At 51.6% G+C, this 114991-nt stretch carries 109 protein-coding genes and 1 tRNA gene (2 of these 110 cut by a window edge); 55 read left to right on the forward strand and 55 right to left on the reverse strand.

What is annotated here, in order from left to right; translation table 11 throughout:
* Positions 1-631: the 3' portion of a LysR family transcriptional regulator gene (locus tag OGY83_RS13335; RefSeq protein ID WP_286636039.1), read on the forward strand. 272 nt of this gene lie to the left of the window's left edge; only the last 631 of its 903 coding nucleotides appear in the window; its start codon lies beyond the left edge, outside the window; it ends in the stop codon at positions 629-631.
* 36 nt (positions 632-667) lie between these two features.
* Here the strand turns inward: OGY83_RS13335 and OGY83_RS13340 are convergent, their stop codons facing one another.
* The 3 genes from OGY83_RS13340 to OGY83_RS13350 all read right to left on the reverse strand — a co-directional run bounded on the left by OGY83_RS13340 (position 668) and on the right by OGY83_RS13350 (position 3741).
* Positions 668-2164 (reverse strand): C69 family dipeptidase, encoded by a 1497-nt coding sequence (locus OGY83_RS13340; RefSeq protein WP_123269042.1) that lies wholly within the window; start codon positions 2162-2164, stop codon positions 668-670.
* Positions 2165-2506: 342 nt separating this feature from the next.
* Positions 2507-2971: a YqeJ family protein gene (locus tag OGY83_RS13345; protein WP_286636041.1), complete on the reverse strand. Its 465-nt coding sequence runs from the start codon at positions 2969-2971 to the stop codon at positions 2507-2509.
* Complete coding sequence (locus OGY83_RS13350; RefSeq protein WP_079938880.1) at positions 2968-3741, reverse strand: winged helix-turn-helix domain-containing protein; 774 nt, start codon at positions 3739-3741, stop codon at positions 2968-2970. Before OGY83_RS13350 ends, OGY83_RS13345 begins: the two co-directional genes overlap by 4 nt.
* A gap of 577 nt (positions 3742-4318) precedes the next feature.
* On the opposite strand from OGY83_RS13350, the gene OGY83_RS13355 reads away from it, so the two are divergent.
* Together OGY83_RS13355 and misL are read left to right on the forward strand one after the other, a co-directional pair.
* Positions 4319-4936, forward strand: a complete 618-nt coding sequence (locus OGY83_RS13355; RefSeq protein ID WP_032945410.1) for a helix-turn-helix transcriptional regulator — start codon at positions 4319-4321, stop codon at positions 4934-4936.
* Positions 4937-5011: 75 nt separating this feature from the next.
* Positions 5012-7816: an intestinal colonization autotransporter adhesin MisL gene (gene misL / locus OGY83_RS13360; RefSeq protein ID WP_286636042.1), complete on the forward strand. Its 2805-nt coding sequence runs from the start codon at positions 5012-5014 to the stop codon at positions 7814-7816.
* A gap of 94 nt (positions 7817-7910) precedes the next feature.
* On the opposite strand, the gene OGY83_RS13365 is transcribed toward misL, so the two are convergent.
* The 6 genes from OGY83_RS13365 to OGY83_RS13390 all read right to left on the reverse strand — a co-directional run bounded on the left by OGY83_RS13365 (position 7911) and on the right by OGY83_RS13390 (position 10423).
* Complete coding sequence (locus tag OGY83_RS13365) at positions 7911-8243, reverse strand: DUF1493 family protein (RefSeq protein ID WP_003827189.1); 333 nt, start codon at positions 8241-8243, stop codon at positions 7911-7913.
* Entirely contained in the window at positions 8237-8680 is a 444-nt protein-coding gene (locus OGY83_RS13370) for an STM2901 family protein (protein ID WP_079934362.1), read from the reverse strand. Before OGY83_RS13370 ends, OGY83_RS13365 begins: the two co-directional genes overlap by 7 nt.
* A gap of 10 nt (positions 8681-8690) precedes the next feature.
* Positions 8691-9176, reverse strand: a complete 486-nt coding sequence (locus tag OGY83_RS13375) for an Hcp family type VI secretion system effector (protein ID WP_286636044.1) — start codon at positions 9174-9176, stop codon at positions 8691-8693.
* A gap of 216 nt (positions 9177-9392) precedes the next feature.
* Entirely contained in the window at positions 9393-9695 is a 303-nt protein-coding gene (locus OGY83_RS13380) for a type II toxin-antitoxin system RelE/ParE family toxin (RefSeq protein ID WP_286636046.1), read from the reverse strand.
* A gap of 3 nt (positions 9696-9698) precedes the next feature.
* Positions 9699-9959: a type II toxin-antitoxin system Phd/YefM family antitoxin gene (locus tag OGY83_RS13385; protein ID WP_286636207.1), complete on the reverse strand. Its 261-nt coding sequence runs from the start codon at positions 9957-9959 to the stop codon at positions 9699-9701.
* 173 nt (positions 9960-10132) lie between these two features.
* Positions 10133-10423, reverse strand: a complete 291-nt coding sequence (locus OGY83_RS13390) for a SymE family type I addiction module toxin (RefSeq protein ID WP_286636048.1) — start codon at positions 10421-10423, stop codon at positions 10133-10135.
* A gap of 135 nt (positions 10424-10558) precedes the next feature.
* Here OGY83_RS13390 and OGY83_RS13395 point away from each other — a divergent pair, with 135 nt between their 5' ends.
* Positions 10559-10753, forward strand: coding sequence for a toxin-antitoxin system HicB family antitoxin (locus OGY83_RS13395; protein ID WP_191234462.1), 195 nt, complete (start codon positions 10559-10561; stop codon positions 10751-10753).
* An 8-nt stretch (positions 10754-10761) separates the two neighbouring features.
* Here the strand turns inward: OGY83_RS13395 and OGY83_RS13400 are convergent, their stop codons facing one another.
* Entirely contained in the window at positions 10762-11328 is a 567-nt protein-coding gene (locus tag OGY83_RS13400) for a DUF6680 family protein (protein ID WP_286636050.1), read from the reverse strand.
* Between the two features lie 108 nt (positions 11329-11436).
* Positions 11437-11531 (reverse strand) — tRNA-Sec (locus tag OGY83_RS13405).
* A gap of 290 nt (positions 11532-11821) precedes the next feature.
* On the opposite strand from OGY83_RS13405, the gene OGY83_RS13410 reads away from it, so the two are divergent.
* The 9 genes from OGY83_RS13410 to OGY83_RS13450 all read left to right on the forward strand — a co-directional run bounded on the left by OGY83_RS13410 (position 11822) and on the right by OGY83_RS13450 (position 22029).
* Positions 11822-13204 carry a glycoside-pentoside-hexuronide family transporter gene (locus OGY83_RS13410; protein ID WP_286636052.1) on the forward strand — a complete coding sequence of 461 codons (1383 nt, stop codon included), beginning with the start codon at positions 11822-11824 and terminating at the stop codon, positions 13202-13204.
* A 10-nt stretch (positions 13205-13214) separates the two neighbouring features.
* Entirely contained in the window at positions 13215-15533 is a 2319-nt protein-coding gene (gene yicI, locus OGY83_RS13415) for an alpha-xylosidase (protein ID WP_286636054.1), read from the forward strand.
* Between the two features lie 456 nt (positions 15534-15989).
* Positions 15990-17543, forward strand: a complete 1554-nt coding sequence (locus OGY83_RS13420; RefSeq protein WP_286636055.1) for a BglG family transcription antiterminator — start codon at positions 15990-15992, stop codon at positions 17541-17543.
* Positions 17544-17569: 26 nt separating this feature from the next.
* Positions 17570-18040, forward strand: coding sequence for a PTS sugar transporter subunit IIA (locus OGY83_RS13425; RefSeq protein ID WP_008786490.1), 471 nt, complete (start codon positions 17570-17572; stop codon positions 18038-18040).
* Between the two features lie 19 nt (positions 18041-18059).
* Entirely contained in the window at positions 18060-18380 is a 321-nt protein-coding gene (locus OGY83_RS13430) for a PTS fructose transporter subunit IIB (RefSeq protein ID WP_079938889.1), read from the forward strand.
* A 26-nt stretch (positions 18381-18406) separates the two neighbouring features.
* Complete coding sequence (locus OGY83_RS13435; RefSeq protein WP_003837581.1) at positions 18407-19498, forward strand: PTS fructose transporter subunit IIC; 1092 nt, start codon at positions 18407-18409, stop codon at positions 19496-19498.
* Between the two features lie 11 nt (positions 19499-19509).
* The gene (locus tag OGY83_RS13440; protein WP_286636057.1) at positions 19510-20361 is read left to right on the forward strand and encodes a class II fructose-bisphosphate aldolase; all 852 of its coding nucleotides are present in this window, start codon (positions 19510-19512) and stop codon (positions 20359-20361) included.
* Positions 20362-20441: 80 nt separating this feature from the next.
* A complete protein-coding gene (locus OGY83_RS13445) occupies positions 20442-21302 on the forward strand; it encodes a ketose-bisphosphate aldolase (protein ID WP_003024018.1) in 861 nt (286 codons plus the stop codon).
* Positions 21303-21351: 49 nt separating this feature from the next.
* Positions 21352-22029, forward strand: a complete 678-nt coding sequence (locus tag OGY83_RS13450; protein ID WP_286636058.1) for a D-lyxose/D-mannose family sugar isomerase — start codon at positions 21352-21354, stop codon at positions 22027-22029.
* 42 nt (positions 22030-22071) lie between these two features.
* On the opposite strand, the gene OGY83_RS13455 is transcribed toward OGY83_RS13450, so the two are convergent.
* Positions 22072-23781 (reverse strand): AsmA family protein, encoded by a 1710-nt coding sequence (locus tag OGY83_RS13455; protein WP_286636060.1) that lies wholly within the window; start codon positions 23779-23781, stop codon positions 22072-22074.
* Between the two features lie 121 nt (positions 23782-23902).
* Positions 23903-25294 carry a xanthine/proton symporter XanP gene (xanP, locus tag OGY83_RS13460; RefSeq protein ID WP_003024026.1) on the reverse strand — a complete coding sequence of 464 codons (1392 nt, stop codon included), beginning with the start codon at positions 25292-25294 and terminating at the stop codon, positions 23903-23905.
* Positions 25295-25519: 225 nt separating this feature from the next.
* Between xanP and gltS the strand changes: the two genes are divergently transcribed.
* Entirely contained in the window at positions 25520-26725 is a 1206-nt protein-coding gene (gltS, locus tag OGY83_RS13465; RefSeq protein ID WP_003024029.1) for a sodium/glutamate symporter, read from the forward strand.
* A gap of 42 nt (positions 26726-26767) precedes the next feature.
* On the opposite strand, the gene recG is transcribed toward gltS, so the two are convergent.
* From recG to gmk, 5 genes are read right to left on the reverse strand one after another with little or no spacing between them, the layout of a single operon-like run.
* Entirely contained in the window at positions 26768-28849 is a 2082-nt protein-coding gene (recG, locus tag OGY83_RS13470; RefSeq protein ID WP_286636061.1) for an ATP-dependent DNA helicase RecG, read from the reverse strand.
* Positions 28850-28854: 5 nt separating this feature from the next.
* On the reverse strand, positions 28855-29544 hold the full coding sequence (gene trmH, locus OGY83_RS13475; protein ID WP_126317221.1) for a tRNA (guanosine(18)-2'-O)-methyltransferase TrmH: 690 nt from the start codon (positions 29542-29544) through the stop codon (positions 28855-28857).
* Between the two features lie 4 nt (positions 29545-29548).
* Positions 29549-31663, reverse strand: a complete 2115-nt coding sequence (gene spoT / locus OGY83_RS13480) for a bifunctional GTP diphosphokinase/guanosine-3',5'-bis pyrophosphate 3'-pyrophosphohydrolase (RefSeq protein ID WP_003024038.1) — start codon at positions 31661-31663, stop codon at positions 29549-29551.
* A gap of 18 nt (positions 31664-31681) precedes the next feature.
* Entirely contained in the window at positions 31682-31957 is a 276-nt protein-coding gene (rpoZ, locus tag OGY83_RS13485) for a DNA-directed RNA polymerase subunit omega (protein ID WP_000135058.1), read from the reverse strand.
* Between the two features lie 54 nt (positions 31958-32011).
* On the reverse strand, positions 32012-32635 hold the full coding sequence (gene gmk / locus OGY83_RS13490) for a guanylate kinase (protein WP_003024042.1): 624 nt from the start codon (positions 32633-32635) through the stop codon (positions 32012-32014).
* Positions 32636-32896: 261 nt separating this feature from the next.
* Between gmk and ligB the strand changes: the two genes are divergently transcribed.
* Positions 32897-34576, forward strand: a complete 1680-nt coding sequence (gene ligB / locus OGY83_RS13495) for an NAD-dependent DNA ligase LigB (RefSeq protein ID WP_286636062.1) — start codon at positions 32897-32899, stop codon at positions 34574-34576.
* Here the strand turns inward: ligB and OGY83_RS13500 are convergent.
* The gene (locus tag OGY83_RS13500) at positions 34573-35190 is read right to left on the reverse strand and encodes a trimeric intracellular cation channel family protein (protein ID WP_003024049.1); all 618 of its coding nucleotides are present in this window, start codon (positions 35188-35190) and stop codon (positions 34573-34575) included. The two genes, ligB and OGY83_RS13500, sit on opposite strands and share 4 nt — an antisense overlap.
* A gap of 549 nt (positions 35191-35739) precedes the next feature.
* Between OGY83_RS13500 and OGY83_RS13505 the strand changes: the two genes are divergently transcribed.
* Entirely contained in the window at positions 35740-36411 is a 672-nt protein-coding gene (locus OGY83_RS13505) for a hypothetical protein (protein WP_286636064.1), read from the forward strand.
* A 13-nt stretch (positions 36412-36424) separates the two neighbouring features.
* On the forward strand, positions 36425-36865 hold the full coding sequence (locus tag OGY83_RS13510; RefSeq protein ID WP_079938898.1) for a hypothetical protein: 441 nt from the start codon (positions 36425-36427) through the stop codon (positions 36863-36865).
* 102 nt (positions 36866-36967) lie between these two features.
* Here the strand turns inward: OGY83_RS13510 and OGY83_RS13515 are convergent, their stop codons facing one another.
* Positions 36968-37831, reverse strand: a complete 864-nt coding sequence (locus OGY83_RS13515) for a YicC/YloC family endoribonuclease (protein ID WP_114681570.1) — start codon at positions 37829-37831, stop codon at positions 36968-36970.
* A gap of 125 nt (positions 37832-37956) precedes the next feature.
* Here OGY83_RS13515 and rph point away from each other — a divergent pair, with 125 nt between their 5' ends.
* Both rph and pyrE read left to right on the forward strand, forming a co-directional pair.
* Positions 37957-38673 (forward strand): ribonuclease PH, encoded by a 717-nt coding sequence (rph, locus tag OGY83_RS13520; RefSeq protein WP_079939700.1) that lies wholly within the window; start codon positions 37957-37959, stop codon positions 38671-38673.
* A 65-nt stretch (positions 38674-38738) separates the two neighbouring features.
* Positions 38739-39380 (forward strand): orotate phosphoribosyltransferase, encoded by a 642-nt coding sequence (gene pyrE, locus OGY83_RS13525; protein ID WP_194212524.1) that lies wholly within the window; start codon positions 38739-38741, stop codon positions 39378-39380.
* A gap of 82 nt (positions 39381-39462) precedes the next feature.
* Here the strand turns inward: pyrE and slmA are convergent, their stop codons facing one another.
* From slmA to coaBC, 3 genes are all read right to left on the reverse strand, one after another.
* Positions 39463-40059, reverse strand: coding sequence for a nucleoid occlusion factor SlmA (slmA, locus tag OGY83_RS13530; RefSeq protein ID WP_003024060.1), 597 nt, complete (start codon positions 40057-40059; stop codon positions 39463-39465).
* A gap of 116 nt (positions 40060-40175) precedes the next feature.
* Entirely contained in the window at positions 40176-40634 is a 459-nt protein-coding gene (dut, locus tag OGY83_RS13535) for a dUTP diphosphatase (RefSeq protein ID WP_003827259.1), read from the reverse strand.
* Positions 40612-41832: a bifunctional phosphopantothenoylcysteine decarboxylase/phosphopantothenate--cysteine ligase CoaBC gene (gene coaBC, locus OGY83_RS13540; RefSeq protein WP_095533115.1), complete on the reverse strand. Its 1221-nt coding sequence runs from the start codon at positions 41830-41832 to the stop codon at positions 40612-40614. Before coaBC ends, dut begins: the two co-directional genes overlap by 23 nt.
* 171 nt (positions 41833-42003) lie before the next feature.
* Here coaBC and radC point away from each other — a divergent pair, with 171 nt between their 5' ends.
* The 4 genes from radC to mutM all read left to right on the forward strand — a co-directional run bounded on the left by radC (position 42004) and on the right by mutM (position 44278).
* The gene (radC, locus tag OGY83_RS13545) at positions 42004-42669 is read left to right on the forward strand and encodes a RadC family protein (protein WP_286636069.1); all 666 of its coding nucleotides are present in this window, start codon (positions 42004-42006) and stop codon (positions 42667-42669) included.
* A 276-nt stretch (positions 42670-42945) separates the two neighbouring features.
* The gene (gene rpmB / locus OGY83_RS13550; RefSeq protein WP_003024071.1) at positions 42946-43182 is read left to right on the forward strand and encodes a 50S ribosomal protein L28; all 237 of its coding nucleotides are present in this window, start codon (positions 42946-42948) and stop codon (positions 43180-43182) included.
* 20 nt (positions 43183-43202) lie between these two features.
* Positions 43203-43370: a 50S ribosomal protein L33 gene (gene rpmG / locus OGY83_RS13555; protein WP_003024094.1), complete on the forward strand. Its 168-nt coding sequence runs from the start codon at positions 43203-43205 to the stop codon at positions 43368-43370.
* A 98-nt stretch (positions 43371-43468) separates the two neighbouring features.
* Positions 43469-44278 carry a bifunctional DNA-formamidopyrimidine glycosylase/DNA-(apurinic or apyrimidinic site) lyase gene (gene mutM, locus OGY83_RS13560; RefSeq protein ID WP_286636071.1) on the forward strand — a complete coding sequence of 270 codons (810 nt, stop codon included), beginning with the start codon at positions 43469-43471 and terminating at the stop codon, positions 44276-44278.
* Positions 44279-44316: 38 nt separating this feature from the next.
* On the opposite strand, the gene coaD is transcribed toward mutM, so the two are convergent.
* Both coaD and waaA read right to left on the reverse strand, forming a co-directional pair.
* Positions 44317-44796: a pantetheine-phosphate adenylyltransferase gene (coaD, locus tag OGY83_RS13565; protein ID WP_003024099.1), complete on the reverse strand. Its 480-nt coding sequence runs from the start codon at positions 44794-44796 to the stop codon at positions 44317-44319.
* A gap of 8 nt (positions 44797-44804) precedes the next feature.
* On the reverse strand, positions 44805-46082 hold the full coding sequence (gene waaA / locus OGY83_RS13570) for a lipid IV(A) 3-deoxy-D-manno-octulosonic acid transferase (protein ID WP_003827291.1): 1278 nt from the start codon (positions 46080-46082) through the stop codon (positions 44805-44807).
* A 408-nt stretch (positions 46083-46490) separates the two neighbouring features.
* Between waaA and rfaQ the strand changes: the two genes are divergently transcribed.
* The 6 genes from rfaQ (at position 46491) to OGY83_RS13600 (ending at position 53192) form a co-directional block, all read left to right on the forward strand.
* On the forward strand, positions 46491-47558 hold the full coding sequence (rfaQ, locus tag OGY83_RS13575) for a lipopolysaccharide core heptosyltransferase RfaQ (RefSeq protein ID WP_286636072.1): 1068 nt from the start codon (positions 46491-46493) through the stop codon (positions 47556-47558).
* Positions 47555-48679, forward strand: a complete 1125-nt coding sequence (locus OGY83_RS13580) for a glycosyltransferase family 4 protein (RefSeq protein ID WP_079939692.1) — start codon at positions 47555-47557, stop codon at positions 48677-48679. Before rfaQ ends, OGY83_RS13580 begins: the two co-directional genes overlap by 4 nt.
* The gene (gene rfaP, locus OGY83_RS13585; protein WP_079939691.1) at positions 48672-49472 is read left to right on the forward strand and encodes a lipopolysaccharide core heptose(I) kinase RfaP; all 801 of its coding nucleotides are present in this window, start codon (positions 48672-48674) and stop codon (positions 49470-49472) included. The genes OGY83_RS13580 and rfaP overlap by 8 nt, the downstream gene beginning before the upstream one ends.
* 122 nt (positions 49473-49594) lie before the next feature.
* A complete protein-coding gene (locus OGY83_RS13590) occupies positions 49595-50980 on the forward strand; it encodes an O-antigen ligase family protein (RefSeq protein ID WP_079939690.1) in 1386 nt (461 codons plus the stop codon).
* Positions 50977-52014, forward strand: a complete 1038-nt coding sequence (locus OGY83_RS13595) for a glycosyltransferase family 9 protein (RefSeq protein WP_286636073.1) — start codon at positions 50977-50979, stop codon at positions 52012-52014. The genes OGY83_RS13590 and OGY83_RS13595 overlap by 4 nt, the downstream gene beginning before the upstream one ends.
* A 71-nt stretch (positions 52015-52085) precedes the next feature.
* On the forward strand, positions 52086-53192 hold the full coding sequence (locus OGY83_RS13600) for a glycosyltransferase family 9 protein (RefSeq protein WP_079939688.1): 1107 nt from the start codon (positions 52086-52088) through the stop codon (positions 53190-53192).
* Positions 53193-53252: 60 nt separating this feature from the next.
* Here the strand turns inward: OGY83_RS13600 and rfaC are convergent, their stop codons facing one another.
* Genes rfaC through rfaD form a run of 3 tightly spaced genes read right to left on the reverse strand, consistent with a single transcriptional unit; the run spans position 53253 to position 56200 of the window.
* Positions 53253-54215, reverse strand: a complete 963-nt coding sequence (rfaC, locus tag OGY83_RS13605; RefSeq protein WP_079939687.1) for a lipopolysaccharide heptosyltransferase RfaC — start codon at positions 54213-54215, stop codon at positions 53253-53255.
* A 3-nt stretch (positions 54216-54218) separates the two neighbouring features.
* Positions 54219-55265: an ADP-heptose--LPS heptosyltransferase RfaF gene (rfaF, locus tag OGY83_RS13610; protein WP_071446339.1), complete on the reverse strand. Its 1047-nt coding sequence runs from the start codon at positions 55263-55265 to the stop codon at positions 54219-54221.
* Positions 55266-55267: 2 nt separating this feature from the next.
* Positions 55268-56200 carry an ADP-glyceromanno-heptose 6-epimerase gene (gene rfaD, locus OGY83_RS13615; RefSeq protein WP_003827312.1) on the reverse strand — a complete coding sequence of 311 codons (933 nt, stop codon included), beginning with the start codon at positions 56198-56200 and terminating at the stop codon, positions 55268-55270.
* 214 nt (positions 56201-56414) lie between these two features.
* Here rfaD and kbl point away from each other — a divergent pair, with 214 nt between their 5' ends.
* Both kbl and tdh read left to right on the forward strand, forming a co-directional pair.
* Positions 56415-57611, forward strand: a complete 1197-nt coding sequence (gene kbl, locus OGY83_RS13620; RefSeq protein ID WP_003827313.1) for a glycine C-acetyltransferase — start codon at positions 56415-56417, stop codon at positions 57609-57611.
* 9 nt (positions 57612-57620) lie between these two features.
* A complete protein-coding gene (gene tdh, locus OGY83_RS13625; protein ID WP_003024132.1) occupies positions 57621-58646 on the forward strand; it encodes an L-threonine 3-dehydrogenase in 1026 nt (341 codons plus the stop codon).
* Between the two features lie 52 nt (positions 58647-58698).
* Here the strand turns inward: tdh and OGY83_RS13630 are convergent, their stop codons facing one another.
* A complete protein-coding gene (locus OGY83_RS13630; protein WP_286636075.1) occupies positions 58699-59385 on the reverse strand; it encodes a lipopolysaccharide core heptose(II) kinase RfaY in 687 nt (228 codons plus the stop codon).
* A gap of 484 nt (positions 59386-59869) precedes the next feature.
* On the opposite strand from OGY83_RS13630, the gene OGY83_RS13635 reads away from it, so the two are divergent.
* The gene (locus tag OGY83_RS13635) at positions 59870-60904 is read left to right on the forward strand and encodes a glycosyltransferase (protein ID WP_123269018.1); all 1035 of its coding nucleotides are present in this window, start codon (positions 59870-59872) and stop codon (positions 60902-60904) included.
* On the opposite strand, the gene OGY83_RS13640 is transcribed toward OGY83_RS13635, so the two are convergent.
* Genes OGY83_RS13640 through gpmM form a run of 3 tightly spaced genes read right to left on the reverse strand, consistent with a single transcriptional unit; the run spans position 60905 to position 64681 of the window.
* Positions 60905-61840, reverse strand: coding sequence for a divergent polysaccharide deacetylase family protein (locus tag OGY83_RS13640; RefSeq protein ID WP_286636076.1), 936 nt, complete (start codon positions 61838-61840; stop codon positions 60905-60907).
* Between the two features lie 3 nt (positions 61841-61843).
* Entirely contained in the window at positions 61844-63103 is a 1260-nt protein-coding gene (envC, locus tag OGY83_RS13645) for a murein hydrolase activator EnvC (protein ID WP_231504629.1), read from the reverse strand.
* A 33-nt stretch (positions 63104-63136) separates the two neighbouring features.
* A complete protein-coding gene (gene gpmM / locus OGY83_RS13650) occupies positions 63137-64681 on the reverse strand; it encodes a 2,3-bisphosphoglycerate-independent phosphoglycerate mutase (RefSeq protein ID WP_286636077.1) in 1545 nt (514 codons plus the stop codon).
* Positions 64682-64930: 249 nt separating this feature from the next.
* Here gpmM and OGY83_RS13655 point away from each other — a divergent pair, with 249 nt between their 5' ends.
* From OGY83_RS13655 to cysE, 5 genes are all read left to right on the forward strand, one after another.
* A complete protein-coding gene (locus tag OGY83_RS13655) occupies positions 64931-65362 on the forward strand; it encodes a rhodanese-like domain-containing protein (protein ID WP_003024148.1) in 432 nt (143 codons plus the stop codon).
* A gap of 52 nt (positions 65363-65414) precedes the next feature.
* Complete coding sequence (gene grxC / locus OGY83_RS13660; RefSeq protein ID WP_003024152.1) at positions 65415-65666, forward strand: glutaredoxin 3; 252 nt, start codon at positions 65415-65417, stop codon at positions 65664-65666.
* 46 nt (positions 65667-65712) lie between these two features.
* On the forward strand, positions 65713-66180 hold the full coding sequence (gene secB / locus OGY83_RS13665; RefSeq protein WP_003024155.1) for a protein-export chaperone SecB: 468 nt from the start codon (positions 65713-65715) through the stop codon (positions 66178-66180).
* The gene (gene gpsA / locus OGY83_RS13670) at positions 66180-67199 is read left to right on the forward strand and encodes an NAD(P)H-dependent glycerol-3-phosphate dehydrogenase (RefSeq protein ID WP_008786462.1); all 1020 of its coding nucleotides are present in this window, start codon (positions 66180-66182) and stop codon (positions 67197-67199) included. Before secB ends, gpsA begins: the two co-directional genes overlap by 1 nt.
* A 77-nt stretch (positions 67200-67276) precedes the next feature.
* The gene (gene cysE / locus OGY83_RS13675) at positions 67277-68098 is read left to right on the forward strand and encodes a serine O-acetyltransferase (RefSeq protein ID WP_016154965.1); all 822 of its coding nucleotides are present in this window, start codon (positions 67277-67279) and stop codon (positions 68096-68098) included.
* Positions 68099-68184: 86 nt separating this feature from the next.
* Here cysE and trmL read toward each other — a convergent pair whose 3' ends face one another.
* The 6 genes from trmL to OGY83_RS13705 all read right to left on the reverse strand — a co-directional run bounded on the left by trmL (position 68185) and on the right by OGY83_RS13705 (position 74605).
* Complete coding sequence (gene trmL / locus OGY83_RS13680) at positions 68185-68658, reverse strand: tRNA (uridine(34)/cytosine(34)/5-carboxymethylaminomethyluridine(34)-2'-O)-methyltransferase TrmL (protein ID WP_003827329.1); 474 nt, start codon at positions 68656-68658, stop codon at positions 68185-68187.
* A gap of 46 nt (positions 68659-68704) precedes the next feature.
* Positions 68705-70045 carry an MFS transporter gene (locus tag OGY83_RS13685; protein ID WP_003844545.1) on the reverse strand — a complete coding sequence of 447 codons (1341 nt, stop codon included), beginning with the start codon at positions 70043-70045 and terminating at the stop codon, positions 68705-68707.
* 319 nt (positions 70046-70364) lie between these two features.
* On the reverse strand, positions 70365-71555 hold the full coding sequence (gene lldD, locus OGY83_RS13690; protein ID WP_087052832.1) for an FMN-dependent L-lactate dehydrogenase LldD: 1191 nt from the start codon (positions 71553-71555) through the stop codon (positions 70365-70367).
* A complete protein-coding gene (lldR, locus tag OGY83_RS13695; protein ID WP_123269012.1) occupies positions 71552-72328 on the reverse strand; it encodes a transcriptional regulator LldR in 777 nt (258 codons plus the stop codon). Before lldR ends, lldD begins: the two co-directional genes overlap by 4 nt.
* Positions 72325-73980 carry an L-lactate permease gene (gene lldP / locus OGY83_RS13700; protein ID WP_003827332.1) on the reverse strand — a complete coding sequence of 552 codons (1656 nt, stop codon included), beginning with the start codon at positions 73978-73980 and terminating at the stop codon, positions 72325-72327. Before lldP ends, lldR begins: the two co-directional genes overlap by 4 nt.
* A gap of 262 nt (positions 73981-74242) precedes the next feature.
* Entirely contained in the window at positions 74243-74605 is a 363-nt protein-coding gene (locus OGY83_RS13705) for a YibL family ribosome-associated protein (RefSeq protein WP_043018722.1), read from the reverse strand.
* A gap of 292 nt (positions 74606-74897) precedes the next feature.
* On the opposite strand from OGY83_RS13705, the gene OGY83_RS13710 reads away from it, so the two are divergent.
* Positions 74898-75104, forward strand: a complete 207-nt coding sequence (locus tag OGY83_RS13710; RefSeq protein ID WP_003827334.1) for a hypothetical protein — start codon at positions 74898-74900, stop codon at positions 75102-75104.
* 12 nt (positions 75105-75116) lie between these two features.
* Here the strand turns inward: OGY83_RS13710 and mtlR are convergent, their stop codons facing one another.
* The 3 genes from mtlR to mtlA form a co-directional block, all read right to left on the reverse strand.
* Complete coding sequence (gene mtlR, locus OGY83_RS13715; protein ID WP_079939678.1) at positions 75117-75707, reverse strand: mannitol operon repressor MtlR; 591 nt, start codon at positions 75705-75707, stop codon at positions 75117-75119.
* Positions 75704-76852: a mannitol-1-phosphate 5-dehydrogenase gene (gene mtlD, locus OGY83_RS13720; RefSeq protein WP_123268900.1), complete on the reverse strand. Its 1149-nt coding sequence runs from the start codon at positions 76850-76852 to the stop codon at positions 75704-75706. Before mtlD ends, mtlR begins: the two co-directional genes overlap by 4 nt.
* Before the next feature lie 213 nt (positions 76853-77065).
* Positions 77066-78988 carry a PTS mannitol transporter subunit IICBA gene (mtlA, locus tag OGY83_RS13725; RefSeq protein WP_286636078.1) on the reverse strand — a complete coding sequence of 641 codons (1923 nt, stop codon included), beginning with the start codon at positions 78986-78988 and terminating at the stop codon, positions 77066-77068.
* Positions 78989-79518: 530 nt separating this feature from the next.
* On the opposite strand from mtlA, the gene OGY83_RS13730 reads away from it, so the two are divergent.
* The 9 genes from OGY83_RS13730 to OGY83_RS13770 all read left to right on the forward strand — a co-directional run bounded on the left by OGY83_RS13730 (position 79519) and on the right by OGY83_RS13770 (position 89745).
* Positions 79519-79881 (forward strand): DUF3302 domain-containing protein, encoded by a 363-nt coding sequence (locus tag OGY83_RS13730; RefSeq protein WP_003827338.1) that lies wholly within the window; start codon positions 79519-79521, stop codon positions 79879-79881.
* Between the two features lie 2 nt (positions 79882-79883).
* Complete coding sequence (locus tag OGY83_RS13735) at positions 79884-81020, forward strand: HlyD family secretion protein (RefSeq protein WP_191213719.1); 1137 nt, start codon at positions 79884-79886, stop codon at positions 81018-81020.
* A gap of 97 nt (positions 81021-81117) precedes the next feature.
* On the forward strand, positions 81118-81726 hold the full coding sequence (locus tag OGY83_RS13740; RefSeq protein ID WP_123268896.1) for a glutathione S-transferase: 609 nt from the start codon (positions 81118-81120) through the stop codon (positions 81724-81726).
* Positions 81727-81824: 98 nt separating this feature from the next.
* A complete protein-coding gene (gene selA, locus OGY83_RS13745) occupies positions 81825-83216 on the forward strand; it encodes an L-seryl-tRNA(Sec) selenium transferase (RefSeq protein ID WP_191213720.1) in 1392 nt (463 codons plus the stop codon).
* On the forward strand, positions 83213-85057 hold the full coding sequence (gene selB, locus OGY83_RS13750) for a selenocysteine-specific translation elongation factor (protein WP_191234491.1): 1845 nt from the start codon (positions 83213-83215) through the stop codon (positions 85055-85057). The genes selA and selB overlap by 4 nt, the downstream gene beginning before the upstream one ends.
* Positions 85058-85245: 188 nt before the next feature.
* A complete protein-coding gene (yiaY, locus tag OGY83_RS13755) occupies positions 85246-86397 on the forward strand; it encodes an L-threonine dehydrogenase (RefSeq protein WP_286636079.1) in 1152 nt (383 codons plus the stop codon).
* Positions 86398-86490: 93 nt separating this feature from the next.
* Positions 86491-88029 (forward strand): aldehyde dehydrogenase AldB, encoded by a 1539-nt coding sequence (gene aldB / locus OGY83_RS13760; protein ID WP_123268892.1) that lies wholly within the window; start codon positions 86491-86493, stop codon positions 88027-88029.
* Positions 88030-88279: 250 nt separating this feature from the next.
* Complete coding sequence (locus OGY83_RS13765; RefSeq protein ID WP_003024200.1) at positions 88280-88603, forward strand: DUF3302 domain-containing protein; 324 nt, start codon at positions 88280-88282, stop codon at positions 88601-88603.
* A gap of 5 nt (positions 88604-88608) precedes the next feature.
* Entirely contained in the window at positions 88609-89745 is a 1137-nt protein-coding gene (locus OGY83_RS13770; protein WP_286636080.1) for an HlyD family secretion protein, read from the forward strand.
* A gap of 136 nt (positions 89746-89881) precedes the next feature.
* Here OGY83_RS13770 and OGY83_RS13775 read toward each other — a convergent pair whose 3' ends face one another.
* Positions 89882-90844, reverse strand: coding sequence for a LysR family transcriptional regulator (locus OGY83_RS13775; RefSeq protein WP_191213724.1), 963 nt, complete (start codon positions 90842-90844; stop codon positions 89882-89884).
* Between the two features lie 121 nt (positions 90845-90965).
* On the opposite strand from OGY83_RS13775, the gene OGY83_RS13780 reads away from it, so the two are divergent.
* Positions 90966-91706, forward strand: a complete 741-nt coding sequence (locus OGY83_RS13780) for a MipA/OmpV family protein (RefSeq protein ID WP_123268889.1) — start codon at positions 90966-90968, stop codon at positions 91704-91706.
* Positions 91707-91793: 87 nt separating this feature from the next.
* On the opposite strand, the gene OGY83_RS13785 is transcribed toward OGY83_RS13780, so the two are convergent.
* Both OGY83_RS13785 and OGY83_RS13790 read right to left on the reverse strand, forming a co-directional pair.
* Positions 91794-93749, reverse strand: a complete 1956-nt coding sequence (locus OGY83_RS13785; RefSeq protein ID WP_286636081.1) for a glycoside hydrolase family 127 protein — start codon at positions 93747-93749, stop codon at positions 91794-91796.
* Positions 93750-93759: 10 nt separating this feature from the next.
* Positions 93760-95160 carry an MFS transporter gene (locus OGY83_RS13790; RefSeq protein WP_286636082.1) on the reverse strand — a complete coding sequence of 467 codons (1401 nt, stop codon included), beginning with the start codon at positions 95158-95160 and terminating at the stop codon, positions 93760-93762.
* Between the two features lie 251 nt (positions 95161-95411).
* Here OGY83_RS13790 and OGY83_RS13795 point away from each other — a divergent pair, with 251 nt between their 5' ends.
* Positions 95412-96227, forward strand: a complete 816-nt coding sequence (locus tag OGY83_RS13795) for a helix-turn-helix domain-containing protein (RefSeq protein ID WP_286636083.1) — start codon at positions 95412-95414, stop codon at positions 96225-96227.
* Positions 96228-96293: 66 nt separating this feature from the next.
* On the opposite strand, the gene araD is transcribed toward OGY83_RS13795, so the two are convergent.
* The 8 genes from araD to yiaK form a co-directional block, all read right to left on the reverse strand.
* The gene (gene araD / locus OGY83_RS13800) at positions 96294-96992 is read right to left on the reverse strand and encodes an L-ribulose-5-phosphate 4-epimerase (protein ID WP_286636084.1); all 699 of its coding nucleotides are present in this window, start codon (positions 96990-96992) and stop codon (positions 96294-96296) included.
* The gene (locus tag OGY83_RS13805; RefSeq protein WP_123268884.1) at positions 96986-97846 is read right to left on the reverse strand and encodes an L-ribulose-5-phosphate 3-epimerase; all 861 of its coding nucleotides are present in this window, start codon (positions 97844-97846) and stop codon (positions 96986-96988) included. Before OGY83_RS13805 ends, araD begins: the two co-directional genes overlap by 7 nt.
* Positions 97839-98501 carry a 3-keto-L-gulonate-6-phosphate decarboxylase UlaD gene (gene ulaD / locus OGY83_RS13810; protein ID WP_191228758.1) on the reverse strand — a complete coding sequence of 221 codons (663 nt, stop codon included), beginning with the start codon at positions 98499-98501 and terminating at the stop codon, positions 97839-97841. Before ulaD ends, OGY83_RS13805 begins: the two co-directional genes overlap by 8 nt.
* On the reverse strand, positions 98501-100003 hold the full coding sequence (locus OGY83_RS13815) for an FGGY-family carbohydrate kinase (RefSeq protein WP_286636085.1): 1503 nt from the start codon (positions 100001-100003) through the stop codon (positions 98501-98503). The genes ulaD and OGY83_RS13815 overlap by 1 nt, the downstream gene beginning before the upstream one ends.
* Positions 100004-100101: 98 nt before the next feature.
* The gene (locus tag OGY83_RS13820) at positions 100102-101421 is read right to left on the reverse strand and encodes an MFS transporter (RefSeq protein WP_049042780.1); all 1320 of its coding nucleotides are present in this window, start codon (positions 101419-101421) and stop codon (positions 100102-100104) included.
* Between the two features lie 31 nt (positions 101422-101452).
* Positions 101453-102385: a DUF4862 family protein gene (locus OGY83_RS13825; RefSeq protein ID WP_123268881.1), complete on the reverse strand. Its 933-nt coding sequence runs from the start codon at positions 102383-102385 to the stop codon at positions 101453-101455.
* A 13-nt stretch (positions 102386-102398) separates the two neighbouring features.
* Positions 102399-102863 (reverse strand): YhcH/YjgK/YiaL family protein, encoded by a 465-nt coding sequence (locus OGY83_RS13830; protein ID WP_123268880.1) that lies wholly within the window; start codon positions 102861-102863, stop codon positions 102399-102401.
* A gap of 11 nt (positions 102864-102874) precedes the next feature.
* Complete coding sequence (gene yiaK / locus OGY83_RS13835; protein WP_149280779.1) at positions 102875-103873, reverse strand: 3-dehydro-L-gulonate 2-dehydrogenase; 999 nt, start codon at positions 103871-103873, stop codon at positions 102875-102877.
* 217 nt (positions 103874-104090) lie between these two features.
* On the opposite strand from yiaK, the gene yiaJ reads away from it, so the two are divergent.
* Positions 104091-104906, forward strand: coding sequence for an IclR family transcriptional regulator YiaJ (gene yiaJ, locus OGY83_RS13840; RefSeq protein ID WP_003024237.1), 816 nt, complete (start codon positions 104091-104093; stop codon positions 104904-104906).
* A gap of 105 nt (positions 104907-105011) precedes the next feature.
* Positions 105012-105485: a 4Fe-4S dicluster domain-containing protein gene (locus tag OGY83_RS13845; RefSeq protein ID WP_286636087.1), complete on the forward strand. Its 474-nt coding sequence runs from the start codon at positions 105012-105014 to the stop codon at positions 105483-105485.
* 34 nt (positions 105486-105519) lie between these two features.
* Here OGY83_RS13845 and avtA read toward each other — a convergent pair whose 3' ends face one another.
* Positions 105520-106770, reverse strand: coding sequence for a valine--pyruvate transaminase (avtA, locus tag OGY83_RS13850; RefSeq protein WP_079939664.1), 1251 nt, complete (start codon positions 106768-106770; stop codon positions 105520-105522).
* A gap of 176 nt (positions 106771-106946) precedes the next feature.
* A complete protein-coding gene (gene malS, locus OGY83_RS13855; RefSeq protein WP_286636089.1) occupies positions 106947-108977 on the reverse strand; it encodes an alpha-amylase in 2031 nt (676 codons plus the stop codon).
* 316 nt (positions 108978-109293) lie between these two features.
* Here malS and OGY83_RS13860 point away from each other — a divergent pair, with 316 nt between their 5' ends.
* Positions 109294-110118 carry a protein bax gene (locus OGY83_RS13860; protein ID WP_016154930.1) on the forward strand — a complete coding sequence of 275 codons (825 nt, stop codon included), beginning with the start codon at positions 109294-109296 and terminating at the stop codon, positions 110116-110118.
* A gap of 44 nt (positions 110119-110162) precedes the next feature.
* Here the strand turns inward: OGY83_RS13860 and xylR are convergent, their stop codons facing one another.
* Positions 110163-111341, reverse strand: coding sequence for a D-xylose utilization transcriptional activator XylR (gene xylR / locus OGY83_RS13865; RefSeq protein ID WP_079939662.1), 1179 nt, complete (start codon positions 111339-111341; stop codon positions 110163-110165).
* 361 nt (positions 111342-111702) lie between these two features.
* Here xylR and xylA point away from each other — a divergent pair, with 361 nt between their 5' ends.
* The 3 genes from xylA to yiaB form a co-directional block, all read left to right on the forward strand.
* Positions 111703-113025 (forward strand): xylose isomerase, encoded by a 1323-nt coding sequence (gene xylA, locus OGY83_RS13870; protein ID WP_286636091.1) that lies wholly within the window; start codon positions 111703-111705, stop codon positions 113023-113025.
* Between the two features lie 71 nt (positions 113026-113096).
* Positions 113097-114551 (forward strand): xylulokinase, encoded by a 1455-nt coding sequence (xylB, locus tag OGY83_RS13875; RefSeq protein ID WP_286636092.1) that lies wholly within the window; start codon positions 113097-113099, stop codon positions 114549-114551.
* A 167-nt stretch (positions 114552-114718) separates the two neighbouring features.
* Positions 114719-114991: the 5' portion of an inner membrane protein YiaB gene (gene yiaB / locus OGY83_RS13880; RefSeq protein ID WP_079939659.1), read on the forward strand. 93 nt of this gene lie beyond the right edge of the window; only the first 273 of its 366 coding nucleotides appear in the window; the start codon lies at positions 114719-114721; the stop codon falls past the right edge of the window.

The raw sequence follows: 114991 nt of genomic DNA on the forward strand, positions 1-114991 counted from the left end.
AGGCACGCTGCAAATCGCCGTGCCTTCCGATCTTGGTCGTAACCTGCTGCTGCCGGTCTTTCAGTCGTTTCGACGCCGCTATCCCGCGCTGCGCCTGCGGATTTTTTTCTCCGACCAGGTAACGGATGTCTTTAAAGACCCCGTCGATGTTGCGTTTCGCTATGGCAACACCGAAGACGCGTCTTACATTGCGCTGCCCGTTGCACCGGGTAACCGACGTGTGCTGGTGGCATCACCGGAATGGGTTGAGCAAAACGACGCGCCGCAAAAACCGGATGATTTAACACAGCTCAACGCCATGACTTTCGTATTACGCGGCCGCCTGCACGATAGCTGGACGTTTACGCGCAACGGCGAGGTCAGTAGTGTGCAGGTTAACGGCACCATTATGAGCGACGATGCGGAAGTGATCCGACGCCTGGCGATTGCCGGAGAAGGTGTGGCGTACAAGTCGTGGCTGGATGTCAGCGAGGATGTGCGTGACGGTCGATTACAACTGCTGATGCCGGATTATCAGGGAGAGAAAGTTCCGCTGAATATGATTTGCCCGCATCGGAAGCAGCTTTCAACGGCGGTTCGTCTGCTGCACGACGCGGTGAAGGCGCGGTGTGAAATGCTGGCGCAAAGCTAATAAGCGCTTTACGCCAGAATACTATCGTGTCGTTACTCAGTCTTTCTTCGCGGCGTTAGCGAAGAAGATATCAGACTGAATGTCTTTGGTGCGGATGGTAAACAGCTGATTTGTCAGGTCCTCTGTCAGCTTCTCAGCATCGGCCATGATGCGCAGGTTGAAGTCATTCAGCATCTTATCGGCGGCAGGTTTATCGGTTTTCGCCATCTTCAGATACTCTGCTTCGACCTCTTTTTGCTCCTTCGCGACTTTATCTTCCCACGCTTTGTAGGCTTTTTTGACGATCGGCGCGAGCTTCGGATAATCGGTCATCGTCAGCGTCTGTAACTTACGGTATTTCCAGTAAATGGATTGATCGTCCGCTTTGTCGCTACCCATCGTGTAGTTTGCCGGATACGCTTTCAGGCCGCTGTAGTACGGAACAAAGGCGGTAAGGTCAGCCATGCCCAGACCAATGTAGGTCGTTTCACCAATCTCTTTTGGCAACCACGGACGGACCTGCATAACGTGCGCTTCATAGGTACGGAAAACGCTAACTGGACGCCATGGCTCTTTGCCGTTCAAACCATTGGTGTATGGGTCATGGCTGGTGCCTTCATAGTGGCTACGCAGTACGGCCTTCACATCGTCCAGCGTCATTTTCTTCTCTGGGGTCATGAAGACCGGGAATTCGCGCCCTTTGGCCATATCCTGATTTACGGAAGGATTGAACTCTTTCTGGATGGTCCATACGCGAGGGTCGTTATACGTGCGGTCACGCTCGTCATCACGGGTATAGGCTTTGGAGAAGTTGAATTTGCCATCTTTCGCCGGATCGTACAGACCTTTTTCGGTCGCAAATTGAATCAGGTTTTTTGACGCCATCATGTCCGGGTTTTTAGGATCGTAATCCTGTAAGCGGCCCTGATTACCTGTGGCAAAATACTGGTTATTCGGCAGACGCTGCGCCATCCACTGGTGGCCGCTACCGGTCTCCAGGTACCAGATCTCGTTATCGTCGACGACGGCAACGCCAAAACCTTCGCCTGCGCCGACGGTCTCAACGATATGGCCCAACAGCGCCACGGCTTCACGCGCGGTTTTGCTCTGCGACAGCAGAATATCCGGGATATCGTCTTCGGTGATCCCTTTATCCTCAACGTACGGGTCGGCAGCCAGCGCTTTTGGTGAGGCAAAAATGGATTCTGTACCGCTCACGCCAACGCCCAGCTCGTTAAATCCGGTCGCGCCGTGCAGTTGGGTTTTCCAGTTTGGGACAGTGGTATAACGCAGAGAGTTTTTCGGCAGTGGCCAGGTAAAATCATTCGCACCATTATGTGCTTTGGTGCTGTATACCCCGGTCTGATTTTGCTTTGCCGGATGAATGACAAAATGCTGTGCTTTCAGGGCATCGCTGTCTGCGCTACGGGCGACCAGCATGGAGCCGTCCGCTGATGCTTCGTTGCCGACCAGCAGGGTCGTACACGCAAAACCTGATGAAACAACGGCCAAATTTATAGAAAGTGCAATCAGGCACTTTTTAAAAGTAAACATTACGTATCCCTCATATGTACGCCAAAAATACACCGGAAACACATCGTTTCCTGAAATGCGATAACGCCTGAATGCTCAGACATTACTCGCGAGAGAGATAAACGCCCCTGCCCACGTCTTCTCCAAATATCCATCCGTAGGTTGAAGTCTTCTGAGCAAAATAAAACGCCCATTTCGCTTAATTATTACGCAACGGATATTGTGATATTCAGGATGTTTCCTGATTCGCGATGAAGAATAGCAATGGGTTATGTGTGGATTCAGTGACCCATGTCGCGTAAGTCAATGATGACAAATGTGAATTTCATTGAGGGGCTGTACTTTTTGTTTCCGGATATGACGCTACCTTTTGCGGCAATACAGCGAGGGCACATTGGAGCTGGCAAAAATCCATGCACCTTTATACTCCTCCATGACCAGGCTCAGGCTTCGTCCGCTTTGACGATAAAATCCAGGTAATGTGTTGTTAATATCCGCTTCATCAGCGGTGTCGGCGAAGGTTTTGACGACCTGCATCGCCTGTAGCACTCGCGCATCGCGTTTTTGGGTGTAGTTAAAATAGATGTTCCTGCTGATATCTGAGGTATTACGCCCGTACAGTTTGCCGGTAATGGTGGCCAGGCCTTCACTGTTGTACATCCGAAACGATAACGTACCGGTAAAGCGATTGCTGCCAATGTTCCATTCCATGTTACCGATGCAATTCAGCGGCTTGTCGGCATAGCGTGAATACCATAGCCACCCACCTGAACCGAGCAATATCGCAAGACCGATTATGAGCAAAATAAGGTGGTGTGTTTTTTTCATTGCCCGCGCATCCAGTAATAATGAGTAGTGCAAAACGCGTTAGCATCCACCCGTGCATCTTTATCACAGACAAATGCTACGATTCTCTCTGCTTTGCTGTAGCCGGAAAGAAAAACATGTTTGTTGTTTTCACAGAGATAGGGATGTAACTGCATCAGATTGAAATAGCCTTGCTGGTCGTGTTCATTTGGTGAGTAATAGATTTTGCAATTTTGCCGCGAAGGGGTCTGCATAGAGACCGGGACAAATTTACTAAACGGCATAACAGGGCGCGTTTGATACCACACCAGCCAGATGATCAGCGTGGCAATCACGACACTGGCGCTAAATAAAACCTCAAACCAGGGTATCTGCATCGTTTGTTGTGGTGTTGAAGGAATTATCTTTGCGGGTGTGATTTCTTCAATAACCGGTGGCGGGGAAACTTCACTCTGTTGAAGCGTTATTGTCTCTACTTGCGTATTTTCATTTAATCTGAGCCCGCGTCGGGAAATAGTTTTCACCGTATCACGAGGCAACCCCACGTCCGCCAGCGCGTTACGTAGTGTCAGAATAGCCTGGTAAAATGTGTTGGTGGTGGTCACATTATTTCTTTCACCCCAACCAATAGTCATCAACGTGTTCTGGGAAACAATGTCACTTGCGTGAGTAATTAAATAGAGAAAACAGAGCGAGGCAGGGAGCTGGAGCTGAATTGCTCGCCCGGTCTGACGATTGACCAGACTTTTGCTATCAGGATTAAATTCGACCAACTGATTGATAAGGTACAATTGCCCAGCCCTCAGTAACCAAAACGAATCACAGCGTGTGTTAACGCATCTTTTAAATTTTACATCCAAATCGATAATGCGCCTCACTCTTTGTTCATGATCAAAGATAAGAATTTCATCAATTCATTAAAAATCCTTTAAATACAATGCGTTAACACTATTGTTTCTTAGGTTAAAATTAACTAAGGTTAAATAATGAGAATTCATTACAGTTTTATCTGAATTATCTTTATATTTGTCCACAACATGACAAGGGTGATTCAGTTATCAGAATTACGTAATTAATAAGCAACCTTTACGCAGGTTATTTTTTAGCAAATAGTGCTTTTTTACTGTTTATCCTGGAATCTGAATTTATGCATAAAATTCCTAAGGCATCGGTTGTTATTCTGAGATAAAGCGTAAATAAGCTTAGCGCAATCGTATTACTCACAGCCTATACATATTAGTGCATCAGGAGTTTATTACATTTTATTAGTACCACTGTTATTAACTGACAAGGAACGTACTACGTGTTGGATTGACACATTTATTTACCAATGAAATATTTATGGAAAAATAACAGGAGTCATTTTTGATGAAGAGATCACCGTCACAGACTGTTCGTTGCATAAGCTGTGAATTATCCTGTCAATTATTTCCGGATACTGCGGTTCGTGCCAGTTACTGTCACCGTGCCGCTTTTGCGATCTGGCCTGAGGGGAATGGCTTTCTGCAAAAAGGAATTATTGAAAAGCTTCTGCTTAATAATCAAAACCATTTGTCACGTGGGTTTATTTTTGTGGACTTTTCTTTCCCGAATCTGCGGCTGTTTGCCGACCCGCAATGGGTTGACCGGCTGGCCTACAGCGGTATGCATATTGTGTTGATAGCAGACAGGAACCTGGCACCATTAGCCAACTACTGGCTATCCAAAAGCAATAAAATACAAGGGATTATATATTCTGATGATGATGACGAAGTACAACATCAGAAAATTAGGCGACTCTTTACTGGTCATCTCGCTAACAGCAAACGCGGACGCTCACTTAACTATACTGAAATGATATTACTGAAGCGTTTTGTGTCAGGGAAAAGTATTCAGCAAATTACCAAAATAGATAATATCGATATTAAGAAAATATATGTCTACAAGCTCAGGCTTGAAGATAAGTTAGGCCATAGTATTCATCAAATATTGTCGAATATTTTATAACGTATTTTTGAGTTTTATTATTTTCACATCCTTGCGATGTGGTGGACGCTCTACGCCTGAAAGCAGGAGGCTAATATGCCAAATCCCAAATCTTATTCTCGTATTGCCATAGCGGTTTCAGCCGCATTAACCTCTATGGTATTTTCCACTCATGCGGCATGGGTTGACGTTGATAGTCTACCCTCCAGCGGACTGGTTAGCAGTCTGCCCCCGGAATTGCAGGCAATAATTCCAGCGCAGGCAAATGCCAATTTCGCTAAAACCAGCGCCATGCCGAATTATGTTTATCAATGGAGTGCGGGCACGATTCCCGTTTATGGCAATGGATTAACGATTAATGGACCCGGCGCTGAAGCTTTTGAGCACTCTGTTACCGTTATTCAGAACAGTACAACGGGTAGTCCGGGCGTTATTTTTGGGGACGACCTGACGATCCGCACTCAGTCGAAGAATGCCGCCAATAATGGTAAAGATGTTGACGGTATCCGCACGCACGGGGCCAATACGCCGGATAACCCGGTCTTTATCATCACCGGGGATCGCACCAGCATTTATGTGGACGGTCAGGATGGTGACGGTATTAACGCCGGTTACAACTCCTATAGCCAGGGTTGGAAGGGCTCGGCCAGCATTTACGTCGGCGACGATCTGTATATTCAAACCACCGGTTCCCAGGGACGTGGTATCACAGCCAACGCTATGAAAGGCGTAGCGGAGGCCAAAAATACGATTGTGGTCGGCGACCGGGCACACATTGTGACGATCGGTGACAGTTCAGAAGGTCTTCGCACCGGGCAGAGCGGTTCCTCAATCCTGCTTGGCAATGACGCCACCATTGAGACTTCGGGTGCTTCTTCCACGGGGATTTATGCCGCCTCTTCGTCCAAAACGGAACTGGGCAACAACGCGACGATTACGGTCAACGGCGTCAGCGCACATGCGGTTTACTCCACCAACGCGACCGTGAATCTCGGTGAAAACGCAACGATCAACGTGAACAGTTCGGCGAAAGCTGCGTCATACAGCAAAGCGCCACGCGGCCTGTATGCGACTTCACGCGGGGCGATAAACCTGGCAGGCGGTGCCGCCATTGCCATGGCGGGCGATCACAGCAACGAAAGTTATGCCATCAGCACCGAAACGGGCGGCATCGTAGACGGCTCCGCCGGCGGGCGCTTCCTCATTGACGGCGATCTTCATGCCGCTGGCGCGACTGCCGCAACCAGCAGCCTGCCGCAGCAAAACAGTACCATTAAGCTCAACATGACCGACAACTCGTTGTGGAGCGGGGCGTCATATATCACCAGCGCCACTGCCGGGACGGGCGTTATCTCGCTGCAAATGAGCGACGCGACCTGGAACATGACCAACAGCTCAACGCTCACCGACCTGACGCTGAACGGCGGGTCAGTGGTGAACTTTGGGCATGCTGATGGCGAACCGTGGCAGACGCTTACCATCAATGAAGATTTCACCGGGAACGGCGGCAAACTGGTTTTCAATACCGTCCTGAATGACGATACCTCTGAAACCGACAAGCTGAAAGTGCTTGGCAACACCGCGGGTAATGCGTTCGTGGCGGTGAATAACATTGGCGGAACCGGGGCGCAGACCATTGAAGGTATTGAGATCATCGAAGTAGCCGGTAATTCTGACGGTACTTTTGAGAAAGCGGGCCGTATTGTTGCCGGGGCGTACGACTATAACGTGGTGCAGAAGGGCAGCAACTGGTATCTGACCAGCTTTATTCCGGCTCCGCCGGATCCGGAAGAGCCGGACCCCGTCGATCCGCATGACCCTGACCCTGTTGATCCGGACCCGGTTGACCCTATTGATCCAGACCCAGTGGATCCTGTAGACCCGATTCTCCCTGAGCCGGAAGAACCCGTTGCGCCTCCTGTCACTGAGCAGCAATACCGTCCGGAAGCAGGCAGTTATCTGGCGAACAACTACGCGGCTAACACGCTGTTTATGACCCGACTGCACGATCGTCTGGGTGAAACGCAGTACGTCGATATGCTGACAGGCGAGAAGAAAGTTACCAGCCTGTGGATGCGTAACGTTGGGGCGCATACCCGCTTCAAAGACGGTAGCGGGCAGTTGAAAACCCAAAGCAACAGCTATGTGATGCAGCTAGGCGGCGACCTGGCGCAGTGGAGTAGCGACGGTCTCGACCGCTGGCACCTCGGCGCGATGGCCGGTTATGCCAACAGTCAGAACCGCACACAGTCCAGCCTGACCGGCTACCATTCACGTGGTCAGGTCACCGGTTACAGCGTGGGGCTGTATGGCACATGGTATGCCAATGACGCCGACAAGACCGGCACCTACGTAGATACCTGGGCGCTGTACAACTGGTTTGATAACAAAGTGATGGGCCAGGAGCAGGCAGCAGAGAAATACAAATCCAGCGGGATAACTGCTTCTGTTGAAGCCGGATACAGCTTCAAACTGGGTGAAAACGAACGCAATAGCTACTGGCTGCAACCGAAAGCGCAGGTGGTATGGATGGACGTGCAGGCCGACAGCCACCGCGAAGCGAACGGTACCCGCGTGAAGGACAACACCGACGGCAACCTGATGACTCGTTTGGGCGTGAAAGCCTTTATTAATGGTCACAACGCCATCGACGACGGTAAATCACGCGAGTTCCAGCCGTTTGTTGAAGCCAACTGGATCCACAATACGCAGACAACCAGCGTGAAAATGGACGATGTGAGCAACGACATGCGCGGCACCAAAAACATCGGCGAGCTGAAAGTCGGCGTTGAAGGTCAAATCACTCCGCGCCTCAATGTGTGGAGCAACGTGGCCCAACAGGTTGGTGACAAAGGCTACAGCGATACCCGCGGTATGTTGGGTGTGAAATATAACTTCTAATGTAATGCAGTAATTTAAAAGCCGCTGATTAACCGATCGGCGGCTTTATTTTTTGGAAGCGGTAGGTCGGATAAATGGCATCCGTCAATAAGGCTCAGTCATAAAGCCATTTACCTGCTTTTGCAGACTCTGCCAGCATGCGGAGTGTTAATGGCTGCGGCTCATCGTCATCTCTGCTACAGGTAAAAATTGCATAAAGTATGAATGTCTCAATAGGCCAATATTTATAGAAATCGAAATTGGCGCAATCAACATTGAAAGTTGCAAAGTAAGCATCCATGATGTCTGCGCCCGTTTCACTGGCCCACACATAATCTCCCGTTGAAAGACTGGTATCGAGGGTGACTGGCCAACGCTTTTTAAAGAATAAGCTGGGTTTATTAAATGTTTCATCGTACCAGGCGATGACATCATTATCACTTACCATAGCTTATCTTTACCTCTGGCTATAGTGTTGTATTTAATTGTGGCTTTGTATGAAATCGCAGTCACGTCATAAGCCATTATGACAATTCCCAATATTGGAATCCATCTTCCAACAAAAGCGCCCAGATTTGTTACATATGCAAATTTTAATCGTCTTATACTTCCTGTAGTTAGGGTGGGTAAACGTCTGGTTTCTATATTTAACCAGTGTCGTAGCTGAGAGCTCAGTGGTGATGTGCCTGCTGTTGCCCCTATCGGCTTACCTCTGGTTGCGATCGTAGGTTGACCAAGTAAAATTAGACCCAAGGTCATGTAATCATTTACGCCAAATTGTTCACTTGTTTCATCCAAGAAAATCCAGAAAAGAAGTTCTCCTGCTGAAAGATTAGCAAACCCTCTGTAGAAATATGTACCGTTAAGTTCTTCGATAGTGTCCATATGATTTCACTTATTCGGTTATGCGTTCATTCCAGGCATCCGAATATTGGATGTTACCATCGAGATAATGCCAAGTGATTTTATCGTAACGTAGCTGTACTTGTTCTCTATGACCAACATTGATGACAGTTTTAGTGTCATGCATCATCGGTGTTACGGATACAACTTTAACCCCTTCGAGGAGCATGTTGTAGTACTCTGCTTCCTGACCTGCATTATTGATCTCGTACCACCTAAATTCTGCCGATTGCAAGTTTTGCCCTGTGGCAACGGCTTTAAAAAGATAAGGTGAAGCGCTATCGAATTCCTTCTCAAAAATCAGTGCGCCGTGCACACGTGTGCCAGTAAGCTTTCCTGTATTGCCATCCGTTGGGATGTAAAGGTTATGGCTAAACGATGTCACCTCGATTGAGTGTTCGCGATTGGTTACATCAACAGATCCCTTTATAAGTAAGCCACCATCGTCTTTGAGCCAGAGATAAGCAGGAATTGCCATTTTAATAATCCATTTTGTTGAGAAAATAATATATGAGGGTTTTTACGATAGGTTTGCAATAGTGAAGGTATTAATAATAGAGAAAAATAAATAAATTATTCTACGGCTGAATTTAAAATATCTATATATAAGTAGAATGATTGGTTATGGAGGATTAATTCATTTTGAAAGTAGGCCGGATAAGCGTTAGCGCCATCCGGCAAATAAGGTGGTGAGCTACAAACGTTGTCCCAGATGTTTTGTTGGTACTCGGCTTTGGTGTAAGACTGCCAATACAACAATATTTGTGTTTTGTGTACTGTAGTAAATCATATGGCTAACATAAGGAAAGCTGTAAACATCTGCACCAAAATCATCAATGCGATGCTGCCCCATGCCTGGCATTTCAGCTAACTGAGAGAGAACTACCTGTAATTTCTTAAGATAATCCCTGGACTGTTTAGCGCCCCAATTTCTTGATGTGTAATCACGGATTTCAATAATATCGTGCTGCGCTTCCCCAGTAAGTTTGTAACTCACTTTTTATCCTTTGTGTTGACCCATCAACTCATCAAAAAAAGCATCACCATCGACAGTATTGCCCAAATGAATATCGTTTTGAGCACGCTGAATTTTGGCTTTCAGTAACTGGAGCTTCATGGCTTCCATTTGTGCATAGTCCTCAATGGAAACGACAACTGCAACAGGCTTACCGTTACGATTAATTTGCACAGGTTCTCGCTGCGCTTTAAGTAGCATATCGCCAAACTGGGTTTTGGCTTCATTTGCCGTAAGAGTATGCATATTGTCACCATTTCGCATGAATCGTTCGATTCGTTCATTATAGTCGATATCTTTCTGGTGGTCACTATGAGGAGGGGTGCAGACAAAGGGGATTGTGAAAGTAGGCCGGATAAGCACAAGCTTCATCCGGGACCTGGTAATATGTAAGTAACGCTTACAGGTTCAGCCGTACTTCACTGGAGAGTCGCCAGCGTGCTCTCAATTCTTTTCAACTTCTGATTTGCCTCTTGCAGCTCATCCTGCAGCCGTTGTTCCTGCTCGCCATAGACCATCAGGACGATACAGCCATTCATCACTTTTACGGTAATCTGTTGCCCGGTATCAAACCCCGCTTCGCGCAGCCACTTGCCGGAAAGAATAATTTTGGGTGTGGATTTGTCGAAAACATTCGTGCGATATCCCACAATTACCGAACGCTCGGTTCCGGATTGGTCGGTGTCTGGGGTAGAATGCGAATCAACCATAATCAACTCCTTGATAGTTGGTGAGGTTAGCTTTCGCCGGGTACTGCGAATACCAGGCGAGGGCGTTTATAAGTCAGGTCGTCAGATACAAGGTACGTACCTGGTTGGTGGTGTATTGCTCTTATAGGTACATACATGCCAACGACTAAACGCGACCCAAATCAGTCTAAATCCGGAAAAGCACCGACTTTCCAGATTCGTATCACACCTGAGTTAAAGGCTCAGTTCGAGGCTGCGGCAAAGGCTGAGGGGATGAGTTTGGGGAATTGGCTCAAAACTTTAGGGAGAAAGGAGTTGGAACGGTTAGGTATTGAGCCACTGGATCAGTAGTGAATAGATTAATTGCCCTGTCTTGCTGGAATATTTATAATTTCCATTTTTAGGGCATCTTCTCCTGAGAATATCGCAGCTAACCCCTGTCTAATTTTTAATTTATCGTTTTCTATTTCCCCGTGGGCCACAGGTGAATATATGGCTGTTTGTAATTGAACTCGCTCAAAATCATAGCCAATATCTTTCGCTATCTCTGATAGCAAGTCTAGAAAAAGAGTGTTGCTTGTTTGGTTCCATATGGTGCCTGATGCATTATCATTATCTGGGTAAGATGTATTTAAGTGTGCAAAGTAAAGTTTCCACGAAGATAATACCTTGCCTTCAGAATCGCTTCTCTTAGTCCTTCCTCTTTTTATTTTTCCGTAAAATGCTAAGTCGATCATATTTAATGCGCGAACATGTTCATTAGACAGTCGAGAGTTCTGAGATCGGGTAGCCATAAGTTGCTTGAATATATCAATTTTTAATGATTTTTTCTGAGAATATCTTTCTATAAATTTCTGTGTCTGAATGGCTAATAATGGGCTAATTACAGTAGCAGCAATGGCCATGATCGTAAGGGCAGTGCTCATATGGGGTTCTCGTTAATAATAAATGAAATTAGATATTGTGGGCGAGAATTATAAAAGCATGTTTATGCTGAGAATATATGGCAAATGGCTGGGATGAGAAAAGCAAATTGGCGGAAGATCACAGGAGTCGAACCTGCCCGGGACCGCTGGCGGCCCCAACTGGATTTGAAGTCCAGCCACCTCACCGGAGATGACGATCTTCCGCGCCTCGATTGCTACATGGAGGCGGGGCGCATTATAGCTACTTCCAAACGTTTCCACACCCCCTCACTCACTTTTTTAACTTCCGTTTCTCCATACCATGACCAGTTTCAAATAAATCCCTACGAAATCCATAAGTTACAGTGATGTATGTTTTTTGACGCTACCCCGATCACAGAAAACAAGAATCGTAATTTGATAACGAGATATCGCAATACCCGCGCTCACAGGGATGGTTTACAAGAACTGTAACCGGTATCAGTGCGTGTGAAAGTGCTAACAAGGATGCGTAATGAAAAGTGAGATTTTGTCCGTTAAAGAGAAGATTGGCTACGGCATGGGTGATGCCGCCAGCCACATTATCTTTGATAACGTTATGTTATATATGATGTTCTTCTATACCGATATTTTTGGTATCCCGGCCGGTTTTGTCGGCACGATGTTCTTACTGGCTCGCGCGCTGGATGCTATCTCAGACCCTTGCATGGGACTGCTTGCCGACCGCACTCGTTCACGCTGGGGGAAATTCCGCCCGTGGGTGCTGTTTGGCGCTCTGCCGTTTGGCCTGGTCTGTGTGCTCGCCTACAGCACGCCGGACCTCAGCCTGCACGGCAAAATGATTTATGCCGCAATCACCTACACGCTGCTGACCCTGCTTTATACCGTGGTGAATATTCCCTACTGCGCGCTGGGCGGTGTGATAACTAATGACCCAACGCAGCGTATCTCCCTGCAGTCATGGCGCTTTGTGCTGGCGACGGCGGGCGGCATGCTCTCCACCGTGCTGATGATGCCGCTGGTGAATCTGATTGGCGGCGAAGATAAAGCGTTGGGCTTCCAGGGCGGGATTGCCGTGCTCTCGGTTGTGGCGTTCCTGATGCTGGCGTTTTGCTTCTTCACCACCAAAGAGCGCGTAGAAGCGCCGCCGAGCAGCAACTCAATGCGTGAAGACCTGCGCGACATCTGGCGGAACGACCAATGGCGCATCGTCGGTCTGCTGACCATCCTCAACATCCTTGCCGTCTGCGTACGCGGCGGGGCGATGATGTATTACGTCACCTGGATTCTGGGTACCCCGGAAGTGTTTGTCGCCTTCCTCACCACCTATTGCGTCGGCAATCTTATCGGCTCTGCGCTGGCAAAACCGCTGACCGACTGGAAATGCAAAGTCAGCGTCTTCTGGTGGACGAACGCCCTGCTGGCGGTCGTCAGTCTGGCGATGTTCTTCGTACCGATGCACGCCAACACCACCATGTTCGCCTTCATCTTCGTGATTGGCGTACTGCATCAGCTCGTGACGCCAATCCAGTGGGTGATGATGTCCGACACCGTTGATTACGGCGAGTGGTGCAACGGAAAACGTCTGACGGGGATCAGCTTCGCAGGCACGCTGTTCGTGCTCAAGTTGGGCCTGGCGCTCGGCGGGGCGATGATCGGCTGGATGCTGGCGGGCGGCGGTTATGATGCCGCAGCGAAAACCCAGAACAGCGCCACCATTAGCATCATTATCGCATTGTTCACGATTGTCCCGGCTATTTGTTACCTGTTGAGTGCCGTGATTGCCAAACGCTTCTATACCCTGAAAACGCCGTATCTGACGGAAATCATGCGTCAGCTGGCTCAGGGTGCGCACCGCAATCAGCAGGATTTTTCGACGAAAGAATTACAGAACTAAGGAACCAACGATGAAAATTAGCGACGGAAACTGGCTGACGCAGCCAGGCCTGAATTTAACTCACCCGATTCAGGTGTTCGAGGTCGAACAACAGGGTAACGAGATGATTGTGTACGTTGCGCCGCGCGATGTGCGTGAACGTACCTGGCAACTGGATACTCCACTCTTCACCCTGCGCTTTTTCTCGCCGCAGGAAGGCGTGGTTGGGGTGCGTATGGAACACTTCCAGGGTGCGCTGGATAACGGTCCGCACTACCCGCTGAACGTGCTGCAGGACGTCAACGTAGAGATACAAAACTCCGCTGAATTTGCCGAACTGAAAAGCGGTAATTTGAGCGTGCGGGTCACCAAAGGTGAGTTCTGGTCGCTGGATTTCCTGCGTAACGGCGAACGTATTACCGGCAGCCAGCTGAAAAATAACGGCTACGTGCAGGATACCAACAGCGGGAAAAACTATATGTTTGAACGCCTGGATCTGGGCGTCGGTGAAACGGTGTACGGGCTGGGCGAGCGCTTTACTGCGCTGGTACGTAACGGCCAGACGGTGGAAACCTGGAACCGCGATGGCGGCACCAGTACCGAGCAGTCTTACAAGAACATCCCGTTTTATCTCACCAACCGTGGTTACGGCGTGCTGGTAAACCATTCACAGTGCGTGTCGTTTGAAATTGGCTCTGAGAAAGTGTCAAAAGTGCAGTTCAGCGTTGAAAGCGAGTATCTGGAATATTTCGTCATCGACGGCCCAACGCCGAAAGCGGTGCTGGATCGCTATACCCGCTTTACCGGTCGTCCGGCACTGCCGCCAGCCTGGTCCTTCGGTTTGTGGCTGACTACATCGTTCACCACTAATTACGATGAAGCGACGGTGAACAGTTTTATCGACGGGATGGCCGAGCGCAATCTGCCGCTGCACGTCTTCCATTTCGACTGCTTCTGGATGAAAGCCTTCCAGTGGTGCGACTTTGAGTGGGATCCGGTGACCTTCCCGGACCCGGAAGGCATGATCCGCCGGCTGAAAGAAAAAGGGCTGAAGGTCTGTGTATGGATAAACCCCTATATCGGCCAGAAATCCCCGCTGTTCAATGAACTGAAAGTGAAAGGTTATCTGCTCAAGCGCCCGGACGGCTCCCTGTGGCAATGGGATAAATGGCAGCCGGGCCTGGCGATTTATGATTTCACCAATCCTGAAGCCTGCGAATGGTACGCCAATAAGCTGAAAGGTCTGGTGGATATCGGCGTGGACTGCTTCAAAACTGACTTTGGTGAACGCATCCCTACTGACGTGCAGTGGTTTGACGGTGCCGATCCGCAGAAAATGCATAACCATTATGCGTACATCTACAACAAACTGGTGTGGAACGTGCTGAAAGAGACCGTCGGTGAAGAAGAGGCGGTGCTGTTCGCCCGTTCGGCCTCGGTGGGCGCGCAGCAGTTTCCGGTTCACTGGGGCGGTGATTGCTACGCCAACTATGAATCGATGGCCGAAAGTCTGCGCGGTGGGTTGTCCATCGGCTTGTCCGGCTTTGGCTTCTGGAGTCACGATATTGGCGGCTTTGAGAATACCGCCCCGGCGCATGTCTACAAGCGCTGGTGTGCGTTCGGGCTGCTCTCCAGCCACAGCCGCCTGCACGGTAGTAAATCCTACCGTGTGCCATGGGCGTACGATGATGAATCCTGCGATGTGGTGCGCTACTTTACTGAGCAGAAATGCCGCATGATGCCGTACCTGTATCGCGAAGCGGCGCGCGCCAATGAGCTCGGAACGCCGATGATGCGCGCAATGATGCTGGAGTTCCCGGACGATCCTGCGTGTGATTATCTCGACCGCCAGTACATGCTGGGCGATAGCGTGATGGTTGCGCCGGTGTTTAGCGAGGCGGGTGATGTGCAGTTCTATCTGCCGGAAGGTCGCTGGACGCATCTCTGGCATAACGATGAGGTGTCTGGTAGCCGCTGGCATAAGCAGCAGCATGACTTCCTGAGTCTGCCGGTCTATGTACGTGACAACACCCTGCTGGCGCTGGGCTGCAATAACCAGAAGCCGGACTACGCCTGGCATGAAGGGACGGCGTTCCAGCTGTTCCATCTGCAGGAAGGCCGGGAGGCGATTTGTGAAGTTCCGGCGGCTGACGGCTCGGTTATCTTCACGCTGAAGGCGACGCGTACGGGTAATACCATCACCGTGCAAGGGAGTGGCGAAGCGCGTAACTGGACGCTGTGTCTGCGTAATATTACGCAGGTTAGCGGCGTGAAGGGCGGCTCATCTGTGGGCAGTGAGTGGGGAACGGTTGTCACGCCGGATGCAGATGTGCTGACGATTACCCTGTAAGTAAATCCCAACGTGGGCCGGATGGCGACGCATTGCGTTTTATCCGGCCCACGCTGCGAGCAGCATTCCAGATCTGAAAATCCAAAACATCCTGAATTAAATTTTTATCTCCCCATATTTGCGAGCGGTATCACTCTGATTCCCACGAAAAATGTGATCTGCGCCGTAAATATCTCACTATTTCCTCTTTTTGTCTTATTTCTGTCCGGAATACAGGACACGATTTAGTATTGTTGGCGCATCGTAGTCCTCTTATATTTATCATCACGAATTACACGTGGAGCATAAACGCTTCTTTATAACCTAAATAATTCGAGTTGCAGGAAGGCGGCGACGCAGCGAATCCCCTGAATGTACATAAGTACGTGACTGGGGTGAGCAAAGAAAGTCAACGCACATGCAGCTTGAAGTATGACGGGTATAGATATTTAATCTGGTATGTAATAAGGGTAAATAATGCAAATGATTACCTCGCGACAAAACAGATTATTAAAATTTCTTCTGTCTAAGAAGGAATATGTCACGCTGCTGAAAATTGCCGAGTATTTATCTGTTTCAGAGAAAACTGTGCAGCGCGATCTGCGCTTACTGGAACCATGGTTATCAGAATGGAAAATAGCCATCGATAAACGTGCTGGCGCTGGGGTAATATTAAGTGCCGATAATATTACCGACCTTTTATATATGGACCAGTTATTAGGTTCGGAGGGTGATGATGCTGACGGCATGATGAATAATTCACGGCGAGTCAAGATAGCCTCACAGTTATTAAGCGAAACGCCGCATGAAACGTCGATCAGTAAATTATCCGAACGTTATTTCATTAGTAGCGCATCGATTGTTAACGATCTAAAAGTGATTGAATCCTGGATTACCCCACTGGGCCTGTCGTTGATTCGCAGTCAGAGCGGCACGCACATCGAAGGCAGCGAGAGTAGTGTGCGCCAGGCGATGGCGTCGCTGATTAACGGTGTGATTAACCATAATGAACCCGGCAGCGTGATTTATTCACGCCTGGATCCGGGCAGTTATAAAGCGTTAGTGCATTACTTTGGCGAAGAAGACGTTTTGTTTGTTCAGACGCTGTTGCAGGAAATGGAGAACGACCTGTGCTGGTCTCTGGGCGAGCCTTATTACGTCAATATCTTTACCCATATTTTGATCATGATGTACCGCATCACGCGGGGCAATGCGCTTCCGAGAAAAGAAGAGAGCATCACTACCTGTGATGAGAACATATTTTCCATTGCCAGTCGCATGATTCAGCATATCGAAAAACGCATTGCCCACCCGCTGCCGGAAGACGAAGTCTGGTTTATTTATCAATACATTATCTCCTCGGGTGTGGTGATTGAAGAGCATAATGACGTGAGCGTGATTGGCCATATGCACTCCAGCGACGAAGCGCGTTTGATTACCCATCGGTTGATTGCCACCTTCGCCGAGATGGTCGACAGCGATCTTAGCCAGGACACGGCGCTGTATGACGGATTGCTGATCCACATTAAGCCGCTGATTAACCGCCTGAACTATCAGATACGCATTCGTAATCCGCTGCTGGAAGATATCAAAGGCGAGTTACAGGACGTTTGGCGTCTGACCCAGTGTGCGGTGAATCGGGTGTTTAGCGGTTGGGGCGAGCGGGCCGTGTCAGAAGATGAGGTGGGATATTTAACCGTGCATTTTCAGGCCGCAATGGAGCGTCAGATAGCGCGTAAACGTGTGCTGCTGGTCTGTTCAACGGGAATCGGCACTTCTCATTTACTCAAAAGCCGTATTCTACGCGCCTTTCCGGACTGGACTATCGTCGGCGTGGTGTCGGCAGGCAGCCTGCCCTCTGTACTGACGGACGATATTGAACTGGTGGTATCGACGATTAATTTACCCGCAGTTGCCATGCCGGTCGTGTATGTCACTGCCTTCTTCAATGATGCGGATATTAAGCGGGTAACAGAAACGGTTATTACGGAAAAATTACATCGGGCGACGTCGCTGGTCGTTGAAAATTAATGTCTGAACTCCATGAGGTATGATTGATGGACATCACGAAAATACTCAATACAAATCGCGTTATTTTGGACATGAAGGCCACAAGCAAAACGGAGGCTATTGAGGAACTGACAGATATTCTGCAAAAAGATGGAGCAATTAGCTGTCGCGAAACGTTTATTCAGGATGTCTGGCAACGTGAGTCAGAAGGCTCAACCGGCTTCGAAAATCATATTGCGATCCCACACGGGAAATCCTCGGCGGTGGTCAATACCACGCTGGCGATTGGGCGTACTCGTCAGGACATTCCCTGGGAAACCCTGGACGGCAGCAACGTGCGCTGCATTATTCTGTTTGCCGTACGTCTTGAAGATCAAAACACCACCCATATTCGTCTGCTTTCGCAGGTTGCTGGCGCGTTGGCAGATGACGACATTATTGAACAACTATTAGTTGAAAGCAGTCCACAGAAAATTATTGAGCTTTTTAGCCAATATGCTGAATCCAATGTCTGCTAAATAAAAAGTGGAGCATGTTATGAATATTGTTTGTGTTGCCGCCTGTACGGCGGGTATTGCGCACACCTATATCGCCCGTGAAAAGTTAATTAAAGGTGCTAAAGCGCTTGGCCATAATATAAAAGTTGAAACCCAGGGCACCATTGGCACAGAAAACGAACTGCTGACAGAAGATATTTCTGCGGCTGATGTCGTGATTCTTGCTGTCGATGTAAAAATAAAAGGGGAGGAGCGATTTTTAAACAAACGCATTGTGCGAGTAAAAACTGAAATCGTCATAAAATCGCCCATTCAGTTTCTTGAAAAGGTCGAAAAATCATTAGTTAATAATAACCAGTAGCGATCCTCATTCTGGAGGGGTTTCACATGAGTGAAAATAAAATTCCGCTATCTCAGGAAATAAAAAGACATTTATTAACGGGGATTTCGTGGATGATCCCGTTAATTGTCGCCGCCGGGATCTGTATTGCTCTCGGGCAAATACTTGGCGGGACTAACGTCGGTGAAAAAACAGGAACCATACCCTGGATGCTCAACCAGATTGGCGGCTGGGGGATGGGGTTAATCGTACCGCTGATTAGCGCGGCGATTGCGTACTCCATTGCTGACCGTCCGGGATTCGCGCCGGGTCTGATTGTCGGCTTCGTCTGCGGAGAAATTCATACCGGTTTTATCGGCGGGATGCTGGGCGGATTTCTGGTCGGTTATACCGTCCTGCTGCTCAAGCGCTATATCCGTTTGCCGCAGTCGATGCAGGGGTTGATGCCCATCATGGTGCTGCCGGTACTGAGTACCGTCATTGGCGGTCTGTTGATGATGACGCTAATCGGCAAGCCGATTGCCTGGCTGCAGGACGCGTTGATTCATCTGCTGGAGTCCATGCAGGGCGGATCCCGCTTTCTGATGGGCGCTATCCTCGGTGCGATGGCGACATTCGACTTCGGTGGGCCGGTGAATAAAACCATGTCGCTGTTTGCTGACGGCATGCTGGTCAGCGGCGTGTACGGTCCGGAAGCGGTGAAGTTTGTCGGTTCGATGATCCCTCCATTTGGCATTACGCTCTCTTTCCTGTTGACGCGTCACAAGTACACCCGTGCGGAGCGCGAGGCGCTGAAAGCGGCATTCCCGATGGGGATCTGCATGATTACCGAAGGGGTCATTCCGATTGCGGCACGCGACCTGCTACGCGTGGTGGGCTCCTGCGTGGTGGCCTCGGCGATTGCGGGCGGCCTGATTATGGTGTGGGGTGTCGAAAGTCCGGTACCGCACGGCGGCATGTTTGTGGTTCCGCTCTTTACGCATCCACTGCTGTTTTGCCTGGCGTTGGGCATCGGTACGGTGATTTGCGGCGTCATGCTGTCGCTGTGGAAGAAACCGGTAACCGAGCGTGATGAAGAGTTTGACGAACTCAGCGATCAAAAGCTGAAAGACGAAGAAATCACCTTCACCCTGGAATAACCGGAGGCCGTATGTTTGCCGATATGAAAAGCATGGTGACCAAAGCCTGGCGCGAGCAGTACGCGCTGCTGGCCATCAACTGTATGAACCTCGAAAGCGCCCGCGCAGCGGTGCGAGTGGCTGAGAAACACCGTGCGCCCATCATTCTGAATTTGTATCAGGGGCACCTGGAGCATTTTCCGGCCCCGATAGCGGCGGCGGTGGTCAAAACGCTGGCAGAGGAAGCCTCGGTACCGATCGCGCTGGCGCTGGATCATGGAAAGGATCCTGTACGCATTCGCCAGGCTTTTCGCGCCGGATTCAGCGGCTTAATGATCGACGCCTCCGCCTTTGCGCTGGAGGAGAACATCCGCCAGACCCGGGCAGTGGTTGAGCTTGCAGCCAGCGTTTCTCTGTGCGTGGAAGGCGAGCTGGGGCATCTGGCCGATGCTCCGTGCTATGACCACGCCGCTAACGCTGATTTGATGACCCAGGTCGCCGACGTGGAACCCTTTATCCAACAGACCGGGATCGATTTGCTGGCGGTGTCGGTGGGTACGGCACACGGCATGTATGCGCCGGGCATCACACCTGCTATTGATTTCCAGCGGCTGGAGGAAATAGCCCGGTTATCAACGGTGCCGCTGGCGCTGCATGGTGGCAGCGGGACGCCGTTTGACCAGCTACAGCGCTGCCCGACGTTTGGCGTTGCCAAGATAAACGTTGGTGCGGCGGTTTTCGAAGCCGGAAAGGCTGCGTTACTGCATACCCTGTGTCGCGACACATCCGGTGAACTCGTTGATGCCCTGGCCCTGATGGAACAGGCCTGCGAGGAAGCCATTATTCCGTACTTGCAGGCCAGCGGCACTATCGGCAAAGCCTGATTCATTTTCTGTAACGCCTTCTATGCCTCTGCGACGACGCACTGGCAGGGCTTTCTACACCCTGAAACTGGAGAATTAACATGTTAGTTTCGATGAAAGAATTACTGCAACCTACCCGTCAGCACGGTTTTGCCATCGGCGCATTCAACGTGGCGGACAGCTGCTTTGTACGCGCAGTAGTGGAAGAAGCGGAAGCGACCAACACCCCGGCAATTATCTCCATTCACCCCAGCGAACATGATTTTGTCGGCGATGCGTTTTTTAGCTACGTCCGCGATATCACCCTGCGTAGCCCGGTTCCCTTTACTCTGCATCTGGACCACGGCGCTTCGGTTGAGCATGTCCTACGGGCGATTCAGTGTGGGTTTACCTCGGTGATGATTGATGGCTCGCTGCTGCCGTATGAAGAGAACGTGGCGCTGACCCGTGAAGTGGTCAAACTGGCGCATGCGGTAGGCGTTTCGGTGGAAGGGGAACTGGGTACGATTGGTCAGACCGGGACGTCAGTGGAAGGCGGGGTGTCGAAGGTTACTTATACCGATCCTGCTCAGGCAGAGGATTTTATCGCCCGCACTGGTGCAGACACGCTGGCTGTGGCGATAGGAACCGCGCACGGAATTTACCCGAAAGGGATGCAGCCAGAGCTGCAAATGAACATCCTGCGCGACATCGCCGGGCGTGTGGATATTCCGCTGGTGCTTCACGGTGGTTCCGCTAACCCGGATGCGGAAATTGCCGAATCCGTGACGCTGGGCGTGGGTAAAATCAACATTTCCAGCGATATGAAATACGCCTACTTCCAGAAAGTCCGCGAAATCCTGGCGAAAGAAACCTGGTGGGACCCGAACGTAATCTACCCGGAAGCCATTAGCGCTGCGCGGGACGTGATCCGCCATAAAATGAAACTGTTCGGCTCAACTGGCAAAGCATCACTTTACTAACGGCATGCAGGCGGGGCGACCCGCCTCTTTCGCAACAAGGAAAAGTGGAATGAAGCGTTCACACATTAATTATGCCGTCGATAAAGCGCATGCCATCGCCGAAACTTTTCGGGTCTGTTTGCCTGATTTTGCGTATTTTACGGTCGATGCCTGGCGGCAACAGGATCAAACTCTGTGGCGTGAAGTGCGCGATCTCCAGTTGGGCTGGGACGTTACTGACTTCGGACGCGGAGATTTTGCGCAAACGGGGCTGACGTTACTGACGTTGCGCAATGGTTTGATGGGGTCAGCGGACTACCCCAAACTGTACGCCGAAAAGATGCTGCAAATTCAGCAGGATCAGCAAACACCGTGGCATTTTCATCGCCATAAAATGGAAGATATCGTTAACCGCGGCGGCGGTGATTTGTGCATGCAGCTGGCGTGGACAACGCCTGATGACGAGTATGACGCCCGACGCGTTGTTGAGGTTAGCGTGGATGGCCAGCGGCGTACCGTTGACGCTGGCGAGACGCTGGTATTGAAGCCGGGACAAGGAGTGTGCCTGCCGCCGCGCTTGTATCATCGCTTTTGGGCGGAGAAGGCGTTCGTGCTGGGCTGGGAAATCTCGATGGTCAATGACGACCAGCATGACAACCACTTTCTGGAACCTGGCGGTCGCTTCCCGGCGATTGAAGAAGACGAGCCGGTGAAGTGGCTGTTGTGTAGTGAATATAGTCGGTTATGAATGTGAGTAAGCCCGGTAAGCGAAGCGCCACCGGGCAATAAATCATTGTGCAGGTGGGGGGGCAGTAACCTCATTCCCCGAAACCACGCCCGCCTGCATGGTTTGCGTTACCTGCTGTTTCTCCACGTTCACCGCATGCAACTGACCGTTGACCGTTGGCTTGAGCGGCGCATCGGCCTGAATATTGCCGCTGGCGGTAAGCTGGATGTTGCCATCGCCGGAAAGCGGCAGTGCGGGCCAGCCCCACTGCTGCAGGATCGTCATTGGCACGCCGCGCCCGTTCAGGCTGACCTGCGTCTGACGCTGAGGCAGTTGCGAAATGCTGGCGGTGGCCTCCAGCAGTCCTTTTTCCGTATAGGCGCTCAGTTCGCTGATATTGATGGTGCTGCTGTTTGCCGTCAGCGCCAGCGAAGGACGACGCACATCAGTGCGGTTAAAGGTGGCTGCGGCAGCGTTGAGGGTGGCACTCCCGCTCCAGATCCCCCACTGATTGTTCTGTACCAACCCGAGGTTAGCACCGTAGCCGTCCAGCGCGGTGAGCTGCCACGGGAAACTCGGGTCAATATCAATCACCAGATTGCGGCTGGCGCTGAATTTTTTGAGCGTCAGGCTGTTTAGCCACGCTGGCAGGGGTTTCATCCACAGCTGCTTCCAGTTTTCCGGCAGCGTGTATTCCAGACCGGCAATGGCAGCATCATCGAGGACCAGCGCTTTGTTGCTGCGCTGCCAGTTTCCGGATGTTCTGACCATACCGCCTTCCCAGCGGGTGGTGAACTGGCGCAGCGCAATGCCCTGCGGTGAGAACTCGGCGTTCATAATCGGATCGAAGAAGTGCAGAGAGCCGTAGATAAACTCGCTGGCGTTCATCGACAATTTTCCTTCCTGAGTTTGCCAGTCGTCCTTGCTGAAGGTCATGTTGCGCAAGCTCAGATCGAGATCCGTCACCGCCCAGTCGGGGCCTTGCAGACGGGCATCTGTCACTTCCAGACGACCAATTTGCAGGGAAGGAATGGTGCTTAACGGGGCAAAAAAGTCGGCCAGTGATTTGTCGCTTTGCAGCCGGATATCGTTCAGGCGCAGATTCTCCACGACCCAACTACCGTCGGCATTGCGTTGCGCTACGCCGGTTAATGCCCCACGCGCCACATCAGCTCCAATATTGCTTAGCGTCACACGGTCATGGTCGATGCTGCCTTCAATCAAGACGTTGGTAGTTGGAACATCGTTGAGCGTCAACGAACTGGCGCTGAGCTGAATTTGTGCTTTGCTCCCGAGAATTTTACCTGCCTCAGGACTCCAGGGAATGACGCCGCCGTTAACGCGCTGGGCACTGAGGTTCCACTCGCTGCCGGGGCTGTTAAGCGCCATATCCTGCAATTGCAGGCGATCGGCCTGGAACGGCAGCGGCGCGGTTTGCTGAGAAAGATTCAGTGTGCCGTTTTGCAACAAAATGGTGTCTACGTGCAGCGGATCGGTGATTTGGCGGCTACTCAGCCCAATATCAACCGTTTTAGCGACCAGCGTTGCGGGCTGCCCATCTCGGCCAAAGGTGACGTTTTCCAGCAGAATATGGGAAGGGGAAGAAAACCGGTGATCGATGGTATCAAACGCCAGATGGTAGCTGCTGTTCTCCGAGACCCAGGTGCTGACATGCTCTGCGCCCCAGCGGGTTTGCAGTAGAAAATAAAGGCCGAGGATCACCACTGCAAGGGCGATCAGCATGTAAAGAAGCAGCTTTCCAATAAATTTCATGGTCTTCCATCCCGCGAAGTGCACATAGTCAAGTTATGCACGATTTAGGCGCAATGCTCAAGGCGGGAATGGTGAAAGAGCGTTACAGCGGCGTTGATTCAGAACCAACGCCGCATTTTGCTTATTGCTTTTCTGGCGGGAATACCAGATTCAGAACGATTGCGGTAATACCGCCAGCGGCGATACCGGAAGAGAGCAGGTTTTTCACCCAGTCCGGGGCGAACTGGAGAATCAGCGGCTGCTGGGAAACACCCAGACCAACGGCCAGCGACAGCGCGATAATCAGAATCGCGCGGCGGTTCAGCGGCTCGCGGGACACGATACGCACGCCGGATGCAGCGATAGTACCGAACATCACCAGCGTTGCGCCACCCAGTACCGGCTCAGGAATATGCTGTACAAAACCGCTGACTGCCGGGAACAGGCCCAGCGCGATCAACATCAGCGCCACTACAAAACCAACGTAGCGACTGGCAACGCCCGTTAACTGAATAACCCCGTTGTTCTGGCCAAAACAGGAGTTCGGGAAGGTGTTGAACACGGCGGAAACAAACGAGTTCAGACCGTTCGCCAGCACGCCGCCTTTCAGGCGTTTCATATACAGCGGACCAGAAACCGGCTGCTCGGAGACATCAGAGGTGGCCGTAATATCGCCGATGGTTTCCAGTGAAGTGATCATAAAGACCAGCATCAGCGGCAGCAGTAAACTCCAGTCGATACCCAGGCCATAATACAGTGGCGTTGGCACCATCAGCAGGTCCTGGCTTACCGGTGCGGTATTTTGCGGCAGCATGTCCATAAACCAGGCCAGCAGATAGCCTGCCGCCATCGCAATCACCAATGACGCAACGCGCAGGTACGGGTTGCGTTGGCGGTTAAGCAGGATGATTAGCGCCAGCACCACGCCTGCCAACAGTAAATTCTTCGGCGCACCAAAGGTGTTGTCGCTCATAGCGGCATAGCCACCGCCAATCGATGTCAGACCTACCTGAATCAGCGACAGGCCGATGATCATCACTACTACCCCTGAGACCAGCGGAGTAATAATACGACGCGCCAGGTGCAGGACACGCGAGATAACCATCTCGGTGCAGCTTGCCAGCATTAGCGTACCGAACAGCGCCGCCATCATGGTTGGGACATCTGCGCCACCGGTTTTTAGCGCCGTACCGCCCATAATCAGTGGCGCAACAAAGTTAAAGCTGGTCCCCTGAATGGATAGCAGCCCTGAGCCTACCGGCCCCCAGGCTTTGATCTGAATGATAGAAGCTACGCCGGAGGCGAACAGCGACATACTGATAATGTGTTGAGTATCCTGAGCCGGTAAACCAAGCGCCTGACAAATTAACAGAGCAGGGGTGATCACCGCGACGAACATGGCCAGCAGATGCTGACAGGCGGCAAACAGGGTCTGGGCTAACGGGGGGCGATCTTCAAGACGGTAAATCAGTTCACTGTTGTGAGTCTGCGCAACCGGTTGCGCATTTGTTGACTCTACGGCGTTAACGGACATCAGAGGCAATCCCATGGTGGAAAAGCGGTGATTTTATCTGACCAGGGCAGAAAAGCAAACGTTTGCTAGCAGGTATTCTTAATATTTAAAACGGATAAACAAACATTTTTATATAACTTTTCATCATTTTCTGCTTAAAATCCACTCCGAAAACTCAATAAGAGCTAAAAATCGGTCTGGATTGCATCGTGCGTGATTGTGCTAAACGCACTAATGGAGCTGTAAATGTTTTATCTCGATACGTTATCAACGCTGGTTGCGGCAACCCTTGTGTTGCTGCTGGGACGTAAGCTCGTCCAGTCTGTTTCCTTCCTGAAAAAATACACCATTCCCGAACCCGTTGCAGGCGGATTGCTGGTGGCGATTGCGCTGCTGGTGCTGAAAAAAAGCATGGGTTGGGAAGTGAATTTCGATATGACCCTGCGCGATCCGTTGATGCTGGCCTTCTTCGCCACTATCGGTCTGAACGCCAATATCGCCAGTTTGCGTGCCGGTGGCCGCGTGGTGGGTATCTTTCTGATTGTGGTTGTTGGCCTGTTGCTGATGCAAAACGCCATCGGTATTGGTATGGCGACCCTGCTGGGTCTGGACCCGCTGATGGGTCTGATCGCTGGCTCGATCACCCTCTCTGGTGGACACGGAACCGGGGCCGCGTGGAGCAAGCTGTTTATTGAACGTTATGGCTTCACCAATGCAACTGAAGTGGCAATGGCTTGCGCAACGTTTGGTCTGGTGTTGGGCGGGCTGATTGGCGGCCCGGTGGCACGCTATCTGGTCAAACACTCCACCACGCCAGACGGTATGCCGGACGATCAGGCTGTGCCGACCGCATTTGAAAAGCCGGACGTTGGGCGCATGATCACCTCGCTGGTGTTGATTGAAACCATTGCTCTGATCGCTATCTGTCTGACGGTGGGTAAAATCGTTGCGCAAATGCTGGTTGGAACGGTGCTGGAATTGCCGACCTTCGTCTGCGTGCTGTTTGTTGGGGTGATCCTCAGCAATGGTCTGGCGCTACTGGGCTTTTATCGGGTGTTCGAACGTGCGGTTTCGGTGCTGGGTAACGTAAGTTTGTCGCTGTTCCTGGCGATGGCGCTGATGAGCCTGAAGCTGTGGGAACTGGCTTCTCTGGCCTTGCCGATGCTGGCAATCCTGGTTGTGCAGACCATTTTCATGGCGCTGTACGCGATATTCGTTACCTGGCGCATGATGGGTAAGAACTACGATGCCGCCGTGCTGGCAGCCGGACACTGCGGTTTTGGCCTCGGCGCGACGCCGACGGCGATTGCCAACATGCAGGCGATTACCGAACGTTTTGGGCCGTCCCATATGGCGTTTCTGGTGGTGCCGATGGTGGGGGCGTTCTTTATCGATATCGTCAACGCGCTGGTGATTAAGCTGTATCTGCTGCTGCCGATTTTCGCGCAATAAAGGCTGTGCGGCGGGGTAACATCCGCCGCCGCTATGAATCAACTATGCGTTGGAGTAGCGTTCGGTTTCCGGCATCCAGCGTTCAATCAGCGCCACGGCCTGTTGCGGGTAACGTTCATGAATATGGCGGGCAATACGCTGAACTTCCGGGATAATCGCCTGATCGCGCAGTAAATCTGCAACTTTGAATTCTGCCGTTCCGGTCTGGCGAGTACCTAACAGCTCGCCGGGGCCGCGAATCTCTAAATCTTTTTGCGCAATCACAAATCCGTCGTTACTGTCTCGCAGAACCTGCAGGCGTTTCTGCGCGGTTTTAGACAGCGGTGATTTGTAGAGCAGGACGCAGTGGGATGCCACCGCGCCACGGCCTACGCGGCCACGCAACTGGTGCAACTGGGCAAGGCCTAAGCGTTCCGGGTTTTCAATAATCATCAGGCTGGCGTTGGGTACGTCAACGCCCACTTCAATCACCGTCGTGGCAACCAGCAGATGCAGTTCACCCTGCTTAAAGGCCGCCATTACCGACTGCTTCTCGGCGGGCTTCATGCGCCCGTGTACCAGCCCAATATTGAGTTCTGGCAACGCTAGCTTAAGCTCTTCCCACGTCGCTTCTGCCGCCTGAGCTTCCAACAAATCAGACTCTTCAATCAGCGTACAGACCCAGTACGCCTGACGCCCTTCGTGGGTGCAGGCGTTGCGCACGCGATCAATAATATCGCTGCGGCGGGTGTCTGGAATGGCGACCGTAGTGACCGGCGTACGTCCCGGAGGGAGTTCGTCAATGACCGACGTGTCGAGGTCGGCATAGGCGGTCATCGCCAGGGTGCGCGGAATCGGCGTGGCGGTCATGATCAGCTGGTGTGGGTGGAAACCCTGCTGCTGACCTTTCTCCCACAGCGCCAGACGCTGATGCACACCGAAGCGGTGCTGTTCGTCGATGATAACCAATGCCAGACCGTTGAACTGAACCTGTTCCTGGAAAATTGCATGAGTACCGACAATCATCTGTACCTGACCGCTGGCGATAGCTTCCTGTTGCGCCAGACGCGCTTTACCTTTCTGCTTGCCCGCCAGCCAGCCCACTTCAACGCCCAGTGGTGCGAACCAGTTGCGGAAGTTATTTGCATGCTGCTCAGCCAACAGTTCAGTAGGAGCCATTAGCGCGACCTGCTTACCATGTGCGATAGCTCGCAGCGCGGCAAGTGCCGCTACCAGCGTTTTACCGGAGCCGACATCACCCTGCACCAGGCGCATCATCGGCACATCCAGCGCCATATCGCGTTCAATCTCAGCGGTAACGCGGGCCTGTGCGCCAGTAGGTTTGAACGGCAATGCTGCCAGCAGCTTATCTTTTAGCGCGTTGTTAGCACTTAACGGCAGGGCGTGAAAACGCTGTGCCCCGGCGCGTAGTGCCAGCATGCTGAGATTATGCGCCAGCAGTTCTTCGAGAATCAGACGTCGCTGCGCCGGATGTTGTCCGGTTTCCAGATCGCTGAGTTGCAGCGACGGTGGGGGGCGGTGCAATGTGCGCAGTGCTTCGGGTAGGCTCATCATGCCCTGTAACAACTCTGACGGCAGCAGCTCGGCAATAGCGCAGGTATCGAGTAGATCCAGTGCCTGATCGGTCAGCTTGCGCAGCGTGGCCTGCTTCACACCTTCGGTGGTTGGATACACTGGTGTGAGCGTTTCCTGCAATTCTGGTGTGCTGAGATCGCCTTGTACGCGGTATTCCGGGTGAATCATCTCTGCGCCATATTTCCCGCGTTTGGCTTCGCCGTAGGCCAGTACCCTACGCCCGGTAGCGAGGCTGTTTTTCATCGCTGCGCTGAAGTTGAAAAAGCGCATGGTGAGAATGCCCGAGCCATCGCTGATTTGACAGGTCATCATCCGGCGGCCGCCGAAGGTGATATTGCAGTTCAGCACTTCGCCTTCAACGGTGGCATAGACACCCGGCAGCAGTTCGCCAATTGGGTACAGATGGGTACGGTCTTCGTAACGCAGAGGGAGGTGGAGCAGGAGGTCCTGCACGGTGTACAGGCCAATTTTCGCCAGTTTACTGCTTTGCGCTGCGCCAACGCCGGTCAGAGAGTTGAGTGGGATGGCATCCAGTAAACGGCCTTTCATCGCGTTTATCTCGCAGATTGCATAGTGGCCCACCACGTTGCATCGGCTTCAATTTCGCCCTGCGTGTTTACGTGAGGGTAGGGAAGACCTTTGCGCTTAGCGACATTCGCCAGCACCGGATAACCGCCTTCAAACAGTAAGCGCTGCTGCTCATCCTGTGGCAGCATGCTGTTTTCTCGTCGGTACATCCCCGCGTTTTGCCGCTGGCGCTGTGCTTCGTACAGAATCAGCGCGGAGGCGACAGAAACGTTCAGCGACTGCACCATGCCAGTCATGGGAATGATGATGTCCTGATCAGCCAGATCCAACGCTTCCTGAGTGATGCCGGTTTTTTCCTGGCCCATCAGGATGCAGGTGGGACGCGTGTAATCAATCTCGCGAAAATCCACGGCTTTATCTGACAGATGGGTTGCCAGAACCTGCATACCCTGGCTTTTTAAATGTGTGACCGCATCGCCAATAGTCGGGTGGGTCTTGACTTGCACCCAACTGTTACTGCCTGCGGCAGAAGAAAGCATAGTGCGCATGCGGCTACCCGGCCAGACGGCGTGGACTTCATGCACGCCGACCGCATCTGCAGTACGAATAATCGCAGAAACGTTATGAGGTTTGTGAACCTGCTCCATGCAGACGGTCAGATCGGGCTGACGACGTGCGAGCATCTCGCGGATACGTGCATAGCGCTGTTCATTCATAAGACTAGTTTCGGTTACGGGTGACTTTTATCACGTCCGGCATGACGCGGATTTTGCGCATGATATTCGCCAGGTGCACACGATCTCGTGCTGTCAGGCGAATAAAGGCGCTATAAACGCGGCCATCTTTTTCTTCCGTATTCAGACTCTGAATATTGGAGGTGGTCGTGTTGATTGCCGCCGTCAGGTTCGCCAGAGCACCCTGGTGGTTAAACATATCCACCTTAATCTCGGTGATGAATTCCTGCTCTGTTTCTTTATCCCATTCCACTGCCATAAACTTCTCTGGCTCTTTCTGGTAGCCACGAATATTACGGCAGGACTCATGGTGGATCACCAGACCTTTACCCGGACTGACGTGGGCAATGATTGGATCGCCTGGAATTGGACGACAGCATTTCGCGAAGGTAATGAGCACGCCGTCTGCACCTTTGATCGGCAGATGACCGTGACCAGATTGCGCTGGTACGTTCGCTGTTGCTTCGCCCTGCTGGAGGTTTTTCGCTACCACCACGCTCATGGCGTTACCCAGACCGATTTCTGCGAGCAGATCGTCAAGCGTGGCGAGCTTCATACGCTCAAGCTCACGCTGGATGCTCTCTGGCGGGATCTCAGCCAGTTTACGGCTACCACCCAGGGCATGGTTGAGGAGTCGACGCCCCAGACTGACGGAATCATCGCGCTTGAGGTTTTTCAACAGTTGGCGAATCTTGGCGCGCGCTTTCGAACTGACGACGAAGTTGAGCCACGCTGCGTTCGGACGTGCGCCCGGCGCGGTGATAATCTCAACGGTCTGGCCGCTAAAGAGCGGTTGTGAAAGCGGGTAAGGCTGTCTGTCGACGCGTGCGCCGACGCAGGCGTGACCGATATCGGTATGCACGGCGTAGGCGAAGTCGACAGGCGTTGCACCGGCGGGCAGTTCGACAATGCGCCCTTCCGGTGTGAAAACATAAATCTCATCCGGGAAGAGATCAGATTTGACGCTTTCAATAAATTCAAACGAGCTACCGGCGCTCTGCTGCAGTTCCAGCAAGCTTTGCATCCAGCGCTGAGCGCGGATTTGCGCAGTGGTGCTGCTTTCGCCGCCGTGCTCTTTGTAAGCCCAGTGCGCTGCCACACCCATTTCCGCCATCTGGTCCATGTCTTCAGTACGAATCTGTACTTCAACCGGGACGCCATGAGGGCCGATCATTGAGGTGTGCAAAGACTGATATCCGTTCGCTTTCGGAATGGCGATATAGTCTTTCACGCGACCAGGACGTGGTTTGTACAGGCTGTGCATCTGGCCGAGTACGCGATAGCAGGTATCGGAATCATGAACGATGACGCGAAATGCGTAGATATCCATGATGGAGTGAAAACGCTGCTCTTTGAGCACCATTTTGCAGTAGATAGAGTACAGGTGCTTCTCGCGCCCGCTTACGCGACACGGAATGCCTGCCTCTTGCAAACGCCCTTCGATTTCCGAGAGGATTTTTTGGATCATCTCTTTGCGGTTGCCGCGAGCGGCTTTAACCACTTCTTTAATCACGCGATAGCGGTTTGGGTACAGCGCTTCAAAACCCAGCTCTTCCAGCTCGGTTTTAATGTGGTGGATACCTAAACGGTGTGCCAGCGGACTATAGATTTCGAGGGTTTCACGGGCGATGCGGCGACGCTTGTCCGGGCGTAAGGAGCCCAGCGTGCGCATATTGTGGGTACGGTCAGCAAGTTTGATGAGAATGACGCGGATATCCTGCACCATCGCCATAATCATCTTGCGAAAGTTTTCAGCTTGCGCCTCTTTCTTATCGCGAAACTTAAGCTTATCAAGCTTCGATACCCCTTCTACCAACTCTGCAACGCTTTTACCAAAAAGCTGTTCCATGTCCTGATAGGTGGCTGGGGTATCTTCAATCACGTCATGCAGAAGCGCAGCCATCAGCGTTTCGTAGTCGAGTTTCATCTCGGCCAGAATGCAGGCTACCGCTACCGGGTGCGTGATATAGGGTTCACCGCTTGAACGTGTCTGGCCCTCGTGAGCGTCACGTGCAACGAGATACGCCTGCCGAAGACGCTTAATCTGGTCTTCCGGCAGGTAGTTTTGAATCAGTTGATTCAGGCTTTCAAACAGATACAAGGGCGACCCGCTTTGTGATTAACGACGACCTTCAGCAATAGCGGTAACGGCTTGTAATTCAGCGGCTTCCTGCTCTTGCTGTTCCTGGCGCTCACGCACGTCGAGGATCTGGTTGTTGATCAGACCTTCTTCGATTTCGCGCAGCGCGATAACGGTAGTTTTATCGTTTTCTTCCGGTACGAGCGGATCCTTTCCGCCTACCTGCATCTGACGAGCGCGACGCGCGGCGACCAGTACCAGGTCAAAACGGTTACCAATTTTCTCTACAGCGTCCTGAACAGTTACGCGTGCCATACTTAAAATGCTCCACAGGTGAAGAAATGACTGGGCATGATACTGAATGTGGGTTCAGTCTGCCAACAGTTTGCTGATTAAAGCGTCATGACGCTGCTTTTGGCGGCTCATGCGCAGACGTTCGGCGCGAATGATGGTTTTCAAATCGCCCAGGGCGGTGTCGAAATCATCATTCACAATAAGATAATCATATTCGGCGTAATGGCTCATTTCTGCAACAGCTTGCGCCATACGTTTCGCGATCACGTCTTCGCTATCCTGACCGCGGCCACGCAGGCGGCGGTCCAGCTCAATCTTAGACGGTGGCAAAATAAAAATACTGCGCGCATGCGGCATTTTTTCACGAATTTGCTGCGCACCTTGCCAGTCGATATCTAAAAAGACGTCTACGCCGGATGCTAATACTTGCTCAATGGTTTCACGCGAGGTGCCGTAGTAATTACCGAAAACCTCCGCGTGTTCCAGGAACGCGTCTCTGCCAATCATGGTTCTGAATTCGTCATGGTTCACAAAGAAATAGTGTTCACCATGCACTTCCCCCGGGCGCGGTGCGCGCGTGGTGTGCGAAACAGAAACCTGGGTGTCATACAACGGTTGGGTCTTTAATAAAGCCTGAATCAGGCTGGATTTACCCGCGCCACTGGGGGCAGAAACAATATAAAGCGTGCCTTGAGCCATGAGTATCTTAATGTATGTGATTATCGAAAGAGAGCCTACATACGAGCTTATTATACACGTAGCCGCTTTGTGACGTAGCCCTTGTCACACTTTTTGCGCATGTTTATTGCGTTTTGCGTACCAGTTTCCTGTTTTATCGGCGATTTGCAGCAATACATGCAAATGTCCGGAAAGCTGTTCGTAGGATGAATTTTTGCCGCTCTATTTCTATTTCACTTCGCGTTATACCTGCCGGGAAACGCATGGTTTAGTGGAGATAGCATGGGATTATGGAAATGCATAGGTCTGGTTTTGCTAATGGGGTATCTACCCGCGTGGGCGGTATGCCCCGTCTGGTCGCCTGCCAGGGCAAACGAGGAAATTTCGCGACTACAGCAGCAGATTACACAGTGGAATGACAGTTACTGGAAACAAGGGGAAAGTGCCGTAGACGACGGCGTTTACGACCAGCTCAATGCGCAACTAATTCAATGGCAGCGCTGTTTTGGCGATGAAGTCCCACCAGATCTGTCTGCGCCACCAATGAGTGGCACAGTATCGCACCCCGTTCCCCACACGGGAGTCCGAAAACTTGCCGATAAGCAAGCGCTACAGCAATGGATGCACGCTCGCAGCGATCTCTGGGTGCAACCGAAGGTGGATGGCGTGGCGGTGACGTTAGTCTATCGCAATGGCAATCTGGTACGGGCGATTAGCCGTGGTAACGGCCTGAAAGGCGAAGACTGGACGCAAAAGGTTCTTCAGATCCCTTCCGTACCACATTCCACCAAGGGGAAACTCGCTAACAGTACGCTGCAGGGTGAGATATTTTTGCAGCAAGAGGGGCATATTCAGAAGCAAAGAGGGGGAATGAACACCCGCTCGAAAGTTGCTGGATTGATGATGCGCCAGAGCAATCCAGAATTGTTAGGCTCGCTGGCTATTTTTATCTGGGCCTGGCCTGATGGTCCGGCAGTCATGCCTGAAAGACTGGAGCAGCTCACGGCTGCCGGGTTCAGTTACACGCAACGCTATACTCAGGCCGTGAAGAATGCGGATGACGTAGAGCAAGCGCGAGCAAAGTGGTGGAGTTCAGCATTACCTTTTGCCACTGATGGCGTAGTGGTGCGAATGGGAAAAGAACCGCAGGCACATTACTGGCTACCCGGACAGGGTGACTGGCTGGCGGCGTGGAAATATCCTCCTGTTGCAAGGGTATCTGAGGTAACGGGTATTCAGTTCTCCGTTGGTAAAAGCGGGAAAATTGCGGTGGTCGCATTGCTGACTCCCGTCATGCTGGATGATAAACGCGTACAGCGTGTAAATATTGGCTCCGTCCGACGCTGGAATGAATGGGATATCGCGCCTGGCGATCAGATTCTGGTAAGCCTGGCCGGACAAGGGATCCCCCGTATAGACGAAGTGGTCTGGCGCAGCACTCAGCGTACTAAGCCAATACCCCCCGAGGGGCGCTTCAATTCATTAACCTGTTTTTATGCCACTGCGGAGTGCCAGGAACAGTTTGTTGCCAGACTGGTCTGGCTGGGCGGCAAAGAGGTGCTGGGGCTGGAGGGTATCGGCGAGGCGGGATGGCGAGAGCTCAACCAGGCGTATCGCTTTGAACATATCTTTTCCTGGCTTGGGTTAACTCAGGAACAGTTACAGTCCACACTTGGTGTAATCAAAGGGGAGAAGCTGTGGCATCAGTTCAACCTGTCACGCGATCTCCCGTTCACGCGTTGGGTGATTGCCATGGGAATACCGTTAACACAGGCAACGCTAAACGCCAGTGGGGATGGTTCGTGGCAGCAATTAAAAGAACGCGATGAACAAAGCTGGCGGCAACTTCCTTTCATGGGCGAGCGGCGAGCACGGCAAATTATTCAGTGGCTGGAGGATCGAGAGGTCACAGCGCTGAGCAACTGGTTAGCTGCTCAGCGGATCGCGGGCTTTATGCCTTAATGGCCTTCATGGCGATAGTAAAATACCGGCAGACCTAACTTCAGGCGCAGTGCCAGTAATCGGGCGGTAAAGCCGAAGAGCAGAGTAGAGATAACCACTACATCGTGGCTGGAGACATAATGCTGTAGCACGATGTACAGCACAGCAGCGGCGAATGATACGCCAGCATACAGCTCTTTCTGGAATACTAACGGGATGCGTTTGCAGAACATGTCGCGTAATACGCCACCGAAGACGCCGGTAGTGACCGCAGCGACCACGGCGATAATCGGCCCATGACCCATATCCAGTGCCACCTGAGCGCCGATAATAGAAAAGACCACCAGGCCCAGCGCATCCAGTACGAGGAATATTTTGCGTAGATAGGGCATGACGGGAGCAATAATGGTGGTGAGTACCGCAGCTGTCGCCACGATAATGACGTATTCAGGGTGCTTTACCCAGCCAAGCGGATAGTGGCCGAGAAGAATGTCACGTACCGATCCGCCGCCAATGGCTGTCGCGGTGGCAATAATAATGACGCCAAATGTATCCATACGACGACGCCCAGCCGCAAGCGCACCGGTCATGGCTTCGGCAGTAATACCAATCAAATATAAAACGTGTAACAGCATGTATTCCCCCTGATTTGCTGGGGGCTAAGGTTAACGACTTGTGCGCTTTGTCACGATTGAGATTTTCTAAGGCGAAGTGATTTTAATAACTACAGCTAATGCGAATTTGCTGAAAATGCGTGTTGATATGCGCTTTGTGTTATGAGCTTCAATAAAAAATGATGAGAAAATATAATTCGAATTGAACAAGGGAGTACCAAAGCGTCGGGAAAAACACGTAGCCTCGCCATTTATTGGCGGGCTACGTATCATATTTCACCAAACTATCACTTTAGGCCATTGGATAGGTTAACACGCCTGTTCGTGTTTCGATCATAACTTGAATGTTGCAGCTAGAAATTAATAGATGTGTATGTACTTTGGTGTGCTGCAAAAATGATATATCTTCCAAATACTACACTCCAGATGCCATCGGGGAAGTTATTCTAAGTAAACTCTGATATGCAGCGGCTTCTATTCTGAAAAATGGCTCCCCTCAGCTATCGCTTCTATGCGTGTAGGCGCATTTACAGCAAAATTTTCAGCATTAAGTGAATCGGGGTGATAGACATGAGCGTAAGAGAAGAAATTCAAGATGGCAGAGGGGCTGGAAATTTAAGAAGCGGGATAATCTACACCGAAGTTTTGGGCTGGATAGATATGGGACATGCTCGAGGAGATGATGTCAGAAAGTTACTCTCGGATATGCACCAAGGCGAGCATTCAGGAAAGAATTATTACGATGTAAAATATACTCAAAGTATGGGAAGAGGAGGGTTCACAATTGGGAAATTCATCAGATGGAGAATTAGAAAAGGGCGCAGCTTATTTGAACGATATAGTATAGCGCTTTCCATGATGATGGCGCTTGCTCATCGTTTTGAAGGTTTACAGTCAAATTTCCCCTTTTATCTTTACACCGACAGCGGTTTCAGTGGTGAGGATTTAGTATCCGATTTGCTGGGGCTCTACCGCGTAGTCTCATATAGTAACCCATTCCCGCTATTGCAACCCGTCAGCAAAGAGGAAGCCCTCAGACGTTGGGATTATTATGGTCCAATCGGCTCTTTTAAAAACACCTCATTCCAACCGATTTTATTTCCCGATCCGATGAAATCAGCTTTAGCTCTTCCTGTAAAAGGTGTTTTACCCTCATTCATGAGAACAGTGATACCTTACAGCGACTTCAGTTCTGGTAACGTTAAAATAGTTTCCAGAGATGGAACGGTCGTTAACTGGTAACAAAGGGAAACATATGAAACAGGCAGTCATACTAGTGCTGATAGTAATAGCTATATGCAGCTCTTATTTCTGGCCTAATATTAAAATGAGACTTGCAGGTAACGCACAATATACAGAGTTTGATAAAGCCAAATATGATTATTACACTCCCCAAGTTTTAAAGAAAATGCCGAGAATATCCCAAGTGTATGACTTTAATTATACGAACATTTCTGGCCCTAAGGCTGATGTATGGAGTGTGACGTTTTATAATACCAGGGATACGTGGAAAATTAGTGAATATCTCTCAATGGTGGGCTATGAAAAACAGGAAAAATGCGATATAGAGGCAGAGTGCTGGCGCCTCAGGGGATCTGATGAAGTACTGACAGTTGTGAATATGAACAGCAGCAACGCTGTTCGGGTTGATATTCTGAAGAGTCTTTATAACGACAAATATATGCCAGATAAATAATTACTCCAATTTTATATCAATCAGCACTTATTGACGGTAGGGATAGCCCGCATTTAGCAGGCTATCCTGTGCTTTACGATAGCATAGGCATGGTACGCAAAATTACTCGATATTCTGAATCTGCTCGCGCATTTGCTCGATCAATACCTTCAGTTCAATCGCGGAATTCGTCACTTCGGCATTGATAGACTTCGATGCCAGAGTGTTCGACTCACGGTTGAATTCCTGCATCATGAAGTCCAGACGACGGCCAACGGCCTCTTTTTTCTTCAGGATGTTGTAGGTTTCTTTGACGTGGGCTTCCAGACGATCTAACTCTTCTGCCACATCGATGCGCTGCGCCATCAGCACCAGCTCTTGCTCAAGGCGGTTATTTTCCAGCTGCACCTGGGCGTCTTCCAGTTTGGCTACCAGACGCTCGCGCTGCCATTGCAGGATTTCCGGCATATGTGCACGCACTTTAGTGACTTCAGTGCTGACGCCTTCCAGGCGCTGCTCGATCAGCGCTTTCAGCGCCTGACCTTCTGTTTCGCGCGCAACAATGAAGTCATCCAGCGTACCATCAAGTGCGGCGAGGATTTCGGCGGCAATGGCGTCCAGATCCTGTTCCTGGGCAGCCATTACGCCTGGCCAGCGCAGGATATCAACCGGGTTGATTTCACCTTCATCGCTTTGCATTTTGACCCAGTTAGCAGCGCTAACGAGCTGTTTAGCGAGCTTTTCATTCAGAATCAGCTCGCCCTGCGCGCTGGCATCAGGCTCAAAACGCAGCGTACATTCGACTTTACCGCGCGTCAGACGCGTGCGGATACGTTCGCGAACAACGGGTTCGAGGCTACGGAACTGCTCCGGCAGGCGAAAATAAGTTTCCAGATAACGCTGGTTTACCGAGCGCATTTCCCAGGTGGCGCTACCCCATTCACCCTTGATTTCACGCCGGGCGTAGGCGGTCATGCTGCGGATCATAGACGTTCCTGTTTTTAAAGATGAGATGGGAGGATTATAGCCATCCACGTCTTGTCAGGATAGGAATAACAATCGGAAGTCCGTATAATGCGCAGCCACATTCGTTTCAAGCCGGAGATTTTATCATGCGTCCAGCAGGTCGTAGTGCCAATCAGGTGCGTCCCGTCACCCTGACCCGTAATTATACAAAACACGCTGAAGGCTCCGTGCTGGTCGAATTTGGTGATACCAAAGTGCTGTGTACCGCCTCTATTGATGAAGGTGTACCGCGTTTTCTGAAAGGCCAGGGCCAGGGCTGGATCACCGCAGAATATGGCATGCTGCCACGCGCCACGCATACCCGTAACGCCCGTGAAGCGGCGAAAGGTAAGCAGGGCGGTCGTACCATGGAAATCCAGCGTCTGATCGCCCGCGCGTTGCGCGCAGCTGTTGACCTGAAGACGCTCGGCGAATTCACGATTACGCTGGACTGCGATGTTATTCAGGCCGATGGCGGTACGCGCACCGCATCCATTACCGGTGCTTGTGTCGCTTTGGCTGACGCACTGAACAAACTGGTGGCGAGCGGTAAACTGAAAGCTAACCCGATGAAAGGGATGGTTGCGGCGGTTTCCGTGGGCATTGTGAACGGTGAAGCGCTCTGTGATCTTGAGTACGTTGAAGACTCTGCCGCAGAAACCGATATGAACGTGGTGATGACTGAAGACGGCCGCATTATTGAGGTACAGGGCACGGCGGAAGGCGAGCCGTTCAGCCATGAAGAACTTCTCACCCTACTGGCATTGGCCCGAGGGGGAATCGAATCCATTGTAGCGACGCAGAAGGCGGCGTTAGAAAATTGATTTTAAAGGCGACTGATGAGTCGCCTTTTTTTTGTCTGTAATAAAGTGAGATGAGGAGCGAATCCATGAAACCGTATCAGCGCCAGTTTATTGAGTTTGCGCTTAACAAGCAGGTACTAAAGTTTGGCGAATTTACGCTGAAATCCGGGCGCAAAAGCCCCTATTTCTTCAACGCCGGGCTGTTTAATACCGGGCGCGACCTGGCACTGTTAGGCCGTTTTTATGCCGAAGCGCTGGTGGATTCCGGTATTGAGTTCGATTTGTTGTTTGGCCCTGCGTACAAAGGTATTCCGATTGCGACCACAACGGCCGTTGCGCTGGCGGAACACCACGATAAAGATTTGCCCTACTGTTTTAACCGTAAAGAGGCGAAGACCCACGGTGAAGGCGGCAATCTGGTCGGTAGCGCACTAGAGGGGCGCGTGATGCTGGTGGATGATGTTATCACCGCAGGTACGGCTATTCGTGAGTCGATGGAAATTATTCAGGCGAATGGCGCCACTCTGGCGGGGGTATTGATTTCTCTCGATCGCCAGGAACGCGGTCGCGGCGAGATTTCCGCTATTCAGGAAGTGGAACGTGATTATGGTTGCAAAGTGATCTCTATTATCACCCTGAAAGACCTGATTGCGTATCTGGAAGAGAAACCGGAGATGGCGGAGCACCTGTCGGCAGTACGAGCCTATCGCGAAGCATACGGCGTATAAGAACTGCCGGATGGCACTGCGCTGATCCGGCCTACGCACTTACCGGGCCTACGGTTTACGTAGGCCGGACAAGACGAAATCGCTACTGCAATTGAGCGGCAACCAACGGCCAGCGGGTGTCAAAATCATCCGTTGGACGGTATTTAAATTCGCTACGTACAAACCGGGACAGCATACCTTCGCAGAAAGCCAGTAACTGGCTGGCCAGCAGCGTTTCATCCACGGTGTAGCCTTCACCTTCACGCATTCTTTTTTCTCGCAGAACCTGGCGCAGCTGCGCTTCAATACGCTCAAAAAGTTGGTTAATGCGACCTTGCAGACGGTCTTGTTCGAACATCAACGCGTGTCCGGTCAGAATTCGCGTCAGGCCAGGATTACGCTCACCAAATCCTAAAATCAGCAGAACGATCAGACGCAGACGCGCGCTGGTGTCCTTTTCATCTTTCAAAATCAAATTGATACGCGTAATCAGACTATCTTCGATAAACTCAATCAGGCTATCGAACATACGGGTCTTGCTGGGGAAATGGCGATACAATGCCGCTTCGGATACGCCAACTGAGGCTGCCAGCTTTGCTGTGGTGATGCGTTGGCTACCATCGCTGGACTCAAGCATCAGTGCCAGAGACTGAAGTATTTCTTCGCGACGATTCCTTTTCGCAGTTTGCTTTTCTACCATGTTACAAAATACCCCTGAAAATAAGCTCTTGCCAGGCAGGCATCCACACAGCGACCGCAAACAACAGTTTGCGGTGTGTTATTGCGTTATTACGCTATGGGATACTTTTCTGCGGGTTACTTGCGCCCGGAATGGCCGAAGCCACCTTCGCCACGATCGGTGGCTTCAAACTCTTCCACCAGATTAAATTCAGCCTGCACTACCGGTACAAATACCATCTGCGCGATACGTTCGCCCGGCTCAATAGTGAAGCTGTCCTGACCACGGTTCCAGACGGACACCATCAGTTGGCCCTGGTAGTCGGAATCAATCAAACCAACCAGATTGCCCAGCACGATACCGTGCTTATGGCCCAGCCCGGAGCGTGGGAGCATCACCGCTGCCAGAGAAGGATCGGCAATGTGGATAGCTAACCCGGTTGGCACCAGCGTTGTTGCGCCCGGCGCCAGTTCTACGGCGTCATCAAGACAAGCACGCAGGTCAAGTCCGGCAGAACCAGAAGTGGCGTACGTTGGGAGCGGAAATTGTTGCCCTACGCGCGGGTCCAGAATCTTAACGTCGATTTTTTTCATCATAACGGGTCACGATCTCGTCGAGTAATAATTGGCCCAGGAGTTCTTTACGCTCAAGCGGTAAGACTTTGTCTCCATCCTGCCAAAAAAGGTGTAATGCGTTGCTATCGCTGTTAAATCCTTGAGTTGACAGCGAAACATCGTTCGCACAGATCACATCAAGGTTTTTGCGGATGCGTTTTTGCCGGGCATATTCTTCCACATTATTTGTTTCGGCGGCAAACCCAACGACAAAAGGACGGTTAGCATCCAGTGCGGCAACACCGGCGATAATGTCCGGATTTTTTACCATTTTTACTGTTAATTCATCACCCTGCGTCGCTTGTTTTTTTATTTTTTCGTGGGCGACAGTTTCAGCGCGATAATCAGCGACTGCAGCGCAGCCGATAAAAATATGCTGTTGTTGAACCGCAGATTGCACAGCGGCTTCCATTTCCAGCGCGGTCATCACATCAACCCGCTGAACAAATGGTGGCGTGGATAATGAAACCGGACCCGATACCAGTGTGACGTTTGCCCCGCGCTTTGCGGCAGCAGCCGCGATCGCAAACCCCATCTTTCCGGAACTGTGGTTGGAAATATAACGCACGGGATCAAGCGGTTCACGCGTCGGACCCGCCGTAATCATGATGTTGAGATGTTGCAGATCGTTGACAGGTGAAAAATGTTCTGCCGCCATATCCACAATCGTTAACGGATCCAGCATACGTCCAGGGCCGATATCACCACATGCCTGGCTACCGCTGTCAGGGCCCCAAATGAGCAAACCGCGTGAGGCAAGAATACCCAGATTGTGCTGGGTCGCGGCAGCGCGATACATCTGCTGGTTCATGGCTGGCAGTACAGCAACAGGAGCAGGCGTTGCCAGACAAATCGTTGACACCAGGTCGTTGGCCATACCTGCGGCAACACGAGCAATCAGGTCTGCTGTAGCGGGCGCCAGGATGACCAAATCGGCCCATTTTCCCAACTCAATGTGGCCCATCGCGGCTTCGGCTGCGGGGTCAAGCAGGCTGTCGGAAACGGGATAACCTGAAACCGCCTGTAAACTCAGGGGAGTAATAAATGCTTTTGCCGCTTCGGTCATCGCCACGCGGACGTCAGCGCCGCGTTCCCGTAAACGACGCACCAGCTCAGGGGTTTTGTACGCAGCAATACCGCCACTGACGCCAAGTACGATTTTTTTACCGGCCAGGCTCATCATGATCTTTCCTGTTGGGTTTCACCAGAAGGCGGATATTTTATCACAATCCGCAATTTGTCGTGCTTTTGACCGTACTCCACTTTGCGAGGCGCTACGAAGAAGTGAAAACAGCGCGTCGATTCACCGTCGGTGTTATGCCACTATGCGGACGCGAGAGGAGAGAGAAGCATGGAAAATACAGGAAGTATGATGCCCCGGGAAAAGCTGTTGGCACAGGGGGCCAGTTCTCTGACCGATGTTGAGCTTCTGGCTCTTTTTTTACGTACCGGCATTCAGGGTAAAGATGTGCTTACGCTGGCGAAAGAGATGCTTCAGCATTTTGAGTCGCTGTATGGCCTGTTGTCTGCTGATTACATGGATTTTAGCTATGTTCAGGGAATCGGTATCGCGAAGTACGCACAGTTGAAGGGTATTGCGGAGCTGGCAAGACGCTACTACAACGTGCGAGTGATAGAGGAGCGTGCTCTACTTAGTCCGGAAATGGCGCGTGAATTTCTGCAAAGCCAGCTCTCGCAAGAGGAACGCGAGATCTTTCTGGTGATCTTTATGGATTCTCAACATCGCGTGATTAAACACAGCAAACTTTTTTCCGGTACGCTTAGCCATGTCGAGGTGCATCCGAGAGAAATTGTCCGGGAAGCGATAAAAATGAATGCTTCTGCGGTGATCCTTGCGCATAATCACCCTTCGGGGTGTGCAGAGCCGAGTAAAGCAGATAAACTCATCACCGAGCGTGTTGTGAAATGCTGTCAGTTCATGGATATCCGGGTGCTTGATCATCTGGTCATTGGGCGCGGAGAGTACGTTTCTTTTGCGGAACGCGGTTGGATTTAACGCACTTTACGCGATCCATCGGGATCTTTGTCTGTTCGGGACTTGAGCACATCGCTGACTCAGCGTATACTACGCCACCTTTGAGAATCTCGGGTTTGGCATTTGGGCCTGGCAATCGAGAGTTCGCAAATACGCAAAATCATTCTTGTTGCGTCCAATGACGAGGCAACATTGAAAGATTAAGTGTATTGAACTGCGATAACCGGGCTGAGAAGCCTGACGAGGCGCCAATACCCCATACGAAGCTCGAGCTAATTTGATTTTTGGAGAATAGACATGTCCCGAGTCTGCCAAGTTACTGGCAAGCGTCCGGTGACCGGTAACAACCGTTCCCACGCACTGAACGCGACTAAACGCCGTTTCCTGCCTAACCTGCACTCTCACCGTTTTTGGGTTGAGAGCGAGAAGCGTTTTGTCACCCTGCGTGTATCTGCTAAAGGTATGCGTGTTATTGATAAGAAAGGCATCGAAACAGTTCTGTCTGAACTGCGTGCCCGTGGCGAAAAGTACTAAGTACTAAGAGGAAATAAATCATGGCTAAAGGTATTCGTGAGAAAATCAAGCTGGTTTCTTCTGCTGGTACTGGTCACTTCTATACCACTACGAAGAACAAACGTACTAAGCCGGAAAAACTGGAACTGAAAAAGTTCGATCCAGTTGTTCGTCAGCACGTTTTATACAAAGAAGCGAAAATCAAATAATTTTCGTTTTGATGTAAAGAAAAACCCTGCCTCGGCGGGGTTTTTTGTTTTCTGGCCGTCCCCATATTAATGAGACCTGACATACCGCCGGAGATACTATGCCTGAATTACCTGAAGTCGAAACCAGCCGCCGTGGTATTGAGCCGCATCTGGTGGGGGCAGCGATTATGCACGCGACGGTGCGTAACGGTCGTTTGCGTTGGCCAGTATCTGAGGAAATCTATCGTCTGAGTGATCAACCTGTCCTCAGCGTACAGCGGCGGGCGAAATACCTGCTGCTGGAACTGGCGGATGGCTGGATAATCATTCATCTGGGGATGTCGGGTAGCTTGCGTATTCTTCCTGAAGAGCTTCCGGCAGACAAGCACGACCACGTTGACTTAGTGATGAGCAACGGCAAAGTTCTGCGTTATACCGATCCCCGTCGCTTTGGCGCCTGGCTGTGGACTAAAGAGCTGGATGGACATAATGTCCTCGCCCATCTTGGCCCTGAGCCGCTGAGCGATGATTTCAACGCTGGTTATCTACAGCAGAAATGTGCGAAGAAGAAAACGGCGATTAAACCCTGGCTGATGGATAACAAGCTGGTGGTGGGTGTGGGTAATATCTACGCCAGCGAGTCGCTATATGCGGCTGGGATTCATCCTGACCGCCAGGCGTCATCATTGTCGAAAGATGAGTGTGAATTGCTGGTACGCGTTATCAAGGCGGTGTTGCTGCGCTCTATCGAGCAGGGCGGAACGACGCTGAAGGACTTTCTGCAAAGTGACGGTAAGCCTGGCTATTTTGCCCAGGAGCTGCAGGTCTATGGTAGAGAAGGTGAACCTTGCCGCGCGTGTGGTACACCTATTGTTGCGACAAAACACGCCCAGCGTACAACGTTCTATTGCCGTCGCTGTCAGAAATAGTTTCATAGCTGGCCGGATGCTGCATCCGGCCAGGTGCATTACTTCAGTTTACTCATTAACGCCTGATGGACGTTTTCCGGCAAAAAGTGCGTCACGTCACCCTGGTGGCGGGCAACTTCTTTCACCAGTGACGATGAGATAAATGACCACTCTTTAGATGGCATCAGAAAAACGCTTTCAAGCTGTGGCATGAGGTGGCGGTTCATATGGGCCAGCTGCATTTCATATTCAAAATCGGCTACCGCGCGCAGTCCACGGATCAGAATATTAGCCTGATTATCACGGGCAAAGTTTGCCATCAGATCGCTGAATCCCAGCACTTCCACATTACCCAGGTGCGCCGTTGCCTGTTGCGCCAGCTCAACACGCTCTTCCAGAGTAAACATTGGCTTTTTACTGGGACTTGCGGCTATCGCCAGAATCACGTGATCAAACATGCTTGTCGCACGCGTCACGATATCGAGGTGGCCGTTAGTAATAGGATCAAAGGTTCCTGGATAAATCGCCCGTTTTTGCATGACTTGCCTCAATGCGTTTTGGGTGGCAGGTAAGGTTCCAGCAGTTGCAGCAGACGCTGTAGCGCGCCCTGATTTTGATACAGAACTTCAACTGCGTGACGGCCATAAAAATTACGATAATCTGCATCGGTCAGTAAAGAAGAGACCTCTTTCACCAGCGTAGTTGCGTCGGTGACGGTGATCAATCCGCTTGCCTGTTCGAGACGGGCGCAAATATCTTTAAAATTAAACGTATGTGGTCCCATCAACACCGGAATAGCATGCGCAGCCGCTTCCAGCGGGTTGTGTCCCCCACGTTCAACCAGTGAACCGCCGACAAAAGCAAGGTCGGCAATGCCATACAGCAACATCAGCTCACCCATGGTATCGCCGATCACAACCTGAGTACCTGATGACGGAACTTCACCTGAAGAACGAGTGGTATAGCTTAGCCCAGCCTGGCGTACGAGGTTAATGGCATCCGGGAACCGTTCTGGATGTCTGGGAACCAAAATCAGCAAGAGATTGGGGAACTGATTTAATAATGCCTGATGGGCGGCAATGATGATGCTTTCTTCGCCGTCGTGGGTGCTTGTTGCAATCCATACCGGGCGGTGAGGCGCCCATTGACGACGTAATGTCACCGCTTTTGCGGCCAGTTGTGGCGTGACGGATATATCAAACTTCAGGCTGCCGGTAACGGTGACCTGATTGCTTCTGGCGCCAAGCGTAATAAAACGTGCGCCATCTTCTTCGTTTTGTGCGGCAATCAACGTAATTCGACGCAGTAGTCGGCCAACAAATTTACCTAACTTCGCATAACCAGCGGCTGAACGAGCAGAAAGACGTGCGTTAGCAATGACCAGAGGGATGTGGCGCTTATGGAGTGCCGCGATCAGATTTGGCCACAGCTCGGTTTCCATAATTAACACCAGTTTGGGGTCAACTTTATTCAGAAAACGGTTCAGGGCATCCGGTAAATCGTAAGGCAGATAAATATGCTGAACGTCAGTGCCAAAAGCAGATTGTACCCGCTCAGAACCGGTTGGCGTCATGGTGGTGACCGTGATCGGCAAGTCGGGATAACGATGTCGCAGAGCGCGAACTAATGGGATTGCAGCCAGCGTTTCGCCCACAGAAACCGAATGAAGCATGATGCCGCCGGGTTTTAGCGGGCGGCGATAAAAGCCGTAACGTTCGCCCCAGCGTTTACGGTAGGCCGGAGCCTTACGTCCGCGCACCCAAAGCCGTATCCAGATCAAAGGCTGAATAAGATAGAGCAATGTGGTGTAAAGCAACTCAAGCATGGGCGTTAGCTGGCTAATGGATGTGCTGTGGATTCTATGTATTTACCCGGTGCTTTGCTATTACTTTTGCCATTCAGGGACCAATTAGACGCTAAAGTGGTCAATCTGACGTGTGATAGACCATTAAGTTACATTCTGGCGTAACTCTTTGAAATTAAAGTCAGGGGCTAGAGAGGATAACAAAATTGGTTTTAAAGTTGACATTAATTTGCGCTAAGGAATTGATTGGAAAGACGAAAAGAAAAATGTGCTTAACTTTTATTCGTATCGGATTGCCGCTAAAGAAGTGGTACACTAGCGCGCAAAATTTAAGTGCGATATCAGTAATCAGGCAACTGTTGAGCCTGGGGCGGTAGCGTGCTTTTTTTTGCTTAACGGTATCGGACACTCTCAACAAAAGAGCCGCTTGTGGAAAAGTTATTCAGAAATATCCTGGTCATTAAAATGCGTTTTCATGGAGATATGCTACTGACAACCCCCGTCATCAGTACATTAAAACGTAACTATCCTGATGCCAAAATCGATGTGCTCCTTTACGAAGACACAAAGCCGATTTTATCTGAAAATCCGGAAATTAATGCGCTATATGGAATCAGTAAGAAAAACACCACGACAAAAAATAAAATCGCTAATTTCATTTCATTAATAAAAAAATTACGCCAAAACCAATATGATTTAGTAATCAACTTGACCGATCAGTGGCTGGTTGCACTATTGGTCCGTTTTTTGTCCGCTGATACAAAACTTTCCCCTGATTTCCTGCACCGTCAGAAGCCTTTCTGGCAGAAGAGCTTTACGCATCTTGTGCCGATTACTGGCGACCATATCGTCGAGCGTAACCTGTCGATTCTGAATCCACTTGGGCTTAAAACACTCAATCACGAACTGTCCATGCACTACGCTCCTTCCCATTGGAAAAATATCCATAAACAGCTAAAACAGCTCAACGTGGGTGAGCGCTATGTGGTTATTCAGCCAACCGCACGTCAGATCTTTAAATGCTGGGATAACGAGAAATTTTGCGAGGTTATTGATGCCTTACAGGAACAAGGTTATCCGGTTGTGCTGACCTCTGGACCTGGGAAGGAAGACCAGGAATGTATCCATGATATTGCTGAGGGATGCAAATTATCTCCCGTCACCGCGCTTGCGGGTAAAACGACGTTTCCTGAATTGGCTGCTCTCATTGATCATGCGGCGTTGTTTATCGGTGTTGACTCCGCGCCTATGCATATTTCCGCAGCGGTGAAGACCCCTATCATTTGTTTGTTTGGCGCGACGGATCATATCGCGTGGCGACCATGGGCGGAAAATGTCACGTTGCTTTGGGCTGGAAACTATCAGCCAGTACCGCCAAGAGAGCGGCTGGACCGTAGTTATAAATATCCGTCAGTGATCCCTGCGGAAGATGTCATTAACGCCGCCTGGCAAGTGCTCAATGGCGCCGCGCCAGAAGTTGAGGTGAATGCACAATGATTGTTGCCCTCTGTCTGTACAAATATTTTCCCTATGGTGGGCTACAGCGTGACTTTATGCGTATCGCTAAAACGATCGCGGCGCGCGGGCATCATGTCCGGGTCTATACACGAGCCTGGCAAGGGGAGCGTCCGGCGGAATTTGAGTGCGTTGATGTCCCGGTTACCGCACATTCCAACCATGGACGAGATAAACAGTATCAGACGTGGGTTCAGCAGCATTTAACTCAGTACCCGGCAGACCGCGTCCTGGGTTTTAACAAAATGCCGGGGCTGGATTATTACTACGCAGCGGATGTGTGTTATGCGGCGAAGGTAGCGAAAGAAAAGGGGTTCTTGTATCGCTTAACGGCGCGATACCGTCACTACGCAGCCTTTGAGCAAGCTGTCTTTAAACCAGGGGTGAAGACAAAGTTGCTGATGCTGACTACAAAACAAATTCTTGATTTTAAAATGTATTATCATACGGAAGACAATCGCTTTCAGCTTCTTCCGCCCGGCATCTATCCCGATAGAAAATACAGTAGTCAGGCCCCCGGTAGCCGTGAACGCTACCGTGAAGCCAACGGCATCACTCCGGATCACTTCTTATTGTTGCAGGTTGGTTCTGATTTTTCACGAAAAGGGGTCGGCCGCTCAATTGCCGCTGTCGCCGCACTGCCTGAGGCTATCCGTCGTCAAACCCAGCTCTTTGTTGTTGGTCAGGATAAACCTCGCGCATTCGCTGCGCAGGCAGAAAGAATGGGTGTGAAAGAGAACGTCCATTTCTTTGCTGGGCGTGATGATGTTGCACATCTGATGGCGGCCGCGGACGTGTTATTACATCCGGCGAAGCAGGAAGCTGCGGGAATTGTACTGGTTGAAGCTATCGCGGCGGGTTTGCCTGTGCTCGTGACGGAGGTCTGCGGGTACGCACCTCACGTAGCGGCGGCAGGATGCGGTGTTGTATTGAGTGAGCCTTTTGAGCAACATGTGCTTGATGACGATTTGCATAAGGTCCTGGCGGATAGTTCTCTTCGTGAAAAGTGGGCGAAAAATGCGCGGCATTATGCGGATACGCAGGATCTTTATAGTTTGCCAGAACATGTAGCGGATATTATTACAGGTGAATTGCATGGTTGAGTTAAATGAACCCTTTGCCACATTGTGGAAGGGAAAAGACCCATTCATCGAGGTTAGAAAGCTTCAGGGTGAGGTCTTTCGGGAACTAGAAACCCGTCGCACACTTCGTTTTAGCGTTGCTGATAAGAGCTATTTTTTGAAGTGGCACAGAGGTACCACTTATAAAGAAGTCATTAAAAATCTACTGTCACTTCGTATGCCGGTACTGGGTGCTGACCGTGAGTGGAATGCCATACACCGTTTAGCCTCCTTAGGCGTTGATACGATGCAAGGCGTTGCATTTGGCGAAACTGGTTGGAATCCGGTAAAGAAAACCTCTTTTATCATTACCGAAGATTTAACGCCAACTATTAGCCTGGAAGATTATTGTGCGAATTGGTGTGTTGAACCCCCGCATCCGCACGTAAAAAGAATGCTGATTCAACGTGTAGCCGATATGGTTCGCGCGATGCATCTTGGCGGTGTTAACCATCGTGATTGTTATATTTGCCATTTCTTACTTCATCTTCCATTTGATGATAAAAATGAAGATAGTCTAAAAATTTCGGTGATCGATCTGCATCGGGCACAAATTAGAAATAAAGTGCCTTTACGTTGGCGTAATAAGGATCTTACCGGGCTTTATTTTTCATCCGACAATATTGGATTGACGACCAGAGATTATTATAGATTTTTAAAAGTATATTTCAATCGTAGCCTGAAAGATATTATTAAGAACGAGAGTGTGTTCATTGAACAGGTTGAAGGAAAAGCCAAAGTTATTCGCGAAAGAACAATTCGCAAATCATTGTGATTTTAGCTGTAAAAAATATTATGTAAATGGAATTTGTATTTCATGGAATGAACTCATACTATGTCTCTTCTTGCATTTTTTATTTATAAATATTTGCCGGGTTTTGTTTCAATAGGGTTTATATGAATTCAAATACACAAACGCAAGCCTCACGTAAAGATATTGCAGTTTATTTGTTGTTAATTTCATTTTGTGTTCTATGTTTTGTCTGGCCTATCCAGAACTCAATTTTACCAACTAATAGAAATCTCTTTATATACTTAAGTACGGCATTAGTGCTATATTTTTACGTCCGTAAAAAATATGTATCTATTGAGCTTAGTCGACTGGCGAAATATGCTGTCGCTTTAACTCTTATTTTTCTCGTATTTACACTGGTCAATGGGTTATTTGTTGCGGTTGATGTGGGGAAAATGCTGCGCAGCTGGCAGGGGCAGTACCTGCGTGCAGGGCTATTATTCTTTGTTGGACTCTTTTTGTATCCAATCTGTAAGTATCATTTTAAAAATATAACGGCCAATAAGGTATTGTCTTTAGTTGTTCTGTGTTCGCTAGGGGTGATATTTATTCACCTGCTGCAGAATATCTATTTTTATATCAAGACAGGAACGATACTCTGGGGTGAGACGTGGATTGTGCCATCTCGCACCGAGATGAGCTTCCAGATAAACATGGTTTCGGGAATTTTACTGGCGGAACTTGCCTGTCGACTGTTTCTGGGCCGTAAGTATCTAATTTTCAGCAACAAACTGATGGTTGCCTTTATTTTGCTGTGCTTCATCTGTTCAGCATTAGCGAAGACCCGCTGGGGGACTATTGGTCTGATTGGTAGTACGATTTCTATCTGCGTATTTATTGCCTTAAAAGCGATTAGCCGAAAGAACTTGCCGAAGCTCTGCCTGGCTGCACTGGTCGTTGCGATAGTAGTGGGTATTATAGGCTACACTTCCTGGCATCAGGACTCTCGCTGGAAAAGCCTAAGCATGGATATGGTTGCTGGTTGGGATCTGGGTATGCACAGTCGTTGCTATAACGGTTTTGATGGCCCGTTGATGCAGGACAGCACTGGACGCATCATGGATGACTCGAATAGTTGTCGAGCATCGTTCTTCCGTCAGGGGAGCGAACTGATCGCTGAATATCCGTTTGGTGCGGGTCCGCGAAAAGATGCATTCTTAATGCTTCTGCAGGAAAAATATCACGACCCTGTTATTCAGCAATCTAACAGCCATTACGGGTTGATTGATGTCGCGCTTCAGAACGGTGTCTTTGGGCTTATCAACTGGCTGGCATTTGTCATGTTGATGATTCTTATTGGCTGGCGTGCATTCTCTCGTGATTTAATTATTCCGGGTCTGTATTTGTCTCTTCTCACGGTGAGCTTCTTGTTCCGTAGTGGTGTAGATAATATGATGCGTGATCACTACCTTGAGCAAAACCTTGCGTTATCAGGTTTAATGCTGGGTCTGATCTTTACGAGTAATAAAATATTACGGGCTAAAAAATGAAAGTTTTAATTATTCGTAGAGATAATATTGGCGACTTGATACTGACAACGCCGCTGATCTCGACTATTGCAAAAGACATGAATTGTAAAGTTGATTTGTTGGTTAACACTTACAATCAATCGATTATCGAAAATAATCCTCATGTAGGTAAAGTTTTCTTATACAGCAAGCTGCACCACCGTTCTAAAGGCACATCTAGCCTTAAGGTATTGTTTCAGCGCCTGAAGACGATTATCGATCTGCGCCGTGCTAAATATGATGTCGCGATTATTGCCAAAGAGCATTGGGATAAACGACCTTTACAGTGGGCAAAATTAGCAGGTGCTAAAAGAATTATCGCTATTGGTAATGACTGTCCGGACATTGTCACCGATGCCATTCCTGAAACTCAGGAGCAGCTTCATCTGGTCAATTTATTGGATAGATTAACGGGACCGCTAGGCTGTACTTCTAAACCAGGTCCGCTGGAGCTGTATGTCACACCACAAGAACTGGCTGATATAAAAGCAAAGATAGAATTTCCACAGGATAATTTACCTGTTTATGGGTTGCAGATAAGTTCCCGAAGAGAAGAACAGCAATGGCAAAAAGAAAAGTTTGTTGAGCTTGCGCATAAACTTGCAGCCATACAGGCGTGCCATATTATGTTATTCTGGTCTCCAGGAAAATCAGATAATAAGTTACATCCCGGTGATGATGATAAGGCTGATTTTATCCGCGCGCAATGTGCCGATCTGCCGATTATTCCAGTAAGAACGAATAGCGTTCGTGAGCTGATGGCTGGTATGTCACTATGCGATCAGATCGTGACCAGCGACGGTGGTGCCTTGCATATTGCTGCTGGGGTGCGCAAACCAGTGGTGGCGCTGTTCGGCAACAAGGCTGCATGGCTATGGACGCCATGGGGTGTGCCGTACGAAATGCTGCAAGGAAAAGATTATGATGCTCGCAATATTAGCGTCGATGATGTATTTACGCGGTTTGTAAGTCTGCAGGAGCAAGTGCGTAAAAATACGGCAATGGATGAAGCGTAAGTTTACTTATTGCTATAGATAAGTTGATATATTGATCTCTATCTGGCGATAGATTAAATAGGTTTTATTTAATGATTAGAGCATTGAGAAAAAAAATCCAGCTATTACTGGTTAATCTTTTTTTAATGATATATACCCGTAAGAAAGATTTTTCTTTTAGTCAGCAAGAATTTGAAAATCAGGATAAAAATCAGCTGAAGAATATCCTGATTTATTCTTCAACGGCGCTGGGTGATTTCATGATGAACTCTCCAGCAATTCATGCGCTCCGCCAGACATATCCTTCAGCGACAATCACCCTGATTTGCCACAAAAAGATGTATGACTTCCTCAAAGGGGGGAGTGACTGGGACGAACTTATCTCATGGGATAACAAACTCACTACCCTCCCTGCATTGGTTAAAGAGATCAAAAAACGTGGAACGCCAGACCTGACGGTGATTCTTCACTCACATACACCTTACGATTTCCTTAGCGCCATCATTGCCGGCACAAAGTATGTCTTTGTGGATAACGATAAGCAGGACATTCCACTCGTAAGTAAATGGGCAACCAACAGAATCAGTAAATTCGTTGGGCATACTATTCAGCGAAAGCTGGAGCTCATCATGCCTTTGCTGAATGAAAAGCCTGACAACAGTATGCACCTGCCGTTTCCTGTCGAACGTATGGTGAGCGAGGAAGATTCAAAACTGCGCTGGATTGGTTTTCAAATGGGAGCATCATCCTTTAAGAAATGCTGGCCTGTTGAGCGATTTGTCACTTTCGCAAACCAACTTTTTGCCCATGATGATGTGCGTGTCGTCCTGATTGGCGCGCCGAATGAAGTGCCTCTACAGGACGAATTTTTGCAAAAGCTGGATAGCCGCTTTCATGACCGCGTAAAACCACTTATCGGTAAAACGACGCTTAAAGGGCTGATTCAGGAAGTGAAGAATATGGACCTGCTGGTAACATCTGATACAGGACCTATGCACCTTGCCGTGGCAATGCGGGTTCCGACGGTGAGTATGTATGTGATTACCTCCCCCTATCTTTATGGCCCCTATCAGGACCCTCAATTGCACAAGGTGGTTTACAAAGCCTATACGACGCTGGATGAAATTAAGTATCGTTCAGCGCTAGAGAAGGTGAGTTGTGAAGAGATCATGGCGCATGTAAAACCATTCCTGCAGTAAGCTTACCGATGCTCTGCATGTTCTGATAAGCGTGCAGAGCACCCGTCCCGAGTCGGGGGTTTATATGTCGGACGGTAGGTGTGTCAGTACTTGCTGAGCGGTGAGTAACGACAGTTTTCCTTCCGGAGCAATGCACGTTAACTGGTTCTTACCGTATCCACCAATGAGCCCAGGGTCGGTGGGACCATACAGCGTAACGTTTGGGCGATTGAGTGCGGCGGTCAGGTGACTAAGGCCTGTATCAACCGAAACTACAAATTCAGCACCGGCGAGGATACGCGCAATTTCCTCAAGACTCATCCTTGGCAATACATCGACATTATCAAATCCTTCCGCAATTCTTCTTGCTCTTTCCTCTTCATGCGCTGCTCCCCAGGGAAGCTTAATGCGAATCCCTGTCTTTGGTATCAGCGTAATAAGGTCCCGCCAGTGCGCTTCTGTCCAATGCTTATCATCTCGCGTGGTCGCATGTAAAAATACGGCGTAGGGCTGCGAATTAGACGTTTGCTGTTTTACAAAATGCTGCGCAATAGCGTAATCACCCTGTAACTGCGGTTTAGCATACCCCAGACTTTTGGCGAACAGTTCACGGGTACGTTCTACCGCATGCTGCTGTTTGGCTATGTGATGTTTTCGATCATAAAACAGACTCGCCAGCGGTTCTCGGGCTGTGCTCCAGTCCATACCGTGCTTGATGCCACGTGCCAGACGTGTCACCAACGCCGCGCTTTTAACCAAACCCTGCGCATCAATTATCGCGTCATACTGCTGTAAACGCACCGCATCGCGAAACGCTTTACGCTCGGCTTTAATCGGCGCTGAAAACCAGGCTTTACGCCAGCGACGGATCGCCACTGGGATAACCCGGCCAACGGCTGAATGCCAGGAGGGGATTTGAGCGAACCCTTCTTCCACCACCCAATCAAATTGAATACCCGGAATAGCCTGCTGCGCATCGGTTAATGCGGGCAACGTATGCAGTACATCGCCCATAGACGACGTTTTAACGATCAGGACCCGCATCCGTCAGGCTTCCTCTTGTAACAACAGGTCGTTGAGTTCTTCCAGCACGCGCTGCGGCGTGATGTCAATCAGGCTCTGGTGATAGCCTTCTGCCGCATCGCCCTTACGCACTTTGTGATACCCCGTAATCAGGCGAATAACACGTGCCTTGTGGGAAAGCGGAGGCGTAAAATCTGGGCTACTTGGACCATACAATGCGACCAGTGGACGGTTCAGCGCCGCGGCCACGTGCATTAATCCAGAATCGTTGGTGACCACCGCTTTGCAGGCGGCGAGCAGAATGACGGCCTGCTCCAGCTGTGTTTCGCCTGCCAGATTACGGCACCAGGCTTGCTGTTCAGTGCTCAGCGTTGCCAGGATCTCATTGCCGGCTTCATGGTCTTTTGCTGAGCCAAACAGCACAATCTGATGGCCTTCATCGATTAGCTGCTTCGCCAGCTCTGCGTAGTGGTAATGTGGCCAGCGTTTCGCCGGACCAAATTCCGCACCCGGGCAAAAGCCGATGATGGGACGTTCGGCTGAAAGGGAGAACTGACTACAGGTCAGGGACTTTTCACCCTCGCTAACCTGCAACTGCGGCCATAGCAGAGGCTGCGGCAAATCTTTGGCCGTCAGCATCACGCCTTTATCATAAGCCAGAGCCACATAGCGCTCGACCATCAGCGGCCATGCGTCTTTATCCAGCACGCGCGCATCGTTTAGCAGGCCGTAGCGCATCTCGCCACGCCAACCGGTACGATGGGGTATACCCGCAAAGAACGGCACCAGAGCGGATTTAAACGAGTTAGGCAGCACATAAGCGCGGTCATAGCGCTTCTCACGCAGGCTGTGACCGAGTTTACGGCGCTCGCCGATCTCCAGCGCGCCGTGCCCCAGCGGCATGGCGATAGCTTCATTAACTTCAGGCATGCGCGACAATAACGGACGGCACCATGCAGGTGCCATCACGTCGATTATCGCCTGGGGATAGCGCGCCTTGAGCGTGCGATAGAGACTTTGCGACATCATCATGTCGCCCACCCAAGACGGGCCAACCACCAAAATTTTCATACTTACGCGTCGCGGTTCAGCCAGGCCATATATTCCGTGACGCCTTCGGCGACGGTTTTAAACGGCTTGTCATATCCCGCTGCGCGAAGGTTCGTCAGATCTGCCTGAGTAAATGCCTGGTAGCGGCCTTTCAGTTTTTCCGGGAATGGAATGTACTCAATGCTGCCTTTTTTGTGGTACGCCAGCGTAGCATCGGCAACGGCCTGGAAAGATTCCGCACGGCCTGTACCGAGGTTAAAGATGCCTGAAACCCCGTTTTCCAGGAACCACAGGTTTACCGCAGCCACGTCGCCTACGTAAACGAAATCACGTTTGAAGTTTTCACTGCCTTCGAACAGTTTTGGTGTTTCGCCATTGTTAAGCTGGGTGTTGAGGTGGAAAGCGACGCTTGCCATGCTGCCTTTGTGGCCTTCACGCGGTCCGTAGACGTTGAAATAGCGGAAGCCAACAATCTGAGAATTGGCTTCTGGCAGGATCTGACGCACGTACTCGTCGAACAGGAATTTTGAGTAACCGTAGACGTTCAGCGGTTTCTCATATTCACGGGATTCGATGAAATCAGAAGTGCGACCGCCGTAGGTGGCGGCAGAGGACGCGTACAGGAACGGGATTTCACGCTCCAGGCAGTAGTGCAGCAGCTCTTTGGAGTATTGATAGTTGTTATCCATCATATACTTGCCGTCCCACTCGGTGGTGGAAGAGCATGCGCCTTCGTGGAAGATCGCTTCGATATCGCCGAAATCTTCCCCGGCCATAATCTGGATCAGGAAGTCTTCCTTGTCCATGTAGTCAGCAATATTCAGATCCACCAGGTTAACAAACTTGGTGCCGTCTTTCAGGTTGTCCACCACCAGGATGTCGGTGATACCTTTATCATTCAGGGACTTAACGATGTTGCTGCCGATAAAGCCCGCGCCGCCGGTAACGATGATCATAAATGTAACCTTTGAATTATGGAGTCAGAGACAATCTCAGACACGAATACTTCTATCATATCACTACATGGCTTAGGCTTCAGCCATTCACCGATAAGCCGTGCGGGTACACGTGATTTATGCTTCATTTTGAAGAAGTGATGATGCGTCATCTCGTATCAACGTATAGCTTTGGGTAATATGTGCTGAAATTTGCCCAGTCTGGAGAATTGAAATGCGTGGGGATTTTTACAAACAGTTAACGAACGATCTCGAAACCGCACGTGCGGAAGGATTGTTTAAAGAAGAACGCATTATTACATCTGCCCAGCAGGCGGATATTACCGTGGCGGACGGAAGCCACGTTATTAACTTTTGTGCGAACAACTATCTGGGGCTGGCTAACCACCCGGAACTGATTGCAGCGGCAAAAGCGGGTATGGATTCTCACGGATTTGGTATGGCTTCGGTTCGCTTTATTTGCGGTACCCAGGACAGCCATAAGCAACTGGAGCAAAAACTGGCGGCATTCCTCGGTATGGAAGATGCCATCCTTTACTCTTCCTGCTTCGACGCCAACGGCGGCCTGTTTGAAACGCTGCTGGGCGCAGAAGACGCAATTATTTCCGATGCCCTGAACCACGCTTCTATCATTGATGGCGTGCGCCTGTGTAAAGCAAAACGTTTCCGTTACGCCAACAACGATATGGTGGAGCTGGAAGCTCGCCTGAAAGAAGCGCGTGAAGCGGGCGCTCGTCATATCCTGATCGCCACCGATGGCGTGTTCTCTATGGATGGTGTGATCGCTAACCTGAAAGGCGTTTGCGATCTGGCGGATAAATACGACGCGCTGGTCATGGTTGATGATTCCCATGCCGTCGGTTTTGTCGGCGAAAATGGTCGTGGCTCCCATGAATACTGTGACGTGATGGGTCGCGTGGACATCATCACCGGTACGCTGGGTAAAGCACTCGGCGGCGCATCCGGTGGTTACACCGCAGCGCGCAAAGAAGTTGTTGAGTGGCTGCGTCAGCGTTCCCGTCCTTATTTGTTCTCCAACTCACTGGCGCCGGCGATTGTTGCGGCCTCCATTAAAGTGCTGGAAATGGTTGAAGCTGGCAGCGACCTGCGCGATCGCCTGTGGGCGAATGCACGTCAGTTCCGCGAGCAAATGTCTGCCGCAGGCTTTACGTTAGCTGGTGCGGATCACGCGATCATCCCGGTCATGCTGGGTGATGCAGTAGTGGCACAGGCGTTCGCCCGCGAGCTGCAAAAAGAGGGGATTTACGTTACCGGATTCTTCTATCCGGTGGTTCCAAAAGGCCAGGCGCGTATCCGTACCCAGATGTCTGCGGCGCATACCCCTGAGCAGATTACGCGTGCTGTTGAGGCGTTCACACGCATTGGTAAACAACTGGGCGTTATTGCCTGAGGATGTGAAATGAAAGCGTTATCCAAACTGAAAGCGGAAGAGGGCATTTGGATGACCGACGTTCCTGAACCGGAAGTCGGTCATAACGATTTGCTGATTAAAATCCGTAAAACAGCCATCTGCGGGACTGACGTTCACATTTATAACTGGGATGAATGGTCGCAAAAAACCATCCCGGTACCGATGGTCGTTGGGCATGAATATGTCGGCGAAGTTGTTGGCATCGGCCAGGAAGTTAAAGGCTTTAAAATCGGCGATCGCGTTTCAGGCGAAGGTCATATCACCTGCGGGCATTGCCGTAACTGCCGCGGTGGACGTACTCACCTGTGCCGCAATACGACCGGTGTTGGTGTAAATCGTCCGGGCTGCTTTGCGGAGTACCTGGTGATCCCGGCATTTAACGCATTTAAAATCCCGGACAATATCTCCGACGACCTGGCGTCTATCTTCGATCCGTTCGGTAATGCAGTGCACACGGCGCTGTCGTTTGATCTGGTTGGGGAAGATGTACTGGTTTCCGGTGCGGGTCCAATCGGTATTATGGCGGCAGCGGTCGCGAAGCATGTTGGCGCACGCCACGTAGTGATCACCGACGTTAATGAGTATCGCCTTGAGCTGGCGCGTAAAATGGGTATCACCCGCGCGGTCAACGTGTCGAAAGAGAATCTGACCGACGTGATGGCTGAACTGGGTATGACCGAAGGGTTTGATGTGGGCCTGGAGATGTCCGGGGCGCCGCCAGCGTTTCGCGCCATGCTGGACACCATGAACCACGGTGGTCGTATTGCTATGCTGGGTATTCCGCCATCTGATATGTCCATCGACTGGACGAAAGTTATCTTTAAGGGGCTGTTTATTAAAGGTATCTACGGTCGTGAGATGTTTGAAACCTGGTACAAAATGGCTGCACTGATCCAGTCTGGACTGGATTTGTCGCCGATAATCACCCATCGATTCTCCATCGATGAATTCCAGCAGGGCTTTGACGCGATGCGTTCAGGCCAGTCAGGGAAAGTGATCCTGAGCTGGGATTAGTATTAAGCCGGTAAGAATGAATAGCCAGATATGATTAATATCTGGCTATTTTTTACTTGCCGCGAATTTTTCGTGAAAGTCGGCGAAGCTTTTCTTTCAATAAAATCAGGTTATAAACGAAGCCACGACCCTGAATATCGATATTGTATTTATTCCGGAGCGTGAGGATATCGTTCGCCTGGCATATTTTCATAATGCCTTTGCATGAAAGATCGATAACTTTAAGTTCACCAGATGGCGTTCTAATAAAATTCCCAGGGTGAATGTCATTCGATGCAAGACCTGCATTGTGAAGTTTAATAATACAGTTTTTCACCTCTTCGGCATTACTTTCGTTGATTTCGGCAAGGGGTTTGCCATCAATGTATTCATGCACGGTTGACACTTCAACACATTGACGAAAATGACATTTTTCAGCGACGTAATACAGGTCTGCAGTACAGGCGCGTTGTTCTGGAGTTAAGCGTGCCAGTCGTTTAATCATATGTGAATAAAAGGGACCGGAAATAAAGTTTAGCGCTTTTTTTTCAAAGCGGTTGTCTATTTCACGATCGTTTTTGACGATGAACTTTTTATTTTCATATTCGACAAGATGGACGCTGCGAAAACCATTTTCAGCATTCAGTTGCTTCCATTTTATTTCACTATTTGATATTTTTTCCATCAACAAAGGGAAATTAATATTTTCATTCTTGAAATAAACATTAAAGTCACCTAATTCAATCCTACTAATGTTCATTAAATTCGCCTTCGTATATATAATTTATTGTAGATAGTAATATTCTGTATTATACAAAATTGTATCGACGATGGTTAGTTAATACATGCTTTTATGTAAAAGGCACATAAACAGCGCAGCTATACTCTATCTAATTGAAAATAATTGATTAATTTATTTTCGTTATGAAGATTTATGACTTAAAGTATCAATGTAGCAAGGGGGGGTTGGCCATCATTACATTTGTACTGTTCATTTTGTGATAGAGATCAAGTTAGTATAACAAAATCCTTTGTCATACACAGGTAACAACTAAGTTGGCTATTTGTGCTGTTTTTTGTTTCTCGGACGTGTAAGTAAATAGATTATAAATCTAGTTAATATAAATTTGTAGGGACGCTGGCCTATTCCTCTGAAAATTTTATCTCTTGTCCGACCTTAATAATATCTTAATAATCGGGTGATAGAGTAACGACAATCCCATAGATTAGATGATTACCCTAAGATGCAAAGTAAATATAAATTAAGCGTTATTATCCCTTTATATAATGCCGGTAGTTACTTTCGTGACTGTATGGAGTCGTTAATTGCGCAGACCTGGAAAGATCTTGAAATCATCATTGTAAATGATGGTTCTACGGACTGCTCAGTCGATATTGCGCAATGCTATGCGGAAAAGTATCCCCATGTTCGGCTGCTGCATCAGGCCAACCAGGGTGTCTCTGTCGCGCGTAACCTTGGCCTGGATGTCGCTGTGGGGGATTATATCGCATTCGTTGATGCCGATGATGAAGTCTATCCGGAGATGTATGAGACATTGATGGGAATGGCTTTGCAGGATAACCTTGACGTTGTACAAAGCAACGCAGACTGGAGTTCGCGGGAAACATCCCGAGTCTGGGTATCCATTCCAACAGATCGTCTGCGTTCTACCGGTATTCTCTCCGGCCCAGACTGGTTGCGTATGGGGCTTGCTTCGCGCCGCTGGACGCATGTTCTCTGGATGGGGGTATATAGAAATGACCTTATTAAAGAACACAATATAAGGTTTATCCCTGGGTTACACCATCAGGATGTCTTGTGGAGTACGGTGTTTATGTTTAATGCCACTCGTGTGAAATATACGGAAAAACCATTATATAAATACTACCAACATGATGGCTCAATTAGCCACATGAAGCGGCAGGGTGAAGCGAATTTAAACTATCAACGGCACTATATAAAGATCACTCGCCTGCTGGATGAACTTAATCATAGCTACGCTAACCGCATCACTATCCATCCTGAGTTTAAACAACAGGTGATTTATGAGGGACTGCGAGTATGTCATTGTATTCGTAAAGAACCCGATCCACAGATCCGTCAGCGCATGATTGCTGAAGTATTTGTATCGGGTATGTTCAAGCGTATGGTGAGGAATATCTGCAGCGTTAAGCTGGGTTATCAGGTGCTGTTGTGGGCCATCCGCTTTAGCCAGTGGCGCGATAAATCACTGACGCCGCGCCGCCTGGCCAATTTAACGCTGGCTAGTAAAGACTGATTATTGCCAGCCCTGCCACTGCAGGCGCATATACTGCACCAGCGTGCTTTGGGTGATGCTTTCGCCGAGCACGCTGAAGAAGCGGCTGGCGTACACCGGCTCTAACGGCTGTTTCGGTTTGCATAATTTCACTCCACGGAAAGGATTCCGCGGCGCATCAGGCGTACCGTTTCTCGGTGGCGTGAGGTTTGGTCTGGAGGTATCCACCTGTGGTTCATTTAGCAGGCTGCTTGGGCGAACCAGCGTGATGTCGGCTGGCAGGCTATACAGCATCTGCTGCAGGACGCGAACCGTAGACGGGTGAGGGTGGCCAATGGCGATTGCGGAACCGTTGCGGCGCGCCAGCTCGACGGCACGATTAAACTGACGGCGAATATCGGCTTCGTTTTGCGTGTCATCCAGGAAGACTTTGCGTTTGATGACCTTCACACCGGTGCCTGACGCTGCGCGCATTGCCTGGCTGTTACCGATGGTCATGCTGTCCAGAAAGTAGAGGTCGTAGCGTTCCAGCGCCTGCATCACCTTCTGCATGCCAAACAAACTGGAGGTCATCGCGCTGCCCATGTGGTTGTTCAGCCCGACCGCATTCGGCACTTTGCTTACCGCGTCGCGAATAATCCGCTCAATCTCTTCGCTGCTCATTTCCGGGCGTAACGTATCTTTCTCTAACGGCTGTTTGCTCAGCGGCGCCATCGGTAGATGGATTAAGACTTCATGCCCGCTGTTATGCGCTTTGATTGCCATTTCACGTGCATGTGGGGCGTTAGGCAAAACGGCAACGGAGATGGCAGAAGGCATTGCCAGTACCTGGTTTTCAGTGTGTGGGCGATAGCCGAAATCATCAATAACGATGGCGAGTTTGCCAGCAAATACAGGTGTTGCGAAGGCCAGCAGGCTGGCGAGAGAGAGTAGTAGACGACGAAATTGTTGTGGCAAAACTTATCTTCCCAACCACGGCTGTGGATTGACCGCCTGACCCTGGCGACGAATTTCGAAATAGAGTGCCGGCCTGCCCTGACCGCCGCTGCTACCCACAAGTGCTATAGGCTGCCCGGCGCGAACCTGCGTACCGACGCTGACCAGTGCGCTCTGGTTATAACCGTACAGGCTCATATCGCCTTTACCGTGTTCTACGACGACTACCAGGCCATAGCCCTGCAGCCAGTCCGCCAGAATGACGCGACCATCGGCAATGGCTTTAACTTCGGTGCCTTCGGATGCGCCAATAACCATCCCCTTCCAACGTAGCTCACCCTGCAGCTGTTCGCCATAACGATGTAGAGTTGGACCACGAACGGGCCAGAATGCCTGACCGCGAGGCGAACCCAAACCGCCGGTACGCGACATCAGTGATTTTTCACTTTCGGTCGGTTTATAGGTTGAGCCTTTTCGCGACGCATCCTGTTGCTTATCGCGTACGGCCTGAGCCTCGCGTGCTTCACGTTCGGCACGAGCTTTGGCTGCGGCTTCGGCGCGGGCAATGCTGTTGCGCAGACGGGATTCGTTGGCGCGCATTTCGCCCAGTTGCTGTTGCCCCTGTTGAATCGATGATTCCAGACTCGAAAGCGTTTTCTGGCGTTCGTTACGTGCCTGTTCCAGCTTAGCCTGCTGAGCGCGCTGTTCGTACAGAAGCGTCTGCTGCTCGCTCTGCTTATCTTCCAGCTCGGCTTTTTGCGAGTCGACCTCTTCGCGGGTTTGTTTCAACTGTGCGATAGTTTCCTGTCGCGCCTGGTTCAGATAGCCGAAATAGGCCTGCAGGCGTTGCCCGCGCTGGCTCTCTTCCCCGCTGAGGATAAGCTGAATACCGGTGTGTTCGCCCTGGCGAAATGCTGCATCAAGTTGGGCTGCAAGGCTGCGTTCTTGCGCTGCTCGTTGCTTTTCCAGCTTCGCGAGTGCTGCATTCATCTCTGCGATTTGCGCATTCAGTTGTGCCAGTGAGTTTTGCGTTTCGCGCAACTGCCTTGCGGCAACGGCGATGGCTTGTTCCTGAGCTTTAAGCTGAGCGAGGAGGGTGGCGCGTTGTTGTTGCTGTTGGCGTACCGCGCGTTCTTTTGCCGCGATATCGGCCTGAATAGATTTGAGCTGGTCGCGTTCGTCCGCGTGGGCGGAAAAGGCGCACAGCAATACGCCAGCGCTAAGCGCGCTGGCGTAGAACAAGGGCCTGACTGAAAACTTACGCGGTTTCACGGCCCGAGTGATGGTATTAATCGCCTTTCCCCTCATGGGGAGGGATTATTCCACGATGAACAGCGGCTTACCAGTCATCTCTTGCGGGATTTCCATACCCATCAGCGTCAGCATCGTCGGGGCGATATCAGAAAGTTTGCCGCCTTCGACTGCTTTGACGTTCTTACCACCGACATAAATCAGCGGAACGGGCAGGTTGGTGTGCGCTGTGTGCGCCTGACCGGTGGACGGATCGCGCATCTGCTCTGCGTTACCGTGGTCTGCGGTGATCAGCAACTGGCCGCCAACGGATTCAACCGCTTTAGTCACCTGCTCAACGCAGTGATCCAGCGCTTCAACCGCTTTAACCGCAGCTTCCATCACCCCGGTGTGACCAACCATGTCGCCGTTCGGGTAGTTACAAATGATGGTGTCGTATTTTCCGCTCTCAATCGCAGCAACCAGTTTTTCGGTCAGCTCAGCAGAGCTCATTTCCGGCTGCAGATCGTAGGTCGCAACTTTCGGCGAGTTGATCAGGATGCGGTCTTCGCCTTTGAACGGTTCTTCTACGCCGCCGTTGAAGAAGAAGGTCACGTGTGCATATTTTTCAGTTTCGGAAATACGCAGCTGCGTTTTGTCGTTCTTCGCCATCCACTCGCCAAGGGTGTTAGCCAGAGAGGCTGGTGGGTAAGCAACCGCAGTTTTGATGTCGGCCGCGTATTCGGTCAGCATCACAAAGTTGAGGTTAACGACTTTCTTACGGGCGAAGCCGTCGAAGTCAGCGTTAACAAACGCACGGGTGATTTCACGCGCACGGTCAGCACGGAAGTTCATGAAAATCAGCGTATCGCCGTCTTCCATGGCGGCTTCAGCCTGGCCTTCAGCACGGATCACGGTCGCTTTCACGAATTCGTCGTTTTCGTCGCGGGCATAAGCAGCTTGCAGGCCTTCAACCGCCGTAGCGAACTGGAACTCACCTTTTGCCAGCGTCATCAGGTCATAAGCCTGTTCAACGCGATCCCAACGGTTGTCGCGGTCCATAGCGTAGTAACGACCAATGATGGACGCTACGCGGCCTTTGCCCAGCGCGGCAAATTTCTCTTCGAATTTCTGCAGTGAATGTTCAGCGCTGCGCGGCGGGGTATCACGGCCATCAAGGAAAGCGTGCAGGTAGATTTTCTCAGCGCCACGTTCAGCGGCCATTTCTACCATCGCCATGATGTGATCTTCGTGGCTGTGAACGCCGCCCGCGGAGAGAAGACCCATAATGTGTACCGCTTTGCCGCTATTTTTTGCCTGGTCGACCGCATTGGTCAGCACCGGGTTAGCGAAGAAAGTACGCTCTTTAATTTCTACATCCAGACGGGTCAGGTCCTGATACACGATGCGGCCCGCGCCCAGGTTGACGTGACCCACTTCGGAGTTGCCCATCTGGCGATCGGGCAGGCCAACTTCCAGGCCAGACGCATCAATCAGGGTATGCGGACGTTTTGCCCACAGGGCATCCATTACCGGGGTTTTGGCATTAAAGATGGCGTTATCCTGGCTGTCTTCGCGATAGCCATAGCCATCCAGAATCACCAGTATCATAGGTTTTTTAGAAACCGACATTGCGACAACCTCACACTTAATAGATAAAAAATAATTGCGTAATTTTACTACAGCTGAATCGATAAAGTAGCCCCAGAAGATCAAATAATCGACCAGAGCGCGCCGCAGAGGGCTTGGTTTTAGGTTTTTTTTTCCGTAGCGCCCCGCAAAAATGCAATCCAATGCACGCTCTGGCTGTATTTGCGCCAACGCGCAGGTATACTCCTTTCCTGGTTTTTTTAATCACTGAGTCGGGAGTTGTTACCCCCCATGCAAGAAATTATGCAATTTGTTAGTCGCCACCCTGTATTGAGTATCGCCTGGATTGCGTTACTGGCGGCTGTATTATTTACCACGTTTAAGAGCCTGACTTCCAAAGTGAAGGTGATTACGCGCGGAGAAGCCACACGTCTCATCAATAAAGAAGACGCCGTTGTCGTGGATTTACGTCAGCGCGACGACTTCCGCAAAGGTCATATCGCTGGCTCCACTAACCTGCTGCCGAGCGAAATCAAAGCCAACAACTTTGGCGAACTGGAAAAACACAAAAACAAACCTGTTATTGTGGTTGATGGCTCAGGCATGCAGTGCCAGGATTCAGCGACTGCGCTGATTAAAGCCGGTTTTGAGCAGGTGTCTGTACTGAAAGATGGCGTAGCGGGCTGGAGTGGTGAGAATCTGCCACTGGTTCGCGGCAAGTAATTTACCCGTCTTCTTTCATGCCGCAGGGTAAAAAGAACACTGGAGATAAGTCATGGCCAATATTGAGATCTATACCAAAGCAACCTGCCCGTTTTGCCATCGTGCAAAGGCGCTGTTGAATAGCAAGGGTGTGAGTTTCCAGGAGCTTCCGATTGACGGCGATGCCGTGAAGCGTGAAGAGATGATCAAGCGCAGTGGCCGTACTACGGTTCCGCAGATTTTTATTGATGCACAGCACATTGGTGGTTGTGACGACTTGTATGCGTTGGATGCTCGTGGTGGACTGGATCCGCTGCTGCGTTAAGGCGTACCGAAGTATTTAAAGGACAACACTAAAGGGTTTTCTCAACATGTCAGAACAAAATAACACTGAAATGGCTTTCCAGATCCAACGTATCTATACCAAGGATGTGTCTTTCGAAGCGCCAAATGCACCGCATGTTTTCCAGAAAGATTGGCAGCCAGAGGTTAAACTGGATCTTGATACCGCATCTACCCAACTGGCAGATGATGTGTATGAAGTAGTGCTGCGTGTCACCGTAACGGCTTCCCTGGGTGAAGAAACTGCGTTCCTGTGCGAAGTTCAGCAGGGCGGTATTTTCTCCATCAGTGGTATCGAAGGGACTCAGATGGCGCATTGCCTAGGCGCATACTGCCCGAACATTCTGTTCCCGTATGCCCGCGAATGCATCACCAGCCTGGTTTCACGCGGTACGTTCCCGCAACTGAACCTTGCGCCGGTCAACTTTGATGCGCTGTTCATGAACTATTTACAGCAGCAGGCTGGTGAAGGTACTGAAGAACATCAGGATGCCTGATGAACCAAAGTAATGCTTCAATGACTGTGATTGGTGCCGGCTCGTACGGCACCGCTCTTGCCATCACCCTGGCAAGAAATGGCCATCAGGTTGTCCTGTGGGGCCATGATCCGAAACATATCGCGACTCTCGAGCACGATCGCTGCAACGTCGCGTTCCTCCCTGATGTGCCTTTTCCCGATACGTTGCGCCTGGAAAGTGATTTAGCCACTGCGCTGGCCGCCAGTCGTAATATTCTGGTGGTGGTGCCGAGCCACGTCTTTGGCGAAGTGCTGCGTAACATCAAACCATTGATGCGTCCTGACGCACGACTGGTCTGGGCGACAAAAGGTCTGGAAGCGGAAACAGGGCGTCTGCTGCAGGACGTCGCGCGTGAAGCGCTGGGGGACTCAATTCCACTGGCGGTCATCTCCGGTCCGACGTTCGCCAAAGAGCTGGCTGCGGGCATGCCGACGGCGATTTCTCTGGCCTCGACGGACGACACCTTTGCTGACGATCTCCAGCAGTTGCTGCACTGCGGCAAAAGCTTCCGCGTTTACAGCAATCCGGATTTCATTGGTGTGCAGCTTGGCGGTGCGGTGAAAAACGTTATTGCCATTGGCGCAGGGATGTCTGACGGCATCGGTTTCGGCGCGAATGCACGAACCGCATTGATCACCCGTGGGTTGACCGAAATGTCTCGTCTTGGTGCGGCATTGGGTGCCGATCCTGCCACCTTTATGGGGATGGCGGGTTTAGGCGATCTGGTGCTGACCTGTACCGACAACCAGTCACGCAACCGTCGTTTTGGCATGATGCTCGGCCAGGGGATGGACGTGCAGGGCGCGCAGGACAAGATTGGCCAAGTGGTTGAAGGCTATCGCAATACGAAAGAAGTTCGTGAATTGGCGCACCGTTTTGGTGTTGAGATGCCAATAACCGAGGAAATTTATCAAGTATTGTATTGCGGAAAAAACGCGCGCGAGGCAGCATTGACGTTATTAGGCCGTGCACGCAAGGACGAGCTGAGTCGCCACTAGCTGTAAGGAACTGTTGAATATAACGACCCGACCCGCGAAGAACGGGTCGGTCGTTTTGCTACCTTCTGGAGTACGCAATGCCGTGTGAAGAACTGGATATCGTCTGGAAAAACATTAAAGCAGAAGCCCGGGCACTGGCAGAATGTGAGCCAATGCTGGCCAGTTTTTACCACGCAACGCTGCTCAAGCATGAAAATCTCGGCAGTGCGCTAAGCTATATGCTGGCGAATAAACTCGCTTCTCCGATCATGCCCGCCATTGCGATTCGCGAAGTCGTGGAAGAGGCCTACGCGGCCGATCCTGAAATGATTGCCTCGGCGGCCTGTGATATTCAGGCGGTACGTACGCGTGACCCCGCTGTCGATAAATATTCCACTCCACTTCTGTACCTGAAGGGTTTTCATGCGCTTCAGGCCTACCGTATCGGTCACTGGCTGTGGCATCAGGGGCGTCAGGCGCTGGCGATCTTCCTGCAAAATCAGGTATCCGTTAGCTTCCAGGTAGATATTCACCCGGCGGCAAAAATTGGTCGTGGGATTATGCTCGATCACGCCACCGGCATTGTGGTTGGTGAAACGGCAGTGATTGAAAACGACGTCTCTATTCTGCAATCCGTCACGCTGGGCGGGACTGGTAAAGCCGGCGGCGATCGTCATCCGAAAATTCGTGAAGGCGTGATGATTGGCGCGGGCGCAAAAATTCTCGGCAACATTGAAGTCGGGCGCGGCGCGAAGATTGGCGCAGGTTCGGTCGTGCTACAGCCCGTACCGCCGCATACCACCGCCGCAGGCGTTCCTGCACGCATCGTCGGCAAGCCAGACAGCGATAAACCGTCTATGGATATGGATCAGCATTTCAACGGGATTCATCATACGTTCGAGTACGGTGACGGTATCTGATTTCGCGCCATGCCCGGTGGCGCTGCGTTTACCGGGCCTACAAACCTCGTAGGTCGGATAAGGCGTCAGCCGCCATCCGACAAAAATCAACTACGCAATACCGCGCCGGGATAACCTAACTGGCGCCAGGCCTCATACACCACCACCGACACCGCATTCGACAGGTTCATGCTGCGACTGTCCGGCATCATCGGAATACGAATTTTTTGTTCGGCTGGCAGCGCGTCGAGGATGCTGGCTGGCAGACCACGAGTTTCCGGGCCAAACATCAGATAATCCCCATCCTGATAGCTTACCGCGCTATGCGCTGGCGTACCTTTGGTGGTCAGGGCAAACAAACGTTGCGGATTTTCTGCGGCGACGAAGGCGGCGTAATCAGGGTGGCGCAGCACAGCGGTAAATTCATGGTAATCCAGCCCCGCGCGACGCAGGCGCTTGTCGTCCCAGGTAAATCCCATTGGCTCAATAATATGCAGACGAAAGCCGGTGTTGGCGCAAAGACGGATGATATTGCCGGTATTTGGCGGGATTTCTGGTTCGAATAAAACGATGTTAAGCATACTGCCCCCTTGATAACGGGGGGCAGAATAGCAGAAAGAGCGGGTACTATGCGACGGTCAGCGCGTGCGGTTTATAGCGTTGCAGTTTGTAAATCGTTGCGGCAGCTGCGACCAGCGCAGGAAGGCTGAGGAACATTAATATACTGTCTGCCTGCCATTGTAGGGAAAGCAGCTGGGCGCTCATCATCGTTCCGGCTACGCCACCGAAGCGGCCTACGCCCTGCATCCAGGCAATGCCAGTTGCGCGGCAATGGGTTGGATAAAACGTTGCGGCCAGTGTTTGCAGCCCGGACTGCGCGCCGTTCATGGTAATCCCCATCAGGAAGATCAGTGCGCCGAACAGGATGATATGGTTATGTTCAAACCCGAGAGCGAGGGCAAACAGCATCGTCAGAATAAAGCCGAGTGACACCACTTTATGCGCTTCCCAACGGTCCATTAGCCAACCGGCCAGCAGGATCCCCGCCGTACCACCGAAGGTAAACAGCGACGTCAGCCAGGCAGATTCAGCCAGCGGATAACCCATTCCCAGCATCAGCGTTGGCATCCAGCTCAGCAGTACGTAATAGATAACCAGTCCCATAAAGTAGGTCATCCAGAGCATCAGCGTACCCGGCAGCCAGGGCATACTGAATAACTGTGCCACGCTGCCTTTTTTGACCGTGACGCGGTCTTCATCCAGATAAAACTGGGTAACCTGTTCCAGACTTCCCGACATAAAGCGTTGAGCAATGCGTTTAACCTGTGCAATCCCTTTACCGCGGTGAACCAGATACTTCACCGACTCCGGCAGGAACAGCACCAACAGCACGGTGAGGGCCAGCGGGGCGATCGCACCGGCAAGCAGAACACTGTGCCAGCCGTAGTTGGGGATTAGCCAGGAGGAGATCACGCCGCCGCCCGCAGCGCCTAGCGGAAAACCACAGTACATGGTGTTAATCGCCATGGAGCGACAGCGTTTGGGGGCGAATTCTGATACCAGGGTAATGGCATTAGGCATTGCCGCGCCAAGCCCAAGCCCGGTGAGAAAGCGCCAGAAAGTGAGCATATTCAGCGTTTGGGCATAGGCAGTTCCCAGACTGGCGAGGCCAAAGAACAGACAGGAAAAAACCAGAACGCGCTTACGGCCCATACGATCGGAAATCGGTCCGGCCAGCAAAGCGCCAAATGAGAGGCCCAATAGCGCGGCGCTTAATACCGGCCCGAGATCCTGCTTCTTGATGCCCCAATCAGCTGAGAGCGTGGGGGCAATATAGCCCATCGCCGCCGTATCGAAGCCGTCGATGGCTAACACCAGAAAGCCCAGGACAATAATGACCCAGTGGAAGCGCGAAAAAGGACTGTCATCTATCGCCTGCTGGATATTCACTTTTCCGGAATAAGCCATGTCACCCTCGCCCGTTATGATAGTTGTTATCTACCCGTCATACTTCAAGCTGCATGTGCGTTGGCTTTACTCGCTCACCCCAGTCACGTACTTATGTACGCTCCTGAGATTCGCTGCGTTGCCGCCTTCCTGCAGCTCGAATTATTTAGGGTACATGTATAAAATGCTGTTGTATTAGCTTGTATATACATTTGGCAGGTGAATAAAAAGTTGTCAAATATATTGGTTATAAATGTTAACTGGTCGTTATTTTTGGATAAAAAATGGCCGGGCTGAGAACAGGCCGACCATGCAGAAAGTGGGTTTTATGGGGATATTGTTACGCTGCGCTACCCTGAACCAGAGGTGCCAGCGCAGCAGGCAGACTCTTACCCAGTTCTTGTACCAGCGAATCACGACTGATTTCGCTAATCGATTTTGCCCCGGTCAGGGTCATTGCCACCTTCATCTCTTTCTCGATCAGATTCAGCAGATTCGCCACCCCGGCCTGACCGTGGGTTGCCAGCGCGTACAGATAAGCACGTCCCAGCAGAACACTATCCGCGCCCAGCGCAATCATACGTACGACGTCCAGGCCGTTGCGGATCCCACTGTCTGCCAGAATGGTGATATCACCTTTTACCGCATCGGCAATAGCGGGTAACGCGCGAGCTGAAGACAGCACGCCGTCTAACTGGCGACCACCGTGGTTAGAGACAACGATGCCATCCGCGCCAAAGCGTACGGCGTCGCGGGCATCTTCAGGATCGAGGATCCCTTTGATCACCATCGGGCCATCCCAGAATTCACGGATCCATTCGAGGTCTTTCCAGGAAATCGACGGATCGAAGTTATTCGCCAGCCAGCCGATGTAGTCTTCAAGGCCGGTGGGTTTGCCAAGATAAGTCGAGATATTGCCTAAATCATGAGGGCGACCGTTCAGGCCAACGTCCCATGCCCACTGTGGATGAGTGGCTGCCTGCCAGTAGCGACGCAGTGCGGCATTCGGGCCGCTCATCCCGGAATGGGCGTCACGGTAGCGTGCGCCAGGCGTAGGCATATCGACGGTAAAGACTAGCGTGGAGCAACCCGCTGCTTTGGCGCGCTCCAGGGCGTTACGCATAAAGCCACGATCGCGCAGAACATACAGCTGGAACCACATCGGACGCTTGATGGTTGGGGCGACTTCTTCGATCGGGCATACGGATACCGTGGAAAGCGTAAACGGAATGCCTTTGGCATCAGCGGCGGCGGCGGCCTGAACTTCGCCCCGGCGCGCATACATGCCGCACAGTCCAACGGGCGCGAGGGCCACCGGCATGGAGAGCGTTTCGTTGAACAGCTTTGTCTCCAGGCTCAGGTCGGACATATTCTTCAGCACGCGCTGGCGTAGCGCCACTTCCGACAGGTCTGCCACGTTACGACGCAAGGTGTGCTCTGCATACGCCCCACCGTCAATGTAGTGAAACAAGAAGGGGGGTAGGATGCGCTGGGCTGCGGCGCGATAGTCGCTGGCTGCTGAAATAATCATGTGTTGTTCTCCCTGCTATTCTCACCAGGGTCACCGGGCAGGCGGGTGATTCGCGCCTGGCGGGCCTGATCTTCATCAAATCGTTTAATCGTGGTGTGGACAAAACTGAGGTGCGCCATCATCGCTTTGCGCGCTCCGTCGGCATCTCCGGCAACAATTGCATCCAGTACGGCCTGATGTTGTGCCGTCAGCTGTGAAAATACGGGCGGCACGAGGTACATACGCTGGCGGCTCTGTTTCACCGAAGACTGCAATACGTCGAAGAAACCGCGCATGGTCTGTAGCAGCACCACGTTGTGCGAGGCTTCCGCAATGGCGAGATGAAATCGAACGTCTGCCTGCGAGGCGAGATCCGGATCTTCGCTTTGTGTGGCCTCAAAACAGAGCCTGATTTTCTCTTTGTCGGCAACAGTGGCGCGCATGGCTGCGTGCCAGGCGGTGCTGGCTTCGATGGCGTGGCGGGCTTCCAGAATATCGAAACTGTAATCAGGGTCGTCCGCCAGCAGTGTTTTCAGCGGCTGAACAATGTTCTGTTCAGACCAGGCTTCATGCTGCCAGCGGATAAACGTCCCGCCGCCGCGACGGCTAATCAGCACGCCTTCACTCACCAGCTTTGCTAACGCCTCGCGCAGCGAGTTGCGTGATACGCCGAGCTGTACGGCCAGCTGGCGCTCAGCGGGCAACTTCATGCCCGCCTCCAACTGCTGTTCTTCAATCAGCGCCCGCACACGAGATGCGACTTCGTCTGACAGGCGTCTGGGCATCACTATCATGGAATCATCCAGGTTAAGACATAGGCCTGCAGCGTGGTAATCACACCCACCATGCAGGTGAAAATCAGGCTGTGCTTCACGGTAAAGCGGAACAGGTCAGACTCTTTCCCTACTAATCCTACTGCCGCACAGGCGATAGCAATGGACTGCGGAGAGATCATCTTGCCGGTCACGCCGCCGGTGGTATTTGCCGCCACCATCAGTACGTCTGATACGCCGATTTGCTGAGCGGCTGTGGCCTGCAGGGCGGCAAACAGTGCGTTTGATGAGGTGTCGGATCCAGTCAGGAATACCCCCAGCCAGCCGAGGAACGGCGAGAAGAAGGTAAACGCGCTGCCGGTGTGTGCCAGGGCCAGCGCCAGGGTGGATGAAAGCCCGGAGTAGTTAGAGATAAACGCGAATGCCAGCACCATCCCGATGGAGTAGATAGGCAGCGCCAGATCTTTCAGGGTGCTGCCAAAGGTCTGCAGCGCAGCAGAGGGTTTCATCTTCAACCAGACGATAGACAGCAGGGCGGCAAACAGGATCGCGGTACCGGTCGCAGAGAACCAGTCAAATTTGTACACCGCCGCGTAGGCTGTGGCTTCGTGTACGACCGGCGGCATACGGGCAACCAGCTTGTCGAGGAACGGAACCGGAATATTGACCACCCAGTGGTACATCGCGCCGCCGGGCGCGAACAGCGCTTTAAACGGCGGTATGCTCCACAGCGTGACGGTAGCGGTCAGGAACAGGAACGGTGACCAGGCGCGTACCACCTGGCCAGCGGTGTAACGGGTGCGTGACAGGTCCATATCGACCTGCGAAGCGCCCATATCGCCAAAGCGGAAGATGCGTACCGGTTGCCAGCGCTTCAGGAACAGCGTCAGACACACCAGCGAAACCAGAGAAGAGATGATGTCCGGCAGTTCCGGCCCGATAAAGTTAGAGCTGAGGTACTGCGCGATAGCAAATGAGCCGCCAGCGACCATCACCGCAGGCCAGGTTTCTTTGACACCACGCCAGCCATCCATAATCGCCATAATCCAGAACAGCACGATAATAGTCAGGAACGGCAGTTGACGGCCCACCATCTGGCCAATCTCGAAGCTGTCCAGTCCGGTAACCTGACCGGCAACCAGAATCGGAATGCCCATTGCGCCAAAAGCGACCGGCGCGGTATTTACGATCAGGCACAAACCTGCCGCATACAGCGGGTTAAAGCCAAGGCCAACCAGCAGCGCGGCGGTAATCGCTACCGGAGCACCGAAGCCTGCTGCCCCTTCGAGGAATGCCCCAAAGGAGAAACCGACAATCAGCATTTGCAGACGCTGGTCTGGGGTAATCGAGAGTATCGATGAGCGGATAATGTCGAACTGCCCGGTCTTCACCGAGATTTTATAGACGAATACCGCGGCGATAATGATCCAGGCAATTGGCCACAGACCGTAGAAGAAACCGTACACTACGGAAGCCAGTGCGTGATCGACCGGCATTTTGTAAAACAGCAGGGCGACCGATAAAGCGATCACCACCGTCCATGACGCCGCAACATAGCCTTTCAGCTTGAGCTTAATCAGGGCGAAGAAAAAGAACAGGATAGGGAGCGATGCGATCAGGCTGGAAAGCCAGATATTACCGGCCGGGTCATAGTTCTGTTGCCAGAGGTTCATTGCAGGTCTCCTCGGGGCCGCCAACATAATGGAATGAGTCTTTGCTCAAATCTTCGTCACATTATGTGTAAAAGTGGCCCTGCCAATATTGTTGTGTAGGGATAATGACAACAAATGGTTAATCATATGTTATGTGTTGGCAACAGTGTTGTGGGTTAATTTTAATGAAATGTGAGTGGGTTGTGGTATCTGGCTAAAATTGGTAGGGCCAATTGCGAGAGGAAGTGGAGGACCGGGCAAGCGGATGTTGCCCGGCGGGAGATTAGAACTCGCTCTTCGCGAAGCCCGTCATCTCTTTCAGGCCCATTTCACGGCCAAGCTCGGTCATTGGGTGAACGACGATCAGGCCGCGCACGCTCTTCTTCAGCTTGCCCATGTCGGCCTGCTCTTTTTTGGTGATGGCACGACGAAAAGGGAGTTTCGTCAGCTTTTGCGCTTCTTTGCTCAGCTTCTGACCATGGACTTCACGCAGACGCGCAATTTCAGTTTCCAGGGTTTCTTTCTCTTGCTCCAGCTCGGCATATTTGTCGGCGGCTTCAACCAGAGACAGGTCAGCCTGCTGGTGGCGGATAGCGTCCAGACGATCGCTCAGGCGTTTAATTTCGTTTTTTTCGACTTCTTTCATAGGATAGCTTCTGATAAAAATAGAATGAATATCCTATAGTATGCGCGCAGAGCGGGATTATTCACAACTGCTCGAAGATAAATAATCAAATACCGTAAGTATTAATTAGCTAATGATAATGTTACTACATTGATTAACAAGGAGTTTTAAGCGATAAGATCGGCCATGGTGCTTTTTATTGGCGTGTTTGCGATGAAGCACGTTTTCCTCAATGTAATTGCCCAACCGATCCTAAACTTAAATGATCAACCGCACAGGCTGAGCGTGGTTAATACATGGAGGAGGGAAGATTATGGCGAAAATAGGTGAGAATGTTTCGGTCCTGATTGATAAGACGGTCGATTTTATGGCTTCAAGCCAGGCTTTTCGCGAATATCTGAATAAAACACCGCCGCGCAACGTTGTCCCTTCTGAAATACCGCAGGAGAATGCGCAGCTGTATCTGCAGCGTTTGGCGTACTATCGGCAGCTATATCGACCACAGCAGGAAGAGAAGTAAGCCTGCAGGGTCTTATTTTTGAAAGGCTTTTTTTAAGCTGATTTTAGAAATCAGCTCGGTCAGGGAAAGTACCATCGTGGAGCGCACCATCTGCTGGTAGCGCTGGATCTGCATCGCGTGCAAACCAGTGTCTGAGGTATCAAACTGGGGTGGCGGCGGGAGTGCCGTCACGCAGTGGAGTTCGCCAAACGGTCCAAGAATTTCGTCGTCAGTAAACGCGTATTCATTGCCGTCGTGGTTTAACTCTTCCCGCAGCGCCATCAGGAGCTCTGCATCTTCGTACTCCGGGCGACTGAGTACGCCCAGGCCGTAGATTAACTTCAAACGAACGGAAAGATCGCCCAGCGGCCCATCGCCGTCGAGCAGCGGTTCTACGGCGTATTTCACCGCATAGTCGTCTTTGCGAAATACCTGAAGCACAAGGATATTCACCGCCTCGGTGAGCAGTTCTACGGCGGTGATGAGGAAGCTGCGTACGGTTTTGCCAGCATTCAGACGCTCAAGCACACGATTTTCAAAGGCCTGCGTTTGTTCCATTATTGCCTGCATATCTGACAATCTGTCATTTGGGCGCAGGCTGACCTGCGCCACATTCTCTATCATTTGGTTGCGTTATATGCGTTAACCGCCTCCGCCACCACGTCACTGTTGGCATCCAGACCGGATACCTGCGCCAGCGCGGCCTGTGGACCTTTTTCGTCGATCAGCGCGGCCAGCTCCTGTGCCTGCGGATCTTCCTCACTGCGATAGTGCATTGCAGCGGCAATACCCGTGACCAGATTGGCGTGCGGCAGACCATACTCCAGCGTGCCCAGCAGCGGTTTAATCAGGCGATCGCCCGCGCTCAGCTTACGCAGCGGCTGACGGCCCACGCGCTCAACGTCATCTTTCAGATACGGGTTTTCAAAGCGACCGAGGATTTTCTGAATGTATGCCGCATGTTTTGCTGCATCAAAGCCATAGCGTTTGATCAGTACCGCGCCGCTCTCTTCCATCGCACCTTTTACCACTGCGCGGATTTTCTCGTCGAGAATCGCGTCACGGATGGTCTGATGACCGGTCAATTTTCCGAGGTACGCGGTTATAGCATGCCCGGTGTTCAGCGTGAAGAGCTTACGTTCGACAAATGCCATCAGGTTATCAGTTAATTCCATTCCCGGGATATTTGGCAGTTCGCCTTTGAACTGCGTTTTGTCGACAATCCACTCACTGAAGGTTTCTACGGTAACTTCCAGCGGATCGTTAGTTGCTGAAGCCGAAGGCGGAACAATGCGGTCCACGGCGGAATCGACAAAGCCAACATGTTCTTCAACCCAGGCTTTATCTTCATCTGCCAGCGCGTTCATTACGTGGCCTTTCAACTGGGTCGTTCCGCGCACCATGTTTTCACAGGCGATGATATTCAGCGGAGTAGTGATGCCCTGCGCCTTGCGTTTAACCAGCCCTTTGGCGATGGCCGGAGCGATGCGTTCAAGCACGACCGGACCGACGGCGGTAGTGACTAAATCTACGTGGGCAATCAGATCGACGACATCATCGCCAATGCTGCTGACGGCATTGACGCCAGAAACGGTATCAACCTGCTCGTTTTCACCCACCACATGAACCTGATAGCTATGACGGGCATTCAGGGCATCGAGAACGACCTGGTTTACATCCGCGAACGTCAGTTGTATCCCCGCGTCCGCCAGCAGTTTGCCGATAAAGCCACGACCGATATTACCTGCGCCAAAATGTAATGCTTTCATAGTATTAACCTTCATTAATGTTTTTACCCAAGAGGGCTGGGGTGAGGCTTTTCCCTCAACCTAACCCTCTCCACAAGGGAGAGGATATCGCCTTCATATTTCGAACTGCAGATGCGTTGGCTCTCCTCGCTCACCCCAGTCACGTACTTGTGTACGCTCCTGGGGATTCGCTGCGTTGCCGCCTTCCTGCAGCTCGAACTATTTTGGAGATACTTAACTGTTAAGCTTTTTACCTGCCAGCAGTTCCAGAACTTCATCCACGCTGGTGGTATGGGCCAGACGTTCGATCACGGATTCATCATCCAGAGCGTTGGTCAGGCTGGTAATCACCTGGATGTGCTCGTTGTTACGCGCTGCGATACCAATCACCAGGCGGGCAATATCGTCTTCTTCTTCACCGAAGCGAACGCCTTCCGGGTACTGGCAGAACACCACACCAGTTTTCAGCACGCGGTCTTTGGCTTCAACCGTACCGTGCGGTACTGCGATGGACTCACCCAGGTAAGTCGGGGTCAGTTTTTCGCGGTCCAGCATCGCCTCAACGTATTCTGGCTCAACGTAACCGCCTTTCACCAACTGCTCACCGGCAAAACGAATCGCTTCTTCTTTGTGAGTGGCTTTAAGGCCAAGGAAGATATTCTCCGCGCCCAGTTTGAACAGGTGGGTATCACCCTCTTCAAAGCTGTCTTTCAGGTGATCGCGGACTTTCTCTTCATTCACATTGTGGCGCTGTGCTGCAACCAGACGTTCGGTCAGGCTGGAGTACAGGCCGCTGTCGAGGAAGTTGGTCAGCGAAATGTGCTGTGCCTGAGGCACCTGGCGCATCGCGCGTTCGGTCAGGTCACGGTGGGTAATGACCAGATCCACATCCGGCGGCAGATTGTTAATCGCGCTGTTGGTGACGGAAATCTGAGACAAACCGGCATCCTGCACTTTCTTACGCAGTACGCCCGCACCCATGGCGCTGGAACCCATACCAGCATCGCAGGCAACGATGATTTTACGCACATGGCTCAGGTCGTTGGTTACGTCGCCAGCAGCCAGTGGAGATGCGCCTTTGGATTCCGCTTTCATGTCGTGCATACGACGGGTTGCGGCATCAATGTCATCATCTTCTTTTACTTTGCTGGTTTTCAGCAGAATGGCTGAGACCACAAAGGAGACTGCCATAGCAGCACAGATAGCAGCGATGTTAGCGAAGTATGCGCCCTTCGGTGTCATTGCCAGCACGGCCAGGATAGAACCCGGAGACGCCGGAGAAACCAGACCGCCGTTCAGGATAGTCAGAGTAAATACGCCAGTCATACCGCCGAGGATAACGGCCAGGATCAGACGCGGGTTCATCAGAACGTATGGGAAGTAAATTTCGTGGATACCACCCAGGAAGTGGATGATAGCCGCGCCGCCCGCAGACTGCTTAGCGCTGCCGCGACCGAAGAACATATACGCCAGCAGAACGCCCATACCCGGACCTGGGTTAGCTTCAATCAGGAAGAAGATGGATTTGCCCATCTCATGGGACTGCTGAATACCCAGCGGTGAGAAAATACCGTGGTTGATGGCGTTGTTGAGGAACAGGATTTTCGCCGGTTCAACGAAGATAGACGCCAGCGGCAGCATGTCATGGACAACCATGAAGTTAACGCCTGCCGCCAGAATTTTGGACAGCGCTTCAACCAATGGGCCAATGCCGAGGAATGCCAGAATGGCGAGGATCATACCGATGATGCCAGCGGAGAAGTTATTCACCAGCATCTCAAAACCGGACTTGATCTTACCGTCTACCCAGTTGTCGAAATGTTTGATAGCCCAGCCGCCCAGCGGACCTGCGATCATCGCGCCGAGGAACATTGGCATATCTGCACCGACGATAACGCCCATGGTGGTGATAGCACCAACCACGCCGCCACGCTCACCGCCAACCAGCTTACCACCGGTATAACCGATCAGCAGCGGCAGCAGATAGGTGATCATTGGGCCGACAAGCTTCGCCAGCGTTTCGTTCGGCAACCACCCTGTCGGAATGAATAATGCGGTGATAATACCCCACGCGATAAACGCGCCGATATTTGGCATCACCATGTTACTGAGGAATCGACCAAAGCTTTGCACCTTGATCTTAATATCGGATGACATAAAAACACCCCTTCTTATGTTTGCTATCGCGCAGGCTGAAAGCCCGAGGTTTGTTAATGTAGCGGCAGGAGGTAGCCGGACCCTGTAGATACTGCGAAATCTGGCACTGAATCGTTCAACTGTCCAGTCGACGGGCTTTTGTGTGACTTTCGTCACGTAAATATAGGGTGTATGGCGTTAGTTAATGTGATCTAAATCACGAAATGACGGTACAAAAAAACATCGCTGGATCAGAATTAGCCAAAAAAGGCGGATAAATGTGAACTGATTCACATTTTTGCTTTTGCTGTTTGTTGAATCTTTGTGATGTAAATCACAAAGTATTTTCATATGGATTTGAACGGATGTGATCTACAGCAGGTTCTCCCCCCGACATTTTTATTGCAAAACAAAGCAACTTATCACCAGAAAAAATATTTTTTTTGTGGTATGGCGAAAACCCCAAACTGCAGTTATGTTCAAAACATCAGCCTGGGTGCATACGGCTGCCGGCATAAAAAAACTCTAATTAGCGTGAATTCGAGGCAGGTATGTTTCTAAATTATTTCGCGTTGGGTGTGCTGATCTTCGTATTTCTGGTTCTGTTTTATGGAATCATCGCCATCCACGATATCCCCTATAACATGGCTAAGAAGCGCAACCATCCCCATGCCGATGCCATCCATACGGCGGGCTGGGTGAGCCTTTTTACACTGCATGTTATTTGGCCGTTCCTGTGGATTTGGGCCACGCTCTACCAGCCTGAAAAGGGGTGGGGAATGCAATCGCACATCACGCCGACCGGAAAGGAGTCAGACCCTGAGATTGCCGCGCTGGCAGCGCGTATCACCCAGTTGGAAAAAAGACTGGATGGGGAGAAAAAAACCGATAACTCCACCTTTCCGGAGATTTAATCATGGATTTGTTGATTGTCCTGACCTATGTCGCCTTTGCCTGGGCCATCTTTAAAATATTCCGTATTCCGGTAAACCAATGGACGCTTGCTACCGCTGCATTAGGTGGCGTGTTTATTGTGGCGGGACTGATCTTATTAATGAACTATAACCATCCGTATACCTTTACGGCGCAAAAAGCGGTTATTTCAATTCCGATCACTCCGCAAGTTACCGGAATTGTTAGTGAGGTAACGGATAAGAATAATCAGCTCATTAAAAAAGGCGATGTGCTGTTTAAGCTCGATCCGGTACGTTATCAGGCACGTGTCGACAGACTGCAGGCCGACCTGGTAACCGCGACGCATAATATCGACAATCTGAAAGCACAACTGTCGGAAGCGGTCGCTAATACCACTCGCGTATCTGCGGAACGTGACCGCCTGTATAAGGACTATCAACGCTATTTGAAGGGCAGTCAGGCGAAGGTTAACCCGTTCTCTGAAAGCGATATCGACAACGCCCGGCAAAACTATCTGGCACAGGATGCGTTGGTCAAAGGCTCAGTTGCAGAACAAACGCAGATTCAGAGCCAATTAGACAGTATGGTCAACGGTGAACAATCTCAGGTTGCGTCCCTGCGTGCCCAGCTTGCCGAAGCCAAATACAACCTTGAACAGACGGTGGTTCGTGCGCCCAGCAACGGTTATGCCACGCAGATTTTAATTCGCCCAGGGACCTATGCAGCAGCATTACCTTTGCGCCCGGTCATGGTGTTTATTCCTGAACAAAAACGGCAAATCGTGGCGCAATTCCGCCAGAACTCGCTGCTACGCCTTAAACCCGGCGATGAAGCGGAAGTGGTGTTTAATGCACTGCCTGGTCAGGTTTTCTCCGGTAAGTTGACCTCCATTCTTCCGGTTGTGCCGGGCGGTTCTTATCAGGCGCAGGGGGCATTACAGTCCTTAACTGTGGTGCCGGGTACCGATGGCGTGCTGGCCACAATTGAGCTGGATCCGAATGCCGATGTGGATGCGCTGCCGGACGGTATCTATGCCCAGGTCGCAGTCTATTCCGACCATTTCGCCCACGTGTCGGTAATGCGTAAAGTTCTGCTGCGCATGACCAGTTGGATGCATTACCTTTATTTGGATCATTGAGACCGTCATCACCTGCCATTTTCAGTGACCTGAGCCATACTAAGCGGTGCCCCACAATCGTTGGGCACCGCTTTTTAGTTGGCAAAAAGGACCCGGCATGAAACTCATTGGCAGCTATACCAGCCCTTTTGTGCGTAAAATTTCGATTCTGTTACTGGAAAAGGGCATCACCTTCGAATTTGTGAATGAACTCCCCTACAACGCGGATAGCGGTGTGGCGCGCTATAACCCGTTAGGCAAAGTACCCGCGTTGGTCACCGATGAGGGCGAGTACTGGTTTGACTCTCCGATCATCGCGGAATATATCGAGTTGCTGGATATTGCACCAGCCATGCTGCCGCGTGATCCGCTGGCGGCGCTGAAGGTACGCCAGTTGGAAGCGTTGGCAGACGGTATTATGGATGCCGGTTTAGTCTCGGTACGCGAACAGGCTCGCCCTGCAGCGCAGCAGTCAGAAACTGAATTGTTACGTCAGCGTGAGAAGATCACCCGTAGTCTGGATGTGCTGGAAGGCTATCTGGCGGACGGTACGCTGAAAACGGATACGGTTAACCTGGCAACCATTGCGATTGCCTGTGCCGTCGGCTATCTCAATTTCCGTCGGGTCGCGCCTGGCTGGTGTGTGGACCGTCCGCGTCTGGTCAAACTGGTGGAAACACTCTTTCAACGCGAAAGTTTTGCCCGTACAGAACCGCCAAAGGCTTGATGCGTATTATGTCCGCCTGAACAAAGTCACGGTACAATCCTTCCTATATCGATATCCCTCTCCACGGTGGAGAGGGCCACCAACAGCCAGGCCCTTTCATGACAACCGACATGCGTTCACTCTACAGCCAGCTTCCTGCTATCGATCGTTTATTGCGCGATAGCGCCTTCCCAGCCTTACGTGAGTCTCACGGTCATACCCGGGTGGTTGACCTGCTGCGTCATATGCTCGACGAAGCCAGAGAAGCTATTCGCGACACGCACGCGCTTCCGGCATGGTGTGAGGACTGGGCGCAAGAAGCCTGCGCCCGGCTGGAACGAGAATCGCAAAGTGCGCTGCGCCCGGTGATTAACCTGACCGGAACGGTGCTGCACACCAACCTTGGTCGCGCGTCGCAGGCCGAAGAAGCGATTGAGGCGGTGGTGCAGGCGATGCGCACGCCGGTGACGCTGGAATACAGTCTGGATGATGCCGGTCGGGGACATCGGGATCGGGCCCTGGCGGATTTACTCTGCCGTCTGACGGGGGCGGAAGACGCCTGTATCGTCAATAACAATGCGGCAGCTGTTCTGCTGATGCTGGCCGCCACGGCGAACGGCAAAGAGGTGGTTGTGTCTCGCGGCGAGCTGGTGGAAATTGGCGGCGCGTTTCGTATTCCGGACGTCATGTGTCAGGCCGGATGCATTCTACGCGAAGTGGGGACCACCAACCGGACCCATGCGAAAGATTACCGCCAGGCGGTGAATGAAAACACCGGTCTGCTGATGAAAGTGCATACCAGTAATTACAGCATTGAAGGCTTCACAAAGTCGGTGGATGAGGCGGAGCTGGCCGTAATTGGCCAGGAGCTGGATGTTCCGGTGGTGGCGGATCTGGGCAGCGGTTCGCTGGTTGATCTCAGCCAGTATGGTTTGCCGCAGGAGCCGATGCCGCAGCAACTGATTGCTGCTGGCGTCAGTCTGGTGAGTTTCTCCGGCGATAAACTACTGGGTGGGCCACAGGCCGGGATAATTGTCGGTAAAAAAGAGATGATCGCTCGTTTGCAGAGCCATCCGCTGAAACGCGCATTACGGGCAGATAAAATGACACTGGCTGCGCTGGAAGCGACGCTACGGCTCTATCTGCACCCGGAAGCACTGGCGGAGAAGTTGCCGACGTTGCGCCAGCTCACCCGCTCACAAGAGGCGATCCACGCGCAGGCACAGCACTTACAGGCGCAGCTTGTAGAGCATTATGGTGATGAGTTCGCCCTGAATGTGATGCCTTGCCTGTCGCAGATTGGCAGCGGCTCGCTACCTGTTGATAGGCTGCCCAGCGCGGCGCTAACCTTTACCCCACATGACGGGCGCGGGAGCCGCCTCGAAGCGTTGGCAGCCCGTTGGCGTACGCTGCCCGTGCCGGTGATTGGGCGAATTTATGACGGCCGCTTATGGCTGGATCTGCGCTGCCTTGAAGACGAGACCCGGTTTATGGAGATGATGCTGAAATGATTATTGCAACCGCCGGACACGTTGACCACGGAAAAACAACGTTATTACAGGCGATTACCGGTGTGAATGCCGACCGTCTGCCGGAAGAAAAAAAGCGCGGCATGACCATCGATCTCGGCTATGCCTACTGGCCGCAGCCGGATGGACGGGTGCTGGGGTTTATCGATGTTCCCGGACACGAAAAGTTTCTGTCCAACATGCTGGCGGGGGTCGGCGGCATCGATCACGCGTTGCTGGTGGTGGCGTGTGATGATGGCGTAATGGCGCAAACCCGTGAGCATTTGCAAATTCTGCAGCTGACGGGCAATCCGCGGATCACTGTGGCGCTCACGAAAGCCGACCGTGTGGATGAGGAGCGCATCAACGCGGTTCGTGCCGAGGTGCATACTACGCTTGAGAACTATGGTTTCGCCGAAGCGGTTCTGTTCGTCACCGCGGCCAGTGAAGGCCGTGGCATCGAGGAACTGCGTGACCATTTGTTGCAATTAACGTCGCGCGAGCATGCTTGCGATCGTAGCTTCCGCCTGGCGATTGACCGTGCCTTTACGGTCAAAGGCGCAGGGCTGGTGGTGACAGGGACGGCGCTCAGTGGTGAAGTGAATGTCGGTGACACGCTGTGGCTCACGGGCGTCAACAAACCGATGCGCGTACGTAGCCTGCATGCACAAAATCAGGCCACCGATCGCGCGCAAGCGGGACAACGTATTGCGCTGAATATTGCCGGTGATGCACAAAAAGAAGAACTAAACCGCGGCGACTGGCTGCTTTCCGATGCACCGCCAGAGGCTTTTACCCGCGTGATTGTCTCTTTAGAACATGCCGCGCCGCTGATGCAGTGGCAACCGCTGCATATTCACCACGCGGCAAGTCATGTCACCGGGCGCATCTCGCTGCTTGAAGGGACGCTGGCGGAACTGGTGTTTGATACACCACTCTGGCTCGCCGATAACGACCGTCTGGTGCTGCGCGATATTTCTGCCCGTACGACGCTGGCTGGCGCGCGCGTGGTCACGCTCAATCCGCCGCGTCGCGGAAAACGTAAGCCGGAGTATTTACAGTGGCTGTCGGCGCTGGAAAACGCGCAGACTGACGGCGACGCTCTGGCGCTGCACCTGACGCGTGGGGCGGTGAATATTCCTGACTTTGCCTGGGCACGTCAACTCAACGGCAACGGTATGCGTCCGTTGATTGAGCAACATGGATTTATTCAGGCGGGATACAGCCTGTTGAATGCCCCCGTTGCCGCGCGCTGGCAGCGGAAAGTTCTCGATACGCTGGCGACCTACCACGAACAGCACCGTGATGAGCCTGGGCCTGGGCGCGAGCGCCTGCGTCGTATGGCTTTGCCGATGGAAGACGAAGCGCTGGTATTGCTGCTGATTGAAAAGATGCGCGAGAGTGGCGCTATCCATAGCCATCATGGTTGGCTGCATTTGCCGGATCACAAGGCGGGTTTCAGCGATGAGCAGCTGGCAATCTGGCAAAAAGTAGAGCCGCTTTTTGGTGATGAGCCGTGGTGGGTACGCGATTTGGCAAAACAGACGGGAACGGATGAGCAGATGATGCGTGTGGCATTGCGACAAGCGGCGCAACAAGGCATCATCACCGCGATCGTGAAAGATCGTTATTACCGTAACGATCGAATTGTGGCCTTTGCCAATATGATCCGCGAACTGGATCAGGAAAGGGGATCGACCTGTGCCGCCGATTTTCGTGACAGGCTTAACGTCGGGCGCAAATTGGCTATCCAGATTCTGGAATATTTTGACCGCATTGGTTTTACGCGTCGCCGAGGAAATGATCATTTATTACGCGATGCATTGCTGTTTCCTGAAAAATAATGAAACAATTAATTCATGGATTAAATGAATTAATACAAAATAGATGTTGATTGAAATAAGCACATTAGATTATGAACCTAATGTGCTTTTTAATTGTGAGTGTTATTAAAATAACAACCACGATCATATTTTGTTGGAAATTTCACTCGTATGCTTCCTGACTCTTTAGAGTAATTAAGGATCGTACAATGGCTGCTTCAACATTTTTTATTCCTTCCGTGAATGTAATCGGCGCTGACTCATTAAAAGACGCAATGAATACAATGGCGGAATATGGTTTTCGCCGTACGCTGATTGTTACGGATGCCATGCTGACGAAATTAGGTATGGCTGGCGATATTCAAAAAGCGCTGCAGGAACGTGATATTTTCAGCGTAATTTACGATGGTACGCATCCTAACCCCACGACCAGTAACGTTGCTGCTGGCCTGAAAATGCTGAAAGAAAATGACTGTGATAGCGTTATTTCTCTCGGCGGCGGCTCTCCTCACGATTGTGCGAAGGGCATTGCGCTGGTGGCGGCTAACGGCGGCAATATTAGTGATTACGAAGGCGTTGACCGCTCTGCAAAACCGCAGCTGCCGATGATCGCCATTAACACCACGGCGGGTACGGCATCTGAAATGACCCGCTTCTGCATCATCACCGATGAAGTACGCCACATTAAAATGGCGATTGTGGATAAGCATGTTACACCGCTGCTGTCCGTCAATGACTCCTCGCTGATGGTCGGTATGCCGAAGTCTCTGACGGCGGCTACCGGTATGGATGCGCTGACTCACGCTATTGAAGCCTATGTTTCTATTGCCGCGACCCCTATTACCGATGCGTGTGCGCTTAAAGCCGTCACCATGATTGCGGAAAACCTGCCGGTCGCCGTGGAAGAGGGCAGCAATGCTCAGGCACGCGAAGCCATGGCCTATGCGCAGTTCCTCGCAGGTATGGCCTTTAACAATGCTTCTCTTGGCTACGTGCATGCGATGGCGCACCAGCTGGGTGGCTTCTACGATCTGCCACACGGGGTATGTAATGCCGTACTGCTGCCGCATGTACAGGTATTTAATAGTAAAGTGGCTGCCGCACGCCTGCGCGATTGCGCCTCGGCAATGGGTGTGAACGTTGCTGGTCTGAGCGAAGAGCAAGGGGCAGAAGCCTGCATCGCGGCGATCCGCGAATTGGCGCAGAAAGTGAATATTCCGGCCGGTCTGCGTGAGCTGAACGTGAAGGAAGAAGATTTTGCCGTTCTGGCGACTAATGCCCTGAAAGATGCCTGTGGTTTCACTAACCCGATCCAGGCGACACATGAAGAAATCATGGCGATTTATCGTGCTGCCATGTAATTCGTGATACCTGTCGTAAAGCAGTAAAAGGCTGGCGAATAATTCGCCAGTCCCGTCTACCCTTTGTAGTACCCCTACAGCAAGGAGACGGTCATGACCAATAACCCCCCTTCAACGCGTATTTACCCCGGCGAGTATGGTTATCCCCTGAAGTTAAAAGCCCGATACGATAACTTTATCGGTGGTGACTGGGTCGCACCGGTGGACGGTGAGTATTACCAAAACCTGACGCCGGTAACCGGGCAATTACTGTGCGAAGTGGCCTCTTCCGGCAAAAAGGATATCGATCTGGCACTGGATGCCGCGCACAAAGTAAAAGACAAGTGGGCGCAGACATCTGTGCAGGACAGAGCGGCGATTCTGTTCAAAATTGCCGATCGTATGGAGCAAAATCTGGAGCTGCTGGCGACGGCTGAAACCTGGGATAACGGTAAACCCATCCGCGAAACCAGCGCGGCAGATGTGCCGCTGGCGATTGACCATTTCCGCTATTTCGCGTCCTGTATTCGTGCACAGGAAGGGGGAATAAGCGAGGTTGATAGCGATACCGTGGCGTATCACTTCCATGAACCTCTTGGCGTGGTAGGGCAAATTATCCCATGGAACTTCCCGCTGCTGATGGCTAGCTGGAAGATGGCACCCGCGCTGGCGGCGGGTAACTGCGTGGTGCTGAAACCCGCGCGCCTGACGCCGCTGTCCGTACTGTTGCTGATGGAAGTCATCGGCGATCTGCTCCCGCCAGGCGTAGTGAACGTGGTAAACGGTGCGGGTGGAGAAATCGGTGAATATCTGGCGACATCTAAACGCATTGCGAAAGTGGCGTTTACCGGCTCAACCGAAGTCGGGCAGCAGATCATGCAGTACGCCACGCAGAATATTATCCCTGTCACGCTGGAGCTGGGTGGGAAATCTCCCAATATCTTCTTTGCAGACGTGATGGATGAAGAAGATGCGTTCTTCGACAAAGCGCTGGAAGGCTTTGCGTTGTTTGCCTTCAACCAGGGCGAAGTGTGTACCTGTCCAAGTCGTGCGCTGGTACAAGAATCCATTTACGAACGTTTTATGGAAAGAGCCATACGTCGGGTGGAAAGTATCCGTAGCGGCAACCCGTTAGACAGCGTGACGCAAATGGGCGCGCAGGTGTCGCATGGTCAACTGGAAACCATTCTGAATTACATCGATATTGGTAAGAAAGAAGGGGCGGATGTTCTCACCGGTGGGCGGCGCAAGCAGCTGGATGGCGAATTAAAAGAGGGGTACTACCTCGAACCGACCATTCTGTTTGGTAAGAACAACATGCGGGTTTTCCAGGAGGAGATCTTCGGGCCAGTGCTGGCCGTCACGACCTTCAAAACCATGGAGGAAGCACTGGAAATCGCTAATGACACCCAATATGGACTTGGCGCTGGCGTCTGGAGTCGTAACGGAAATCTGGCGTACAAGATGGGCCGCGGTATTCAGGCGGGGCGTGTATGGACCAACTGTTACCATGCTTACCCGGCGCATGCGGCGTTCGGCGGTTACAAGCAGTCGGGCATCGGGCGCGAGACGCATAAGATGATGCTTGAGCATTATCAGCAAACCAAATGCCTGTTGGTGAGCTACTCTGATAAACCACTGGGGCTGTTTTAATATCCCGTCACTTACTGCCCGGTCGCGTTTAGCGTACCGGGCATCAAGTTATGTCCTCAGGTAAGTGACTGGGGTGAACGAACGCAGCCAACAAAGAAGCAGCTCGAAAGACGACGGGTATATATAAACTCATATATCGTTATATAAATAAGACAATTGCATCCAATCTGGTCATTCCACTATTATTATCAACTCTATTATTTATATCAAATTGCATCCGAATTCCTTAATTTAAATCCCTGAGGCAAATATGTTCCTTAATTATTTTGCATTAGGAGTGCTTATTTTTGTATTCCTGGTCATTTTTTACGGGATTATTATTCTGCATGATATTCCCTATCTAATTGCAAAAAAACGTAACCATCCTCATGCCGACGCAATACATGTTGCGGGTTGGGTTAGTTTGTTTACCTTACATGTTATATGGCCCTTTTTATGGATCTGGGCAACGCTTTATCGTCCGGAGCGTGGATGGGGTATGCAGAGCGCGGATTCTTCCCTGATCCAGCTTCAGGCAAGGGTTGCGGATCTGGAAAAGAAACTGGGCGAGGCTAAGACCTCTCCGGCGGAGTAATATCGATGGATTTACTGATTGTTCTGACCTATGTGGCGTGTGCATGGTCAATATTTAAAATTTTTAAAATTCCTGTAAATAAATGGACAGTTCCTACCGCGGCATTAGGCGGTATATTCATTGTTTGCGGGCTTATATTACTGATGAATTATAACCATCCGTATACATTTAAGGCGCAAAAGGCGGTAATTTCTATTCCCGTGGTGCCGCAGGTAACGGGTGTAGTGACAGAAGTGACGGATAAGAAGAATACGCTAATTAAAAAAGGCGAGGTTCTGTTTAAGCTTAATCCAGGGCGTTATCAGGCGCGGGTCGATCGCCTGAAGGCTGATATAGTCACCGCACAGCATAAAGAGCAGGCTCTGGTTGCGCAGTTAGACGAAATGGAAGCTAACACGCAGCGGGCAAAGGCCACGCGTGACAAACTGGCAAAAGATTACCAGCGCTATGCGCAGGGGAGTCAGGCGAAGGTGAATCCTTTTTCTGAACGCGATATCGACGCGGCGCGCCAAAACTACCTGGCGCAGGAAGCCTCGGTGAAATCCTCCTTTGCAGAACAACAGCAAATCCAGAGTCAGTTAGACAGCCTGGTGCAGGGTGAGAATTCGCAAATTGCCAGCCTGAAAGCGCAGCTAGCGGAAGCGGAGTTCAACCTGGACCAGACCGTGGTTCGCGCACCCAGCGATGGTTACGTCACTCAGGTGCTGATGCGCCCAGGAACCTATGCCGCCGCGCTGCCGATGCGTCCGGTGATGGTGTTTATTCCGGATCAAAAACGACAAATTATCGCCCAGTTCCGTCAAAACTCGCTGTTGCGACTGGAGCCTGGCGATGAAGCGGAAGTGGTGTTTAACGCCCTGCCGGGTAAGGTATTTAGCGGCAAACTGGCTGCTATCAGCCCGGCCGTACCGGGTGGTACTTATCAGTCGAACGGGGCGCTGCAATCCTTAAACTCTACGCCCGGTTCGGAAGGGGTGATCGCCACGATTGAGCTGAACGACAATGCGGATGTGAACGCGTTACCTGATGGGATTTACGCCCAGGTCGCTGTTTACTCTGACCACTTCGAACATGTGTCGGTCATGCGTAAGGTCTTACTACGGATGACCAGCTGGGTGCATTACCTGTATCTCGACCACTAGGCACAGGCTATTTTGCTTGCCATTTTGAACCTGGGCAGTGCTCGAAATCCTCACGTACTGCGTGTACGCTCCGGTTTCTGCGCGCTGTCCGTGTTCAAACTACCTGCGCCAATAACGCCTGTTGAGTCTGGTATCCTCATTTTGCTTGCTCAGTCTGCTGCTCCAGCGACTGAGTAAGCTGCTGGCGGATCTCTGCCAACATCTCATCAAGAATAAACTGTACCCGCCATGGCTGATATTCGCGCTTGCGGAAAATCGCCACCAAATCCAGCCACCATTCATGTTGTTCTGAGAAGCATGGGACCAGCAATCCTGATTGAACGTCTTTTTGTACACTCGCATTCGGCGCAAAAACAATGCCCAGATGGTTACGTGCCAGCGCCAGTGCAGACTGTGTATTGTCGCAGACATAATTTCCGGTCACCCGATAATCGTGCATTTCCTTGCCGCCAGCGGAGGTGAAGCGCCAGATATTGGCATCATCTATCATCATGGAATCAATCAGAATGCAGGAGTGTTCTTCCAGTTCATTCGGACTACTAATAGGATGTTCTTTGATATATTCAGGGCTGGCAAAAGCCGTCACTGCATATTTGGTAATGAAACTGGCGACCAGTGATTCATCTTTAGGGTGTGCATAGGTGATTAAAACATCACAATCATCAGGAAAGTCGACACCTTCATAAAATGCCTTCCGTTCAAGGTTACATGTTTTAAGTGAGAGGCTAATACCGCCGATATTCTGAATTTTTGCAATAACATGTTGCGATAAGTAAGCAATAATCCCCGTTGGCGCATATACCGTTACCCGACCACGTTTTTCATGCTTATAATCAGCAATGAAACTATTTAGCTGATCGTTTCTTTCCAACATATCATTGATGTAAGGAAGCAGTGCCGTACCAAACGGCGTGAGGGTCAGATGCCGGGTGGTGCGGTCAAACACCTTTAATCCAACTTTTGATTCAAAATCAGCAAGATATTTACTGACGTTGGCCTGTGCGATACCGAGAACAGTAGCGGCATGACTGATATTTTCACTGGCAGCGATTACCGAAATAATCTTCAGTTCCCGGTGTTTAAGTTGTAATTTATTCATCGCCAAGCCCAATATATATAATTTTTTATATATTACTATATAAATATGAACCTTGCACCGATGAAATTGTAAGCATTATTATGCACCCGCTTTGTAGCTTATTTTAAAATGGAATGTTGGCATGTTAATTAAACACAATATTGTGGCGCTGCTCGCCTTTTCTTTTATGGCGAGTGCAACTGCCGCAGAGTTTTCTATTGGCGCTGGTGCTGTATATAATGAATCACCTTATCGCGGGTATAATGATAATGTTCACGCAGTACCGCTTGTCAGTTACGAAAGTGAATCATTTTATTTTAGGCAAACAACGCTAGGTTATATTTTGTCTAAGAGTGAAAGTAATGAATTTAGTATTACTGCCTCTTATATGCCGCTTGAGTTTGATCCCGGCGATAATGACGATCATGCGATGAAAAAGCTGGATAAGCGTGACGCAACTGCAATGGCGGGTGCCGCGTGGTATCACCATGAAAGATGGGGTAGCGTAAAAGTCTCCGCCGCTGCGGATGTGCTGGACAACAGTAATGGCTGGGTAGGGGAAGTTTCACTGTTCCGTCCAATGCCGATGGGCAAGCTGACGCTGACGCCATCGATTGGCGTGCTCTACTATGACGAAAAATTCAATGAGTACTACTACGGCATATCGGGTAATGAGTCCCGTCGTAGTGGCTTATCAAGCTATTCCCCAGGCGATAGCTGGACACCGTATGTTGGCCTGTCCGCTAAATACGCGTTGACCAGCAACCTGATGCTGCTGGCAAGCGCCAACTATAGCGCACTGCCGGATGACATTAAAAATAGCCCGATGGTTGATCGTGATGACAGTTTCACCTTTATGTCCGGTCTGACCTGGCGTTTCTGATTCTCACCCGTTTGTCCTCAGGGAGGAGGGCAATCTTTTCATGAGACATTGACGGATGGGGGCTAACCGCCGCCATCCGCCTTATTATTACTGCTCGTTTACCCAGATTCGCATTTCGCCTTCACCACGGTTTGCCCAGCTAAACCACGGAATAAACGTCAATGTATGCGCCTGACGCGAAGTTGGGGAAACATCGTAGTGCCACAACGATTGTTGTGCAGCATCGGCTGCGCTTTGCTTCACGCCTTCAGCCTGAATTAACATTTTATGGCTGAACAATCCCTTACCCTCGAATACTCTGAACTCACTCTCTTTTGGCAACCACAGATTATGCAATTCCTCGCCGTTGTCGGCCTGCTCCAGGCAATACACCAGCGGTCCGCGTTGAATAGCGACCTTACCAGCAACATGGCGCACTAATGGATTTCCGTATACCCGACGCACCGGCATTGGCAGGGTCAAACTGAGCGTATCGCCCTCCTGCCAGGTGCGGCTGATGTGCAAATAGCCTTTGCGAATATCCTGTTCAACCGACTGACCATTTAGCAAAACCTGCGGCGCGGAGCACCAGTCAGGCAGGCGCAGGGCCAGGGTGTGATATACCGACTGCGGTGATTCGATGGCGATTTTTACCTGCTCATGCCATGGATAATCCCCGCTAATGCGCAGTTTGAGTGTGCCATCTGCCACGGGGACTTCCATGCTATTGCCCACGTACATATTGATATACAGCGCGTCCTGACGTGGCGTGTAGATGTAATGACCAATTGAGGTGAGTACGCGGGCGATATTCGGCGGGCAACAGGCGCAGCCAAACCAGCGCTGACGAACGGGTTTTACGTGATCATAAATATGATTAAATTTTAATGATTTAGGATGCACTTCCAGCGGATTCACATAGAAGAAGTGCTTGCCATCGAGCGCCATCCCGCACAATACGGTGTTATACAGGGCACGCTCCATCACGTCGGCATACTGGCTGTCGGCCTCCATTTCCAGCATTCTGCGGGCGAACATCATCAGACCGATTGAGGCGCAGCTTTCCGCATACACGGAGTCGTTGGGCAGATCGTAATCGCTGCTAAACGCCTCGCCGCTGCTTTGTGAACCGATCCCGCCGGTAATGTATAACTGACGCTGGGCCATGTTTTTCCACAGACGCAGGCAATCCTGACGTTTGCCTTCGTCCTGACTCAAGCGTGCCAGATGCGCCACGCCGGTCATCAGATATACAAAACGTACTGCATGACCGATCGCCGTTTGCTGTTCTGAAATGGGCTGATGTGCCTGGCTATAGGGTTTATCCTTCACCATCCATGCTGGGCCGTAAGTATGCCAGTAAGAGGTTTGGCCGCGCTTTTCGTACTCTTCGTCATAGAAATGGGGTTGCGCGCCGCGCTGTTCCACAAAGTAATTTACCAGCGCCATATAGCGTGGTTGCTGGGTCACTTCGTATAAGCGCATTAACGCCAGCTCGATTTCCGGGTGTCCCGGATAGCCGCGCAGTTGATTCTCTCCGAGCCCGAAAACGCTGTCGATGTGGTCTGCCAGACGGCACACTACGTCTAAAAGGCGACGTTTTCCCGTCGCCTGAAAGAACGCGACACCTGCTTCGATCAAATGACCTGCACAGTACAACTCATGACACTCGGCGAGGTTAGTCCAGCGTTCATCCGGGGCTTTCACCGTAAAGTATGTATTGAGGTAGCCATCTTCACACTGCGCAGCGGCCACCAACTCGATGACCTCATCTGCGGTTTTCTCAAGTTCCGCATCAGGTTTCTGGCACAGGGACCAGGCGACTGCTTCCAGCCACTTCGCTACGTCGCTATCCTGAAAAACCATACCGTAAAATTCGCCATCCTGTAGTCCTGCGGCGATACGAAAGTTCTCTATCGCATGACTTGGTTCCGCTTCTGCAATGCGGTCATTCAGCGCATCCCACTGGTAGGGGATCACTACGTCACGCACCAACTGCTGGTATTGTCCGAGGAACGGATCGCTGACGGTGAGCTTATGCAGGTCGACTTCCAGTACGTTCATTTCGTGCTCCTTAAGGCTGTACATGACGCTGACGCAGATCGGTGGCAATGCGCGACATCATTGGATTATTGAGTTTGCAGATGCGGATAGACAGCGCCAACAGCAGGTGGAACAGTGCGGGAAGCAGCGTTTCCATCGCGGTAATTCCTTGCAGCGAACTGGCGGTTTGGTTACCAGCGCCAGGCTGATAGGCGACAAAAATAAATAACAGGCTGATGATCCCCGCACTTGAGGCCCAGGCCAGCTTGATGAAAAACAGGTTGAAGGCGAAATTCATGCCGGAGGAACGCACGCCGGTTTTCCACTCGCCGTAGTCGTCGGCAAAGGCCATCAGCGAGAAGTGCAGCGGCAGCGTGAAGCCGAGAATAATGCCGTTGCCGAGGATCACCGCCAGCCATAGATTCTGGTAAGCCGAACCGGTTGGCAGGAACCACATCAACACCGCCAGGGCTGCCAGCACCAGGTTGGTGTAGTAATAGAGTTTGACGGTATCCATGCGGCGGGTCAGCGGGCTGACGATTACCGAACCGATGATGGACGCAAAGGTGACCATGGTGAAAAACAGCGACGTGTAAGCGGTACTGCCTTCCAGCACGTAGGTAATGAAATACATGTACCCACCGCCACGAATATTGAAGACGTTAATCAGCAGGAAAGACATCACCAGCATTAGCAGCAACTGGTCATTTTTGCGCAGCCCACCAATGTGTTCACGCAGGGTAAATTTCCCCATCATCGCCAGCGGCACACGCTCGCGCACCCAGAAGAAGCAGCACAGGAACATCACCACCGCGATGGCGCACAGGATGCCCACGCCGAACTGATAACCCTGCGCGGCATTGCCCTGACCCAGAATATCCACCATCCACGGCAGACCAACGGAGACAAGGAATCCCGCCACGCCGCACAGCACAAAGCGCCAGGACTGACAGGAGATTACCTCGTTATGGCGGGTCGTCATGGTGTTGATTAGCGCACAATACGGTACGTTGATAGCGGTGTAGCCGACAGAGAGCAGCAGATAGGTGCCGAACGCCCAGGCGATTTTTACGCTCATGCTGGCGTCAGGGACGGTAAACGTGAGTACGCCAATGATGCCAATGGGAATTGCCACCCACAGCTGCCATGGACGAAAACGCCCCCAGCGGCTTTGCGTGCGGTCGGCAAGTATGCCCATTATCGGATCGGAAATGGCGTCAAATACGCGCAGGGCAATAAACAATGTGCCGACCAGCGCGGGCGTTAACCCGAAGACATCGGTGTAGAAAAATGTCAGGAAGTTCATGATCAGACAGGTAATTACCGTCCCGCCTGCATCGCCTAACCCATAACCTATTTTTTCACGCAGGGATAATTTGTCGTCCTGGGCACGCTGTGCCAAATCAGATGTCGTAATCGGAGCCGAAGTCATAAATAACTCCCGGAGAGGATGTCAGAAAGTATCCCGCTACGTTGCGGGTTATTTGTTTGTAATTTGCAAAGTACGTTATTTATTCTGCACGAAATGTTTGGCTCAACAAGGGAAGAGAAAAGTATAAAAAGATGACAATTCCGACTTCATTATAAAAATGTGATTTCGATCCAGCGGAAAGGGATTTTATCGTGAATAATCAATAATAAAGAGCGGTTTAAATCATGCAAAAAGCGAGAATTTGAATATATATGCTCGAATTATCCATGTCTCTTCCGATTAAAGTGCAAAATGGTGGGCTATTTATTTCCCGAGGCGTGGGAAGTCATCCGGCGCGGCAATTGCAATCCTGGGAAATTATCTTTGTCGAAAAAGGGACATTAACGATTCGCGAAGGCCAGACCATTTTTTGCGTGAATGCTGGAGAAAGTTTGCTGCTATGGCCGCAGCGTTCGCATATTGGTGTCGGGCAATTTCCGGCTGATTTGAAATTTTACTGGCTGCACTTTGAGGTGACAGCAGAAAACGATGCTTCACTTACAGAACCGTTGCTTGCGATTCCTCAGCATGCGCGGGTTAGCGAGCCACAATATATTATTTCGCTGTTTCGCCAGTTCTTACGCGAGCAGGAAAATATTCATCGCAGCGTTGCGTTGGAACTGATCCTACTGCTGATTTTGCAGCAAATCTCCGCGGCGGCTAGCGGGCAACCCGCAGATAGCCCCGGTAATGCGCTGGCATGGAAAGCGCAACAAATAATCCACACCCAGTTCCACCTGCCGATTAGTGCTTCAATTCTGGCGAAAGAGTTGCATTGCAATGCGGATTATCTGGGGCGTGTATTCCGTAGCGCTTTCCGGCTGACGCTAACTGAAGCGTTGCATCGCCAGCGGGTAAGGGCAGCGGAAAAGCTGTTGATCAGCGATTCACTGTCGCTTACCGAAGTGGCGATAAAATGTGGATTTAATGATGTGGGTTACTTTCGCAAAATTTTCCGCAAGCATACCAGCCTGACGCCCGCGGCGTGGAAACGGCGCTATTGCAAAGAGCATATTAATTCGGCGTAAGTGAGGTTTGCCGGGTGGCGCTACGCTTACCCGGCCTACAAAATTGCAGCGCAGCGCCTCCGGACGTTAGTTTTGCCCGTAATACGCATTCACACCGTGTTTGCGCAGATAGTGTTTATCCAGCAACTCCGACTGCATATCCGGCAACTGAGGGGCTAGCTGGCGCGAGAACAGCCCCATATAGGCGCACTCTTCGAGCACCACGGCGTTATGTACGGCGTCTGCGGCATCTTTACCCCAGGCAAACGGACCGTGTGAATGCACTAATACCGCCGGAATCTGCAGCGGATTAAGATCGCGTTGCTCAAAGGCCTGAATAATGACCTCACCGGTTTGATATTCATATTCGCCGTTAATCTCCTCAACGGTCATCAGACGGGTACACGGAATAGAACCGTAGAAATAATCGGCATGTGTGGTGCCCCATGCAGGGAGATCAAGACCCGCCTGTGACCAGATCGTCGCGTGGCGTGAATGGGTGTGGACGATCCCACCGATTTCAGGGTAGCGACGGTACAGCGCCAGATGGGTTGGCGTGTCTGAGGAGGGTTTTTTACTGCCTTCAACCACATTGCCGCTGGCAATATCCACCACCACCATATCGTCGGCGGTCATCACGTCATATTCCACGCCGGACGGCTTAATCACCATCAGCTTACGCGTTTCATCCACCGCGCTGACGTTACCCCAGGTAAAGGTGACTAAACCATGAGCCGGAAGCGCCAGATTGGCTGCCAGCACCTCGGCTTTCAGTTGTTCTAACATGGAAACCCTCCTTCCTGCATACGTGCTTCTATCCAGCGTCGCGCCTGGATAATTTCCAGTACCGGCTCATTCGCTTTTTCAGTCCACATTTCAATCAGAAACGATCCGCGATAGTTCAGCTCATGCAGCGTTTTGAAGATACCGACAAAGTCCACGCACCCTTCGCCAAAAGGCACATCGCGAAACTGGCCCGGATGGGTTTCGGTTACCGGCAGCGTGTCTTTCAGGTGGATAGCGGCGATACGGTCGATGCCCAGCGTCAGTTCGGCAGTGACGTCATTACCCCAGGCGCTGAGATTGCCTACGTCCGGATAGACGGTGAACCACGGCGATGACAGCATTTCGTCCCACTTTTTCCACTTGCTGATCGAGTTCATAAAAGCGGTATCCATGATTTCTACCGCCAGCATGACCTGCGCGGCGGCGGCTTGCTCGACTGCCCATGCCAACCCTTCGGCAAAGCGCTGCTGCGTACCTGCGTCATGTTCCTCGTAATAGACGTCGTAACCTGCCAGTTGAATGGTGCGAATACCGAGATCGCGCGCCAGACGAATGGCTTTGGTCATGATGTCGCGTGCCCGAACACGGACTGATTCATCGCGGCTGCCAAACGGAAAACGGCGGTGGGCGGACAGGCACATTGAGGGGATTGCCACGCCGGTTTCCAGCATCGCGCTCACCAGCGATGCGCGCTGAGCAGGGCTCCAGTCGAGACGCGACAGACGTTCATCGGTTTCATCCACCGACATCTCGACGAAATCAAAACCGCAGCTTTTCGCCAGCACCAGACGCTCCGGCCAGGAGAGGTCTTTCGCCAGCGCTTTTTCATAGATACCTAACGGATGGTTACGCATACTGTGCTCCCCAGATGGCGTCGATTTGCGCATGGAATTCAGCGGCAACCTGCGTTGGATTTTGCGCCCCAGCCAGCGCGCGTCCGGCGATAAAGGCTTTGACGTTGATATCGCGAAACAGCGGCAGGTCGGCGGGCGTAATCCCGCCGGTAATCGACAGTTCCAGACCGATATCGGAAAGCGCTTTCATGCGCGCCAGATCAGCTTCTCCCCACTGTTGTCCGCTGGCCTGAGCATCGCGACCACGATGGTAAATTGCCTGGCGAACCCCAACGCGATACCAGTCACGGGCGTCATCCAGCGTCCAGTTGCCGAACAGTTCCATCTGAATTTCGCCGCCGCAGGACTGCGCGACGCCATGACCTTTTTCTATCGTCGCCAGCGGCGCAGCGCAGATGATGGTCATCCAGTTAGCGCCAGCGCCAAACGCTTGCTGTGCGAGAGTTTCGCCTGCATCGGCCACCTTCCAGTCGGCGACGATGATTTTATTTGGGCACTGGGCGCGCAGCGCTTTGACGGCGCTAAGGCCTTCGGTTAAGCAGAGAATCGTTCCTGCTTCAACGATATCGACACTTTCTTGTAGCAGTGCGACATCGCGCTGGGCTGCCTGCAGGTTGGTGTGGTCGAGCGCCAGTTGCAGTAATGGTCGACTCATCATTCGTGCTCCTTAATGCGGGCGTGATAGCCCTGTAGTGCGGTAATTAAATTCTGGTATTGGCGGTATTTGCGCTGGTAGCTCGCATGTGCGGCGGCGTCTGGCAGCAGTGTGCGCACTGGGTGCTGTAAGCTGCGCTGCGCGTCGCTGAAATTGTGATAAACGCCAGTGCCTACGCGGGCGGCGAGCGCTGCGCCAAAGCAGCCGGTCTCTTCAATCTGTGGCAGCTCGATACGTAAGCCGCTGACGTCTGCCAGCATTTGCATCCAGATGTCAGAGTGTGCCGGACCTCCGGTGACGCGCAGGGTATGTGCCTGCGTAAAACGTTCGCGCATGCGGTTCAGGTGGGTCATGTGGCTGAAAACCACGCCTTCGTAGATGGCCTGTAATAAGTGGGCACGAGTGTGTATAGCCTGCATGCCATAAAAGCCGCTGGTCATCTCCAGCCCGGCGTTACTGCCGTACAAAAAGGGCAGGAAGAAAAGCGCGCTACCGGCTTTCGGTAAGCTGGCAACGGCCTGATTAATCTCATCAAAAGAGAGTTCGCCCCACTGGGCGGTAAACCATTCCAGATTGCCGGAAGAGGTTGGGCTGGCTTCATGAACGATGTACTGCCCGTCATTTATATAGCGACCATAGACATAGGGATGAGGCTCGTGGTCGCGCAGGCCGTGAGCGATCCCGCTGGTGACGGCCCAGGTACCCATCACCGCGTTGAGGGTGTGCTCATCTTCGATGCCAGCGCAGAGTGCGGTGGAAACCACATCAAACAGACCGCCGACGACGGGCGTACCCGCCGCCAGACCGGTGATGGCGGCTGTCTGAGCGGTGATTTCCCCGCATATTTCTGCCGAACCCACGATGGGAGGCAGGGCAGGGTCGATTTCACTGATGCCCAGCCACTGAGTCAGCCTCGGGTCGTACTGACCCGTGGTCATGTTGTAGAGGTTCGACTCGGAGATATTGCTCTCTTCGCAGCCTTTGACGCCGGTTAAGCACCAGCGCAGGTAGTCATGACCCATCATGACGCTACCAATTTGCGCGTAGCGCTGAGGGGTATTCTCTTTCACCCAGCGCAGGAGCGATGCCGGATGCCCGGTCCACAATGTCTGGCGGGTGACCGGGTAGAGCTGCTCAGGGATCCCATCCTGCTGCCAGCGCTGAACGATGTCCATCGCGCGTCGGTCGGAAGAGAGAATGGCATTACCTAGCGGCTTATCTTGCTTATCAAGAAGGAACAGGCCTTTGCCCTGAGCGGATATACCGACGCCTTTGATTTGCTCGCCGCACACGCCTGTACGCTTTAACAACCCGGCAATGGTCGTGACGCACTGTTGCCACAGTTGGTGCATATCGCGTTCGGCGTAACCGGGTAATGGCGATATTGTCTGCAGCGATTGCCGGTTAATTCCCTGCTCATGACCTTTGGCATCATACAAACCTGCTTTCAGATATGTACCGCCGCAATCAATACCCAGCCAGAAGGTCGCTTTCTCACTCATCTTTGTTATCTCATTTTTGCCGGATGGCGCTGCGCTTATCCGTCCTGGGACGGTTGCTACCTGTAGGCCCGGTAAGCGAAGCGCCACCGGGCATTGTTTTACGCTGTACGTTTATGTGGATTCAGCGTCTTTAGCGGCGCGGCGCCGGCATCGCATTTCGCTGGCAGCAGCAGCGCCATCAGCGCGGCCAGAGCCAGTGAAATGGCCAGGCAGTAAACGCCCGCATCTTTGCTGTACAGGGTGATGAGAACGCCGACCGCGTAAGGACCGCAGAAGCCACCGAGGTTGCCGAGAGCGTTGATGACCCCACGTGCGCCACCGGCCATTTCCGCGCTGAACAAACGCGCCGGAATAGTCCAGAACACGCCCGCAGCCGATTGCAGGAAGAATCCGCAGCCGACCAGCGCGGCATAAGCCAGCCAGACGTTATTTTTCAGCGCCACAGAGAGGAACATGCACAGGGCAAAGCCAATCAGCGGCAGGCAGACGAACAGCTTGCGTTTACCGGTGCGGTCAGAGAGAGAAGAGAACAGGAACATCCCGGCAATTGCGCCGACGTAAGGCAGAATGGCGAGCATGCCGACCTGTCCCATGCTGCTGTGAGTCAACTCTTTGAGAATGGTCGGCAGCCACAGGGTGTAACCGTAAATCCCGGTCTGATAGAAGAAGTTCAGCGCGATTAGCTGCCACATGGTTTTATCGGAAAGTACTGCGCCCAGAGAGGCATTTTTGACTTCGGTTCCGGCAATGGCTTTTTGCTCGGCGGCCAGCGTTTCTACCAGGTAATTTTTCTCGGCGTCAGAGATCCAGCGCGCTTCCTGCGGACGGTCGTAAACGGTATAGGCCCACAGCACCAGGACGACGACAGACAGTAAACCTTCAATGATAAACAGCCAGCGCCAGTCGAGCACAGTGATGATCCAACCCGAGAGCGGGGCGGTAATGATCCCGGCAATCGGCACAAACATAATCACAATCGCATTGGCGCGACCGCGTTCGGCATCGGGGAACCAATTACTGATCATCGTCAGCACGACCGGCAGCATGCCGCCTTCGGCAACGCCGAGTAAGAAGCGCAAAACCAGCAGTTGGTACTGATTCGTGATCAACCCCGTCAAAACGGAAATGACCGCCCAGGCAACCAACGACCAGCCGATAAATTTCTTGCCGCTGCCGTGTACGGCAATTTTTCCACCGGGAACCTGTAAAAACAGATAGCCGATAAAGAAAATACCACCGGCCAGACCGGCCATGGTGGCGGAAATACCTAATTCCTCATCCATTCCGCCGGGCATCGCGAATGCGATATTGACGCGGTCCATATAAGAAATAATACAGGCGATGAGAATAGGTGGAATAATCCGTAGCCAGCGCTGACGGGGTATGTCTTGAAGTGTAGGGCGAGAGGTCATGTTCATATTAATATTCTCGTAGAGTAGTATTTTATTTTTATAGTTTTGCTTTATTTAATGCGGCGATACCGTCGCGCAATATCGCTACACGATGGTTCACATCTGCACTGGCATTTATTTCCAGCAATTTAATGCCAGAAAATTGCAATGGGTCTGCTCCTGCGCTGGCGAATAATTCGCGGGCATGCTCTGTGGTCATCAGACCTTCTGGACAGAAAGGGGCAAACGGTGCGTGTAAGTCCTGCCACTCGCCGTATTCCCCCGCAAGCGTGGTGCCGGAGAACATCAGTGCGCCCAGTTTTCCAGCCCGTTTGGCCTGCTGCGTGTGGGCCAGCGGTAGGGTGAGGTTCCGCCCTTCAATGGCCGAGCGCGCCCAGTTAATGCACACGCTGATGTCATATCCGGCTATCGCGTCCAGTACGTTGTCTAACGGTAAAAAGCCTTTACGTGGCGCGGGGCCAGTCATGGCATCGCAATGTTCCAGCACCAGATCGCAGGACCAGTCCCAGCGGGTAATTTCTTTCAGTGAACGGGCGAACGCGTCGGTGGCCTGAGCGACGTTTGGGTTGCCTGCCAGTGGGGCAGCATGTAGCTCCAGCGCGATTACTTTTCCGCCATTGGCTGCATTGATATGGTTGATTTTCTGCTGCAGATGGCGGTAATACGCCACGCAGGCTTTACGCTGTTCTTCGTCGCTGGAGGCCAGCCCGAAACCACCATTAGTCCCGCGACGGCGCATGGTTTCCATAATAGCCGTGACCACGATTTGCCAGTCGCCCGGCGTATGGCGTAATAACCATTCGTCGCCTAACGGATGCAGATTTTCAAGGCAGGGCTGCTCCAGTCCGCGAATATCCGGGGTATCGGAGAGTTGTCGCCAGAATTCCTTCTCTTCCTCTTCACCCTTTTGGTGAAATGAGGGTGCACAAGGGTACGCACCGATAATATAACCGGTAGTGTTAGCTTTCATTTTTGTGCTCCTTTTATAAAACTGAAATAGCAACCTTTACGACTATTTTGCGGATCGGTGTGGCGACAGTTTTATGACATGCTGGACGATGAACATCTTGTGGGAAGAATATGGCGTAACTTCCCGGAATCATTTCAATAAAAGATTCATGTTCGCTGTCGTGATAAAAAATAATATCGCGCTGTTCTAATAACGATTCACTAATTTGGTTATTCCCGGTATCAATGGCGATCCCGATTTTCTCTTCACCCCAGGCCAGAAACTGAATATCCAGATAGCGACGATGCACCTCAGGACGATTTTCGGCAACGTCACGGGTGGTTAAATCGATAATTTGCGCGAAGATATTTTTACCGTCGATCTCCACCACGCCCGGTTCCAGTTTTTGAAAATCTGTGCTGCGCAGAAAGTCGAGCGCCCTTTCAATCGCAGCGGGCAAACGGCATGGGTTAGGTTGAGCAATATGTCCGAAGATCATGGTGTGGCTCCTTACAGGGCCTGAATTTTTGCCCAGACGCTGTCGTCAACGGTGATACCGTTCCGGCGATTTTCTTCCAGTAGCTTTGTAAACTCGTGGCCCGGCAGACGGACAGGCGTGTTTTCATCTGCGCGTTCGGCGGTGGTGATGAAATCCATAATCCGCTGTAGCTTGGCATCGCGGGTGGCGCCATCGATCAGCTTATCCACTTCAATGGCGATAAAAATCTGTGAAACGCCATATTCATCGCTGTTATCCTGGGTGACTTCCGCAACGGATGAGCCATCAGAAAGCAGGGTGGCAATCATATCCAGCACAATCGACAGACCTGAGCCTTTCCAGTAGCCCATTGGCAAAATGCGGCGGTTTTTTTCGATAACGCCCGGCTCTTTGGTGAGATTACCTTCATCATCAAAGCCACCATCTACCGGCAGTTGGCGACCGGCCAGGCGATTCACTTCCAGCATGCCGTAGGAGAACATCGACATCGACATATCAACCATGGTGATTGGTGATGAGGGGATCGCGACGATCAGCGGGTTAGTACCAATGCGGCACTCTTTCGAACCCCACGGCGGCATGACGGCAATCGAGTTAGTCCAGCAGATACCGATGTAACCTTTCTCCGCCGCCTGCCAGCCATAGCTGCCGCCGCGCATCCAGTGATTGGCGTTACGCAGTGCGACCAGGCCAATACCGTGATCGGAGGCCAGCTCAATGGCTCTGTCCATCATCTTTTTCGCCGTCAGATTGCCGATCGAACGCTGGGCATCCCATTGTTCAATCGCCCCCAGGCTGGTAATGCGTTGCGGTTTGGCCTCAGGAATGATGTCGCCGTTATCCAATTGCTGAATAAAACGAGGAAAACGATTCACACCGTGCGAATAAACGCCGGACTCGGTGGTGCGCGCAAACATTTCGGCACAGGCATCGGCGGTTTCAACGGCAATACCGCGTGCCAGCAGTACCCGATTGAACGCATCTTTCAACTGCTCAAAAGTGACTTTCATTCCTGTTTCCTTGTTTAAATTTGATCGCTTTTTTATCTCTAAATTTCACTATGCGAAATCTGATTTCAAATATAGCGATCAAATTTTGACAGATCAACGGGGTGGTCTATTTTTTAAAATCATCAAAATCAAATAGTTGTGTTTTTTCGGTTCAGATCGTGAACTGAAACACACTTTGCGCTACCATCAGAGCGCGACGAAAAGGGGAGCGGAAGCGATGGGCACAAAAGAGAGTGAAATGACGCAAGACAAAGAGAGGCCAGCCGGAAGTCAGAGCCTGTTCCGTGGTTTGATGTTGATTGAGATTCTGAGTAACTATCCGAATGGGTGCCCACTGGCCCATCTGTCTGAACTGGCCGGGCTGAACAAAAGCACTGTGCATCGACTCCTGCAAGGACTGCAGTCCTGCGGATATGTCACGCCTGCACCTGCTGCGGGTAGCTATAGGTTGACCACTAAATTTATCGCTGTGGGTCAGAAGGCACTATCCTCACTGAATATCATCCATGTTGCCGCACCGCACCTCGAAGCGTTGAATATTGCCACGGGTGAAACAATTAACTTCTCAAGCCGTGAAGATGACCACGCGATTCTGATTTATAAGCTGGAACCGACGACGGGCATGCTGCGTACCCGCGCTTATATCGGTCAACATATGCCGCTGTATTGCTCCGCGATGGGTAAAATTTACATGGCGTTTGGGCATGCGGATTATGTGGAGGCCTACTGGGAGAGCCATCAGGATCTTATTCAGCCGCTGACCCGTAATACCATTACCGGTTTGCCGGCGATGTACGACGAATTGGCGCAGATCCGCGAAAGCAGTATGGCGATGGATCGGGAAGAGAACGAGCTGGGCGTTTCCTGTATTGCTGTGCCGGTGTTTGATATTCATGGCCGGGTGCCGTACGCGGTGTCAATTTCACTCTCTACCTCGCGACTTAAGCAGATAGGGGAAAAAAATCTACTCAAACCGCTGCGGGAAACCGCGCAGGCGATTTCAAATGAGCTGGGTTTTACCGTTCGCGATTAAGGTTATTCAGGCACCTGACACTATTTAACCGTTTCCCCTGTCCGATCAAAGCGACAGGGGCCGTCTCTCTGGCAATCTGTGGTTTTCACGCAGAAGGAGGGGGCAATGAACGCGTTTATTATGGCGGATGCGGCAAAATGTATTGGGTGTCGTACCTGTGAAGTTGCCTGTGTCGTCGCGCATCAGCAAAACCAGGACTGTGCGTCGGTCTCTTCTTCTGCGTTTATACCGCGGATTCGGGTCATCAAAGACGACGCCTTTACGACGGCGGTCGCTTGTCATCAATGCGAAGACGCTCCCTGCGCGAATGTTTGTCCAACTCACGCCATTCGTCGTGAACATGGGCATATCTTCGTTGAACAGACACGTTGTATTGGCTGCAAAAGCTGTATGCTGGCCTGCCCGTTTGGTGCAATGAATGTCGTTGCCCGTTTGTCGCGGGTGCAGGCGATAAAATGCGATTTGTGCTGGCATCGCGAGACGGGACCGGCGTGTGTAGAAGCCTGCCCGACCAGCGCGTTGCAGTGTATTGATGCCGTCAGTATTCAGCGCCAGCGTCTGCGTTCACAACCGCTGTGAAGTAAACCCGACCCGCACTTGGGTCGGGTTTGCGTTAGCCTTCCAGCCAGGCGCGTTCGATCTCTTCAGCCAGAATCTTCACGCCAGCTTCGATTTTCTCCGGCTCTGGCACGTAGTTCATCCGCATGCACTGATGGGTATGCGGCCAGGGCTTATCCAGCCCCGGGAAGAAGTAGTCACCAGGAACCATCAGCACGCCGCGCGCTTTCAGACGCTGATACAACAGTTCGGTAGTGATAGGCAAATCTTTGAACCATAACCACAGGAAAATAGCCCCTTCTGGTTTATGAATCAGGCAGCGATCTTCTGACAAGTAGCGGCGAATAATCGCAATCGTCTCCTGAACGCGCTGATAGTAAAACGGCTTGATAACCGTTTCGGACAGGCGCAGCAGATCGTTACGTTTAATCATCTCGCACATCATCGCCGGACCCATTCCGCCAGGTGCCAGGCTGATGATGCCGTTCATATTGGTAATCGCAGTGATGATTTTTTCATTCGCGATAATGATGCCGCAGCGGGAACCTGGCAGGCCCAGCTTGGAAAGGCTCATACACAGCACAATGTTGGGGTTCCACAGCGGGCGTGCTTCGCTAAAGATGATGCCAGGGAACGGTACGCCATAGGCGTTATCAATCACCAGCGGGATCCCATGCTGGTTGGCCAGCCGATCCAGCTTCATCAGCTCTTCATCGGTGATCACGTTGCCTGTCGGGTTAGTGGGGCGCGACACGCAGATCATTCCCGTCTCTTCACCGATGTGCAGGTGTTCAAAATCAACGTGATACTTAAACTGGCCTTCCGGTAGCAGCTCAATGTTCGGACGTGCAGAGACGAAGAGATCTTCTTCCAGCCCGGAATCGGCATAGCCAATGTATTCCGGGGCTAACGGGAATAACACTTTTTGCGTTGTTCCGTCAGCGCGGCGCCCGGCGAACAGATTGAATAAGTAGAAAAACGCGCTCTGACTGCCATTTGTCAGTGCAATATTTTGTGGCTCGATATCCCAACCCTGCTTCTCACGTAGCAGTTTCGCCAGCTCAGACAGTAGCTCGGTTTTCCCTTGCGGCCCGTCATAATTGCAAAGCGCATCAGTGGCTTTGCCGTTTGCCAGCATATCTGTCAGCAGAGACTGGAAGTAATTTTGCATCTCTGGAATTTGCGCCGGATTACCACCGCCGAGCATGATGGCGCCCGGGGTGCGTAAACCGTCGTTGAGGTCCTCCATCAGGCGGGTGATGCCTGAATGGCGGGTAAATTTGTCGCCAAAAAGTGAGAATGTCATAGCAGGGGATCTGTCGAACTGAGTAGTAAAGTGGCTAACCATAGCGCTACCTATGGCAGGGTGCAAATCAGGGGGGAGGGGCTGGATTGATGTTTTATGCTGCAGATGTTTACCTGGCTGGTTTTTTATTTTGTGTTGGGCTTCCCGCTGTATGCACAGCGAGAAGCCTGTTGGGATCAGGGCTGACCGGCCCACACCACCATTACCTTATCGTCGTCATGCTCGCGGATAAATCCGTATCCCTGCTTCAATGTCAGCGTGGTCTGTTTACCGGCACCGATGGCGGGATGTCTGGCCCGGAACTGACTGATGCGCTGCCAGTGAGCGACGCTGGCAGCAGATTTCCCGGTCACATCCTGCCAGTTCATTTCTGAGCGCGTACCCTGCAATGGGTCTGAACCTGTTGGTCCAAAGGGCCGGGCCGACTCGTCGCCGTAAAAGAGTTGTACCGCGCCTGGCGCCAGCAGCAATAGCTCGGCAGCTTTATCTCCACCTTCGCGAAACAGACGCGTATCGTGCGAGGATAGATAGCTCAGAACGTTGAAATCTTGCAATTTTTCCGCCATCTGTTGCCAGGTGAGATCCATACTCGCCAGACAATCGACGGCCTTTGCCGCCTGCTCCTGATAGTCGAAATTGATCATCGCATCGAAGCCGTGACGGTAATAGTCGCTTTGCATTACGCCGTGACCCCAGGCCTCGCCGGTCATCCAGAAGGGTTTATCATCCAGCGCTTTATCCGGGTTGGCTTTCTTCCATTCAGCCAGCGCTGCGCTGGCCTGTGTTTTTAACTGCTGCCAGGCGGGAAGTTCGACGTGTTTGGCGGTATCGACCCGAAACCCGTCAATCCCGTAATCACGCACCCACTGACTGAGCCAGAGGGTCAGATAATCTCGGGGCGTGTAACCGGCAATAGCTTTAGCGTGTGTATCCGGTTTGTGTTGATAAAAGTTTGGCAGCCCGGAAGGCGTGGTGGATTCGGTTTTTAGATCGGGCAGGAAAGCCAGCGACATGGTCAGGTCGTCAAAGCCAGGATTGTCGTAATCGCCAATATCGGTGCGGATCCAGTTTTTCCCCCACCATTTTTCCCAGCCTGCTTTATCGCTGAAGTTGATGTAATCATTAAAGCTGTGCCAGCTTTGCCCGGCGGCTGGCTTCCAGTCTGTCCAGCGTTCACCGAGCGTGTTTTTCAGTTCATCGCCTGACAAGTACAGAGCCCCAAACTGATACTCCTGCATATCCGCCAGCGTGGCGTAGCCAGTATGATTCATGACAACATCGAACAGGATACGAATACCGCGCTGGTGCGCGCCGTCAACCAGGGCACGCAGGTCAGCTTCATTACCCATATTCGCATCGAGCGTGGTCCAGTCCTGAGTGTAATAGCCGTGATAAGCATAATGGGGGAAATCGCCTTTGGTGCCACCGCCGACCCAACCGTGGATTTGCTCAAACGGCGCGCTGATCCATAACGCATTGACGCCCAGTTGTTGCAGATAGTCGAGTTTGCTGGCAAGACCGCGTAAATCGCCGCCGTGGAAGGTGCCAATTTCCTGCATGCCATCGCTGCGCCGACCGTAGCTGTGGTCGTTACTCGGATCGCCATTCACAAAGCGGTCTGTCAGGACGAAATACACCGTAGCGTTATGCCAGTCGAAAGCAGCTAGGGAATCGGTTTCCGCCCGTTCCAGCAGCAACAGCCCGTTGCTGGCTGCGGCAGGCTGTAGGGTAATCGACCCATTTTTTACCGTTGCCGTTTGCTGGCTGTAGAAATCACGCACCACGGCACCTTCCGGAAAGGTCTGGCTCACATCCAGTGTTAACGGCGAACCATCCCATTTCGGGCACTGGCGAATCTGGGTCGTGACAGGGGCTGCGGCGCTTTTTACCGAGAGCATCAACGTTGGCGTTCCGGAGCGGGTATCCACTTCCAGCGCGTAATCGCCGTCTTTGAACAAACGCCACTGCGGCGGCGCGCCCTCACACGGTTTTAGCGACAGCATCTGGTTGAGTTTTATCGCGTCAGCAGGCTGCCAGCACTGTTGGTCAAAATTCAGGATTAAAGGACGAGTACCCTTCGTCAACGCTGCATGGCTGACGAATTTCCCCGTACCTTCCGCTTCGAAGGCGGGAAGTCCCTGAGAAGTCCATGATGAGGCGATGGCAATGCCGGGCATGAGCGCCAGCGCAACGGCGGCAAGTTTCATAATGCTGTCCTTGATGCTGCGATTTTCGCCAGTTTGCCAGTGAAATCAGGCCGGAAACTCCTCCTTTGAGTCGATTCTGCCAGGAGGAGAAGTGAGGGTGAGCGATCGCGCGCAAAAAATGAACTTATTTTGCGATAACCTCCACATTTTCTTCGAATTAATAGCACCCTGAACCGTTAATGCGTGACATGGTTTCAGAATTGGACTATTCCTTTGGGTGCTCTTGACAGCTATTTTTGATATGATTTGAGATTCATCTCTCATTTTTGTGAAAAATATAAGGTGTTGGAATGTATAAATCCGACCAGGAGACCTAATGATATTGACTCCCATTCGACGATATGGGGCAATGATTCTTATGTTACTCACCGTTGCATTTTCGGGTGAGGTGCTGGCAAAGACACACACGGCGACAACGAGTCACAAGCCCCAGATAACCAAGGCAAGTAATAAACAGGTTAGCAGTAAACAAGAGTATTCTCGCAATAGTGCAAAGAGTAGTTCACTTCCTGATTTGCGAAAATACCCTTCCGGAACACCAAGGAAAAAAGCGTTTCTCCGGACGGTTATGCCTTATATTACCAGTCAAAATGCTGCCATTACGGCGGACCGTAACTGGCTGATTTCAAAACAGTACCAGAACCGCTGGTCACCGACTGAGCGTACGCGTATGAAAGACATCGCGAAGCGCTACAAGGTGAACTGGTCTGGCAACACGCGTAAAATTCCGTGGAATACGCTGCTTGAGCGCGTAGACATTATCCCGACCAGTATGGTGGCAACCATGGCTGCGGCCGAAAGTGGCTGGGGTACCTCGAAGCTGGCGCGTAGCAACAACAACCTGTTTGGCATGAAATGTGGCAAAGGTCGTTGTAACAATGCCCCAGGTAAGGTGAAAGGCTACTCACAGTTTGAATCGGTGAAAGAGTCGGTGAATGCTTACGTCATCAACCTGAATACGCATCCGGCTTACTCTTCTTTCCGTAAATCACGTGCGCAGCTGCGTAAAGCCGATCAGGAAGTCACCGCTACCGCGATGATCCATAAGCTGAAGGGTTATTCCACTAAAGGACAGAGCTACAACAACTATCTGTTCGCAATGTATCAGGATAACCAGCGTTTAATCGCCGCGCATATGTAATTCTGTGTGCCGGATGGCGGCTTCGCCGCATCCGGCAATAATCCTCACAGCAACACTTCGCTGTTCACATCGCGATACTCTTTTGGCGTCGTGTCGTACTCTTTCTTAAAGACTGAATAGAAGTATTGCAGAGACGGATAGCCGCACATCTGTGAAATTTCGTTGATCGAAAGTGTGGTAGAAATCAACAGGCTGCGCGCTTTTTCCAGCTTTTCGGCATGAATTACGGCGTGGATAGTCTCTCCGACCTCTTCTTTAAAACGCTTCTCCAGATTCGAACGTGAAATCCCCACTGAATCCAGCACTTGTTCAACCTTAATACCTTTACAGGCATGGTTGCGGATAAAGTGCATCGCCTGAATCACCGCCGGATCGGTTAATGAACGGTAGTCGGTTGAGCGGCGTTCAATGACACGCACCGGAGGAACCAGAATGCGTTGCAGCGGCAGTTCTTCATTCGCCAGTAAACGATGCAGGAGCTTAGCAGCCTGATACCCCATCTGCCTGGCTCCCTGAGCCACGGATGACAGCGCTACCCGGGACAGATAACGGGTCAATTCCTCGTTGTCGATCCCTATCACGCACAGCTTTTCCGGTACCGGAATATGCAGGTGCTCGCAGACTTGCAGGACGTGCCGTGCCCGCGCGTCGGTGACGGCGATAATACCGGTTTGCGGCGGTAGAGTTTGCAGCCAGTCCGCCAGACGATTTTGCGCGTGCTGCCAGTTCTCCGGTGCGGTTTCCAGCCCCTGATAGACAACGCCGCGGTACTTCTCTTTGGCAACCAGCTGGCAAAAGGCATATTCACGTTCCGCGGCCCAGCGTTTACCGCTTGAAGAAGGCAGACCATAAAACGCAAAGCGGTTAACCCCTTTTTCTTTCAGATGCAGGAAAGCGCTTTCTACCAACGCGTGGTTGTCGGTGGCGATGTAATGTACCGGTGGATAATCTTGCTCCAGATGGTAGGAGCCTCCAACGCCGATGATGGGAACCTCGACATCGGCAAGTAATTGCGCAATGTCATCATCGTCATAATCAGCAATAACGCCGTCGCCTAACCAGTCTTTAATATTATCGATACGGGCGCGGAAATCTTCCTCAATGAATATATCCCACTCGGATTGCGATGCCTGTAAATATTCACCCACTCCTTCTACTACCTGGCGGTCGTAGGCTTTATTGGCATTAAATAGCAGAGTGATGCGGTGACGTTTATCAAACATAAGAACCTGTCCTGGAAAGGTTAACGTGGGCCTGTCGATACTAGCAAAATCGCAGGTACGACTGCTTGATGAAGCGTGACAAATTTCTTATTTGCCTGGTGCTACGCAAAATTCACATACTGCCAGTGGGATGACAATTGCCATTTTTTATCTGCGCATTATGGTTTTTTGTTTATTGGCTAACCTTCGATCGCGATCGCCTTTTTATTTCTTTTCTCAGCGCGTTTTTTTGGGAGCCAGCGCACGTTTGGGTATTCTCTTAATAGCGGTGTGAAATAACGTAATTGAGCAATAAATCAGGAAATTCCAGTATAGCTATATCGCAGTTTACTTGCCGTATTACCTGATTATGGAGCTTATTATGCCGGCTTATTTTGACCAACTCGATCGTGTTCGTTTTGAAGGCACTCAATCCACCAACCCGCTCGCATTTCGCCATTACAACCCTGACGAAATCGTATTGGGCAAGCGCATGGAAGATCATCTGCGTTTTGCTGCCTGCTACTGGCATACCTTCTGCTGGAACGGAGCGGATATGTTCGGTATGGGCGCTTTCGATCGTCCGTGGCAGCAGCCTGGTGAAGCTCTGGCGCTGGCGAAACGCAAAGCGGACGTAGCATTTGAGTTCTTCCACAAGCTGAACGTGCCTTACTACTGCTTCCATGATGTCGATGTTTCGCCGGAAGGCGCGTCTTTGAAAGAGTACAAAAACAACTTTGCGCAGATGGTTGATGTGCTGGCGGCAAAACAGGAACAAAGCGGCGTGAAGCTGCTGTGGGGTACAGCAAACTGCTTCACTAACCCACGCTACGGTGCGGGTGCGGCCACAAACCCGGATCCAGAAGTGTTCAGCTGGGCCGCCACGCAGGTGGTTACGGCCATGGATGCCACGCACAAGTTAGGCGGTGAAAACTACGTTCTGTGGGGCGGTCGTGAAGGTTATGAAACGCTGCTGAATACCGATCTGCGTCAGGAACGTGAGCAGATTGGTCGTTTCATGCAATTAGTCGTGGAACACAAACACAAAACCGGTTTCCAGGGCACTTTGCTTATCGAGCCGAAACCGCAGGAACCGACCAAGCACCAGTACGACTACGATGCGGCGACCGTGTACGGATTCCTCAAGCAGTTCGGTCTGGAAAAAGAGATCAAACTGAATATCGAAGCCAACCACGCCACGCTGGCAGGCCATTCGTTCCATCACGAAATCGCCACCGCTATCGCGCTGGGTCTGTTTGGCTCTGTCGATGCCAACCGCGGCGATGCACAGCTGGGCTGGGATACCGACCAGTTCCCGAACAGCGTAGAAGAGAATGTGTTGGTGATGTACGAAATCCTCAAAGCGGGCGGCTTCACCACCGGCGGCCTGAACTTTGATGCCAAAGTACGTCGTCAGAGTACCGATAAATACGATCTGTTCTATGGTCATATTGGCGCGATGGATACCATGGCGCTGTCGCTGAAAATTGCGGCCCGTATGATTGAAGACGGTGGCCTGGATCAGCGTGTGGCTAAACGTTATGCCGGTTGGAATGGTGAGCTGGGCCAGCAAATTCTGAAAGGCCAGATGACGCTGACAGAAATTGCGCAGTACGCTGAACAACACAACCTGGCGCCAGTGCACCAGAGCGGTCATCAGGAGTTGCTGGAGAATCTGGTAAACCATTATTTGTTCGACAAATAACGGGTCTCTGAGAACGTCCGTAAGCCCGGTCAGCTAGCGCTACCGGGCCTTTCTTTAAGGAACGATGCCTTATGTATATCGGGATAGATCTTGGCACATCAGGCGTAAAGGCCATTCTGCTCAATGAGCAGGGCGATGTGGTGGCTTCACAAACGGAGAAACTCACCGTCTCGCGCCCGCACCCGTTATGGTCAGAACAAGACCCTGAGCAGTGGTGGCTGGCAACGGATCGCGCAGTAAAAGCACTGGGTCAGCAGCATTCACTCCGCGAGGTGAAAGCGTTGGGGATTGCCGGGCAGATGCACGGCGCGACGCTACTGGATGAACAACAGAAGGTATTGCGTCCGGCTATCTTATGGAACGATGGTCGCTGTGCTGAAGAGTGCGTGATGCTGGAGAATCAGGTTCCGCAGTCTCGAGCGATAACTGGCAACCTGATGATGCCTGGCTTTACCGCGCCAAAACTGCTGTGGGTGCAACGCCACGAGCCGGAGATTTTCAAGCAGATTGATAAAGTCCTGCTGCCGAAAGATTACCTGCGTTTGCGCATGACCGGTGATTTTGCCAGCGATATGTCTGATGCGGCAGGGACAATGTGGCTGGATGTCGCGAAGCGTGACTGGAGCGATGTCATGCTGGCTGCCTGTAAACTGACTCGCGCACATATGCCTGCGCTCTATGAAGGCAGTGCGATTACCGGAACCTTGTTGCCAGCAGTTGCCAAAGCCTGGGGAATGCAGGAGGTTGCAGTGGTTGCCGGCGGCGGTGATAACGCGGCGGGGGCGGTAGGCGTTGGCATGATGAATGCCGGTCAGGCGATGCTTTCGCTGGGGACGTCCGGCGTCTATTTTGCGGTGAGTGATGGTTTCCTTAGCAAACCGGAAAGTGCGGTTCACAGTTTTTGCCATGCTTTGCCTGAGCGATGGCATCTGATGTCTGTAATGTTAAGTGCGGCATCATGTCTGGACTGGGCGGCAAAATTAACCAGACTGGCGAACGTTCCTGCGTTGATTGACGCTGCGCAACAGGCGGATGAACACGCGGAGCCGGTCTGGTTTTTACCTTATCTTTCCGGGGAACGTACGCCGCATAACAATCCGCAGGCCAAGGGCGTATTTTTCGGTCTGACGCATCAGCATGGTCCGGCGGAACTGGCACAGGCGGTGCTGGAAGGTGTGGGTTTTGCGCTGGCTGACGGTATGGATGTGGTACATGCCTGTGGCATTCAGCCCGCCAGCATTACGCTGATCGGCGGCGGGGCACGCAGCGAATACTGGCGTCAGATGCTATCTGACATCAGCGGATTGCAGCTGGATTACCGTACCGGCGGTGATGTTGGCCCTGCACTCGGCGCGGCGCGCCTGGCACAAATTGCCATGAATCCGCAGCGGCCATTATCAGACCTACTGCCTCAGCTTACGCTGGAGCAGGCGCATTATCCTGACGCCGAGCGTCATGCTCGTTATCAACAGCGTCGAGAAATCTTCCGTCGTATCTATCAGCAATTACAACCGCTGATGTCCTGACCCTAAATCCCCTCTGGCAAACAGAGGGGATTTATCAAATATATATTTCAATCTAATAAATAATTAGCGTGCATGAATTTATTCTGAAAGTCCGACGTAGTCGCTTTTTTCTGTGTTGTCTTTAGCGGGTTATTCATATTGTATCCATGATGGATAAGGAGATCCCAATGAAGACAACCAGGCTTTTGCCATGGATATTATTCCTCTCAGGCATACTGACTTACAGTATCGGTTTATGGCGTGCATGCCCGTTATTGAGCGGCAAGGGGTATTTTTTGGGGGCGTTGATGACGGGGATGTTCGTTACATATGCCTATCAGCGCGCAGTAAATCTCAATCAAATTGATGAACGCTTTGCTTCTGTGTGTCAGATGGTGATGCTCATAACTATCGGATTGTTGCTGGTAGGAGTGTGGAATGCCCCGCTGGCGCCCATCGAA

This window comes from Citrobacter sp. Cpo090, from assembly GCF_030332665.1.
GTDB classification, from domain to species: domain Bacteria; phylum Pseudomonadota; class Gammaproteobacteria; order Enterobacterales; family Enterobacteriaceae; genus Citrobacter; species Citrobacter portucalensis.

Excerpts from the sequence above, each read along its gene's own strand:
- OGY83_RS13340 (WP_123269042.1), bottom strand. The coding sequence starts at position 2,164 with ATGTTTACTTTTAAAAAGTGCCTGATTGCACTTTCTATAAATTTGGCC.
- OGY83_RS13345 (WP_286636041.1), bottom strand. The coding sequence starts at position 2,971 with ATGAAAAAAACACACCACCTTATTTTGCTCATAATCGGTCTTGCGATA.
- OGY83_RS13355 (WP_032945410.1), top strand. The coding sequence starts at position 4,319 with ATGAAGAGATCACCGTCACAGACTGTTCGTTGCATAAGCTGTGAATTA.
- misL (WP_286636042.1), top strand. The coding sequence starts at position 5,012 with ATGCCAAATCCCAAATCTTATTCTCGTATTGCCATAGCGGTTTCAGCC.
- OGY83_RS13365 (WP_003827189.1), bottom strand. The coding sequence starts at position 8,243 with ATGGTAAGTGATAATGATGTCATCGCCTGGTACGATGAAACATTTAAT.
- OGY83_RS13370 (WP_079934362.1), bottom strand. The coding sequence starts at position 8,680 with ATGGACACTATCGAAGAACTTAACGGTACATATTTCTACAGAGGGTTT.
- OGY83_RS13375 (WP_286636044.1), bottom strand. The coding sequence starts at position 9,176 with ATGGCAATTCCTGCTTATCTCTGGCTCAAAGACGATGGTGGCTTACTT.
- OGY83_RS13385 (WP_286636207.1), bottom strand. The coding sequence starts at position 9,959 with ATGCATACTCTTACGGCAAATGAAGCCAAAACCCAGTTTGGCGATATG.
- OGY83_RS13390 (WP_286636048.1), bottom strand. The coding sequence starts at position 10,423 with ATGGTTGATTCGCATTCTACCCCAGACACCGACCAATCCGGAACCGAG.
- OGY83_RS13395 (WP_191234462.1), top strand. The coding sequence starts at position 10,559 with ATGCCAACGACTAAACGCGACCCAAATCAGTCTAAATCCGGAAAAGCA.
- OGY83_RS13400 (WP_286636050.1), bottom strand. The coding sequence starts at position 11,328 with ATGAGCACTGCCCTTACGATCATGGCCATTGCTGCTACTGTAATTAGC.
- OGY83_RS13410 (WP_286636052.1), top strand. The coding sequence starts at position 11,822 with ATGAAAAGTGAGATTTTGTCCGTTAAAGAGAAGATTGGCTACGGCATG.
- yicI (WP_286636054.1), top strand. The coding sequence starts at position 13,215 with ATGAAAATTAGCGACGGAAACTGGCTGACGCAGCCAGGCCTGAATTTA.
- OGY83_RS13420 (WP_286636055.1), top strand. The coding sequence starts at position 15,990 with ATGCAAATGATTACCTCGCGACAAAACAGATTATTAAAATTTCTTCTG.
- OGY83_RS13425 (WP_008786490.1), top strand. The coding sequence starts at position 17,570 with ATGGACATCACGAAAATACTCAATACAAATCGCGTTATTTTGGACATG.
- OGY83_RS13430 (WP_079938889.1), top strand. The coding sequence starts at position 18,060 with ATGAATATTGTTTGTGTTGCCGCCTGTACGGCGGGTATTGCGCACACC.
- OGY83_RS13435 (WP_003837581.1), top strand. The coding sequence starts at position 18,407 with ATGAGTGAAAATAAAATTCCGCTATCTCAGGAAATAAAAAGACATTTA.
- OGY83_RS13440 (WP_286636057.1), top strand. The coding sequence starts at position 19,510 with ATGTTTGCCGATATGAAAAGCATGGTGACCAAAGCCTGGCGCGAGCAG.
- OGY83_RS13445 (WP_003024018.1), top strand. The coding sequence starts at position 20,442 with ATGTTAGTTTCGATGAAAGAATTACTGCAACCTACCCGTCAGCACGGT.
- OGY83_RS13450 (WP_286636058.1), top strand. The coding sequence starts at position 21,352 with ATGAAGCGTTCACACATTAATTATGCCGTCGATAAAGCGCATGCCATC.
- OGY83_RS13455 (WP_286636060.1), bottom strand. The coding sequence starts at position 23,781 with ATGAAATTTATTGGAAAGCTGCTTCTTTACATGCTGATCGCCCTTGCA.
- xanP (WP_003024026.1), bottom strand. The coding sequence starts at position 25,294 with ATGTCCGTTAACGCCGTAGAGTCAACAAATGCGCAACCGGTTGCGCAG.
- gltS (WP_003024029.1), top strand. The coding sequence starts at position 25,520 with ATGTTTTATCTCGATACGTTATCAACGCTGGTTGCGGCAACCCTTGTG.
- recG (WP_286636061.1), bottom strand. The coding sequence starts at position 28,849 with ATGAAAGGCCGTTTACTGGATGCCATCCCACTCAACTCTCTGACCGGC.
- trmH (WP_126317221.1), bottom strand. The coding sequence starts at position 29,544 with ATGAATGAACAGCGCTATGCACGTATCCGCGAGATGCTCGCACGTCGT.
- rpoZ (WP_000135058.1), bottom strand. The coding sequence starts at position 31,957 with ATGGCACGCGTAACTGTTCAGGACGCTGTAGAGAAAATTGGTAACCGT.
- gmk (WP_003024042.1), bottom strand. The coding sequence starts at position 32,635 with ATGGCTCAAGGCACGCTTTATATTGTTTCTGCCCCCAGTGGCGCGGGT.
- ligB (WP_286636062.1), top strand. The coding sequence starts at position 32,897 with ATGGGATTATGGAAATGCATAGGTCTGGTTTTGCTAATGGGGTATCTA.
- OGY83_RS13500 (WP_003024049.1), bottom strand. The coding sequence starts at position 35,190 with ATGCTGTTACACGTTTTATATTTGATTGGTATTACTGCCGAAGCCATG.
- OGY83_RS13505 (WP_286636064.1), top strand. The coding sequence starts at position 35,740 with ATGAGCGTAAGAGAAGAAATTCAAGATGGCAGAGGGGCTGGAAATTTA.
- OGY83_RS13510 (WP_079938898.1), top strand. The coding sequence starts at position 36,425 with ATGAAACAGGCAGTCATACTAGTGCTGATAGTAATAGCTATATGCAGC.
- OGY83_RS13515 (WP_114681570.1), bottom strand. The coding sequence starts at position 37,831 with ATGATCCGCAGCATGACCGCCTACGCCCGGCGTGAAATCAAGGGTGAA.
- rph (WP_079939700.1), top strand. The coding sequence starts at position 37,957 with ATGCGTCCAGCAGGTCGTAGTGCCAATCAGGTGCGTCCCGTCACCCTG.
- pyrE (WP_194212524.1), top strand. The coding sequence starts at position 38,739 with ATGAAACCGTATCAGCGCCAGTTTATTGAGTTTGCGCTTAACAAGCAG.
- slmA (WP_003024060.1), bottom strand. The coding sequence starts at position 40,059 with ATGGTAGAAAAGCAAACTGCGAAAAGGAATCGTCGCGAAGAAATACTT.
- dut (WP_003827259.1), bottom strand. The coding sequence starts at position 40,634 with ATGATGAAAAAAATCGACGTTAAGATTCTGGACCCGCGCGTAGGGCAA.
- coaBC (WP_095533115.1), bottom strand. The coding sequence starts at position 41,832 with ATGAGCCTGGCCGGTAAAAAAATCGTACTTGGCGTCAGTGGCGGTATT.
- radC (WP_286636069.1), top strand. The coding sequence starts at position 42,004 with ATGGAAAATACAGGAAGTATGATGCCCCGGGAAAAGCTGTTGGCACAG.
- rpmB (WP_003024071.1), top strand. The coding sequence starts at position 42,946 with ATGTCCCGAGTCTGCCAAGTTACTGGCAAGCGTCCGGTGACCGGTAAC.
- rpmG (WP_003024094.1), top strand. The coding sequence starts at position 43,203 with ATGGCTAAAGGTATTCGTGAGAAAATCAAGCTGGTTTCTTCTGCTGGT.
- mutM (WP_286636071.1), top strand. The coding sequence starts at position 43,469 with ATGCCTGAATTACCTGAAGTCGAAACCAGCCGCCGTGGTATTGAGCCG.
- coaD (WP_003024099.1), bottom strand. The coding sequence starts at position 44,796 with ATGCAAAAACGGGCGATTTATCCAGGAACCTTTGATCCTATTACTAAC.
- waaA (WP_003827291.1), bottom strand. The coding sequence starts at position 46,082 with ATGCTTGAGTTGCTTTACACCACATTGCTCTATCTTATTCAGCCTTTG.
- OGY83_RS13580 (WP_079939692.1), top strand. The coding sequence starts at position 47,555 with ATGATTGTTGCCCTCTGTCTGTACAAATATTTTCCCTATGGTGGGCTA.
- rfaP (WP_079939691.1), top strand. The coding sequence starts at position 48,672 with ATGGTTGAGTTAAATGAACCCTTTGCCACATTGTGGAAGGGAAAAGAC.
- OGY83_RS13590 (WP_079939690.1), top strand. The coding sequence starts at position 49,595 with ATGAATTCAAATACACAAACGCAAGCCTCACGTAAAGATATTGCAGTT.
- OGY83_RS13595 (WP_286636073.1), top strand. The coding sequence starts at position 50,977 with ATGAAAGTTTTAATTATTCGTAGAGATAATATTGGCGACTTGATACTG.
- OGY83_RS13600 (WP_079939688.1), top strand. The coding sequence starts at position 52,086 with ATGATTAGAGCATTGAGAAAAAAAATCCAGCTATTACTGGTTAATCTT.
- rfaC (WP_079939687.1), bottom strand. The coding sequence starts at position 54,215 with ATGCGGGTCCTGATCGTTAAAACGTCGTCTATGGGCGATGTACTGCAT.
- rfaF (WP_071446339.1), bottom strand. The coding sequence starts at position 55,265 with ATGAAAATTTTGGTGGTTGGCCCGTCTTGGGTGGGCGACATGATGATG.
- rfaD (WP_003827312.1), bottom strand. The coding sequence starts at position 56,200 with ATGATCATCGTTACCGGCGGCGCGGGCTTTATCGGCAGCAACATCGTT.
- kbl (WP_003827313.1), top strand. The coding sequence starts at position 56,415 with ATGCGTGGGGATTTTTACAAACAGTTAACGAACGATCTCGAAACCGCA.
- tdh (WP_003024132.1), top strand. The coding sequence starts at position 57,621 with ATGAAAGCGTTATCCAAACTGAAAGCGGAAGAGGGCATTTGGATGACC.
- OGY83_RS13630 (WP_286636075.1), bottom strand. The coding sequence starts at position 59,385 with ATGAACATTAGTAGGATTGAATTAGGTGACTTTAATGTTTATTTCAAG.
- OGY83_RS13635 (WP_123269018.1), top strand. The coding sequence starts at position 59,870 with ATGCAAAGTAAATATAAATTAAGCGTTATTATCCCTTTATATAATGCC.
- gpmM (WP_286636077.1), bottom strand. The coding sequence starts at position 64,681 with ATGTCGGTTTCTAAAAAACCTATGATACTGGTGATTCTGGATGGCTAT.
- OGY83_RS13655 (WP_003024148.1), top strand. The coding sequence starts at position 64,931 with ATGCAAGAAATTATGCAATTTGTTAGTCGCCACCCTGTATTGAGTATC.
- grxC (WP_003024152.1), top strand. The coding sequence starts at position 65,415 with ATGGCCAATATTGAGATCTATACCAAAGCAACCTGCCCGTTTTGCCAT.
- secB (WP_003024155.1), top strand. The coding sequence starts at position 65,713 with ATGTCAGAACAAAATAACACTGAAATGGCTTTCCAGATCCAACGTATC.
- gpsA (WP_008786462.1), top strand. The coding sequence starts at position 66,180 with ATGAACCAAAGTAATGCTTCAATGACTGTGATTGGTGCCGGCTCGTAC.
- cysE (WP_016154965.1), top strand. The coding sequence starts at position 67,277 with ATGCCGTGTGAAGAACTGGATATCGTCTGGAAAAACATTAAAGCAGAA.
- trmL (WP_003827329.1), bottom strand. The coding sequence starts at position 68,658 with ATGCTTAACATCGTTTTATTCGAACCAGAAATCCCGCCAAATACCGGC.
- OGY83_RS13685 (WP_003844545.1), bottom strand. The coding sequence starts at position 70,045 with ATGGCTTATTCCGGAAAAGTGAATATCCAGCAGGCGATAGATGACAGT.
- lldD (WP_087052832.1), bottom strand. The coding sequence starts at position 71,555 with ATGATTATTTCAGCAGCCAGCGACTATCGCGCCGCAGCCCAGCGCATC.
- lldR (WP_123269012.1), bottom strand. The coding sequence starts at position 72,328 with ATGATAGTGATGCCCAGACGCCTGTCAGACGAAGTCGCATCTCGTGTG.
- lldP (WP_003827332.1), bottom strand. The coding sequence starts at position 73,980 with ATGAACCTCTGGCAACAGAACTATGACCCGGCCGGTAATATCTGGCTT.
- OGY83_RS13705 (WP_043018722.1), bottom strand. The coding sequence starts at position 74,605 with ATGAAAGAAGTCGAAAAAAACGAAATTAAACGCCTGAGCGATCGTCTG.
- OGY83_RS13710 (WP_003827334.1), top strand. The coding sequence starts at position 74,898 with ATGGCGAAAATAGGTGAGAATGTTTCGGTCCTGATTGATAAGACGGTC.
- mtlR (WP_079939678.1), bottom strand. The coding sequence starts at position 75,707 with ATGATAGAGAATGTGGCGCAGGTCAGCCTGCGCCCAAATGACAGATTG.
- mtlD (WP_123268900.1), bottom strand. The coding sequence starts at position 76,852 with ATGAAAGCATTACATTTTGGCGCAGGTAATATCGGTCGTGGCTTTATC.
- mtlA (WP_286636078.1), bottom strand. The coding sequence starts at position 78,988 with ATGTCATCCGATATTAAGATCAAGGTGCAAAGCTTTGGTCGATTCCTC.
- OGY83_RS13730 (WP_003827338.1), top strand. The coding sequence starts at position 79,519 with ATGTTTCTAAATTATTTCGCGTTGGGTGTGCTGATCTTCGTATTTCTG.
- OGY83_RS13735 (WP_191213719.1), top strand. The coding sequence starts at position 79,884 with ATGGATTTGTTGATTGTCCTGACCTATGTCGCCTTTGCCTGGGCCATC.
- OGY83_RS13740 (WP_123268896.1), top strand. The coding sequence starts at position 81,118 with ATGAAACTCATTGGCAGCTATACCAGCCCTTTTGTGCGTAAAATTTCG.
- selA (WP_191213720.1), top strand. The coding sequence starts at position 81,825 with ATGACAACCGACATGCGTTCACTCTACAGCCAGCTTCCTGCTATCGAT.
- selB (WP_191234491.1), top strand. The coding sequence starts at position 83,213 with ATGATTATTGCAACCGCCGGACACGTTGACCACGGAAAAACAACGTTA.
- yiaY (WP_286636079.1), top strand. The coding sequence starts at position 85,246 with ATGGCTGCTTCAACATTTTTTATTCCTTCCGTGAATGTAATCGGCGCT.
- aldB (WP_123268892.1), top strand. The coding sequence starts at position 86,491 with ATGACCAATAACCCCCCTTCAACGCGTATTTACCCCGGCGAGTATGGT.
- OGY83_RS13765 (WP_003024200.1), top strand. The coding sequence starts at position 88,280 with ATGTTCCTTAATTATTTTGCATTAGGAGTGCTTATTTTTGTATTCCTG.
- OGY83_RS13770 (WP_286636080.1), top strand. The coding sequence starts at position 88,609 with ATGGATTTACTGATTGTTCTGACCTATGTGGCGTGTGCATGGTCAATA.
- OGY83_RS13775 (WP_191213724.1), bottom strand. The coding sequence starts at position 90,844 with ATGAATAAATTACAACTTAAACACCGGGAACTGAAGATTATTTCGGTA.
- OGY83_RS13780 (WP_123268889.1), top strand. The coding sequence starts at position 90,966 with ATGTTAATTAAACACAATATTGTGGCGCTGCTCGCCTTTTCTTTTATG.
- OGY83_RS13785 (WP_286636081.1), bottom strand. The coding sequence starts at position 93,749 with ATGAACGTACTGGAAGTCGACCTGCATAAGCTCACCGTCAGCGATCCG.
- OGY83_RS13790 (WP_286636082.1), bottom strand. The coding sequence starts at position 95,160 with ATGACTTCGGCTCCGATTACGACATCTGATTTGGCACAGCGTGCCCAG.
- OGY83_RS13795 (WP_286636083.1), top strand. The coding sequence starts at position 95,412 with ATGCTCGAATTATCCATGTCTCTTCCGATTAAAGTGCAAAATGGTGGG.
- araD (WP_286636084.1), bottom strand. The coding sequence starts at position 96,992 with ATGTTAGAACAACTGAAAGCCGAGGTGCTGGCAGCCAATCTGGCGCTT.
- OGY83_RS13805 (WP_123268884.1), bottom strand. The coding sequence starts at position 97,846 with ATGCGTAACCATCCGTTAGGTATCTATGAAAAAGCGCTGGCGAAAGAC.
- ulaD (WP_191228758.1), bottom strand. The coding sequence starts at position 98,501 with ATGAGTCGACCATTACTGCAACTGGCGCTCGACCACACCAACCTGCAG.
- OGY83_RS13815 (WP_286636085.1), bottom strand. The coding sequence starts at position 100,003 with ATGAGTGAGAAAGCGACCTTCTGGCTGGGTATTGATTGCGGCGGTACA.
- OGY83_RS13820 (WP_049042780.1), bottom strand. The coding sequence starts at position 101,421 with ATGAACATGACCTCTCGCCCTACACTTCAAGACATACCCCGTCAGCGC.
- OGY83_RS13825 (WP_123268881.1), bottom strand. The coding sequence starts at position 102,385 with ATGAAAGCTAACACTACCGGTTATATTATCGGTGCGTACCCTTGTGCA.
- OGY83_RS13830 (WP_123268880.1), bottom strand. The coding sequence starts at position 102,863 with ATGATCTTCGGACATATTGCTCAACCTAACCCATGCCGTTTGCCCGCT.
- yiaK (WP_149280779.1), bottom strand. The coding sequence starts at position 103,873 with ATGAAAGTCACTTTTGAGCAGTTGAAAGATGCGTTCAATCGGGTACTG.
- yiaJ (WP_003024237.1), top strand. The coding sequence starts at position 104,091 with ATGGGCACAAAAGAGAGTGAAATGACGCAAGACAAAGAGAGGCCAGCC.
- OGY83_RS13845 (WP_286636087.1), top strand. The coding sequence starts at position 105,012 with ATGAACGCGTTTATTATGGCGGATGCGGCAAAATGTATTGGGTGTCGT.
- avtA (WP_079939664.1), bottom strand. The coding sequence starts at position 106,770 with ATGACATTCTCACTTTTTGGCGACAAATTTACCCGCCATTCAGGCATC.
- malS (WP_286636089.1), bottom strand. The coding sequence starts at position 108,977 with ATGAAACTTGCCGCCGTTGCGCTGGCGCTCATGCCCGGCATTGCCATC.
- OGY83_RS13860 (WP_016154930.1), top strand. The coding sequence starts at position 109,294 with ATGATATTGACTCCCATTCGACGATATGGGGCAATGATTCTTATGTTA.
- xylR (WP_079939662.1), bottom strand. The coding sequence starts at position 111,341 with ATGTTTGATAAACGTCACCGCATCACTCTGCTATTTAATGCCAATAAA.
- xylA (WP_286636091.1), top strand. The coding sequence starts at position 111,703 with ATGCCGGCTTATTTTGACCAACTCGATCGTGTTCGTTTTGAAGGCACT.
- xylB (WP_286636092.1), top strand. The coding sequence starts at position 113,097 with ATGTATATCGGGATAGATCTTGGCACATCAGGCGTAAAGGCCATTCTG.